Annotated in this window: 91 protein-coding genes and 1 other annotated feature (1 of these 92 running past the window's edge); of the genes, 45 read left to right on the forward strand and 46 right to left on the reverse strand. The window is 46.2% G+C overall.

Annotation, left to right across the window (positions count from 1 at the left end; translation table 11 throughout):
• From ACHA99_RS17235 to ACHA99_RS17285, 11 genes are all read right to left on the reverse strand, one after another.
• The coding region (locus ACHA99_RS17235; RefSeq protein WP_393944052.1) for a VOC family protein at window positions 1-380 on the reverse strand (380 nt) is incomplete at its 3' end.
• Window positions 381-483: 103 nt separating this feature from the next.
• Window positions 484-1785, reverse strand: coding sequence for an OmpP1/FadL family transporter (locus ACHA99_RS17240; RefSeq protein WP_393944054.1), 1302 nt, complete (start codon window positions 1783-1785; stop codon window positions 484-486).
• 353 nt (window positions 1786-2138) lie between these two features.
• Window positions 2139-3590: a sodium/proline symporter PutP gene (gene putP / locus ACHA99_RS17245; protein ID WP_105253092.1), complete on the reverse strand. Its 1452-nt coding sequence runs from the start codon at window positions 3588-3590 to the stop codon at window positions 2139-2141.
• Between the two features lie 157 nt (window positions 3591-3747).
• Complete coding sequence (locus ACHA99_RS17250; RefSeq protein WP_393944056.1) at window positions 3748-4452, reverse strand: DUF3379 domain-containing protein; 705 nt, start codon at window positions 4450-4452, stop codon at window positions 3748-3750.
• Window positions 4445-5008 (reverse strand): sigma-70 family RNA polymerase sigma factor, encoded by a 564-nt coding sequence (locus ACHA99_RS17255; RefSeq protein WP_006085483.1) that lies wholly within the window; start codon window positions 5006-5008, stop codon window positions 4445-4447. The genes ACHA99_RS17250 and ACHA99_RS17255 overlap by 8 nt, the downstream gene beginning before the upstream one ends.
• A gap of 72 nt (window positions 5009-5080) precedes the next feature.
• Complete coding sequence (locus tag ACHA99_RS17260; RefSeq protein WP_393944058.1) at window positions 5081-6802, reverse strand: BatD family protein; 1722 nt, start codon at window positions 6800-6802, stop codon at window positions 5081-5083.
• Window positions 6796-8817 carry a VWA domain-containing protein gene (locus ACHA99_RS17265; protein ID WP_393944060.1) on the reverse strand — a complete coding sequence of 674 codons (2022 nt, stop codon included), beginning with the start codon at window positions 8815-8817 and terminating at the stop codon, window positions 6796-6798. Before ACHA99_RS17265 ends, ACHA99_RS17260 begins: the two co-directional genes overlap by 7 nt.
• Window positions 8817-9836: a vWA domain-containing protein gene (locus ACHA99_RS17270; protein ID WP_393944062.1), complete on the reverse strand. Its 1020-nt coding sequence runs from the start codon at window positions 9834-9836 to the stop codon at window positions 8817-8819. The genes ACHA99_RS17265 and ACHA99_RS17270 overlap by 1 nt, the downstream gene beginning before the upstream one ends.
• Window positions 9830-10474, reverse strand: coding sequence for a DUF4381 domain-containing protein (locus ACHA99_RS17275; RefSeq protein ID WP_393944064.1), 645 nt, complete (start codon window positions 10472-10474; stop codon window positions 9830-9832). Before ACHA99_RS17275 ends, ACHA99_RS17270 begins: the two co-directional genes overlap by 7 nt.
• Before the next feature lie 2 nt (window positions 10475-10476).
• On the reverse strand, window positions 10477-11430 hold the full coding sequence (locus tag ACHA99_RS17280; RefSeq protein ID WP_393944066.1) for a DUF58 domain-containing protein: 954 nt from the start codon (window positions 11428-11430) through the stop codon (window positions 10477-10479).
• 24 nt (window positions 11431-11454) lie between these two features.
• Entirely contained in the window at window positions 11455-12411 is a 957-nt protein-coding gene (locus tag ACHA99_RS17285; protein ID WP_028761051.1) for a MoxR family ATPase, read from the reverse strand.
• Between the two features lie 262 nt (window positions 12412-12673).
• On the opposite strand from ACHA99_RS17285, the gene fadI reads away from it, so the two are divergent.
• The 3 genes from fadI (at window position 12674) to ACHA99_RS17300 (ending at window position 16696) form a co-directional block, all read left to right on the forward strand.
• Entirely contained in the window at window positions 12674-13984 is a 1311-nt protein-coding gene (fadI, locus tag ACHA99_RS17290) for an acetyl-CoA C-acyltransferase FadI (protein WP_014610833.1), read from the forward strand.
• Between the two features lie 5 nt (window positions 13985-13989).
• Window positions 13990-16116 (forward strand): fatty acid oxidation complex subunit alpha FadJ, encoded by a 2127-nt coding sequence (fadJ, locus tag ACHA99_RS17295; protein ID WP_393944069.1) that lies wholly within the window; start codon window positions 13990-13992, stop codon window positions 16114-16116.
• 379 nt (window positions 16117-16495) lie between these two features.
• The gene (locus ACHA99_RS17300) at window positions 16496-16696 is read left to right on the forward strand and encodes a hypothetical protein (protein ID WP_263254714.1); all 201 of its coding nucleotides are present in this window, start codon (window positions 16496-16498) and stop codon (window positions 16694-16696) included.
• A gap of 305 nt (window positions 16697-17001) precedes the next feature.
• Here ACHA99_RS17300 and ACHA99_RS17305 read toward each other — a convergent pair whose 3' ends face one another.
• The 3 genes from ACHA99_RS17305 to ACHA99_RS17315 form a co-directional block, all read right to left on the reverse strand.
• Complete coding sequence (locus tag ACHA99_RS17305; protein WP_198572770.1) at window positions 17002-17409, reverse strand: hypothetical protein; 408 nt, start codon at window positions 17407-17409, stop codon at window positions 17002-17004.
• Window positions 17410-17518: 109 nt separating this feature from the next.
• A complete protein-coding gene (locus tag ACHA99_RS17310) occupies window positions 17519-21751 on the reverse strand; it encodes an EAL domain-containing protein (protein ID WP_393944072.1) in 4233 nt (1410 codons plus the stop codon).
• Window positions 21752-22035: 284 nt separating this feature from the next.
• The gene (locus tag ACHA99_RS17315) at window positions 22036-24825 is read right to left on the reverse strand and encodes an insulinase family protein (protein ID WP_263254712.1); all 2790 of its coding nucleotides are present in this window, start codon (window positions 24823-24825) and stop codon (window positions 22036-22038) included.
• A gap of 169 nt (window positions 24826-24994) precedes the next feature.
• Between ACHA99_RS17315 and sixA the strand changes: the two genes are divergently transcribed.
• A complete protein-coding gene (sixA, locus tag ACHA99_RS17320) occupies window positions 24995-25465 on the forward strand; it encodes a phosphohistidine phosphatase SixA (protein ID WP_028761045.1) in 471 nt (156 codons plus the stop codon).
• Between the two features lie 97 nt (window positions 25466-25562).
• On the opposite strand, the gene smrB is transcribed toward sixA, so the two are convergent.
• Window positions 25563-26093: an endonuclease SmrB gene (smrB, locus tag ACHA99_RS17325; RefSeq protein WP_105252090.1), complete on the reverse strand. Its 531-nt coding sequence runs from the start codon at window positions 26091-26093 to the stop codon at window positions 25563-25565.
• An 80-nt stretch (window positions 26094-26173) separates the two neighbouring features.
• Here smrB and prmB point away from each other — a divergent pair, with 80 nt between their 5' ends.
• The 6 genes from prmB to ACHA99_RS17355 all read left to right on the forward strand — a co-directional run bounded on the left by prmB (window position 26174) and on the right by ACHA99_RS17355 (window position 31869).
• Entirely contained in the window at window positions 26174-27118 is a 945-nt protein-coding gene (gene prmB, locus ACHA99_RS17330) for a 50S ribosomal protein L3 N(5)-glutamine methyltransferase (RefSeq protein ID WP_011788895.1), read from the forward strand.
• Window positions 27119-27242: 124 nt separating this feature from the next.
• Window positions 27243-28337, forward strand: coding sequence for a chorismate synthase (gene aroC, locus ACHA99_RS17335; protein WP_028761043.1), 1095 nt, complete (start codon window positions 27243-27245; stop codon window positions 28335-28337).
• A 66-nt stretch (window positions 28338-28403) separates the two neighbouring features.
• Window positions 28404-29579, forward strand: a complete 1176-nt coding sequence (locus ACHA99_RS17340; RefSeq protein ID WP_393944076.1) for an MFS transporter — start codon at window positions 28404-28406, stop codon at window positions 29577-29579.
• A gap of 59 nt (window positions 29580-29638) precedes the next feature.
• Complete coding sequence (locus tag ACHA99_RS17345; protein WP_393944078.1) at window positions 29639-30817, forward strand: ATP-NAD kinase family protein; 1179 nt, start codon at window positions 29639-29641, stop codon at window positions 30815-30817.
• 4 nt (window positions 30818-30821) lie between these two features.
• On the forward strand, window positions 30822-31106 hold the full coding sequence (locus tag ACHA99_RS17350; RefSeq protein ID WP_011788898.1) for a YfcL family protein: 285 nt from the start codon (window positions 30822-30824) through the stop codon (window positions 31104-31106).
• Window positions 31096-31869 carry an RNA methyltransferase gene (locus ACHA99_RS17355; protein WP_393944080.1) on the forward strand — a complete coding sequence of 258 codons (774 nt, stop codon included), beginning with the start codon at window positions 31096-31098 and terminating at the stop codon, window positions 31867-31869. Before ACHA99_RS17350 ends, ACHA99_RS17355 begins: the two co-directional genes overlap by 11 nt.
• A gap of 76 nt (window positions 31870-31945) precedes the next feature.
• Here ACHA99_RS17355 and mnmC read toward each other — a convergent pair whose 3' ends face one another.
• Window positions 31946-33988: an FAD-dependent 5-carboxymethylaminomethyl-2-thiouridine(34) oxidoreductase MnmC gene (gene mnmC, locus ACHA99_RS17360; protein WP_393944082.1), complete on the reverse strand. Its 2043-nt coding sequence runs from the start codon at window positions 33986-33988 to the stop codon at window positions 31946-31948.
• A gap of 138 nt (window positions 33989-34126) precedes the next feature.
• Here mnmC and fabB point away from each other — a divergent pair, with 138 nt between their 5' ends.
• From fabB to purF, 9 genes are all read left to right on the forward strand, one after another.
• A complete protein-coding gene (gene fabB / locus ACHA99_RS17365; protein WP_041408164.1) occupies window positions 34127-35338 on the forward strand; it encodes a beta-ketoacyl-ACP synthase I in 1212 nt (403 codons plus the stop codon).
• A 159-nt stretch (window positions 35339-35497) separates the two neighbouring features.
• Window positions 35498-36628 (forward strand): 4-phosphoerythronate dehydrogenase, encoded by a 1131-nt coding sequence (locus tag ACHA99_RS17370; protein WP_263163400.1) that lies wholly within the window; start codon window positions 35498-35500, stop codon window positions 36626-36628.
• 2 nt (window positions 36629-36630) lie between these two features.
• A complete protein-coding gene (locus ACHA99_RS17375) occupies window positions 36631-37647 on the forward strand; it encodes an aspartate-semialdehyde dehydrogenase (protein WP_131523510.1) in 1017 nt (338 codons plus the stop codon).
• A gap of 177 nt (window positions 37648-37824) precedes the next feature.
• Window positions 37825-41250 carry a FimV/HubP family polar landmark protein gene (locus tag ACHA99_RS17380; RefSeq protein ID WP_393944085.1) on the forward strand — a complete coding sequence of 1142 codons (3426 nt, stop codon included), beginning with the start codon at window positions 37825-37827 and terminating at the stop codon, window positions 41248-41250.
• A gap of 102 nt (window positions 41251-41352) precedes the next feature.
• Window positions 41353-42138 (forward strand): tRNA pseudouridine(38-40) synthase TruA, encoded by a 786-nt coding sequence (truA, locus tag ACHA99_RS17385; protein WP_028761033.1) that lies wholly within the window; start codon window positions 41353-41355, stop codon window positions 42136-42138.
• Between the two features lie 44 nt (window positions 42139-42182).
• Entirely contained in the window at window positions 42183-43454 is a 1272-nt protein-coding gene (gene folC / locus ACHA99_RS17390; protein WP_393944088.1) for a bifunctional tetrahydrofolate synthase/dihydrofolate synthase, read from the forward strand.
• The gene (locus ACHA99_RS17395; RefSeq protein WP_393944090.1) at window positions 43447-44226 is read left to right on the forward strand and encodes an SPOR domain-containing protein; all 780 of its coding nucleotides are present in this window, start codon (window positions 43447-43449) and stop codon (window positions 44224-44226) included. Before folC ends, ACHA99_RS17395 begins: the two co-directional genes overlap by 8 nt.
• Before the next feature lie 115 nt (window positions 44227-44341).
• Window positions 44342-44830 (forward strand): CvpA family protein, encoded by a 489-nt coding sequence (locus ACHA99_RS17400; protein ID WP_028761030.1) that lies wholly within the window; start codon window positions 44342-44344, stop codon window positions 44828-44830.
• Window positions 44831-44887: 57 nt separating this feature from the next.
• A complete protein-coding gene (gene purF / locus ACHA99_RS17405; protein WP_028761029.1) occupies window positions 44888-46402 on the forward strand; it encodes an amidophosphoribosyltransferase in 1515 nt (504 codons plus the stop codon).
• 127 nt (window positions 46403-46529) lie between these two features.
• Here purF and ACHA99_RS17410 read toward each other — a convergent pair whose 3' ends face one another.
• Together ACHA99_RS17410 and ACHA99_RS17415 are read right to left on the reverse strand one after the other, a co-directional pair.
• Window positions 46530-48008 carry a sodium:alanine symporter family protein gene (locus ACHA99_RS17410; protein ID WP_105252099.1) on the reverse strand — a complete coding sequence of 493 codons (1479 nt, stop codon included), beginning with the start codon at window positions 48006-48008 and terminating at the stop codon, window positions 46530-46532.
• 267 nt (window positions 48009-48275) lie between these two features.
• Window positions 48276-48563: a hypothetical protein gene (locus ACHA99_RS17415; RefSeq protein WP_028761027.1), complete on the reverse strand. Its 288-nt coding sequence runs from the start codon at window positions 48561-48563 to the stop codon at window positions 48276-48278.
• 166 nt (window positions 48564-48729) lie between these two features.
• Here ACHA99_RS17415 and ACHA99_RS17420 point away from each other — a divergent pair, with 166 nt between their 5' ends.
• On the forward strand, window positions 48730-50829 hold the full coding sequence (locus ACHA99_RS17420) for a DNA topoisomerase III (protein ID WP_393944093.1): 2100 nt from the start codon (window positions 48730-48732) through the stop codon (window positions 50827-50829).
• Window positions 50830-51042: 213 nt separating this feature from the next.
• Here ACHA99_RS17420 and ACHA99_RS17425 read toward each other — a convergent pair whose 3' ends face one another.
• The gene (locus tag ACHA99_RS17425) at window positions 51043-52332 is read right to left on the reverse strand and encodes an alpha/beta fold hydrolase (RefSeq protein WP_393944095.1); all 1290 of its coding nucleotides are present in this window, start codon (window positions 52330-52332) and stop codon (window positions 51043-51045) included.
• 255 nt (window positions 52333-52587) lie between these two features.
• On the opposite strand from ACHA99_RS17425, the gene ACHA99_RS17430 reads away from it, so the two are divergent.
• The 10 genes from ACHA99_RS17430 to ACHA99_RS17475 all read left to right on the forward strand — a co-directional run bounded on the left by ACHA99_RS17430 (window position 52588) and on the right by ACHA99_RS17475 (window position 63759).
• Window positions 52588-53232, forward strand: coding sequence for an MBL fold metallo-hydrolase (locus ACHA99_RS17430; RefSeq protein WP_393944096.1), 645 nt, complete (start codon window positions 52588-52590; stop codon window positions 53230-53232).
• A 145-nt stretch (window positions 53233-53377) separates the two neighbouring features.
• Window positions 53378-55117: a methyl-accepting chemotaxis protein gene (locus tag ACHA99_RS17435; protein ID WP_028761018.1), complete on the forward strand. Its 1740-nt coding sequence runs from the start codon at window positions 53378-53380 to the stop codon at window positions 55115-55117.
• 322 nt (window positions 55118-55439) lie between these two features.
• A complete protein-coding gene (locus ACHA99_RS17440; protein WP_330148370.1) occupies window positions 55440-56456 on the forward strand; it encodes an XdhC family protein in 1017 nt (338 codons plus the stop codon).
• Window positions 56456-57223 carry a nucleotidyltransferase family protein gene (locus ACHA99_RS17445; RefSeq protein WP_330148371.1) on the forward strand — a complete coding sequence of 256 codons (768 nt, stop codon included), beginning with the start codon at window positions 56456-56458 and terminating at the stop codon, window positions 57221-57223. Before ACHA99_RS17440 ends, ACHA99_RS17445 begins: the two co-directional genes overlap by 1 nt.
• A gap of 3 nt (window positions 57224-57226) precedes the next feature.
• Window positions 57227-57745: a (2Fe-2S)-binding protein gene (locus ACHA99_RS17450; RefSeq protein ID WP_393944098.1), complete on the forward strand. Its 519-nt coding sequence runs from the start codon at window positions 57227-57229 to the stop codon at window positions 57743-57745.
• A gap of 1 nt (window position 57746) precedes the next feature.
• Complete coding sequence (locus tag ACHA99_RS17455) at window positions 57747-59993, forward strand: molybdopterin cofactor-binding domain-containing protein (protein WP_393944100.1); 2247 nt, start codon at window positions 57747-57749, stop codon at window positions 59991-59993.
• Between the two features lie 259 nt (window positions 59994-60252).
• Window positions 60253-60744 (forward strand): DUF1097 domain-containing protein, encoded by a 492-nt coding sequence (locus tag ACHA99_RS17460; RefSeq protein WP_028761013.1) that lies wholly within the window; start codon window positions 60253-60255, stop codon window positions 60742-60744.
• A 104-nt stretch (window positions 60745-60848) separates the two neighbouring features.
• Window positions 60849-62300: a methyl-accepting chemotaxis protein gene (locus tag ACHA99_RS17465; protein ID WP_263175604.1), complete on the forward strand. Its 1452-nt coding sequence runs from the start codon at window positions 60849-60851 to the stop codon at window positions 62298-62300.
• A gap of 485 nt (window positions 62301-62785) precedes the next feature.
• On the forward strand, window positions 62786-63154 hold the full coding sequence (locus ACHA99_RS17470) for an SMI1/KNR4 family protein (protein WP_028761011.1): 369 nt from the start codon (window positions 62786-62788) through the stop codon (window positions 63152-63154).
• Between the two features lie 179 nt (window positions 63155-63333).
• Window positions 63334-63759, forward strand: coding sequence for an SMI1/KNR4 family protein (locus tag ACHA99_RS17475; protein ID WP_393944101.1), 426 nt, complete (start codon window positions 63334-63336; stop codon window positions 63757-63759).
• 992 nt (window positions 63760-64751) lie between these two features.
• Here the strand turns inward: ACHA99_RS17475 and xthA are convergent.
• The 16 genes from xthA to ACHA99_RS17555 form a co-directional block, all read right to left on the reverse strand.
• Window positions 64752-65564, reverse strand: a complete 813-nt coding sequence (xthA, locus tag ACHA99_RS17480) for an exodeoxyribonuclease III (RefSeq protein WP_393944103.1) — start codon at window positions 65562-65564, stop codon at window positions 64752-64754.
• On the reverse strand, window positions 65564-65863 hold the full coding sequence (locus ACHA99_RS17485; protein WP_028761008.1) for a YciI family protein: 300 nt from the start codon (window positions 65861-65863) through the stop codon (window positions 65564-65566). Before ACHA99_RS17485 ends, xthA begins: the two co-directional genes overlap by 1 nt.
• Window positions 65863-66408: a septation protein A gene (locus tag ACHA99_RS17490; RefSeq protein ID WP_028761007.1), complete on the reverse strand. Its 546-nt coding sequence runs from the start codon at window positions 66406-66408 to the stop codon at window positions 65863-65865. The genes ACHA99_RS17485 and ACHA99_RS17490 overlap by 1 nt, the downstream gene beginning before the upstream one ends.
• Before the next feature lie 100 nt (window positions 66409-66508).
• A complete protein-coding gene (fhuF, locus tag ACHA99_RS17495; RefSeq protein WP_173244096.1) occupies window positions 66509-67579 on the reverse strand; it encodes a siderophore-iron reductase FhuF in 1071 nt (356 codons plus the stop codon).
• A gap of 124 nt (window positions 67580-67703) precedes the next feature.
• Window positions 67704-69926 (reverse strand): TonB-dependent siderophore receptor, encoded by a 2223-nt coding sequence (locus tag ACHA99_RS17500; protein ID WP_393944106.1) that lies wholly within the window; start codon window positions 69924-69926, stop codon window positions 67704-67706.
• Window positions 69927-70022: 96 nt separating this feature from the next.
• Window positions 70023-71951 carry an IucA/IucC family protein gene (locus ACHA99_RS17505; RefSeq protein WP_393944108.1) on the reverse strand — a complete coding sequence of 643 codons (1929 nt, stop codon included), beginning with the start codon at window positions 71949-71951 and terminating at the stop codon, window positions 70023-70025.
• On the reverse strand, window positions 71952-72701 hold the full coding sequence (locus ACHA99_RS17510; RefSeq protein WP_393944110.1) for a GNAT family N-acetyltransferase: 750 nt from the start codon (window positions 72699-72701) through the stop codon (window positions 71952-71954).
• A 2-nt stretch (window positions 72702-72703) separates the two neighbouring features.
• Window positions 72704-74218 carry a lysine N(6)-hydroxylase/L-ornithine N(5)-oxygenase family protein gene (locus tag ACHA99_RS17515; RefSeq protein WP_393944112.1) on the reverse strand — a complete coding sequence of 505 codons (1515 nt, stop codon included), beginning with the start codon at window positions 74216-74218 and terminating at the stop codon, window positions 72704-72706.
• Between the two features lie 733 nt (window positions 74219-74951).
• A complete protein-coding gene (locus ACHA99_RS17520) occupies window positions 74952-75236 on the reverse strand; it encodes a DUF2798 domain-containing protein (RefSeq protein WP_028761002.1) in 285 nt (94 codons plus the stop codon).
• 71 nt (window positions 75237-75307) lie between these two features.
• Window positions 75308-75739, reverse strand: a complete 432-nt coding sequence (locus ACHA99_RS17525; protein WP_393944114.1) for a glycerate kinase — start codon at window positions 75737-75739, stop codon at window positions 75308-75310.
• 246 nt (window positions 75740-75985) lie between these two features.
• A complete protein-coding gene (gene trpA / locus ACHA99_RS17530) occupies window positions 75986-76807 on the reverse strand; it encodes a tryptophan synthase subunit alpha (RefSeq protein ID WP_168824199.1) in 822 nt (273 codons plus the stop codon).
• A 5-nt stretch (window positions 76808-76812) separates the two neighbouring features.
• The gene (gene trpB / locus ACHA99_RS17535; RefSeq protein ID WP_393944116.1) at window positions 76813-78003 is read right to left on the reverse strand and encodes a tryptophan synthase subunit beta; all 1191 of its coding nucleotides are present in this window, start codon (window positions 78001-78003) and stop codon (window positions 76813-76815) included.
• Window positions 78004-78182: 179 nt separating this feature from the next.
• Window positions 78183-79661, reverse strand: a complete 1479-nt coding sequence (trpCF, locus tag ACHA99_RS17540) for a bifunctional indole-3-glycerol-phosphate synthase TrpC/phosphoribosylanthranilate isomerase TrpF (RefSeq protein WP_393944118.1) — start codon at window positions 79659-79661, stop codon at window positions 78183-78185.
• 6 nt (window positions 79662-79667) lie between these two features.
• Window positions 79668-80714 (reverse strand): anthranilate phosphoribosyltransferase, encoded by a 1047-nt coding sequence (trpD, locus tag ACHA99_RS17545; protein WP_028760998.1) that lies wholly within the window; start codon window positions 80712-80714, stop codon window positions 79668-79670.
• Window positions 80711-81313 (reverse strand): aminodeoxychorismate/anthranilate synthase component II, encoded by a 603-nt coding sequence (locus tag ACHA99_RS17550; protein ID WP_168824192.1) that lies wholly within the window; start codon window positions 81311-81313, stop codon window positions 80711-80713. Before ACHA99_RS17550 ends, trpD begins: the two co-directional genes overlap by 4 nt.
• 9 nt (window positions 81314-81322) lie before the next feature.
• Window positions 81323-82996, reverse strand: coding sequence for an anthranilate synthase component 1 (locus tag ACHA99_RS17555; RefSeq protein WP_393944121.1), 1674 nt, complete (start codon window positions 82994-82996; stop codon window positions 81323-81325).
• Between the two features lie 98 nt (window positions 82997-83094).
• Window positions 83095-83202: a sequence feature (Trp leader region), on the reverse strand.
• 210 nt (window positions 83203-83412) lie between these two features.
• On the opposite strand from ACHA99_RS17555, the gene ACHA99_RS17560 reads away from it, so the two are divergent.
• From ACHA99_RS17560 to ACHA99_RS17585, 6 genes are all read left to right on the forward strand, one after another.
• Window positions 83413-84273 carry a PHP domain-containing protein gene (locus ACHA99_RS17560; RefSeq protein WP_105253095.1) on the forward strand — a complete coding sequence of 287 codons (861 nt, stop codon included), beginning with the start codon at window positions 83413-83415 and terminating at the stop codon, window positions 84271-84273.
• The gene (locus tag ACHA99_RS17565) at window positions 84270-84890 is read left to right on the forward strand and encodes an L-threonylcarbamoyladenylate synthase (RefSeq protein ID WP_028760994.1); all 621 of its coding nucleotides are present in this window, start codon (window positions 84270-84272) and stop codon (window positions 84888-84890) included. Before ACHA99_RS17560 ends, ACHA99_RS17565 begins: the two co-directional genes overlap by 4 nt.
• Before the next feature lie 159 nt (window positions 84891-85049).
• On the forward strand, window positions 85050-85838 hold the full coding sequence (locus tag ACHA99_RS17570) for a segregation and condensation protein A (protein WP_393944124.1): 789 nt from the start codon (window positions 85050-85052) through the stop codon (window positions 85836-85838).
• A gap of 3 nt (window positions 85839-85841) precedes the next feature.
• Window positions 85842-86435 carry an SMC-Scp complex subunit ScpB gene (scpB, locus tag ACHA99_RS17575; RefSeq protein WP_263139034.1) on the forward strand — a complete coding sequence of 198 codons (594 nt, stop codon included), beginning with the start codon at window positions 85842-85844 and terminating at the stop codon, window positions 86433-86435.
• Complete coding sequence (gene rluB, locus ACHA99_RS17580; protein ID WP_028760991.1) at window positions 86432-87307, forward strand: 23S rRNA pseudouridine(2605) synthase RluB; 876 nt, start codon at window positions 86432-86434, stop codon at window positions 87305-87307. Before scpB ends, rluB begins: the two co-directional genes overlap by 4 nt.
• A 101-nt stretch (window positions 87308-87408) precedes the next feature.
• Window positions 87409-88374: an exo-alpha-sialidase gene (locus ACHA99_RS17585; RefSeq protein WP_263175593.1), complete on the forward strand. Its 966-nt coding sequence runs from the start codon at window positions 87409-87411 to the stop codon at window positions 88372-88374.
• Between the two features lie 146 nt (window positions 88375-88520).
• Here ACHA99_RS17585 and ACHA99_RS17590 read toward each other — a convergent pair whose 3' ends face one another.
• Window positions 88521-89258 (reverse strand): YciK family oxidoreductase, encoded by a 738-nt coding sequence (locus ACHA99_RS17590; RefSeq protein ID WP_105252124.1) that lies wholly within the window; start codon window positions 89256-89258, stop codon window positions 88521-88523.
• Window positions 89259-89520: 262 nt separating this feature from the next.
• Here ACHA99_RS17590 and ACHA99_RS17595 point away from each other — a divergent pair, with 262 nt between their 5' ends.
• Window positions 89521-92004, forward strand: coding sequence for a VolA/Pla-1 family phospholipase (locus ACHA99_RS17595; protein WP_263236872.1), 2484 nt, complete (start codon window positions 89521-89523; stop codon window positions 92002-92004).
• Between the two features lie 111 nt (window positions 92005-92115).
• Window positions 92116-93132, forward strand: a complete 1017-nt coding sequence (gene sohB, locus ACHA99_RS17600; RefSeq protein WP_105252126.1) for a protease SohB — start codon at window positions 92116-92118, stop codon at window positions 93130-93132.
• A gap of 87 nt (window positions 93133-93219) precedes the next feature.
• Here sohB and ACHA99_RS17605 read toward each other — a convergent pair whose 3' ends face one another.
• Window positions 93220-94287: a DUF3083 family protein gene (locus ACHA99_RS17605; RefSeq protein WP_028760986.1), complete on the reverse strand. Its 1068-nt coding sequence runs from the start codon at window positions 94285-94287 to the stop codon at window positions 93220-93222.
• Window positions 94288-94432: 145 nt separating this feature from the next.
• The gene (locus tag ACHA99_RS17610) at window positions 94433-95032 is read right to left on the reverse strand and encodes an arylesterase (RefSeq protein ID WP_393944128.1); all 600 of its coding nucleotides are present in this window, start codon (window positions 95030-95032) and stop codon (window positions 94433-94435) included.
• 52 nt (window positions 95033-95084) lie between these two features.
• Between ACHA99_RS17610 and ACHA99_RS17615 the strand changes: the two genes are divergently transcribed.
• The 3 genes from ACHA99_RS17615 (at window position 95085) to lepB (ending at window position 99240) form a co-directional block, all read left to right on the forward strand.
• Window positions 95085-95813, forward strand: coding sequence for an ABC transporter ATP-binding protein (locus ACHA99_RS17615; protein WP_212600695.1), 729 nt, complete (start codon window positions 95085-95087; stop codon window positions 95811-95813).
• Window positions 95814-95815: 2 nt separating this feature from the next.
• Window positions 95816-98311 carry an ABC transporter permease gene (locus ACHA99_RS17620; protein WP_393944131.1) on the forward strand — a complete coding sequence of 832 codons (2496 nt, stop codon included), beginning with the start codon at window positions 95816-95818 and terminating at the stop codon, window positions 98309-98311.
• A 266-nt stretch (window positions 98312-98577) separates the two neighbouring features.
• Window positions 98578-99240 (forward strand): signal peptidase I, encoded by a 663-nt coding sequence (gene lepB / locus ACHA99_RS17625; protein ID WP_393944133.1) that lies wholly within the window; start codon window positions 98578-98580, stop codon window positions 99238-99240.
• 75 nt (window positions 99241-99315) lie between these two features.
• Here the strand turns inward: lepB and gltS are convergent, their stop codons facing one another.
• From gltS to folX, 3 genes are all read right to left on the reverse strand, one after another.
• On the reverse strand, window positions 99316-100539 hold the full coding sequence (gene gltS, locus ACHA99_RS17630) for a sodium/glutamate symporter (protein ID WP_393944135.1): 1224 nt from the start codon (window positions 100537-100539) through the stop codon (window positions 99316-99318).
• A gap of 532 nt (window positions 100540-101071) precedes the next feature.
• A complete protein-coding gene (locus tag ACHA99_RS17635; RefSeq protein WP_393944137.1) occupies window positions 101072-101965 on the reverse strand; it encodes a TIGR01777 family oxidoreductase in 894 nt (297 codons plus the stop codon).
• A gap of 87 nt (window positions 101966-102052) precedes the next feature.
• Window positions 102053-102415, reverse strand: a complete 363-nt coding sequence (gene folX / locus ACHA99_RS17640) for a dihydroneopterin triphosphate 2'-epimerase (protein WP_006082167.1) — start codon at window positions 102413-102415, stop codon at window positions 102053-102055.
• 98 nt (window positions 102416-102513) lie between these two features.
• Here folX and ACHA99_RS17645 point away from each other — a divergent pair, with 98 nt between their 5' ends.
• Both ACHA99_RS17645 and ACHA99_RS17650 read left to right on the forward strand, forming a co-directional pair.
• Window positions 102514-103623, forward strand: coding sequence for an AI-2E family transporter (locus ACHA99_RS17645; RefSeq protein WP_393944139.1), 1110 nt, complete (start codon window positions 102514-102516; stop codon window positions 103621-103623).
• A gap of 6 nt (window positions 103624-103629) precedes the next feature.
• Window positions 103630-104547, forward strand: a complete 918-nt coding sequence (locus tag ACHA99_RS17650) for a class I SAM-dependent methyltransferase (RefSeq protein WP_393944141.1) — start codon at window positions 103630-103632, stop codon at window positions 104545-104547.
• A gap of 799 nt (window positions 104548-105346) precedes the next feature.
• Here ACHA99_RS17650 and ACHA99_RS17655 read toward each other — a convergent pair.
• From ACHA99_RS17655 to ackA, 3 genes are all read right to left on the reverse strand, one after another.
• On the reverse strand, window positions 105347-105781 hold the full coding sequence (locus tag ACHA99_RS17655) for a hypothetical protein (RefSeq protein WP_105252133.1): 435 nt from the start codon (window positions 105779-105781) through the stop codon (window positions 105347-105349).
• A 477-nt stretch (window positions 105782-106258) separates the two neighbouring features.
• Window positions 106259-108412, reverse strand: coding sequence for a phosphate acetyltransferase (pta, locus tag ACHA99_RS17660; protein WP_028760976.1), 2154 nt, complete (start codon window positions 108410-108412; stop codon window positions 106259-106261).
• Between the two features lie 111 nt (window positions 108413-108523).
• Window positions 108524-109723, reverse strand: coding sequence for an acetate kinase (ackA, locus tag ACHA99_RS17665; RefSeq protein ID WP_105252134.1), 1200 nt, complete (start codon window positions 109721-109723; stop codon window positions 108524-108526).
• A 141-nt stretch (window positions 109724-109864) separates the two neighbouring features.
• On the opposite strand from ackA, the gene yfbV reads away from it, so the two are divergent.
• On the forward strand, window positions 109865-110308 hold the full coding sequence (gene yfbV, locus ACHA99_RS17670; protein WP_081729091.1) for a terminus macrodomain insulation protein YfbV: 444 nt from the start codon (window positions 109865-109867) through the stop codon (window positions 110306-110308).
• Window positions 110309-110352: 44 nt separating this feature from the next.
• Here the strand turns inward: yfbV and pflA are convergent, their stop codons facing one another.
• Window positions 110353-111093 carry a pyruvate formate lyase 1-activating protein gene (pflA, locus tag ACHA99_RS17675; RefSeq protein WP_105252135.1) on the reverse strand — a complete coding sequence of 247 codons (741 nt, stop codon included), beginning with the start codon at window positions 111091-111093 and terminating at the stop codon, window positions 110353-110355.
• Window positions 111094-111156: 63 nt separating this feature from the next.
• Window positions 111157-113439, reverse strand: coding sequence for a formate C-acetyltransferase (pflB, locus tag ACHA99_RS17680; RefSeq protein ID WP_028760972.1), 2283 nt, complete (start codon window positions 113437-113439; stop codon window positions 111157-111159).
• A gap of 1205 nt (window positions 113440-114644) precedes the next feature.
• Here pflB and focA point away from each other — a divergent pair.
• Window positions 114645-115343, forward strand: the 5' portion of a protein-coding gene (gene focA / locus ACHA99_RS17685) for a formate transporter FocA (RefSeq protein WP_393944145.1). 297 nt of this gene lie beyond the right edge of the window; 699 of the gene's 996 nt are visible here — the first part of the coding sequence; its start codon is at window positions 114645-114647; its stop codon lies off the right edge, out of view.

Below are 115343 nucleotides of genomic sequence, written 5' to 3' on the forward strand. Positions count from 1 at the left end.
TCAGGAGGGATGGCGCTTGGCTGCCATAATTCGACTTTATTGCCATCAGGGTCAATAAACCAGCCAAAGCGGCCAAATTCTGAATTTTCAATACCACCAATCGGTTGACCGCCACCTTGCTCTACTTGTACGAGGGCTTGCTCTAAGTCGTCAACGACAAAGTTGAACATAAACCCTTTATCTGAGGGGGCGAAATAGTCCGTGCTATGGGCGAAAGGGGTCCAAACATGGTAGCCAAGAGTTGATTTATCTGTGTGATAAAACGCGGCGCCTCCCCAGTTTTCAATAGGGACTTGAAGATGGGTTTTGTACCAAGTTGCCAAGGCAACGGGATCGACACTTTTAAAGAAAATTCCACCGAGTCCAATGACTTTAGCCATAGCCGTAGCTGCGTTTACAGGAGTATGAATTAACTTTAGGCAATAAATGCTTAAGATACAAAAAAGCCGCGAAAAATGCGGCTTTTGGTGTTAGGAATTTATCTTAGAACTGGTAGCTGTATTGAACTGAGTAGTACATACCACTCGATTCAGTAATCGCATTAACAGGGCCTATGCCTGTGATAGAGCTGTTTTCGATCAAGTGAACTTCTTCACCTTTAATATAAGCGATACCAAAGTCAACTGTGTTTTGTGGGTTGATGTGGTAGCTCATACCCGCTGTGTACCAGTTACGGTCAGAATCTGGGAATGAAATAGAGCTGATTTCGTTCACAACGCCTTGGTCATGCATATAACCTGCACGTACAGTGAATTGTTCGTTGATTGTGTAAGTACCACCTAGGCTGAATAACCATGAATCTTTCCATTGGTATTCTTTCAGCGCAACATCACCTACGGCTTGAATCACTCCAACAGCTGGAATGGTTGCAACACCATCTTTAGCTGTGATTTGTTCAAAATTACCCCATTGGGTGTGCTGCGCTGTATAGTGCAGAGCAAACTTAGGGGTGATTTGATGAAAACCTGCAACTTGGAAGATATCCGCTAGCGGTACATCTAAACTATCAAAACTGGTGGCAACAGCCACTTGTCCAACATTTGGTATATTGGTTGATGTAATGGTATTAACATCACCTTTAACATTCACTGTTGGGCTGAAGCGGTAACTGATACCGAAACGATTGTCTTTATCTAACTCAATTGTGGCACCCACAATACCACCAAACGCCCAACCGTCAGCGTCGACGTCAACCAGAGGTGTCGCGCCCATGTTACGGGTTAAACGGCCTTCACCGTAAATGGCATCAATACCAGCACCGATACTGAACATGTCATTAATACGGTATGAAAGGCTGGTGTTAAAATTAACCGTTGTTACTTCTGTTTCGCCAAGCAGATCATAAGGTGCTGGTGAGCCTGCTGGTAAACTCTTTGAAAGTGAGCTGGCATCGGTACCGGTACCAAAGTTAGAGAAAGCGGCAAAACCTACGGCGAACTTATCGTCGATGGGGTGGATGTAGAAAATATTAGGGATAATTTTAGAGCTACCTGCGTCATCGATGCTGCCTAAGTCAACGGCACCACCGGCAAAGTTAACATCTTTAACATCAACAGTAATATCGGCATAAGTTAAGCCGAAGGAGATCGCATCTTTATCGAATAATGCCATAGCAGCAGGGTTACGTGATAACACAGAAGCGTTATCGGCAATAACCGCATCACCCGCAAATGCACGGCCCATACCCGTTGCTGATTGGCTGTTTAGTTGAAAACCTGAAGCTAAGGTTTGTGTGCTTGCTAATGCGACAGAAACGGCAATGAGTGTCTTGTTGAATGTTTTCATTATTATTCTCTCTATTTTTTATAAGTATTGGATTTTTATTCGGTCCTAGTCCGCCGAAAGTATTTAAATCCATTTATTAGTCTCCGGCATCTTATGGATTCAATGTACCCTCAACAAGTCCGACCAGAAGTGAAATATGTTAATTTTCAGTTAATTAAAAGTCTTTAAAACAAGAGTGATACTTTAGTATGCTTGAATGGTCTGGCCAGATGCTTGATATGAAGGGCTTTGGGTGCCGCTATGGGTTTCAATTGAAGTTAACGGTTTGTAATGGTGCGTAGGGTATTTAAAAGGATACAAAATGTAAAAAGCGCACACTTGTGCGCTTTTAAACATATAGAAGCATATCTAGATTAGAGTGCAGACTTAAATTGTTCGAACTCTGTCGTTACTTTTTCACTTGGAGCAGAGAATTTACTGACTAAAATACCCGCAATAGTCGCGAATATAAACCCAGGAAGGATTTCGTATACTTCAAAAATGCCACCAGTGAGTTGCTTCCAAATCACCACAGTCAATGCGCCGACAATAATAGTGGCGATAGCGCCATTACGGCTGTATTGCTTCCAAAACAAGGATAACAAGACTACGGGACCAAAGGCCGCACCAAAGCCTGCCCAAGCATAACTCACTAGGCTAAGTACGCTACTTTCAGGATTGAGTGCTATCACACCTGCAATCACAGCGATAGCGAGCACGCCTAAACGACCTACCATCATTAGCTCGCGATCATCGGCCTTTGGGCGCAACCATTTACGGTAGAAATCTTCGGTGATGACACTTGAGCAGACTAAGAGTTGCGAGTCGATAGTACTCATGATTGCCGATAAAATAGCGGCGATTAATAGCCCACCAATCCATGGGTTAAACGCTGCTTGAGCTAAATGGATAAATACCGTTTCAGAATTGGCTAATGGCTCTTTGGCGAAATAGAGCGAGCCTGCGATACCTGTTGCTAACGCGCCAATGAGAGATAACACCATCCAGCTCATGGCTATACGGCGTGACAAGGGCAGGGCATCGGCACTGCCTATCGCCATAAAACGCGACAAAATATGTGGCTGACCAAAATAACCTAGGCCCCATGCGAGCAAAGATAACATGCCGATGGCAGTGGTTTTGTCATTGACTAATGCCAACATTGCGGGATCAATCGTTTCAATACCTGCATGGCTTTCGGGGTGAGCGAAAACGGCAAAAGGGACAATCAATAGGGCGATGAGCATTAAACTACCTTGGAAAAAGTCAGTCCAACACACGGCAAAGAAACCGCCAATAAAGGTGTAACCGACTATGATGGCCGAGCCAATCACTAGGGCTGCGGTGTAATCAAGCCCAAAGACTTTCTCAAACAAAATCGCGCCACCGACCATGCCAGAGGAGGCATAGAAAGTAAAAAACACCAGAATAGTGATTGCGGAAACGAGCTTGAGATAGCCTTGGGTATCGTGGAAACGTTTCTCGAAAAAATCCGGTAAAGTGAGGGCGTTATCGGCGAGTTGGGTATAAATGCGCAGTCGCTTGGCAACAAATAACCAGTTTAGCCAAGCACCAATAATTAATCCTACGCCAATCCAGGCTGCACCTAAGCCGCTTAAGTAAACTGCGCCGGGTAACCCCAGTAACAGCCAACCTGACATGTCAGATGCACCCACGCTGAGTGCGGTCACTGCGGGACCCATTTTGCGGCCACCTAAAATATAATCATCAACAGTATCGGTAGCACGGTAAGCCCAAAAACCTATGCCCATCATCAATACTAAGTAACCAACAAATGTGATTAAAATCGGGGTTTCAATCGTCATCTTGCCTTTTCCCATCTTTTTATTATTAAAAGTGGCAAGCATGCTACCAGATGTTTGAACGTGCGCCCATTAGCAGATGTAAGTGTGATTGAAATCTAACCTCCGATAACATGAAAATATCGGAGATTGATTTTTAAATGCAATTTATAACAATAGCTTAAATAAATATATTATTGATTTCGTCTTTTATATAGCTAAGGTCAGCTTGATCCTCACCTATGAGCAAAATAAATGCATCGGGCGTTTCAAAGCCCATCCCTTGATATTTACCGTCGGCGAAGGTTTTATCCAACACCATACGTTTCTCGAGTGGCACGATAAAGAGTGTCACCTTACTTTGTTCGCCCTGAAGTACTAAGTGCAGGCTTTTTACCCCTTGAAAATCGCAATAAGAGGTGTAATACACTTTGCCCGGTTGTTGGGTAAATTTGGCATTGCCAAAGTCTTTTATCGACGCAAGCTGGGCATTGACTTGACTAAAATTGACATTTTGATCGACATGCAAGGCAATATCTTCATGGTAGACATGGGCCAGTGCATGTTCAGCCAAATCAATAGGCCCTAAGCGTAATAGGCTGAAGCTGATCCCTACCACAAACGCAACCGAGGCTGCCATGGCCACTAAAAAAAACGTTTGCCGGCGCTGTTTATGGTGCTGTTGTAACTGCTGACGCAAAATGAGTTTGTCGGCGAGATCCTCAGCCACATCTACTTTCAATGCGTTGCTCAGTTTGGCATCAAGGTTTTTAAGCTCATTGATTAGGGCTTGGTTTTCTGGCTTGGCATTGATCTGCGCCAGAAAGTCAGCATCTTGATTATGAGGATCTTCATAAGCTTGACGTCTAAATTTAAGCTCATCCATTGGATTGACCTCTCACATCATTCTTCTCAAGTAATTCTTTCAATTGGCTCCTCGCCCGAAATAAACGCGTCATTACGGTGTTGCGATTGAGCTCCATCAGCTCGGCGATTTCATCGCCGCTAAAGCCACCAATGAGCTGGAGTAAGAGTGGTTCACGGTATTCGATATCCAGCTTGCCAATTTGTCGACGGATCAGATATTGCTCGGTCTGCTCTTCACTGCTATTGGAGATATTGTCCTCTAAGGTATCTTGCTCAACGTCGGAATAATCGAACTGTTTACGCTCGAAACGCCGCGCATTTTCACGCCTAAGAATCGTGATCAGCCAAGCTTTCGCCGCTTTATCATCCTTGAGGGAATCCAAAGAGCGCCACGCCCGCAAGAAGGTTTCTTGGGTAATGTCTTCAGCCACGTGCTTATCGCCGCATAACCAATAGGCGTAGCGGAAAATGTCTGCATGTAGCGCCTTGACTAGGCTGTTGTATCGTCGTTGTTTGCTTAGCATGTCAGAAGAGACCGCGGGCTCGACGGATTTCTTGCGCCAGTTAGCAAACATTTTTTATCTTTGGGCTTTTTGGCGGAATATTTAGCATAGTAGCACTCGCTTCTTTGTCATTAACCCCATCATTTATTTAGGATTCAGTGGGCTTAATGGCGCTGATTTTGGGTTTGAATGTTTATGCTCACAGGCCTTAACCGCGTTAAGTAAGGCGGTACATTCGGCGCTTAAGTGGCTATTTGTATTGTTAGAATTCGCACTGCTCGTATTAGCACTGTCAGTATGGTGGCTCTTATCGGCCTTCGCACTGTAGGCTTTGATTTGCAGTTGCTGTATCGCTGCTGCCAGTTGCGGTGACTGCTCAGCAATCTTATCTAATGTCATAGGTGTTTGCTGTAACTCACTGAAATATTGCTGCAATTGCAACATAATTCGGCTCACATCGCCACTGGCGCAGGCTTGCTCTAATCCTTTCAAGCCGGAGGCAGTCACTGATTGTGCTGAACTGATTGAAGAGTTTACTGCAATTGGGGCGGCCGTTTGATTTTTTAAGGCGCGGCGCCAAGCGACTAAGGTGATAATCCAAGCGACTAGAGTGACCAGCCATAGAGCAGCAAAAACCGTGGTTAGCCAAGACCAGCCCTTATCGGCCGCGGAGTTGGTTTCCCATGTTGGTTGAGCTGGCGTATCACTGACAGCACCACCTTCAACGATTATGGTACGTGCGGGCAGCGTTGCAGTTTCTTGACGTTTAAGGCGCGGATTCCACCAAGGCACTTTGATTTCGGGCAAGGTAAAGGTGCCCGCTTTGCTGGGAACGATTGCCGAAGTAATACTGTACTGCGAAACAATTTGTGCATCGCGCACAAAGGTCTGCCGCTGGGGTTTTTCTGGGTATGACTTGAGTTCATCGGGCAGAGTTTGCAGTATATCAGGCAGACTATTTTCATCAGCATTGGAAGCCAACAGCGTAATAGTGCGGGTGATAGGGCTACCGACGGTAAACTTTTTAATATCTTCAGGGAAGTTTTCTTTTAGCGCCACTAAATCGGCAACTAGCCATTGGCCTTGGAAACTTGTTGGTGCGGGATTCACTTGAACTGTCAGTGAGGGCGCGCCTGCTTGCATTGGGCGGCTTTCATTAAAGCCAAACATGCCGCCGCGGCGTTGGGATTCTACCAGCACATCGCCAGCAAAGGTTGCACCTTTGATATTCACTTGGCCGGGCAAATCGGGAATGATGCCATAGGTGCGTTCAATCACGCGGTAACGTCGGCCATCGACTATCTCTGAACCATCCCTATCTTCTCCGATTTGTTTGATCTGTGCGCCTTCGATCACAGGTGCACTCAATACGCCCCTTTGTAATTCTACCGCCAGATAGAGTTTCACCTTGTAGGTAATGAGCTGCCCAACATAGGCTTCGTCGGTAGAGACTTTGGCGTCAATGAACAGATTGTTCATTTGCGCGGGCTGGCTACCGGTTTCTACCACTTTGAGAGGAATAGGCGATGAGCTGACGCCGTCAATACTAAAGGCTGGAATGGTTAACTGGCCTTGTTGTTTTGGCGCGAGCAGCACTTGCCAGCGGGTTTCTTTGACCGCATCGAAGTTCATGATTTGCGTGCTGCGACTCACGCTAGTACGGCCGACAATAAAATCTTTCAGTAGGGCGGATGTGTCTAGCTTACCGGTATCGACTTCGTCATCGACACTGATGTTGAGCACAAAGTATTCGCCCTCCATCACTGGGTTGCGATCGACCGAGGCCTCAATTTTGCTAAGTGCAAAGGCGGGATGGGCCACTCCGATGGCAAGGAGTAGCAGGATAAAAAATTGTCTCGTCACCACTGTTCGTTATCCTTTGATATTTGGCCATTTTGACGGCGTTTTTGATATTCCAACTGCATCTTGTTGCGCAGTAACACTTGCGGATCTTCACTCACGCCCCTCAGTGCTCGTTGCATTTCTGCGGGCAGTGGCTCGCTATTGGTTGGCGGTGCCTCGACCGATTCACTCATAGCAGCCTCTTGTTTATCTTGCGCATTTTGCTCAGAAGCTTCTTTGGCGGCAACGCTTTGCTTTTCTTGTTCTGCTGACTTTTGCTCTTCAGCATCGGCTTTAGCCTGCGCTTGCATCTTAGCTTCATTTTCTACAGGTGAATTGTCTACCGGCTCATTTTCCTGCGCATCCTGCTCGCCATTTTGCTGCTTGGCTTCATCCTGCTGATCCTGAGCATTGCCATTTTGCTTATCTTGCTCAGACTGTTGCTCATCCGTTTTTTGCTGCTCAGGGCTTTGATCCGCGTCGGCATCGTCCTGTTGATCCTGAGACTTTTGTCCCGCTTGATCTTGCTTATCTTTCTGAGCGCTATCTTGGTCAGATTGCTGTTTATCCTGCGATTTTTGGTCACCGGATTGTTGGTCGCCAGACTGTTGATCACCTTGTTGATCTTGGTTCTTATCCTGTTGCTCGTTTTTACCTTGCTGTTCCTGCAATAACTTTTCAGCAAGTTCAAGGTTGGCCTTGGCCGCAGGGAAATCAGCTTGTTTCTCAAGCGCGGCTTGATAGCGCTCCTTGGCCTTATCGGGTTTACCGAGTTGCATCAACGCATTGCCTTGATTGTAGAGGCCTTGGGCTGAACTATCTTGCTCGAAGGTTTTCAGTGCTTGCGCAAAATCACCGGCTTTGTATTGGGCGCTGCCACGCCATTGGGGCGACTCAAACTGCTTAGCGGCGTTTGCGTAATCTTGGGATTGATAGGCCTGCATCGCTTGTTGATCTGTGGTTTTCCACACATTATCCCAGGCATTGTCCCACACACTGGCATGGGCTGGCTGAGGCACAGCCGCGAGCAGTAAGCTGCCAGCAAGAGTGATAAATCCAACACTGGCCACGATTCCATGTCTAAAGCTGAAAAGGGCGGGTAGCAGTAATAATAAGGCGAGGTAAGGACCGAGATCCTGCCAAGTTTCACCATCAAGATCAGTGGCTTTCGCATCGCCAGCATCGCTTAACCATTGCTGTAATTGGGCGAGATCATTACCGTCGGTGCGATTCTGGATCAAAACGCCTTTGTTATTCGCGGCCAGTTTTTGCAGCAGAGCGAAATCAGTGCTGGCCACGACGACTTCGTTGCTGCTGTCGCGCTGCAATTGTCCATCGGGTAGACGGATTGGCGCGCCTTGGCTGGTACCAAAAGCGACGACGGCAAGACGATATTGCGTGCCATTTAATGCCGAGTTAGCCTCATCAAACTGGGCTGTTGTGATGCCATCTGTCATCAGGATAATATCACCGCGAATATGGCCACCCTGAGCCAGTAGCGTTTTGGCTTGGGTCAAGCCTGCCGCTAAGTTTGAGCCACGAACGGGCATGATCTCAGGACTTAAGGTCGGCAGTAAATTGAGTAATGTGCCGGTATCACGGGTTAATGGGCTGATAGTAAAGGCATCGCCGGCAAAGGCGACTAAACCTGTTTCACCTTCTTTAAGATTACGCAGGAGATCCGTTGCCCTAAATTTGGCTTGGGTTAACCGATTCGGCGCAAGATCGGTGGCGAACATAGATACGGACATGTCCATCACCAGTACGCGGCCTTGCTCGGCGGCAAACACAGGTAAGGATTGTTTATTCACGGCAGGTCCGGCGAGTGCTAAGGTCGCAATCAACCAAGTGAAGGCTAATAAATGCAACGGACGGCGGGATTTCTTATTGCCTTGGGTGACCAATATCTTGGCTAAGTGCGGCGCAATATAACGATTCCAAGCGCTGTGGCTCTCGTGTTGCCGCCATAAACTCAACAAGGCTAAGGCTAGCGGTACTAGTGCGAGTAGCCATTCGGGACGAATAAAATGTAGGTTCATTATTTGATGTTCCCCTGTGAAGTGGTTGCGACAGAGGGTTTAACGCGGCGCGCTGCAAACAGTGGCAATTGACCTAAGGCAATCAACAGACTCGTCAGTAATGCCAGTGCCAGCGGCCAATAGAACAGATCTGCCTGCGGACGATAGCTTAATTGATCGCGACTCACGGGTTCGAGTTTATCGATTTCTTGGTAAATCTGGTCTAGCTCTTGGCTGTTACGGGCGCGAAAATAACGGCCGTGGGTGACGTCGGCGATATGCTTAAGTTGGTTTTCATCCAGATCCATCGAAGGATTAACCCGCTCACGGCCAAAGAGTGTACGGCGCTCCATTACATCTGCGCCCACACCAACCGTATAAATGGTAACTTTACGATTAGCGGCAATTTGCGCTGCTTGCTCTGGTTCAATATTGCCCGCGTTGTTAGAACCGTCGGTCAATAAAATCAATACTCTATTACTCTCGTCCATTTTATCGAAGCGTTTTACCGCTAGAGCGATAGCTTCACCTATGGCGGTTTGCTTACCGACTAAGCCAATTTGTGCTTCTTTTAAAAATTGCGCCACTGAACGTCTATCTTGGGTCAGCGGCGCCTGTAAATAGGCGTGATCGGCAAAGAGGATCAAGCCGATACGATCACCCTTGCGGCGCTCGATAAAGTCACTGACGACGTGCTGAATTAAAGTGAAACGGTCAACGGTTTTGCCATTCACCACCATGTCTTCAATCTGCATACTGCCGGATAAATCCACCGCCATCATCAAATCGCGGCCTTGGCTTGGCAGTTCGATAGGTTCACCAAGCCATTGAGGACGAGCAATAGCGAGCACTAACAGGCACCACATCAGCCAGTAGCGTTTGCGACTCTGGCGCGTGTTGGCCGCTAAGCTTTGTTTGCCCGTTTGGCTTATTCCGGGTAATTGCAGCCGGCCACCATCCACTTGCACGGTTTGTTGGCGCCAAAAAATCAAAGGTAAAGGCAATAATATCAATAGCCAAGGCCATGCAATTGTTAACATTGTGCCTCCGCTTTTTCAGTGTCAGTTTGCTGGGTTGGCGCTTGGCTTTTAGCTCGAGCGTCGCCACTAGCTTGAACGTAGCCTTTAGCTTGAACAAGATTCGGCTCAGGCGCACTCAGTTTTGCTTTCGATGCCAACCAAGCCTGTGTGAGTTGATGCAATTCATTGGCTTCAGCTAAGGTCAATGGCGAAGCCTGATGGCGTTTGGCCAACAAGGCGCCAATACGTTGGCGTTTATGCTCGGGTAAATAGCTGTCTAACCAAGCCGCCCAAGCTTCACCATCTAAGGAGGCTATCGCTTCTCTGCTGAGGTAACTCATGGCGGTGCGCTTTAATAGGCTGTTGACGTCAGAGGCATAGGAAGTCGCTTGTTTATCGAGCTGATTGAGTAACTGCTTCGCGGCTTTTTTCGGCGCTAAGTAACGGGCGCGTTTTCTTAGCCAGATAACTAAGAGTGTGATGAGGGCAATCACAAGTGCTAAAACCAGCCAATAACCGATTGCCCAAGGCCAAGCGCCGATCGGTTCGGGATGAATAATATCCTGCAGTTGTGCAAGGGCTGGATTTGGCGCCGTAGAAGGCATAGGTACTGTTGCCTGTGGATTTGCTATTTCTGAATTCACTGTTGCTGGATCCATAGTTAACGCAATAATTCCAATTGGTGGGCTAGGGGAGCACCCGCATCTATGATCTGGGTGCGTACGCGCAGTTGTTGCATCATGGCGATAAAGTCCTTTTGCTGACGCAACTGAATGTCGAGCCAAGCCTGATAACTGTGGCGGCTAAGCACTAAGTCCTCATCCCCATCCCGTACCGGCAAATTAAAGTTGTGTGGTAACGGCAGTGTACCTTGACGCAGGGGATCGGTAATAAGATAGGCACCCACATCGCAATGACGCTTAAGCTCGGTGAGAGGCGCGATACATTGGGGACTAAAATGGCTGCCATCTGTCACTATCCAAACTAAGGAGCCGGGTTTGGCGATACGTTGTAATCGCTGACAGGCACGCAGGATATGGTCAGGATCGCGCTGGCCACTGCCAACATGATTGAGCTGATTTTCGTGTACACGGCGCAGGCCTGAGATCAATTGCAATATGCCCTGACGACGGCTGCGGGGTTTGAGCTCTAAATGCTCAGACTCGCTGGCGATCAAGGCGCCGAGTCGATCGCCATGGTTAATCGCATTCCAACCTAAGGTGGTCGCAAGGTGTCCTGCTTGCACCGATTGCAGCAATAAACTCGAACCAAAATAGAGGCTTTGGCTCAAGTCGATTAACAATAAAATAGGGCGCTCACGTTCTTCGACAAATAATTTAGTGTGAGTTGTGCCTGTACGAGCGGTAACGCGCCAATCAATGGTGCGCACATCGTCGCCCTGTTGGTAGTGGCGCACCTCGGCAAACTCCATACCGCGGCCTTTGATTAAGCTGCTGCGATGGCCCGCTAAGTTAGCGCGGGCACGGCTATAACGCTCTGGCATAGCTCGGGCGATATTTTGGCACGCCAGCAGCTCTTGCTCGGTTAAATGCAAGCCATCGGCAAAAAGCGGCAAGCCATCGACCGAGGCTGAGAGTCGCGCTGTGTCACTCATCTTATTTCACCTTTATCTTCACCGTTAAGGTACTGCAACTTGACTTAAGATGTGGTTGATCACGTGATCGCGGCTGACGCCCTCGGCTTGTGCTTGGTAGCTGAGTAGGAGTCTATGGCGTAATACATTTGGCGCAACAGCTTGAATGTCTTCCGGTGAAACAAAGTCCCGCTCGTGCAGCCAAGCACGGGCGCGGGCGCAGCGTTCTAATGAAATAGTTGCGCGCGGGCTGACGCCGTACTCAAGCCACTTAGCTAAGTCTTCGCTATAACGTAAAGGCTCACGGGTCGCCATCACGATTTCGACTATGTACTTTTCGAGCGGCTCGGCGAGATAGATTTCCATGGCTTCGTCACGGGCGGCAAACACATCTGCTTGTGCAATCGGCTCAGTGGTTGGCAATTCGTGGGTCAGCGCTTCTTTGCGGGATTGACGCAGAATTTCGATTTCAGTCTCGCCGCTCGGGTAATCAAGGTTTAAGTGCATCAGAAAACGGTCAAGCTGTGCTTCGGGCAGCGGGTAAGTGCCTTCGTTCTCTAATGGATTTTGGGTGGCCATTACTAAAAACAGCGGCGGTAGCTTATAGCTGTGCTTACCAACTGTGACTTGACCTTCGGCCATGGCTTCTAATAAGGCTGACTGAACTTTGGCTGGGGCGCGGTTAATTTCGTCCGCCAGGATTAAATTGTGGAAAATCGGTCCGGCTTCAAATTCGAAGGTGCCAGTTTGCGAGCGATAGATATCTGTGCCAGTTAAGTCGGCGGGCAGCAGATCTGGGGTAAATTGAATGCGGTGAAAATCGCCCTCAACCCCGTCACATAAGGCTTTCACTGCACGGGTCTTTGCCAGCCCCGGTGGTCCTTCAACTAATAAGTGGCCATTGGCAATTAAGGCAATGAGCAGATTTTCGGTCAATACTGGCTGCCCTAAAACAACCTTATTTAGGTAAGTGCGTAATGCGTGGAAGCGACTCAAAGGCATGATGCTACTCGTTTTATTATGTTGAAAATACGTGTGTGGGCTATAGACAACAGCTATGGTAAAGAATTCCCTTAGGGTTTGGCTAGTGTTAAAAAAACAAACAGGTGTTTAAAACTTGCTGACAAGAAGTTAGAATCAGATCACACTTTAATGGTCAGACCTGTTATTGGGCGTTTTTCGCCGTAAAACAATGGGTCAAACACGGAAATCGATAGCGCCGCCTGAAATCTCTCAGCGATTGCGCACATAAAGAGGGTGACAAATGAGTGATAGACAACAGGTTACGAACGCCAAGGGTGAACGTATCGCCATTGTAGCGGGTTTAAGAACGCCCTTTGCAAAGCAAGCCACGGCATTCCACGGCGTATCGGCGCTCGATATGGGCAAAATGGTGGTCAATGAATTATTGGCGCGCTCAGAACTCGATCCTAAGCTGATTGAGCAATTAGTCTATGGACAAGTCGTGCAAATGCCGGCTGCACCTAACATTGCCCGTGAAATCGTACTCGGTACTGGCATGAATGTGTCGACCGATGCCTATAGTGTCACTCGCGCCTGTGCAACTAGCTTTCAATCTGCCGTAAACGTGGCTGAATCTATCATGACGGGTAATATCGAAATCGGTATTGCGGGCGGCGCCGACTCTTCCTCTGTATTGCCTATCGGTGTATCGAAAAAATTAGCCCATGCGTTAGTCGATCTGAATAAAGCCCGTAGCTTTGGGCAAAAGTTACAAATTTTCCGCCGTTTAGGTTTAAAGGATTTATTACCTGTGCCGCCTGCGGTGGCAGAGTACTCAACGGGCTTGTCTATGGGACAAACCGCCGAGCAGATGGCAAAAACCTACAATATTAGCCGTGCCGATCAAGATGCCTTAGCGCACCGCTCACATACCTTAGCGAGCGAAACTTGGGCTTCTGGCCATTTGCGTGACGAAGTTATGGTCGCGCATATACCGCCGTATAAGCAGTTTATCGATCGCGATAACAATATCCGCGAAAACTCAGTATTGGAGTCATATGCTAAGTTGCGTCCTGCATTCGACAAACAACATGGTACTGTGACGGCGGCCAATAGTACGCCACTGACTGATGGTGCCTCAGCGATTATCTTGATGAGTGAAGGTCGAGCCAAAGCCTTAGGTTATCAACCTATTGGTTATATTAAGAGTTACGCTTTTAGCGCCATTGATGTGTGGCAAGATATGCTGATGGGACCGTCCTACGCGACGCCACTGGCGTTAAAACGTGCTGGAATGGAATTAGAAGATCTTACTCTGATTGAAATGCACGAAGCCTTTGCTGCGCAGACATTAGCGAACATGCAGATGTTTGCTTCGAAAAAATTTGCCGAAGAAAAACTCGGCCGCAACCGCGCGATTGGCGAAATAGACATGAGCAAGTTTAACGTGCTCGGTGGCTCGCTCGCTTATGGTCATCCTTTTGCGGCAACGGGAACCCGTTTAATCACCCAAGTGTGTCGTGAGCTAAAGCGCCGTGGTGGTGGAACTGGCTTAACGACGGCTTGTGCGGCCGGTGGTTTGGGTGTGGCTATGATAGTGGAAGTGGAGTAATCGGCATGGAAAAGACCTTTAATTTAACCCGCCGCGACGACGGCATTGCCATTTTGACTATGGATGTTCCTGGCGAAACCATGAACACCCTAAAAGCACAGTTTGGCCCTGAAATCAGTGAGATTCTGGCTGAGATTAAAAGCGATCCTCATATTCGTGGGCTCGTGCTGATCTCGGGCAAGAAAGATTCTTTCGTCGCGGGCGCGGACATTTCTATGCTCGATGCCTGTAAAACGGCGGCCGATGCCAAAGCCTTATCCCAGCAAGGGCATGTGGTTTTTAATGAGTTAGAAGCCTTAAAAATTCCTGTAGTGGCGGCAATCCATGGTGCCTGTTTAGGTGGTGGTTTAGAGTTAGCCTTAGCTTGTCATCAAAGGGTATGTAGCGACGATGGTAAAACCATGCTCGGCGTACCGGAAGTTCAACTTGGCTTATTACCTGGAGGCGGTGGGACTCAACGTTTGCCTCGTTTAGTCGGTATTACCACCGCCTTAGACATGATGTTGACCGGTAAACAAATCCGTCCTAAACAAGCCTTGAAAATGGGCTTAGTGAATGATGTTGTACCGCAGACCATTTTGCTGCAAACCGCAGTTGAGATGGCGCTTGCAGGTAAACGTGCACCGAAACCTGTTAAAAAGTCACTCGTTAATCAAGTGCTTGAAGGCACGAGATTTGGCCGTAACATTATTTTTGATCAAGCGACTAAACAAGTCGAAAAGAAAACCCAAGGTAATTATCCAGCACCAGCCAAGATTATTGACTGCGTGCGTCAAGGGATTGCGAAGGGGATGCAAAAAGGGCTAGAAGTCGAAGCGAGTCACTTTGCTGAATTAGTGGTATCAAAAGAATCTGAAGCGCTGCGCAGTATTTTCTTCGCCACCACTGAAATGAAGAAAGAAACCGGCGCTGAGGGTGCTACACCGCGCAAAGTGAAGAAAGCGGTGATCTTAGGTGGCGGTTTAATGGGCGGAGGCATTGCCTCTGTGACGACTACTAAGGCTAAAATCCCCGTTCGCGTCAAAGACATCAGCGAAAAAGGTTTAAGCAATGCATTAGCCTACGCTTATAAGTTGTTGGATAAAGGGGTAAAGCGCCGCCATATGACGCCTGCTGCCCGTGACAACTTAATGGCGCTGATGACCACAACCACTGAGTATAAAGGCGTTAAAGATGCCGACATCGTTGTGGAAGCGGTATTTGAAGACTTAGCGCTTAAGCATCAAATGGTGAAAGACATTGAGCGTGAGTGTGGTGAGCACACGATTTTTGCGTCAAACACCTCATCTTTGCCGATTAGCCAAATCGCCGAGGCGGCGACGCGTCCTGAAAATGTGATTGGTCTGCATTATTTCTCGCCAGTAGAGAAAATGCCGCTGGTGGAAGTGATTGCCCACGCTAAAACGTCGCCAGAAACCATTGCGACTACTGTCGCATTTGCCCGTAAGCAAGGTAAAACACCGATAGTGGTACAGGATGGCGCGGGTTTCTACGTGAACCGTATTCTGGCTCTGTATATGAATGAGGCTGCGCAATTACTACTCGAAGGCCAAAGTGTTGAGCATTTGGATAAAGCTTTAGTGAAATTTGGCTTCCCTGTGGGACCTATTACTTTGCTCGACGAAGTGGGTATCGACGTGGGCGCAAAAATTTCACCGATCCTTGAGAAAGAATTGGGTGAACGTTTTAAAGCGCCAGCCGCATTTGACAAGCTTTTAGGTGACGATCGTAAAGGCCGCAAAAATGGCAAAGGATTTTATCAATACGGCCAAAAAGACTCTAGCAAGAAAGCGAAAGTCGTCGATGAGAGTGTTTATGGCGTGTTAGGTATTAAGCCTGGCACCAATAAAGATGTAAAAGCGGTTGCTGAGCGTTGTGTCGTACAAATGCTCAATGAAGCGGTGCGTTGTTTAGATGATGGTATTATTGCATCGCCAAGAGATGGCGATATTGGCGCCATTTTCGGTATTGGCTTCCCGCCATTCCTCGGTGGCCCATTCCATTATATTGACTCTTTAGGCGCCGCGAACTTAGTGAAGATCCTTGAAGGTTATCAAAGTCAATTCGGTAACAGATTCGAACCTTGTGAGCGCTTAAAAACCATGGCTCAAGAAAACGCGCACTTTTTCTAAGTTTCAGTGAATCTAAGTCATCGTTAATCTAGGTCTTAGTTAATCAAAATTGAACAAAAAAGCGGCAGGTTATTGCCGCTTTTTTTATTGCCACAAGGCATGCTTTTGCCTAAAAAATGTTCACATTGGGGATGTGGATCTTGTATAATCCGAGCCCTTTATCGAGAGTTCGGTGTTACGTGTTCTGTACTGAGAGCGTAGCGATGAATGAGTGTTGCTCGTTTATGCATAGTGCGGAAAACTTTTTATCCTGCCGTTAAAATGACGTATTTAACATGTGCATCAATCACCAAGACTACGCGAGTAGCATTCGCATTTTGATGAGGAATTAATTTCTCTACCTTTATGATTTATTTAGTTGTTTTTAAAGAGGTGGTTTGTGGTTTTGCTGGTTATCTTTATCGCATTAATCTCGGCTTGGTACTTCGGCTTAGCTGCATTTACCGCAGGTCTTACTGTTAAGCATTGGGTGCTGCTTGGTTTTGTCCTCGGGCCTCTGGCTTATCCGCTCTTTACGACACACCGCCATTTAGCTTTGAGGAAAATCCGTTGTAGTGAGGAAGGGATATTAAATAGCTAATTTATCAATCTGTTATGTAATTTACATGGCTATATGGCTATTAGTACTTTTTATATTCACTTAAAACTAAAGGGAGCCAATGCTCCCTTTATTGTTTCTAAGCCGCGCTAGCTTAATTAACTATCACTGTACATGAGTTAGACTCATGGCTACAGAACTTAAATTAGTTCCACCAACCTTTTGCAGAAATCACTTCAAGGTGATTCAAGCCTTCAGGCAACTTAACTTTTTTACGCGCTGGCTTGGATAAACCGAGTACTTTTTTGATTGAATTCAGCATTTTAGCTCCTTAATAAAAATTTTTATTAAGCAAAAGTTGTTTCGGTAAAACGAACATTTGGTACCGCAGCAACATCAATTGATTTGAAGCGAACATTTGGTACTGCAGCAACTTCAGTTTGTTTGAAGCGAACGTTTGGTACAGCAGCAACTTCAGTTTGTTTGAAGCGGACATTTGGTACAGCAGCAACTTCAGTTTGTTTGAAGCGAACATTTGGTACAGCAGCAACTTCAGTTTGTTTGAAGCGAACGTTTGGTACGGCAGCAACTTCAGTTTGTTTGAAGCGAACGTTTGGTACGGCAGCAACTTCAGTTTGTTTGAAGCGAACATTTGGTACTGCTGAGAAGGTATCTATGCTATCTAAGGAAGTAAGATTGCTTACAGCAGCAAGCGATGATGTTAATGCTACAACAGTTAATATTCCTTTAATCATTCTAATTATCTCTCAGGGTAGTTAATATTGATTTATTATTGACACTAATAGCGCTGTTGCACTTGTTGTGCCAATGTTGTAAATCAAAATCAAATTGAGAGTTAAATGATTAAGTAATGTTGCTATTAGTGTTTGGCTTTACCATGTCTTCTTGAAGTAGCTGAGTAAATTCGCTCTCCTTTATGGCCTTACTAAAAATATAGCCTTGAATTTCTTCACAGTTGAGTGCCCGTAAAATGTTCAATTGTGCTGCTTGTTCTACCCCTTCTCCCACAACAGAAAGCCCCATGTTATGGGCGATAGTGATAATAGAATCGACCATTTTGAGATCGCGATCAGACTTATCTATATCGTCAACAAAGGCTTTGTCAATTTTTAAAGTATGAATAGGAAAGCGTTTTAAGTATGAAAGGGACGAGTACCCTGTGCCGAAATCATCGAGTGCTAAACTGACGCCCATTTTAGCCAATTGCTGCATGACGATAATCGCCGTTTCCGGCTGTTTAATGACTGTTCCCTCAGTTATTTCTAATTCAAGATGACATGCGGGGAGTTTAGTGAGTCTTAATATTGACTCTATTCGCTGTTGAATATCAGGCAGTGCAAATTGACGTGACGATAAATTGACGGCGACTCTGCCGCTGAATATGCCTTGTTCACGCCATTTTTGCGCTGCGAAACAGGCCTTGCGTAAGACAATTTCACCAATTTCAACAATCAAACCGTTTTCTTCAGCAAGTGGAATAAAGTCATTGGGGGGAATTAAACCATGTATTGGATGATTTAATCTGACTAAAGCCTCCATACCTGCAATTTTACCGCTTTTAAGATCAACCTTAGGTTGATAATAAACTTCAAATAGATCATCTTTTAAGCCTTCACGGATAAGATTTTCTATTTCTAATTGCCTAATTGCATGTTGGTTCAAGGACTCAGAATAAAACTGGTAGCAATTACCTCCCGCAGACTTAGCATGGTACATAGCAATGTCAGCCTTTCTCAGTAATGCTTGCTCGCTTTGCTCATCTTCTGGGAATAGCACTATGCCAATACTTAATCCTAGGACTAGCTGTTCATTGCTAACGTCAAATGCAGGTTTTAATCCCTCAATAATACGGTTAGCAATTGCAGCGCTGGCGCTTATATCTGAACTCTTGTCTAATACAATGGCGAATTCATCTCCGCCTAGACGATAAATACTGGTATTTTTAGAAAGTAAGGACTTAATGCGGGTAGCAACGAGCTTTAATAATGCATCCCCAATTTGATGGCCTAAGGAGTCATTAATACGTTTAAAATTATCAAGATCAAGCACCATAAGCGCATGAGCTATTTCTCGATTCACTAGGTTATTTAAGGTCACTTGTAAGTTGGAGCGATTAGGTAGTCCGGTTAAGAGATCGTTATTGGTTAATTTTCTAAGTTCTTCTTCTTGCTGCTTACGTCTTGATATATCAGAAAAAACACCGACATAGTGTGATAATTCGCCTAACTCATCATAGATAGCATCGATAGTGAGTTCCATATGGAAGTGACTATTATCTCCTCTGGCGGCTTCGACTTCATTTGCCCAGCGACCTTGCTGTTTTAACATTGTTCTAATTTGGGTGGAGAAGGTTTCTGGATATAAATCAAATGTGAGTAAGTTGCCAATAAAATCAGTTCGGTTACGTAATGAAATTTTACAGCAAGCTTCGTTGACTTCGACAAAACGGTATTCGTTGTCGAGGATAAACATGCCTTCCGAAATGTTTTCAATTGCTTTTTCAAAGAGTTTTAGCTGCTCTTCTTTTTGTTTAAATTGACTAATATTTTTAATCGTTCCAGTCATTCGCAGGGCATTATCTTTGTCATCCCGCTCTACAATCTTGGCGCGGTCTAAAATCCATACCCAATTGTCGTCTTTGCCTTTTACCCTATATGCGGCTTCAAAATGATCTGTTTCACCATAAAAATGCTTATTGAGTGCTTCACGAACACGTTCTTGATCCATAGGATGTATATTACTCTCTTCATCCGATTTACCTGAACGATGTCCATCACGGGGAAATTCAAGTGCTCCCCAAATATTGGAGCGAAAAATGTTGCCAGTTTCTATATCCCAGTCCCACATTTCATCACCACTTCCCCAAAGGGAAAGTTTTAATCTTTCTTCGCTGAGCGCTATTTGGCGTTGCACTTCTCTTTTTCGTAATATAGCTTTAATAATAAAAAAAGTTATTAGCAATGTAGTTATGAAGTAAATTAATTTTGCCCAATAAGATAGCCACCATGGAGGCGATATATAAATGTTAAGGGAGTTTACTGGACCTTTTGCTCCGGTGACAGGGTTTTCACCAAATACATTAAAAATATAATGACCAGGTGAGAGGTTTGTGTAGGTTGCAGAGTTTGTACCTTTTGCAGTAATCCATGTATCAGATAGGCCATTTAGGTTATAAAAGTACTCAATATTTTTATGACTTGACTTCGGAGAGTTGAACTTCAATGTAAATGGATAGTCTGAATATTTTAATTCAATCATTTTTGATGTTGATATACTTTTTTCTAGTGGGTTATCGCCTATATTAACAGTTTTATTAAATACTAAAAGCTCACTGATATTGGTGTTTATAACATTGTTTTCAATATAAGATATTGCATTGGCTTTATTTATGGCACTAACGCCAGTTATTCCACCAAAAAAGAAACTGCCATTCCAGAATATCCCACTCTGATTATTGTATTCTTCTTGACTACCATAGTCAGTCGTTAGTGTTAGTAATTTCCCATTTCTGCTTAAAATTAACTCATTTATGGAAGATGCCATAAAGTCATTACTATTATCAATTGCAATTGAGTAAATTGGTTTGTTTGAGTTATAAATTTTATTGATTTCTAACGTTTCTTTATTAGTCGAATAGATTGAAGTTCTAGTTCCAAAAAGATATTCATTTGGTGTCTCAGTTATGCAATAAACAAAATCATCATCAAAAATTGTTTTTTCGTTGCCGTTAGTATCTATACTTACCAATCCACCTTGAGTAGCAAGTAGAAGTGTGCCATCCAGAGTCTGTTGAATTTGGAATATTGGGTGCTTATTCTTTAGTGATAGTTTACGAATTTTTTTTCTATCTAGTAGATCAATTATGTATATGTCTGACTTACTTGTTCCTACAATTAACTCGGTTCTTTTTTGGTTTTTAAATAGAGTGACAATACTATCGCTTAATAGTGTTGTTTTTAAATCCCCATTAAACTCATAAAGGCCATTGTTACCTCCAATGATGAAAGAGTCTCTGTTCCTTATAATATATTTAGGTCCTGATATTTCCGTGTCTATTTTATCCTTGAAGATAAAGTTTGAATTATATATTTCTACTTCACTACTATCATCAGATGTCACAATTTGTTCATTGTCTAATAAGCTTATTGACCAGATGTTTCCGATAGGGTTTATTAGGGACTTTACAACATTGCTGCTGTCTCTGATTAGAATGAATCCCATATTTAATGAAGGAATTATTGTATAGTTATTCGTCCTATAGGCTTGAACTTGATTAGTGATTTCTTTCTTTTCTAATACATAACCTTTTGATGTTACCTCTGATGATTCAAGGTTTGTTTGTATTACTTGACCATCAATCACTGCTAGACCTGTATACTCACCAGCAAGAAAATTCGGTATGTCTTCTGATATTTTTTTATAAATACCATCTGATGTTAAAATATAAACTCCACTTTTGCCTTTTACTATGTCTACAGATTGTAGGGATAAAATAGTAGTTGTTGAATCTTCGTGATAATGAATAATTTTACCATCATGATTTCTTACAATGTAGCCGTTATTAGTCTTAATTGCTTTCTTTATGAAGCTAAAGCTTTCATCTTGATATGTTTTTATTATTTCTAAATTATCTTTTCTAATATCAATGATCTTGTTTTTAGTACCTATAGTATAAATTTCACCATTGTCATTTATAGACCATATGGCTTCATTTATTTGTTCCTGTTTTTTGAAGGATTCAAGTTCTGAGTCGTAAACATTTAAACCATTGTCAGTTCCAACTAACATTGTTTTATTATCAAATAATAGGCTTTGAATAAATGAACTAGAGAGACCAGAGTGATCATGTGCAAAAAAATGCTTAAATTCTTCACCGTCGAATCGATTTAATCCGTTCAAAGTACCAATCCAGATGTAACCATCATTATCTTCAATGACTGATGTGACTGTACTCTGAGATAGGCCTTCTGGGACGCCATAAGACTCAGTTTTTAAAGCGATTGGTAATTGTTGCGCTTCTGCGGTCGATAGGAAAATAGCTAGAAGAAAGAAAATTCTCAAGAGTGCTTTAGGCATAGTGTTTGTTCTTATTATCCGAGGATGCCATGAAACAATTGTGTTACATCACTTTTCCAGAAAGTGAGCGGTTTGTCAAAGTAGAGTCCGCAGAAAATCCTTTTAACAGCATGTAGATGCAGTAAAATTGTTCGGTGCTGAAGTGGTAGAACATGGGCTAGCCATGTTTTACATCAGGATTACGTCCAACACTGAAAGATACGACTATAGTTGGACTGATTTGTAGCGGTTCTGTTTGTTTACCTAACTTTGCTCACAAATGTGTGAGCAAAAGTGTTTTTTGTTTAGAAATTAAACTTTTCTGCCGTTTGCTTAAAAACTTTAAGATCCGTGATCATTTTGTCTGACATCAGCGCGGCTTGGGTTCTGTGTTGTTCACCTGTGCTAAATAACACTAAGCGATCGCTGTGCTTAGTACGCATTTTACGCATCATGAATTTGAGTAAATCAGTGCGGGTGAGCTTAGTGATTTCGTCTACGACGAGTTCTCTTTGGTTAAATTGATAATCTCTATTGCCGACACTGACCCAATAACGTTGACTGCGAGTTTTGAGGTTCGCGTCGTGCTCCATGATTTGATTAATCAGACCTACCTTTGTGCTTTCCCATTCTTCGTTGGTGATTTGCATCACTGCATAATTAAAGTCGGCAATAAACTCGTCGATGGCTTCTAATAAATGCAGGGGCCCAGTTGTGGGTGACTGAATATAGAAAATAAGTCCAGGATGACGATTGAGCGGCAGGTAACCTGTGCCTACCATATAGCCCAACTGTTTTTCAGTACGCAGCTCATGGAAGAAGGTGGACGACATAGTGTGATTCAGTAAGCTAAATAGCGCCATTTTTTCGGGTGTTGCCACGGCAGATTGGTAATACACAATAATTGCGCTATCTTGATGATCTATTGCGAGTTCTCTCAGTAACGTGCCTTGGCCTGTTAAATTCACTAATTCTCTGGTGGACTCGGCGCTCGGCGTCGAAACTAAGGATAAAATGTGCTCTAAACGTTTGCCGAGAGCTTGTGCTTCAGAGACTAGCCAATCCCCGTAGACTAACCCTTCAAGATAGATCTTTTCGTAGAAGGCGCGTACATGGTTATGTAAATCTTCTAGGCTAATATCTTCCAACATTTGAGCCATGCGTGCTGGTTCATAACTGCTTTTTTGCAGAGTAACAGTCAGGCTAGTAAATAATTGTGAAATCGGTTTAGCCTGTGTCTGATTCTGCCAACTGCGCAGTAGCTGAGATTTTATGAGGGCAAAGCGCTCTTCGGTAAAATTGCGCTCTCTGGCTTTATGGATTAATAGCGCTAATAACGTTTCTTGATTGCCGGTAAAGCCCGATAAATGCAGTGTAATTCCGCCTTGATGCGGATAAATGTTATAGCTTAATCCAGCAACTTCGGCCTGATATGTTGGCTCGGTGAGATAATCGAGTAGCATTTCAACATATAAGCGGGTGAGGGCGGCATGCCTTGGCGTTTTACTTGCCTGCTCTGAATCTAGCGATAAATACATGTGACCTTTTGGCACATTAAACTCATCATCTTTCTTATGCCAAATGCGGTATCCAGTTGATTCTGCAACTATCACTGGCACGTCAACATCGCTCTTATCCGGACGGGCAATCGAGTCGGCGACAATAAAAGGATTTGCAGCCGGTAGCTGTAATTCAGGGCGAATATTGTTCACTTGCCAACGAGCGAGGGACTGTGGCGCAATTGGGCGGACTTTGTACGGTGTGTGATACCAGTTAGCTTTACGATCGGTTTTAACCGATTGGGCGATAAGCTGCAGGCGCATATTCTGTGGCACCATGAGCTCAAGTAGCTCAATGGTTTCAGGGATATCCAGCCCATCCATCCGATAATCGCCAAAGACCAAGTCTTCGACCTCATAGTGATGCATATTGATGCTGAGATGGCTGGCTAAATCGAGGGATTTAACTTGCTCTTGATAACGAAACGCCATTTTGAGCAGGTTTGCACGCTCCAAATAACGCCATTCATCTAAGCCTTGGGTTTTGATAAGTTCAATATACTCAAAACAGCAGCTGATAATTTCATCGAGATTGCCTAGCCCTTTATCGGTTAACTGTAAACCGATACTGTAATCCTTGAAGTTATAACCATTTACACCGCCGCCCGCAGACAAGTTGTTCACTAATCCTTGTTCTTTCAGATACGACAACAGACTGCCATGACTCTCATTGCCTAAAATATGGCTGATATAAGTCAAAGGCTTACGTTTGTAGTAGTGATCAATTCCTGGGAAATTAAAACTGATGCTTAAGCGTTTTTGCTCCTTAAGCGGCACAATATCGATTTGCCTCAACAGTTCTTTTTCTGAAAATAGTGGTACTTGAGGATAGTTTTTCACTAAGTTCAAGTTTCGGATCCCACTAAAATAGTGGCAGGCTAAATCTTGTAATTCATCAAGGGAAAGCGGAGCGACTAAGCACAAGGTCATTAAGTTGGCGCTGTAATGGCTTTGATAGAAATCGAGTAATTCACTACGTACCTGTGCCTGTTCTCCGCCTAAGGTGACTAAGTTACCCACGGAAAATTTCGAAAATGGATGCCGTGGGTTGACTGTCTCTTTGAGTACTTGATAGGTCCGACGGATATCATCTTTTAGTTTTAAACTAAATTCAGATTCAATAGCTTGGCGTTCTCTATCGACTAAATCTAAATCAAATTTTGGGGCGATAAAAAATTGGCTGAATCTGTCTAAGGAGTCGGCAAACACTTCTTCATTGATGGTGAAAAAGAAGTTAGTGTGCTCTGTGCCCGTCCAAGCGTTATTGCTGCCGCCATGCTGATTAATAAAGGCGTGATACTCGCCTGAGTCTGGGAATTTCTCAGTACCTAGAAAGAGCATATGCTCTAAAAAGTGCGCCATGCCGGGTCTATCTGCGGGATCATCAAAATGACCCACGCCTACAGCCATAGATGCGGCAGCTTGGCTGGCATCTTGATCTTCAACCAATAACACCCGGAGTGCATTATCTAATACAAGATAACGATACTGGCGGTGATCATTTGGACTTTTATATATGGACTGAGAGGCTTGCAAAGAGACACTCCGGTAACGATAGCTTGTTATATATTGATAGTCTTAATGGTTTTTAGCAAATATCTCTTGTGTTTATCGACTAAAGATTAAGTCTTGTGAGGTTTGTTGAAACGGATTTTAGGGCTACAATTGGGATAAAACAAAAACAAGTTTGAGTCGCGAGAGAAGTATGCAGCTATTTTTGATGAGACATGGTGACGCCGGATTTAATGCTCAGTCTGATAGAGACAGAACACTGACCGATGTTGGAAGGCACCATACTGTGTTGATGAGCAACTGGCTAGCTCGCAGTGTGGCTGATTTCGATCTTGTTTTAGTTAGTCCTTACTTACGAGCACAGCAAACGTGGCAGGAACTGAGTCAGCATTTTCCTGAGCCGCGTAAGTGGTTAGTCGCCGATGATCTTGTGCCTTCTGGCGATCCCGCCAATGTAGCCGCCTTGGTTGTGGCTTATGCTGAGTTATACAAGGCGGATAAAGTACTCGTGATTGCTCACATGCCGTTACTGGGTTACTTAGTCAGTGAGTTAGTGGCTGGCGTTGAGCCGCCATTATTCGCGACGTCAGGCATTACGCTCATTGATAAACATGCCGAGCAAGCGTCGATTGTGTGGCAGCACGCCCCGCATAGTATTAGCTAATCTAGGTTTATATCTCTTTTACAAAACAAACGGCCCACATTAAATGGGCCGTTTTTTTCGCTAAATAGTAAATGTTAAAGCCTAAGCCGATAGCGAGCTAACGTCTATGCGGCTGCTCACCAATATCAATCAGCACTAATAACGCCGCATCCCCTCCCCATTCTTTAGGCGCCTGATGGAAAGCTTTCACCATAGGATGCTGCACTAACCACATGGGAACTTGTTGTTTCAATATGCCACTGCCATAACCATGCATAATGCAGCAGCACAGACTCTGTTGTTTGACGCAGGCTTGGATTAATGCTGCTAGCTCAAGTTTGGCTTCTGATTGGCGATAGCCGTGTAAATCCAGCAGCAAATCTGGCTGGTAATCGCCACGTCTGAGGCGTTTGAGTTCTAAACTGTCAACACCTTCTTCTAACCAACGCATTGGCCCTTGTACAGGCAGTAGTGGCTGATAAGTATCTGAGAAATAACTGTTAGCATGCAGTTGCTGCTCTTTCAGTTCTATTTCTTGTTTGGTTTTTAAGGGCATGCGAAAGTGTCGCTTATTTTGCGTGATGGGTTTAATTCCATCAATAAGCGCTGAGAACATCGCCAAGCCTTCTTTGTCGTCGTCTTTATTCATGGCGGGTATTCTATTGAATCCTATGGTTTCTGAATAGAGTTCAGTTACAATGTTTGCGAACAAACTAGCGGGAGCACGTTTTGGATAAGATCTTTGTAGATGAAGCTGTGACAGAATTACGTACTATTGGCGATATGTTACGTTGGGCCGTGAGCCGTTTTAACGATGCCAATGTGTATTATGGTCATGGTACTGATAATGCGTGGGATGAAGCCATCGCCTTAGTTTTCCATGCCTTACACTTACCCGAAGAAATCGGTCAGCAAGTGATTTTAAGTAACTTGACCAGCAGTGAAAAGCATAAAATTGTCGAGTTGATCATTCGTCGGGTGAGAGAACGCTTACCTGTGCCTTACTTGACCAACAAAGCGCGTTTTGCTGGGCTTGAATTTTACGTCGATGAGCGCGTGTTAGTGCCACGTTCACCGATTGCCGAAATGATCGCTAACCGTTTTAGCCCCTGGTTATATAACAAGCCAGTCACACGTATTTTAGATTTATGTACTGGCAGCGCTTGTATCGCGATTGCCTGTGCCTATGAATTTGAAGACGCCGAAGTTGATGCGCTGGATATCAGCGAGGATGCCTTAGATGTGGCGCAAATCAATATCGAAACCTTAGGTGTGATGGACAGAGTATTCCCGATGCAATCGGATCTGTTTTCGGCCATTCCAGAAGGGCCTCAGTATGATTTGATTGTTTCAAACCCACCTTATGTGGATGCCGAAGACATTGGCGACATGCCAGATGAATATCACCATGAGCCTGCCATCGGTTTAGCCTCAGGTCGCGACGGGTTAGATTTAACCAAACGCATACTGGCCAATGCCGCGCAATACCTAACACCAACGGGTTTGCTCGTAGTCGAAGTCGGTAATTCTATGGTGCATTTGATTGAGCAGTTTCCAGAAGTGCCATTCACTTGGATTAACTTTGAAAATGGCGGCGATGGTGTATTTGTATTGACCCGCGATCAACTGGTCGAAAATCAGTCAGTGTTCGGCATTTATCGCGACGCACAATAGCCTAAGATAGCAAATTAGGTTGAGACTTTTCCCGCTGCCAGTTAGGCTTGCAGCGGGAAAATAAATTGTCCAGTACTCGCTGGGCGCGGAGCGATGAACAAATAACCTAAGGTGTACAAAGCGGATGTCTGGAAACAGTATTGGTCAAAATTTTGTAGTGACGACGTTTGGTGAGAGTCACGGTGTTGCACTGGGTTGCATTATTGATGGTTGCCCTCCTGGGCTTGAATTAACCGAAGCCGATATGCAGCATGATCTTGACCGCCGTCGTCCTGGGACATCCCGATATACCACGGCACGCCGTGAGCCCGATGAAGTGCGGATTTTATCCGGCGTCTTCGAAGGTAAAACCACGGGCACCTCGATTGGACTCTTGATTGAAAATACCGATCAACGCAGTCAAGATTACTCTAATATCAAAGATTTATTTCGCCCTGGGCACGCCGATTATACCTACCAGCAAAAGTACGGTATGCGTGACTACCGCGGTGGTGGCCGCTCTTCAGCTCGTGAAACTGCGATGCGGGTTGCGGCGGGTGCTGTGGCTAAAAAGTATTTAAAGCAAGTTCACGGTATCGAGATCTACGGCTATATGTCGCAGTTGGGTCCTATTTGTGCGCAGACTATTGATCTTGACCAAATCGAGCAAAATGCCTTTTTCTTCCCCGATGCTAGCAAGCTGGAAGCGCTCGATGAATACATGCGTGAGCTGAAAAAATCCGGTGACTCGATTGGCGCGAAAATCTCCGTTATCGCGACAGGTGTGCCAGTGGGTTTAGGTGAGCCAGTATTTGATAGACTCGATGCCGATATCGCCCACGCGCTGATGGGTATTAATGCCGTCAAAGGTGTTGAGATTGGTGATGGTTTTGGTGTCGTGACGCAAAAGGGCTCCGAAGGGCGTGACTTAATGTCGCCGCAAGGCTTTGAATCTAATCATGCGGGCGGTGTACTCGGTGGGATTTCGTCGGGTCAGCCGATCATTGCCCATATTGCGTTAAAACCCACATCAAGCATCAGTGTGCCGGGCCAAAGTATGACGGCGCAGGGTGAAATGGCCGAAGTTGTCACTAAAGGTCGTCACGATCCCTGTGTTGGGATCCGCGCAGTACCGATTGCCGAAGCTATGCTTGCCATTGTGTTGATGGATCACTTGCTAAGACACAGAGCGCAAAATCAGGATGTGCGTAGTCATACGCCAGTGCTTGGTATGCGATAAGTCGCATGAAATAGCTGGTATGCGATAACGATACAATGAGTAGCATGAGATAAATGGAATGCGTTAATGTCAACTTCTTCTAGCACAAGCCGGCAATTGCGCTGGCTTTGTGCCTGCTATTTTTTCTTCTTTTCTATTCTCGGCACTATGGTCCCTTATCTTGGGGTCTTCTTCGAAAATCGCGGTTTTAATCCTCAAGAAATTGGCTTTTTACTCGCCATCCTGATGGCGACGCGCATTGTTGCGCCGAATGTGTGGGCTAAAGTGGCTGACCGTACTGGGATGCGCGCCGAGCTGATCAAAATGGGCGCGGGAGCCGCCGCGCTGGCGTATTTGAGTTTCTTCTACCATGGTGGTTTTGTGTATATGGCGCTGAGTTTGGCTCTCTATACTTTCTTTTGGAATGCGATCCTCGCCCAGCTTGAGGTGATCACCTTAGAAACCTTAGGCGAGAATGCCAGCCGCTACGGTCAAATTCGCAGTTGGGGCAGTGTCGGTTATATTTGTCTTGTTGTCGGTGCGGGCTTTGCCATTGGTCAGTGGGGCACAGAAGTGCTGCCTTATATTGGTTTGTCATTATTTATTGGCATGTTAGCCAGTGCGTTGCCATTACCTGCAAATCGTTTAGTGCGTGACACCAGTCAAGTGCGGCCGCCATTGCAATGGAATCGGGCGATTATTTGGTTCTTAGTCTCGGCCATGTTGCTGCAAATGAGCGCGGGACCTTTCTACGGCTTCTTCGTCTTATATTTAAAGCAAGCAGGTTACTCCGAATCCTCGGCGGGCATATTTGTCGCCCTTGGCGCTATGGCCGAGATCGTGATGTTTATGTTCGCGCCGCGTTTACTCGGCCGCTATGGCGTGAATACCTTATTGATTGCCAGCATCGGCATGACTTGTCTACGTTGGTTATTGGTTGCTTTTGGGGTAGATAGTGTGTTGTGGCTTGGTTTTAGCCAATTATTACATGCCTTTACCTTTGGCTTAACCCATGCGGCATCGATTCAATTTGTGCATAAACATTTCGATGCGAGTCACAGAAGCCAAGGTCAAGCCCTATACGCCAGTTTAAGTTTTGGGGTTGGCGGCGCGCTCGGTACTTGGATTTGCGGCTATATTTGGGGCGATGGTAGTGGGGCGGTTTGGTCTTGGGTATTTGCCGCAGTATGCGCCTTTGCCGCTATGCTGGCGGTATTCTTTATCCCTAAGGATAAACCGAGTGTTGCAGCCCATACGGCCTAGTCATATCCATTAAGATAAAAATATAAAAAATCAAAAGATTGCGTTAAGTGAGGTAAAGGGTGATTCGGTTTCGTTTAGGGTTAGTTGTCAATCCGTTGGCTGGCTTAGGTGGCAGTGTTGGTCTTAAGGGCAGCGATGGCGTTGCCGAAGAAGCGCTCGCCTTAGGCGCTGAACCCAAAGCCGCCTTGCGTATGATGCAGGTCCTCGAGGTTATCCGTGATTATAGTGATGACATTGAAGTCATTACCGCTTCAGGCATCATGGGTGAAGACGCCGCTAAAACACTGGGTTTTACCACGCGAGTGGTGTATCAAACTCCGGATAAAACCCAGGCGCTGGATACGCAGGCCGTTGTGCGTGCGCTGCTGGATGAACCGCTGGATTTACTGCTTTTTGCCGGTGGTGATGGCACGGCCCGCGATGTTTACTCTGTATTTGAACAAGCCACTATCGACGACAAACTCCCTGTGCTCGGCGTGCCTGCTGGGGTGAAAATTCATTCCGGCGTTTACGGTATTACGCCCCATGCGTCTGGCATGGTGGTCAAGATGTTACTCGATGGCGAACTTGTCAGTTTGATGTCCGCCGATGTGATGGATATTGACGAAGTGGCTTTTCGCCAAGGTACAGTGCGCGCTAAACGATTTGGTGAGCTCTTAGTGCCCGCCGAGCCGCGTTATGTGCAAGCGGTGAAGATGGGCGGCAAGGAAGTCGATGAACTCGTGCTGGCCGATATCGCCGCCGATGTGATCAATCAAATGGAAGATGAACTGTACATCATGGGCTCTGGCAGTACGGTTGCCTTTGTTATGGAAGAGTTAGGCCTCGATAATACCCTGCTCGGTGTTGATCTTATTCAAAATAAAAACCTTGTTGGCAGTGACTTAACCGCGAATAAATTACTCGAACTGACCCAAGATAAGCCGACTAAGTTGGTGATTACCTTAATTGGTGGCCAAGGCCATATCTTAGGGCGCGGTAATCAACAGTTGTCACCCGAGCTCATTCGGCGCATTGGAAAAGACAATATTATTATCCTTGCCACAAAAACTAAGCTAAAAGCACTTGATGGACGACCACTAATTGTGGATAGTGGCGACCCTAAATTAGATAGCGAGCTTGGCGGCTACTATAAAGTGACGACGGGCTACCATGATTACGTCATGTATCAGGTGGCCAATCCAGATTTATTGGTCGCAGCAGATGTGTCGGCCAATCCAGTATTAATGGAGAGTTAGACCCATGTTAGAGCATTACGAAGACGCATTAGAACAGTGGATCGCCAGCGTTGTTAGTCATGGTGATGACGATGCTTTGTTTGCCTGTGGCTACTTACAGGGCCATGTGGCCGTAGTGTTATCCCAATTGGAAGCACAGGGTGAAACCGACCTCGATGCCCTTATGTTGAAAATGACCGACTGTCTAGCACTCGCGCGCCAAGAATTAAATGATGCCGATTATGCCTTGGTTGAACAGGCATGGGCACAGCTGCAGGCAAAGATTATAGGCGAATTGGATGTTGCCTAGCTCCCAGCCGATGACTGACAACGAGCACGTGACTAATACCGAAGTAACGAGTGTAGAAATGCCTAGTGCTGAATTAGCCTGTGTGCAAACGCTCAATGCTAGCGCGGTATTTATCGGTTTAGTGAATCCTAAAACGCCCGTTAACGTCGGTGGCATTATGCGCGCATCGGGTTGCTATGGCGTCGATGGCGTCTTTTATACCGGCAGGCGCTACGAGTTAGCCGCGCGTTCGGGTGCTGTGCAATACCATGTCGATACTAAAGATGCTGGCGAGCGTATTCCGCTCACTGGCGTCACTTCATTGTTAGCCGCGATTCCGGCGGACACTCAGCTTATCTGTGTCGATTTGGTGGTGGGCGCAACGCCACTGCCGGATTTTGTCCATCCCGCAAAAGCCTTTTATGTGTTTGGTCCTGAAGATGGCACCATTGGCCAAGAGATTATCGATAAAGCCGATGCTGTAGTGTATGTGCCTACGGTCGGTTGTATGAATCTTGCTGCTTCGGTCAATGTGCTGTTATACGACAGATTGGCTAAATCCCACCGTGAGGCTGTAAGCCTGACATCGAGCCTAGCATCTGGTCTACCTTCGAACTTAAGCGGCGATGCACTCATCCGTCAGAGTCGTGATAACAACAATCGTACTCGGGTGAAAGTGGCGAGAGAATCGAGAAAGCCCCGACATATTGAGGCTAGTTGTGTAGAGCCTAGCAGTCTTGAACCTAGCAACAGTGATAACACTATGGTTGTTACTGCCGCTTAAGTGGTTTACAGAAAATAATAAAAAAGGGATTAAGCCTTGGCTTAATCCTTTTTTATTTGTACAGGCGATGGCAAAGCTAGAGGGATTTTCCCTTGAGTAACTTTCGCAGCCACATACGATTAGGGTTGAGTTTACACAGGGTTTCTTTATCGAGCGGTATTGGTTCGCCGCAAAGCTGCGCCGCGAGACATTCGGCGGCCAGTGGCCCAGAACTTAACCCCCGTGAGCCTAACCCGCCAAGAATATACAGCCCTTGATGCACGGGTGCTGGCGTGGTTTGCCAGTAGCGGCGACTTTCTTTCGTGAGTTGATGCTCTGCATAATCCTTAATAATTTGCGCCACATCGGGCGCGCAGCCCATCATAGGGAAATGATCCCGCGTGACCATACGCACGCCAACACGGGCATTGTTGCCACTCATGTCGATATCTTCAAGCCAAGACTGATTAGGATAACTCTCGTGCATTTTGGCGAGGTTTTCTTGCTGCTCCAGCGGGCAAAAATCTAAATGCTTAGGTTCTTTAACGTAACTCGCGCCAAGGCAGTGGAGTCCTTCGTGACTCGGGGTCAAATAACCGTTTGCGCACAGCACTGTCGCGAGTTGACTCAATTGAAATTGAGCGGGTACATGGCTGACTTGGCCGCGAAAAGGGCTAATTTGTAATTTGTTGCTGGCATCAAATTGCGTGAGCGCTGCGCCATTGGCGAGCACAAGTTGTGCAAAGGGGCCAAAGCGATGCTTCGCGGTGATTAAATACCAACCTTCACTTTGATACTCAATTTCAAGGATCTCAGTCTCCAAATGGAGTTTGACCTCAGAAAGCAGCTGCGCTTTTTGTAGTGCGGCTTCGGCATATTCGTAGGGACAAACCCAGCCAGCCAGCGGATAGAAAAAGCCTGATTTGTCGATATTAATGTTCGCAAGAGAATTGGCCAGTTTCGCATCGACTCGATAGGCAATTTCACTTGGCCAGTTCTGGCTTTGAATAATTTTATCGAGTCGTAATTGGCTGCGTTCATCGTGGGCAGTTTGCAATACCCCGCAAAAATCATGGGAAATCGGCGTTTGATTTGGGGCGGGGACAGATGTCAGCGCCTGTACTCGACGGCGGCTAAATAAAAATGCCTGCTGGAAGAAGCGGCTTAATTCATCATTTTCCGGTGTCAGCAGCGGATAAATCGCTCCTTGGCGGTTGCCCGAAGCGCCTTGGCCAAGCTTGGCATCTTTACAAAAGAGCTGCGTACTTTGGCCGCGTTCCGCCAAAGACAGTGCCAAATGCGCCGAGGCTAACCCGCCGCCTATGATGGCAATCGAGCTGGGCGCGTCCGAGGGTAAGATTGCAGCCATAGGATTAAAGGCATAGGCTTTAGCGTCTTGCTGGCGTAAGACGTGGCGCTCGTGTAACAAAATGGCATCAGGCTGAGGGTTTGTCTGTATTTCAGCGCAGGTAAAATCCCTCACCTCAAAGCCACAGGCTTGGAAACGGCTCACAGGTGTTTCGCTTAATCCGCTTGATTCGTTTAATCCAATAGTTGCAACAGTGGCGCCATCGTCACTGAGTTTTGCCATCTGCCAATGGATCTGCTGATTTAACCCATTTTGTAGATGGGGCAATACCAGCCAGTGCTGAACGGGGTGAAGCGGAGAATGGATGAGTGAGCTGAGCTGGGATTGAATATCACCAAAGTGCAGGTCGATTGTGATACGACCGTCATCAAAAATTAATCTCTGACAACCTATAATAGCCGTCGGCTCTGTATGAAGTAAGCGTTGGGCAAGTGGCTCAAGTTCAGGCACTTTGGTTAAACAGGCGGATTGATCCCAAAGTAATTTAAGTTCGTACGCATTAATCGGATTGGGTTCGAATACGTTAAGGAGTAATCGTTGGTTAGGATTTGTCTGAGTGCGCCACCAAGATAAGAGTTCAAGCCCGTTGCCTAAACCTATTTGCCCTAATACTAAGAGTTTTTGCTGTGAATGAGCCTCAAATACCCGCTGCTGATAAATGCTCAACTTGCTGAGATAGTGTGCATCAGTGTGAGCTGTTGCGGGATAAAGGTTGATTAATTGCGGGTAATCGCGCTTAATTTGGCAAGGTTTATTGGGCTCTGCAGTCAAAGAAATTTACTCTCGGTCTCATAATTGGCATTATTTTACTCGCCTTTATGGAAAGCTGACCACTTAATTGAGTCAAAACAGATACTATTGGCTCAGCGAAAAGTAGGTACTGACATGTACACAATGGATAGCAATAAAATGAAAAGAGTCGTGATCACCGGAATGGGTGTTGTTTCAAGTATCGGTAATAACAAGCAAGAAGTGACCGAGTCACTGAAAGCGGGCCGCAGTGGTATTACGCATTCAGCTCAGTTTGAAGAGATGCAATTACGTAGCCATGTATGGGGTGACATCAAGTTAAACCCTGCTGAGCATATCGATCGTAAGGCATTGCGTTTTATGGGTGATGCGGCAGCTTATGCTTACATTGCTATGCAAGAAGCGGTTGCCGATGCCAATTTAACTGAAGAGCAATATTCAGATCCGCGCGTAGGTTTGATTGTGGGTACAGGCGGCGCATCATCGTCTAACCAAGTACAATCTGCCGATACATTGCGTGAAAAAGGCGTTAAACGCGTAGGTCCGTATATTGTGCCTCGCATCATGTCGAGCACGGCCAGCGCTTGTTTAGCCACGCCATTTAAAATTAAAGGCATGAACTATTCTATCAGTTCAGCCTGTGCAACTAGCGCCCACTGTATTGGTCATGCCGTTGAACTTATCCAAATGGGTAAGCAAGACATGGTGTTTGCCGGTGGTGCTGAAGAAGTGGATTGGACACTGACCATGGGCTTCGACGCTATGGGTGCACTGTCAACTAAGTACAATGCCACACCCGAAAAAGCCTCTCGTACCTATGATGCAGACCGTGATGGTTTTGTTATCTCTGGCGGCGGGGGTATTTTAGTGGTTGAAGAGTTAGAGCATGCTCTGGCTCGCGGCGCAAAAATTTACGCTGAAGTGATTGGTTATGGCGCGTCTTCAGACGGTTATGACATGGTGGCGCCATCGGGTGAAGGCGCTGTGCGTTGTATGCAAATGGCGATGATGGATGTCGATACCCCAATCGATTACATCAATACTCACGGCACTTCAACGCCAGTGGGCGACGTGCGTGAATTAGAAGCGCTACGTGAAGTTTTCAAAGACAAGTGCCCACCGATTGCATCGACTAAGTCTATGACAGGTCATGCATTAGGCGCCGCAGGCGTACATGAAGCGATTTACAGCTTAATCATGATGGAAAACAGCTTTATTGCTCCAAGCATCAATATCGAAAATCTGGACGAAGCGGCGAAAGATATGCCTATCGTGCGTGAATATCGCGATGCTGAGCTGAATACAGTCATGAGTAACAGCTTTGGTTTTGGCGGTACAAACGCCACGCTAGTGATGCGTAAATTCAAATAAGTTTGTTTATCAAACGTGATAGAAGGGAAGCTTAGGCTTCCCTTTTTTATGGGCGTTTTTTGTAAACCTGTTGCATCGACAAGGATTTATCCCATTAGTCTTGTTAGAATACCGAGCATCTTGATGCCTTCCATTCCCACTTTTTTAGATCAGGTGCCCATGAAGATTTTAGTCGATGAAAATATGCCCTATGTTGAACCGCTATTTGGCGATCTCGGGGAAATTATTCCTGTTAATGGCCGCACGTTAACCGCAGCGCAAGTGCGCGATGCCGATGTGTTATTAGTGCGCTCAGTCACCAAAGTGAATGCCGAGTTGCTCTCGGACAATCATCAACTGAAGTTTGTCGGCAGTGCCACTATAGGCACAGATCATGTGGATTTAGCCTACCTTGCCGAGCGTAATATCCCCTTCTCTAATGCGCCAGGTTGCAATGCGACTGCGGTTGGGGAATTTGCTTTTATCGCTATGCTGGAGCTAGCACAGCGGTTTGATTCGCCGCTTAAGGGCAAGGTCGTCGGCATAGTGGGCGCGGGCAATACCGGTACTGCAACAGCAAAATGTTTGCAAGCCTACGGTATTAGCGTGTTGCTTAATGATCCCATCAAAGAGAAACAGGGCGATCCGCGCAGTTTTGTGAGCTTAGAAACCATCATGGCGCAGGCCGATATCATCAGTTTGCATGTGCCCATCACGCGCACGGGCGAGCATAAAACCAAACATTTGTTCGATGAGGTGCGCTTAAAGGCGCTCAAACCCAATACATGGTTAGTTAATTGCTGTCGTGGTGATGTGATAGATAACAAAGCACTTGTCAGAGTTAAACGCCAGCGTGATGATCTTAAATTAGTGCTCGATGTGTGGGAAGGCGAGCCAACACCGATGCCTGAACTCGTACCACTGGCTGAATTTGCCACGCCGCATATTGCAGGTTACAGCTTAGAAGGTAAGGCGCGCGGCACTTTTATGCTCTATCAAAAGCTGTGTCAGTTACTTAATATTGCTGCCGATAAAAGTCTGCTGGATCTCTTGCCAAGCTTTAATATTAAGGCGGTCGAACTTGCGACTGCGCCGAATGAAAAAGCGTTATTACAGCTCGCGCGTTTTGTCTATGATTTGCGCGATGATGACAAGATGTTCAGAAATACATTCTTAAATGAGAATGGCTTCGACACTATGAGAAAAAATCACCAACATAGACGCGAATTTAGTGCATTGGCGCTGGCTTATGACGGTCAATCTGAGGTAGATTGGTTGTCCAATTTAGGTTTTTCAGGAGTCGGTCAGTAGCTATGTCACAGGAATTTAATGTTGTCGTTTTAGGTGCATCGGGCGCAGTGGGTCAAACTATGATAGAGATCCTCGAAGAGCGTAATTTCCCGGTTGCCAATTTGTACCCTTTAGCCAGTAGCCGCAGCGCCGGTGAAACGGTCAGCTTTCATGGCAAACAAATTACCATTCTCGACGTAGAAACCTTCGATTGGACCCAAGCTCAAATTGGTTTCTTTTCTGCAGGTGGTGATGTTTCCGCCAAATGGGCACCGATTGCCGCTGAAGCAGGCTGTGTTGTGATTGATAACACCTCTCACTTTAGATACGACATCGATATTCCTTTGGTTGTACCTGAAGTGAATCCGCATGCTATCGCTGATTTCCGCAATCGCAATATCATTGCTAACCCAAATTGCTCAACGATTCAAATGCTGGTGGCACTTAAGCCTATTTATGATGCCTATGGTATCAGCCGCATTAATGTGGCAACGTACCAGTCAGTATCGGGCACAGGTAAAAAAGCCATTGAAGAATTAGCGCATCAGTGCACTAAATTACTGCAAGGTTTACCTGCTGACGCTGAAGTCTATCCAAAACAAATTGCTTTTAACGTATTGCCACAAATCGATAAATTTATGGATAACGGTTATACCAAAGAAGAAATGAAAATGGTCTGGGAAACCCAGAAGATTTTCGGTGACGATGAGATTTTAGTGAATGCGACTGCCGTACGTGTCCCTGTATTTTATGGTCACTCAGAAGCCATTAATATCGAAACTCGTCAGCCTGTTGATGCCGAAGACGTTAAAGCTTTACTGCGTAATGCCGAAGGAGTGGTATTGTTTGAATCCGATGATGATTATCCAACAGCAGTGACAGATGCCGCAGGAACCGATCCGGTTTATGTGGGTCGCATTCGTAAGGATATTTCTCATTCTCACGGGATTAACTTGTGGGTTGTGTCAGACAATATTCGTAAAGGCGCAGCCTTGAACAGTGTGCAAATTGCCGAGATCTTAGTGAGAGATTATTACTAAGCATTAGATTGCATTTAATGCCCATTGAAAAGCCTGCTGTCAGCAGGCTTTTTTTGTTTTACAATTGTGAACAGTAGCAGGGCGGGGATTTCTGGTTTATAGTAATCTCAATAAATACAATTGCCTAAAGCCTGTTATCAGTGAGATAACTTTATAGCGCTTCAAAGGGAAGGATTGATGAAATTTCGCACTTCGTATCTTGTGGGTCTAATGGCCACTGTTTTAGCTGTTTCTTCTACCGCTTATTTTATTGATCCCGCCGTTGCTGCAGATACACCAAGATTAAAACCCTTAAAAATCATGGGGCCAGACGGACAGATCCGTCAAGTTAACCATCAATATGGTCCAACGACATCTAAAGACACTTTTTGGAGCATAGCGCAAAAAGTCCGTCCTGATGCCAGTGTAAGCGTCTATCAGGTGATGGCCGCCTTATACGATGCTAACCCTCATGCGTTTAACTCTGCCAGTTATAATAGTTTAGAACGCGGTATGATCCTGCTCATTCCGTCTAAAGAAGTCATGCTGTCGATCCCCAATCGTATGGCGATAGCCAGAGCAGAGCAAAGTGATAGACAATCTCGGGCTCCGGCGAAAGCAACGTCTAAACCGCCAGCTAAGGTGACGACAGCGAAAGCGCCAGTCACGGCTCCTGCGGTGATTGTTGAAACGAAAGTGACACCACCTAAAGCGGTTGTTGAAACACCTGTTCCAGAAAAGCCCAAGATGCTGAGTTCAGATGTGACGGCGCGGTTAGAAGCGGCAGAAAGCAAAAATCTGTCATTAACCGATGAATTAGCCCGCACGCAAGATCAACTGTCAGTTCGCACTTCAGATGTTGAAGCGCTAAAAGTTAAAGTTGAAGAATTAAATCAACGGATTGCGGTGCTGGAAGAAACGCTTCAAGCCAGCAAACTACAAAACCAAGCCTTGAAAGCCGAAGTTGAAGCTGCGCAAGTGCCAGAGACGACAGCTGTTGAAGCTGAAGTAGAGGCAGAGGCACCTATTGAGCCCGATGACTTGTGGCGCAATATCCTTAACAGTCCTGTGTTATTGATTGCCGCGGCTGTGATCCCTGCCTTGTTCTTACTGCTTGCTGTGTTCTGGTTCCTGCGCCGTAAACGCAATAAAGAACGTCGTGAAATGCAGACACAAGAAGCGGTTATGGCCGCCGGTGCCGCTGGGATTGCGGGTACCGCCATCATGGACATGGATGATGACGATTTAGACGATATGGCGGTACATTTAGATTCTGACCATGCGGACTCCATCGATAGTCTTCTTGATATGGGCAGTGTCGATTTACAACCTGAGCAAGATTTGACTGACTCCCACGATCAGATGGATATGGCGTCAGAGATGTTTGTCGATCCCGGTACGACTGCCGAACCTGAAGCCGAGGATGAAGGACAGTCCCTCGATGATCTGTGGGCCGAAGCCATGGGCGATCAGGAAGAGGATATTGTTGAGGAGAAACCTAAATCTGGCAATATTCTTGAGGAAGCCGATCTTGATGCACTATTAGCGGGCCTAGGTTCTGACGACAGCACTTCTGGCGACAGCACCGAAGCCGAAGAGGATTTAAGTGAATTAGAGCGTAACTTTGCGAGCGATTTAGCTCAAGAAGATGACAGTAATGATATTACTTCTGAGCTGAATGATGTTGAAGTCGCAGACACTAAACCTGCCGATGAAGCCATCGCGGATGACGATGATCTTGATGCATTACTTGCCGAGTTTAGTGTTCCTGCTGAAGATACTGAGATTGCACAAGCGCCTGCACCAGACATTGTTGCGTCTGATGATGAAGATCTCAGTGCTGCCATCGCGGCAGAACTCGGTGATGAGCTAGATGATGAACTTGGCGGAGAAGACATTGATGATATCGATGCCTTATTAGCTGATTTCGATAAACCTGCAGAACCTGAAGTCGAGCCTGATCTTGGCGCTGAAATTGCTGCTGAACTAGATGCGGAGCTTAATGAACTGGGCGTAGAAGACACCGATGACATCGATGCCCTATTAGCAGATTTTGATAAACCAGTAGAACCTGAAGTTGAACCTGATCTCGGCGCTGAAATTGCCGCTGAATTAGACACTGAGCTTAATGAACTGGGCGTAGAAGATACCGACGACATTGATGCCCTGTTAGCCGATTTCGATAAACCTGCAGAACCTGAAGTTGAACCCGACCTCGGCGCTGAAATTGCCGCTGAGTTAGACGATGAGCTTGATGAGCTGGGTGTGGAAGATACCGACGATATTGATGCTCTGTTAGCGGATTTTGATAAACCGACGCCAGCGGCTGAACCTGAAGTCGAGCCCGATATTCGTGCTGAAATTGCCGCTGAGTTAGACGATGAGCTTAATGAATTAGGCGTAGAAGAATCCGATGATATTGATTTACTACTGGCGAGTTTTGATGCTGAGCCTGAACTCAAAGTCGATACAGAAGATGATGATATCAGTGCAGAAATTGCCGCAGAATTAGAAGCTTCGTTACCGGAAGACATAAAAGGTGAAGCGTCAGGTGATGATTTAGATGCACTCTTAGCTGAGTTTGATGTGCCGGAGCAATTGGATGCCGATGAAGATGAATTCGACTTCGATATGGAAACGGCGCAGCTCGATTCAGAAGACAATTCAGTTGACGAAGATAATTTACTTAAAGGCATAGGTGCGGCTCACTCTATCGACGGCACCGATGATACTTTTACATTAGTCGAGGAACTGAGTGACGATAACGACACTGATGTATTAGCGACGGCCGCAGTCACTTTGGCTGCTGCTGCAGCCGCGGCCAGTGTTAAAGAAAAAGAATCTTCTTTCTTTAATGATTTAAAAGCCAATAAGAGCAAAGATCCCCATGTGCTCGATTGGGACTCAGAGCTAGATTTTGCGCCTAAGGCTAAGCCTGCTGCAACGCAAGCAGATGTAACGGCTAATGATGTTGAGCCTAACAAAGATGCCACAGCGCTCGATTATGCTTCTCAAGAGAAGCCCATTAAGGCTACGCGTAACGATATTGATTTTAGTGAAGATTTTAAACTTGATATCAAAGAAGACGCGGATGATTTGGACCTTGAGCAAGGGCTAGACTTAAGTGACGATAATGTGCTCGCCGCTTTTACAGCCAATACAGATTATGACGATGAAGATGTGTTGACGTCGGAAGACAGTTTCTCTCTGGTCGATGATCATAATCTTACCGTCGATGAAGCCTTGGCTGCACTCGATGCCCAGGAGTCACGAAAAGCGCAGAAAAAGTTTGTTCCTGACCATGATTTAACCAGTTTTCAAAATGAAAACGGTTTTATCGACATCGACAAGTTGCTGAATGATGCCGATGAAGAGGGCGCAGATACCGATTTGTATTCGGAAGTTGACGTTGAGATGAGTGATGTCGGTGCCTTAATCGGTGATGCCGCGATGATCGATGTTGATGATGAAGAAAACTCAGTCAACGCTAAGCTGGATTTAGCGCGTGCTTATATCGAAATTGACGACAGCGACAGTGCGAAAGCCCTGCTCAAAGAAGTGCAAATTGACGGTAACGAGCGCCAGCAAGATGAAGCTGGACGTTTGCTCAAAGAGATTAGTTAATCCCGGTTGAGAGTGTTTCAATCTAACGGCGCCTTCAGCGCCGTTTTTTTTATGGGCTGCTGTGATAAAATGCGCCGCTAAATCAATTGTGAGGATAAGTGGATGCGGATTGCATTAGGTATTGAATATGACGGTAATGGTTATTTTGGCTGGCAACGTCAGGCCGAAGTCGATTCAGTACAAGGGCAATTAGAACGGGCGTTATCGATAGTGGCCAATGAGCCTATCGGCGTCTTCTGCGCTGGCCGTACCGATGCGGGCGTGCATGCCACAGGCCAAGTGGTCCATTTTGAAACCAATGCCATTCGTAATGAAGGCGCATGGACCTTAGGGGTGAATGCTAATTTGCCCGACAATATTGCCGTTCGTTGGGTCAAAGAAGTCGACGACAGTTTCCATGCGCGCTTTTCGGCCACCGCCAGACGCTACCGCTATGTGATTTATAATCACACTTTTCGCCCTGGGATTTTACGCCATGGTGTAAGCCATTATCACGGCAATATCGATGCTGACAAAATGCACCAAGCGGCACAGGCACTCTTGGGTGAGCAGGATTTTACCAGCTTTCGCGCTGTCCAGTGTCAGTCGAAAACACCGTTTCGTAATGTGCATTGCGTTAATGTCACGCGCCAAGGTATGTATGTGATTGTTGATATCGCTGCGAATGCTTTCTTGCATCACATGGTGCGCAATATTGTCGGTTCATTGTTAGAAATCGGTCTAGGTAATCAGCCACTGACTTGGATGGGCGATTTGCTCGCGTTAAAAGACAGAAACCAAGCCGCAGCCACGGCTAAACCCCATGGACTCTATTTAGTTGATGTGACTTATCCAGAACAATATCAATTACCTAAGCTCGCCCTTGGGCCATTATTCATGTTGGATTGAAAAGATCTTATTTGAGAGATAATCGAATACGAGGATATACGGACATGCTTACAGTACCAGCGTCAAATGCAGCATTGGAACAGTGGTTGGATTATTTGCTATCTATACATCCAATCGAAATCGATATGGGGTTAACCCGTGTCTCTAAGGTCGCGCAAACCCTGGGTCTTTTGGATTTAGGTCAAACCAAGATAGTGACAGTGGCGGGGACGAACGGCAAAGGCACCACCTGCGCCATGCTCGAAAATATTCTGCGCTTATCGGGTTTGACGGTGGGCGTATACAGTTCGCCACACATGCTGAAGTACAACGAGCGAGTGCGTATCAATGGTAGCGATGTCAGTGATAGCGATTTTGTTACGGCATTTGAGCAAATTGAAGCCGCGCGCGGCGATATTTCTCTGACCTTTTTTGAGTACGCTACGCTTGCATGCTTGATACTCTTTAAAGCCGCTCAGCTTGATGTGGTTATCTTAGAAGTCGGTTTAGGTGGACGGTTAGATGCCACCAATATTATCGATGCCGACATTAGCGTACTGACGTCGGTCGATTTAGACCATGAAAGTTATCTCGGTAATACCCGTGAGCTTGTGGGCCGTGAAAAGGCGGGCATTTTCCGCCGTGGTAAACCTGCCATTGTAGGTGAACCCAACTTGCCACACACTGTCAATGATGTCGCCAATGAGGTTGGCGCCATCTTGTATCGCGTCGGTAACGAATTCAGTTATCAAGCCCATGGCAATCTGTGGGATTTTCAAGGTCAAGTGCTCAAACTGCACGATTTAGCGTTACCAACTTTGCCATTACCTAATGCGGCGACTGTATTGGCAGTGATTGAACAGGGCTGGCCGGATATCACGCCTTCAATTATTGCTGAGGGTATTAGCACGGCTCGGTTAACGGGTCGATTAGAGCGGGTGAGTGAGAAGCCGTTAGTGTTACTCGATGTTGCCCATAATCCCCATGCGGCGCGGTTTTTGGTACAACAGTTAGCGCCAATCGTTGTGGATAAGCGCGTGTTCGCCCTTTGCGGCATGTTGAAGGATAAAGATATCGCAGGTGTGTTGCCTGTGATCAACCCTCTGATCGACACTTGGTATTTGGTCAGTCTGCACGGTGAGCGTGGCGCGAGTTCGGCCATGCTACGCAAAACATTAGCCACTGAGGCTGTTGCATTTGAGTTTGAGGACATATCTGAGGCTTGGTCTGCATTAAAAGCGCAAATTAACCCAGATGATGTGGTAATTGTGTTTGGCTCCTTTTACACTGTGGCAGGTTTTAAGTCTCAATTTATGCAGGAAGTCAGTTTTGTCTAGCCAGTTTCATAATCGTTTAGTCGGCACTGTGGTGCTGGTTGCGCTTGGGGTAATTTTTTTGCCGGATATTTTGGATGGAAAAAAAGATCGCCAAGAAGAGCAGTTTTCCGAAATTCCTTTGCGCCCGACCGTGATTGAGCAGCAAAAAGCCGACGATGATATGTTTGAAGTCTTGTCGGCCGAGGATGCTGCTGCGCTGAATGGGACTGAGGTCGCCTTAGCCGAAATGCCAGTTAATGCTGACAATGAAAAGTCTGCCGTTGCGCCAGTAATCGAAGTCGCAAAGCAAGATGTTAAGAAAGACGTTAAGCCTGATGTTAAAAATGCAGAGCCTAAGCCTAAGCCTGAAACGAAACCTGAAGCTAAAAAAGAGCCGCCTAAAGCCACTGTAAAAACTGAGCCGGCTAAAAAAGCGGACGCTAAAGCGACTACTGTGGCTAAGGCTGAAAAGCCGAAAGCAGAAACGTCCAAAGCCAGTGCAGCCAAAGAGGATGCCGTTAAAGTGGTCAGCCGTGACAGCTTGAAAAGTGGCTTTACCTTGCAGCTTGGCAGTTTTAACAACGCAACGAATGTTAAAGCCTTGGTTGCACAGCTGCGTAAGAGTGGTTTTAAAGCGTACACTATTCCTGAAAACCCTAAAGATGGCGTATTAACCAAAGTGTTTGTCGGACCCGATGTGTCTGAGGCAAAGCTGAAGAAAGTACAAGTTGAGGTGGAAAACCTTACACGTCTCAAGGGCTGGATTGTTCCTTTTAATCCCTTAGAATCTTAATGGTGATACAACACACGAGACTGAAAATGATTTATTTACCTCACTAGGGGTGAGAATCGTTTCAGTCTCTGGTAGAATCGCGCCGTCTTAAAGCCCATGTCGGAAAGCCATCTCAATGGTTTGGATTGATTACGCTATCATATTCGTCATCGGATTATCGACTCTCATCAGTCTGATCCGTGGATTTGCCAAAGAAGCCATGTCCTTAGTGGTATGGTTTGCGGCTTTCTTTGTTGCCAGCCAATTTTACCAAGATCTTGCCGTTCACTTAACACAAATGAACGATGAGATGCTGCGTAATGGCGTTTCTATTGCCATCCTCTTTATTACCACTTTGGTACTCGGTGCCTTAGTTAACTATATTCTCGGACAACTTGTTGTCAAAACCGGATTATCTGGCACAGACAGGCTTTTGGGCTTGTGCTTCGGTGCTATTCGAGGCGCGCTTATTGTTAGCGCCTTGTTGTTTTTCATGGATGCTTTTACAGGCTCTCCCAACTCCCAATGGTGGAAAGATTCTGTGCTAGTACCCGAATTTGGCGTTGTTATTCAATGGTTTTTTGACTATTTGGAAAATACCTCCAGCTTTGTACCCAAACTATAAGAAAGAAAATAAAATAATCCTAAGTGATAGAACATCTTACAATGAGGAAGCTTACCCATGTGTGGTATCGTCGGAATAGTTGGCCAATCATCGGTTAATCAGACCATTTATGATGCACTGACAGTGTTGCAGCACAGAGGTCAGGATGCGGCAGGTATTGTGACCATTGATCGTGGTGCTTTCAGACTACGTAAAGCCAATGGTTTGGTTAAAGACGTTTTTGAAGTCAAACATATGCAACGCCTACAAGGTAATGCGGGTATTGGCCATGTGCGTTATCCAACTGCGGGCAGTTCAAGCGCATCTGAAGCGCAGCCTTTCTATGTTAACTCGCCATTTGGGATCTCATTAGCCCATAACGGTAATTTAACCAACACAGTCGAATTAGCCGAAGGGCTGATCAAAAAACGTCGTCATGTGAACACCACTTCGGATTCTGAAGTCTTGTTAAACCTGCTCGCCGACGAACTGCAAAAAACCACGAGTTTGACTCTGACGTCGGAAGAAGTGTTCGATGCGGTCGCTAACGTACACCAACAAGCTCGTGGCGCTTACGCGGTTGTTGCCATGATTATTGGTCAAGGCTTAGTTGCGTTCCGTGACCCATTTGGTATTCGTCCTTTGGTATTAGGTAAGCACGAAACTGCCACTGGCACTGAATACATGGTGGCTTCTGAAAGTGTGGCACTCGATGCCGTTGGCTTTGAAGTGATGCGTGATGTTGCACCGGGTGAAGCGATTTATGTTTCAATTGACGGCCAGCTGTATACCCGTCAATGTGCAGCCGAGCCTAGCTATGCACCTTGTATCTTCGAATTTGTTTATTTTGCCCGTCCAGATTCGACGATCGACAAAGTGTCTGTATATGCAAGTCGCGTCAACATGGGCGCTAAGCTTGGCGAGAAGATTAAGAAGGAATGGTACGATCACGATATCGACGTGGTTATTCCTATTCCTGAAACCTCTTGCGATATCGCGCTGGAAATTGCCCGTTGCATGGACTTACCGTACCGCCAAGGTTTTGTGAAAAACCGTTATATTGGCCGTACCTTCATCATGCCTGGTCAACAGGAGCGCAAGAAGTCAGTGCGTCGCAAGTTGAATGCGATTAACACTGAATTCAAAGGCAAAAATGTCCTGTTGGTGGATGACTCTATCGTTCGCGGTACGACCTCTGAGCAAATCATCGAAATGGCCCGTGAAGCAGGTGCTAAGAAAGTGTACTTTGCCTCTGCCGCACCAGAAATTCGTTTCCCGAACGTGTACGGTATTGATATGCCAACGTCGAATGAGCTTATTGCACACGGTCGTGATGCCGATGAAATCGCCAAGTTAATTGGTGCTGATGGCATTATTTTCCAAGACTTACCCGATTTAATTGAAGCGGTAAGAATGGAGAATCCTGCGATTAAACGTTTCGAAACGTCCGTATTTGATGGTCACTACATCACGAACGACGTTGACCAAGCGTATTTAGATCACTTGACGCAACTGCGAAATGACGATGCTAAAGCCGATCGAAATAAAGATATTGGCACTAACTTAGAGCTGCATAACGTCTGTCACCCATAAGGATTGTGGGTAATTCAGTATCGTAAAGTTTGTGTCCTTTTTGTTCTAAACGATACAAAAAAAGCCAGTGAGAAATCACTGGCTTTTTAATGGCTTATATTTGCTTAACGGATCATCGTGATAACGTCTACGTATTTATGCGTTGCGCTGTTTCAGTCATTACATTTTCTTCAGCGTGCTTACGTTCAACCCAGTAATCCGCATTTTTAATACCCAGTTTTACCGGATCAAAAAGTGGCTCAATGCCAAGTGCCTGCTGTGATTCATAATCTTTAAGGCAAGTGAATGCGGTTTTCCTCAATAGAATAATGGCAATAATATTGAGCCATGCCATGAGTCCAACACCAATGTCGCCCATTCCCCAAGCCATATCAGCCGTTTTAACTGTGCCGTATACGGTTGAGCCAATGATTACGACTTTGAGAACGACCATGAACCAAGGATGATTTACTTTACGGTTAATATAGGCAATGTTGGTCTCGGCAATGTAGTAATAAGCCACTATGGTCGTAAAGGCGAAGAAGAACAGTGCGATAGCCACAAAGATATTGCCAAATCCTGGCATCATACTTTCCATTGCCGTTTGTACGTAGCCAGGTCCTGCAGCGACTCCGGCAATGCCGGTATAGAGCGCCGCACCGTCTGGGCCCTGAACATTATACAGTCCTGTAATGAGCAGCATGAAACCTGTTGCAGAGCAAACGAATAAGGTGTCGATATACACAGAAAAAGCTTGAACTAACCCTTGTTTGGCAGGATGGCTTACCGCCGCTGCAGATGAGGCATGTGGCGCTGTACCTTGACCCGCTTCGTTGGAGTAAATACCCCGCTTTACCCCCCACATGATGGCTAAGCCTAAAATGGCACCAAAACCCGCATCAAAGCCAAAGGCACTTTTGATAATTAACCATAAAATACCCGGTAGCTGGCCAATATTTAGCGCTATGATGACACAAGCCACTATGATGTAACCCAGTGCCATAAAGGGGACGACGGCACTGGCAAAGTGAGCGATACGTTTTACACCGCCAAAAATGATAAAACCAAGAAGCATAGCCAGTATGGCTGCAGTCACATTAGGATCTATGTTGAAAGCGGTTTTTAAACTTGAACCAATCGAGTTAGCTTGTACGCCCGGCAGCAGGATCCCGCAAGCAAATATGGTCGCAATTGCAAATACCCATGCATACCATTTCATGCCTAAGCCTTTTTCAATATAAAAAGCAGGCCCACCACGATACTCGCCATTGATTTTTTCTTTATAGACTTGACCTAAGGTCGATTCAACGAAGGCGGAGCTGGCACCGAGAAAGGCAACCATCCACATCCAAAATAAAGCGCCAGGACCACCAAAGGTGATTGCTGTGGCAACCCCTGCAATGTTACCTGTACCGACTCGACCCGCTAATGTCATCGCGAGTGCTTGAAAAGATGACACTCCCGCATCAGTACTCTTACCATCAAACATCAGGCGGATCATTTCTGGCAGATGGCGCAGCTGTAAAAATCGAGTGCGAAGGGAGAAATAGAGCCCGACACCTAGGCAAAGAAAAATAAGTGCAGGGCTCCAAATTACACTATTGATCGCGTTGACAATCTCATTCATAGACTCCGATTCCTTTATTGTGTTGTTTTAGCAGAGTTTTTAGGTTTACGGTTATTCAACAGATGTTGAGTTAGGACATTCACTTTTGATTAAGACATTTTTTGTAAATATCCAAGATACTCAACATAACTATTTTTTAGGGAGCTTCATAGTTAAAGTGTTAAATATTTGAAACCAATGTGTTTTGAAATTGAGTTTTAGCATGGGTAAATAGAGCGGAGGGGCGAGTTAACTCGAAATACGGTAGTGATTTATTATGAATGTCAGTTATCCCATTACCCAAAGTAGCATCCATACGCCGAATAAGCTGCTTAAGCTATGGCGCGTGATTTGGTGGCTGAGTAATAGAGATAAACTCACAGCAATAGGAATGACGAGAATGAATCCCCATGCTAACGGCATATCGATGATTTTCATTTGTCCCAGCCAGGTACTGGTGAGCATGCTTATTGCGAGTAACATTAAGCTATGGAATATCAATAACTGATTGAATCTTAATATTAATGCTGGAGTTATTGTCATAGCCTGTCGCGCATTTATTGCAAACTGTCTCATAGTCACTCCTTAGTTATTTAGTGTATCTTATGCATTGTTGAGAATCATTCGCAATTGAATTTACACTTAAGCTTTTACATTTAAGCTCGGTTTACTACAGAAATTTGCACTCAACTGGCGTTTGGGCTAAATTATACTGTAATTATATCCAGTGCTTGGTGTTTGTATGATTCTCTATATCGCAGAAAAACCTAGCCTAGGGCGGGCCATTGCCGATGTATTGCCTAAACCCCATAAAAAAGGCGATGGATTTATCGAAGCCGCCAATGGCGATTGTGTGTCTTGGTGCGTTGGTCACTTGCTCGAGCAAGCAGAACCTGATGCCTATAATCCCGAATTTAAGTCTTGGAAATTCGAGCATTTGCCAATAGTGCCAGACAAGTGGCAACTAAAACCTAAGGCTGCGACCCGCAGCCAACTCACAGTGCTAAAACGATTAGTCAAACAAGCCAACACGCTGGTTAACGCGGGTGATCCCGACCGCGAAGGGCAGTTACTCGTGGATGAAGTGATTGCCTATCTTGGCGTGACGGGGGACAAGCTACATCAAACCCAGCGTTTACTGATCAGTGACTTAAACCCACAAGCTGTAAAACGGGCTCTAACGCAACTACGCAGTAATCGCGAGTTTATTCCTTTATCCACATCTGCCTTAGCCCGCAGTCGTGCCGATTGGCTCTATGGCATGAATATGACGCGTGCGTACACCATCCAAGGTAAAAAGGTCGGTTATCAAGGCGTGTTATCCGTCGGCCGAGTACAAACGCCATTGCTTGGGCTAGTGGTGCGCCGTGATGAAGAGATTGCCCACTTTCAATCTAAGCCTTTTTATGAAGTACTGGCGCATTTGGCGACCGAGAAGCAAGAAACCTTCAGCGCCAAGTGGCAACCTAGCGAAGCTTGTCAGCCTTATATGGATGAAGAAGGACGAGTGTTAGCGAGAGGGCTAGCGCAAAATGTGGTGAGTCGCATCAGTGATAAACCAGCCTTAGTCACTCAATTAGTGGCTAAGGACAAGAAACAGAATCCACCATTGCCCTACAGCTTATCCGCGTTGCAAATTGATGCGGCGAAACGGTTTGGCATGAGTGCTAAGGATGTGCTCGATACCTGCCAGAGTTTGTATGAACGCCATAAACTCATTACTTACCCACGCTCCGACAGTCGTTATTTACCCGTTGAGCAACATAACCTTGCGCCTTCGGTACTTAAGGCGATAAGTGACGGTGCTGCTGAGTTATTGCAAGGTGCTGATGCACCCGATCCCCGTCTTAAATCTAAAGCATGGGATGATAAAAAAGTGGACGCCCATCACGCAATCGTCCCCACAGAGAAGACGGCTAACTTATCTAGCTTGAGTCAGCGTGAGAGGCAGTTATATCTTCATGTTGCTCGCCAGTACTTAGCACAGTTTTATCCGGCTTATTGTTACAGTGAAACCACAGTGCAAGTGACAATCGAGGGTGGCTTATTTAATACCAAGGCGCGTCAGGATAAATCCCTCGGCTGGAAGCAACTCTTTGCCCGCCAAGAGCCAAATGGCAGTAAGGCGAATGGCAACAAGTCGACGGAAGAAAGCACAGGTAAGGACGATGAGGAGAATGACGAGTTTATCGGCCAATTACCGCCGTTGAAATTGGGGCAAGCTTTGCATTGTACTCGAGGCGAATTGTTGGAGAAAAATACTCAACCACCAAAGGCCTTTACCGATGCCACTTTACTCGGTGCTATGACGGGTATTAGCCGTTATGTGACCGATCCTGAGATCCGTAAAATTCTTAAAGAAACCGATGGATTAGGTACAGAGGCCACCCGTGCAGGTATTATCGAATTGCTGTTCAAACGCGGTTTTTTACAACGCTTAGGTAAATCTATTGTCTCGACAGACGTGGGGAAAGGATTGATTAACAGCTTGCCCGCGAGTGCGACTACGCCGGATATGACAGCGCTTTGGGAAGCGAGCCTGAACGGCATTTGCCATAAAGAAACCTCTTATCAAGCCTTTATGCAACCACTGCTCGGCACCTTATCCACGCTTATCCAGAATGCAGGCGCACAACTGCCAACCGCGCTTAATGGTTTACAAGGCCAAGGTTATCGTAAAACGGCAAGTAATAAATCTGGTTATCGTAAGTCGCCTTACCGCAAAGCCTCGAGTTCGGCAAAACGGGCAGGCACTACAAGTACAGCTAAAAGCAGTGTTAAGAAGTCAGTGGCTAGTACTGGCGCAAGGAGTCAAACACGCAAAGTGGCTACAGAGGTTTAATCGTCACGAGTGCGTTGTGATTCTGTTGTAGGGGGATATTCGACCTTAAGCTATAACACTTTCATAGCACTGAATTTGGGCAAAAAAAAAAGAGTAAACCAAAACGGTTTACTCATACGGAAATAGGTCGTTAAAGCTTGCCAAAATCACTCAACTGATGAGGAGCAGGCATATAATCTCAGCATTAACTTAATTAGCCCTTAAAGCTCATATTTATCTTAGGGTGTCGCCTCGGTTTAAGCTGATGAGTTTATCCAGTATGCGTTCTCCATCCATGCGAATGCCGTTATGTTCATATTCTGATGTTAACCAATACTTTAGCCTGCCAACTTGTTTTGTGGTTTCTAAACTGTATTGCATCTCTACAAACATATCTTCACTGTAAATGGCCGCTGCAACAGGGACTCGGTTTTGTGCCAGTTGCTCTAGATTGTAAAGTGTTGGCCAATCTGATTTATGGGCAAGGATTTCTGCCGCGGCTTTAAGCGGCACTAAGTGACTAAATTGGTCAAACATCCATGGGTATATCATCTCACCTGTGAATAAAAACGGTTTACCTTGTTGATAGTTAAAGGCGGGGAATTGCTGTCTAACCCTGTGTGCCGACCATTGTGAAGCCGAGTGTTGACAGTAGATGGCTTCATGCAACAGAGCAAAAATCGGGTTAGTGTTGTAATCGAGCATTTGAGCGAAATGATTTAAAAATAACGGGTTAACGACTGCCCCTGAAGCCGTGTTGATCAAGGCTTGTTCAAGCAAATAATAAACCGATTCAGGCCCTTGCTCCATTCCAATATTAATACCCAGCAGTTGCAACATTTCAACCGTGAGGCGTTCACCCGTTGCCAAATACACTTCATTTTCAAGCAAATGTTTTGCTAAGCGAGTGACGAGATGTTGAGCATCGTGGAAGCGTTGGAAAAATTGTTTATTCTTCGCCAGTACGCGTTGATAAGTCGCAAGATAGACGTCGTCGCTGCTACGGGTTAATGATGGTATGCCACCCGTGATATAGGCTTCACTGACGCCTTGAGGGGCGGCGCTTAAATAATGTAACACGCAAAATCCCCCGAAACTTTGGCCGAGAATCGCCCATTTATCGGCGGGACAAAGCTGGGCACGAATCGTTTCGGCATCACGAATGATATTGTCAGCCCTGAAATGGCTTAGGTAATCCGCTTGAGCTGCGGGATCTAAGTGTTGCAGGCTTTGGTAATTAATCGGTGTTGATAAGCCTGTGCCACGTTGATCGAGTAATAACACCCGATATTCTTTTAATGCGCGGCGGATCCAGCCGCTGTTGCTGGCGGGACGCATGGCCGCAAATCCAGGGCCGCCTTGAAAAAATACGATATAAGGTAGTTTTTTATCTTTGTTTTCTGGGCTACAGAGTTCTCTGGCAAACACTTGGATTTGCTCTGCAATTGGATTTTGATAGTTGAGGGGCAAGGTAAAAGTGTGTTTCTTCGCCAGCACTCCGGCGAGAATAATATCGGGTTTCATCAAACAACCTTAATGGCAGAGGATCATGTTATTGTGATTGGCAGATTGTATACCCAAATAAGCTGAAGATGCAGTAACCTAGGCTACCTGAAACGCGTATCTTCAGCTAACTTGGGTATAGACAAAATAGTTTATGTCGTAAGCTAGGATTATTTGATTAGCTTTTGGTGAAGATCAATTTTTTGGATACAAATTTGAGCCATGATGAGTTTCTTAGCGTAATCTATCGCTTATGGATAACACGAGATTGAAGCTATGAAGTATCAGATTATTCCAGTGACACCTTTTCAGCAAAATTGCAGCTTGATCTGGTGTGAAAAAACCAAGTGTGCTGCGGTCGTGGATCCCGGCGGGAATATTGACAGGATCCAAAACGAAGTGGCGAAACTTGGACTCGTCCTCGAAAAAATCATCCTTACCCATGGGCATATCGATCATGTCGGTGGTGCAAAAGCCTTAGCAAAAGCCGCCAATGTGCCGATTATTGGCCCGCATATTGCCGATAAATTCTGGATTGATAACTTACCTAAGCAAAGCCAAAATTTTGGTTTTCCCCATTGCGATGCCTTTGAACCGGATCAATATCTGCAGGATGGCGATATTGTTAAAGTGGGCGAGCAAAGTTTATCTGTGCTGCATTGCCCAGGGCATACGCCGGGACACATCGCACTTTTCTCTGCCCAATCTAAGTTGGCGTGGGTGGGGGATATTTTGTTTCGAAGTTCTATCGGCCGTACCGATTTCCCCCAATCAAATCATCAGGATTTAATTCACTCGATCACCGAAAAACTGTGGCCCTTAGGCGCCGAGGTTGAATTCATTCCTGGGCATGGTCCTATGTCGACTTTTGGTGAAGAGCGCGAGCATAACCCCTTTGTCGCGGACCAACTTTTACTGTAATTGAGACGCCATTCAGCATTGCTTGATTTGTGAGCGATAATCACTCGCAAATCAAATGATTATTTCAGCTAATAAACCAACCTTTTTTATGTTTTCTGTTTTTCCTTCTAGACTTAAAGCAGTTCTTCCGTCTACTGGGGTAAGTATGAAAACAAAAACAATGATGAGCGTGGTCTTTTCGACCATAGTCGCGAGTGCCGTGATTTCTGCGGTATTGAGCTTCAATGTTAAGTCTAAAATCGATCTCTTTAATGATGCGGCTAGCGTCCGATATCAGTCCTATCAAGTTGCCGATGAGTTAAGACAAAGTTCCGATGACCTAACGCGTCTCGCTCGAACTTACGCTGTAACGGGTGATGAAAAATACGAAAAAATGTATATGGATATTTTGGCTATCCGTAATGGTGAGAAGTCTAGACCTGAAAAATATCACCAGATTTACTGGGATTTGGTGCTGAGCTATGGCGATAAGCCAAAACCCGACGGTGCTAGCATTGCGATAAACACGCAAATGAAGTCCCTCGGTTTTTCTGATGAAGAATTCCGTTACCTTGAACAAGCTCAGCAAAACTCAGATGCGTTAGTCGCCCTCGAAGTGAAAGCCATGAATGCCGTTAAAGGTATTTTTATGGACCCCAACACCCAAACCTACACGATCAAAGGTGAGCCTAACTTAACCATGGCGAGGGAGTTATTACATAGCGACCAATACCACAGAGAAAAAGCTAAGATCATGCAGCCGATTGATGAGTTTTTTACAGCATTGGATAAACGTACCGATGGTGATGTGAATAACCGACTCGATTCCCTGCATGCAGCATTAAACTGGTCCCAACTGGTGTTATTTATCGTGATTTTAGCCGCCGTTGGCGGATTTATTATCGTTAAAAGCAGGATTGTGACTCCCTTAGTGCAGACCTGTGTTGAATTGCTCGATATTCAGCGCTCTAAAAATCTTGCGCGGCGGATCTCTGTTACGACTCAGGGGGAAATTGGCGAAATCGTTAATCAAATCAACTTGTTTATATCCTCCCTTGCCAGTTCATTATCGACGACTGATGGCATTGCAAAAGAGGTGGCTGATTTAGCTAAGCAAACTAAAGCATCAATTCAAATTTCGCGTGAAAGCTCAAATCGGGTGGCGAGAGAACTGGACGCCAGCGCCAGTGCGATGGAAGAAATGACCACGACCTTAGTGCATGTGAGTGAGAGCACCTCGAATGCTGAAAGCCGCGCCGCCGAAAATGAAACGCATGTCACTGTAGGTAAACAGACAGTATCGGAAGCGTTGAAAGCCATGTCGGTATTAGAAACTGAGTTTAGGAATACTCAAGACTCTATGTCACATCTAGTGAACGAAAGTACCCAAGTCAGCAATGTGTTGAGTGTGATTAAGGCAATTGCTGAGCAAACGAATTTGCTGGCACTGAATGCCGCGATTGAAGCCGCACGGGCCGGTGAGCAAGGACGAGGCTTCGCTGTGGTAGCTGATGAGGTTCGCTCATTAGCCCAGCGCACTCAAGATTCCACCAAGGAAATCGATGATATTGTTGCAAGCCTTCAAAGCCGTACCAATCAAGTGGGTACATCTGTGACTCAAGCGGCGACGCTAATGCAAAAGGCGGGGGTAGAACTGCAACGTATCGTGGCAGTATTTGAGGATATTCGCCATAGTACGGAAGCGATTCATGGGATCAATACTCAGGTTGCCGCTTCAACCGAAGAACAATCCTTGGTTTCTAAAGAAATCGCTTCGAGCATGATGGTGATCCGCGATAATTCCCGTGAAGTATCACAGATTATCGAACAGATTGAATCGACATCCATTAGTCTAGACAACCAATCCCAGATACTGCGCACTAAGGCGGGCGAATACCAGTTTTAGATGAAATGTGGTTGATTTGCGAACAAACGCCACTCAGACATGGACGTCAATTCTTCCTCTTTAGCTTCCCCTGAACATATTTTATGCTTCAACACTTTTTGAAATCTATTACTCCTTTCAATACGCACACGCCTTTGCTAACTTGGTTGTCCATATGTTTAATGCGAGCGTTTGACGAAGCGGTTTTATTTGCTGATAAAACTTGCGTCAAGTTTTGATGACAAATAGACGTCGATAGCTGCGTTATTAACGGTTGATAGTTTCAATAGCGATAAGCGCATTAAATTTTTTAAATCTCCCTAACCCAATGGAGTCCTTGCGGATGGATCACCAAATCGAAGATTTACTAGAGCATTGGCTACCACTAGCGGATGACGCTTGGGTGCTTGCGGTGATCACCCAAATTCAAGGTTCGGCTTATCGTAAACCCGGCGCCATGATGTTGTTTCATGAGTTCGGTCAAGGCGTGGGTATGTTAAGTGGCGGCTGCTTAGAAGCCGATCTCCGCCGCCATGCCCAAAAGGCCATGCAGACAAAGCAAGTCACGTGCGTGACCTATGATGCAAGCGATGAGTCCGATGCCAGTTATCGACTCGGCTGTGGCGGCATAGTGGATATCATGTTGATCCCACTCTTAAAAGAGAATCATGATCTTGGTTTGGTGGAGCTAGTGCAGGCTTTTCGCCACGGTCGGTCGGGTTTTTATCAATTGCCATTAGTCAAAGCGGGGACGGATGCGCGCCAATATCAAGCCGCTTTCTACCCCGAAGCGTTGACACCGTTCCCCGCCAGCGATTTTGTCCGCACGGGCATCTTCACCCAAGAGGCGGGAGAATCGCTGATCATTCCGCTGAGACCAAGATTCCACCTTGGGATTTTTGGCGGTGGTATCGACGCTAAGCCTATTGCCGCCATGGCTCATACCTTAGGCTGGCAAGTGACGGTTTTTGATGGTCGTACCGCCTATGCCAGAGCGGCGGATTTCCCCCATGCCCATGTAGTGAAACTTGCCGCTGGGGAATTAACCGCGAATCATATCGCCCAATTGGATTGTGCCGTAGTGATGAACCATAACTTGGGCTTAGATGCTGCGGCATTGAAGGTTATTCAAGCCCATCCACTTGCCTATGTCGCCTTGCTTGGTCCTGCTCACAGACGGGACAAAGTGCTGGGGATGGCGGGGCTGAGCACTGAATCTTTTTCTGGAGTGTTTTCTGCTCCCGCAGGGCTTGCCCTTGGCGGCGAGTTACCGGGCGCAGTGGCCTTAAGTATTTTGGCCCAGTGCCACGGCGTGCTCCATGGCGCGACCTTAAAACATCTCGATGAGATAATGCGTTGATGACATTGCCGCCCGCGCAAAAGTCTGCTGCGCTAACATCCACAGAGCAAACATCGACAGAACAAACATTGACAGAGCAAGCGCCAGGCTCATCCAAACGGCTGCTGATTGTGGTACTTGCGGCAGGTGGGAGTCAGCGCTTTGAGGGGGTCAAGTTAGCGCAGCTTATACCATCGCTTAGCGCGACTGGGATCAGCGAGCACGCCATCATCAGCACCCATGTTGAACGTTTACAACAACTTTATTGCCAAGATTTAGATTTGGAGCGCCAAGACACTCCTTCGCTTCAACATGCGTCTTTATTAATCATACTCGGTGCTCATCAGCCTATATTGCAACCATTATTAGCCGAGCTTCATTCCCGCCAACCCTTTGATATTTTAGTTAATCCACAGTGGCAAACGGGCCTTGCCTCCTCTGTGAGTTTGGCGGCAAGTTATGCCAAGGAACAGGGCTTTGATGCCATGCTGCTGACGCTCGCTGACCAAGTGGCCTTGAGCTGCGATGATTATCGCCAACTGATTTTGACATGGCATGAAACCGGTAAAGAGGTTGCCGCCCATTATTTGGATGATTTAGGCGTACCTGCTATTTTTAATGCCTCTACATTGCCTTTGTTCACTCACTTGAGTGGTGATCGCGGGGCTAAATCTATTTTAAAACAACAAGCACAGCAGGGAGCGTTAGTCGCTATAACACTACCCAGCGCCGCAATTGATATTGATACCCAAGCCGATCTTGCGTCGTGGTTGGCACTTAAGGAGTGAGTTATGGCAGAAGTTTTATCAACCAAAGCAGTCGGCAAGGAAGCGAATACCGCCGCTTCCACCCAGACATTTTCTACCCAAACGCTTTCCATCAACGGTAAGTCATTTACCTTAGATGCTGATCCTAAAATGCCCATCCTGTGGGCACTACGGGATATTTTAGGGCTTACGGGCACTAAATATGGCTGTGGTGCAGGGCTATGCGGTGCTTGCACTGTGCATTTAGACGGCCAACCCGTGCGGGCTTGCTTAACCAGTTTGGGGCAGGCACAGGGAAAACGACTGACGACAATTGAAGGCCTTGATAATCAAAAGCTTAAAAATGCATGGGCCGAACATAACGTGCCCCAGTGCGGCTATTGTCAGGCGGGACAACTGATGTCGGCTGCGGCGTTAGTGGCGCAGCATCCGAAACCTTCTGAAGCACAAATCAACTCGGCCATGTCGGGGAATATCTGCCGCTGCGGCACCTATCCTAGGATCAAAGCCGCACTGCAAAACTATGCCAAACAGGAGGGCTAATATGAGTACTTTTACTGCCGTAGAAAATATCAGCCGCCGCGACGTGTTAAAACTGTTTGGCGCAGTGGGGGGCGGATTAGCATTAGGGGCGAGTGGACTAACTTGGAGCCCCATGGCGTTGGCGCAGGATAAAGAAGCGCGGCTGAATCTGTTTATTGCCATTGGTGAAGACGACAAAGTGTACCTTACTTGCCATCGCTCCGAGATGGGACAGGGGATCAGAACCGGCATTCTGCAAGTCTTAGCCGAAGAGTTAGAAGCGGATTGGGATAAAATCGTCCCCATTCAAGGCTTAGCTGATAAACGTTATGCCAGCCAAAACACAGACGGTAGCCGCAGTATTCGCGAAAATTACGACCGCATGCGCCAAATGGGGGCGATGGCAAGAACTATGCTAGAGCAGGCTGCCGCCGCACGCTGGAAAGTCCCCGTGAGCGAGGTGCATACGGCCAGCCATAAAGTGCTGCATGCTAAAACGGGCCGTTCGGCCAAGTTTGGCGAGTTAGCGTTAGCCGCATCTGAGCAACCCGTACCCGCCGTTGAGTCGTTAACCTTTAAAGAGGTTAAAGATTTCAAGCAGATTGGCGCATCACGCCAAATCGTTGATATGGATGCCATGTTAAGCGGCAGCGCGATTTATGGTTACGATATCAAACTCGAGGGCATGCTCTACGCCAGCATCATGCGCCCGCCCGTGCTTGGGAGCGATGTGGCAAGCTTGGATGATACCGCAGCGCGCAAAGTGGCCGGTGTCGTGGATGTGTATCGTTTGCCCGCCGCTAAGGGCGCTCCCGCGTTTCAGGCTTTGGGCGGCGTTGCTGTTATCGCCACAAACACTTGGAGTGCCCTCGAAGGCCGCAAGGCATTAAAGGTCACTTGGACTCAGGCCGACAACAGCCAGCATGATTCAAGCCTCTATTTGAAAGAGTTGGTCGAGCGAGTACAGCAAAGCGGTAATGTCGTGCGCCAAGTTGGTGATGAGATCAAAAACTGGCCCGAGGCGAATACGTTAAAGGCGGTTTATACCGTGCCTTATTTAATTCATTCTTCTATCGAGCCGCCCGTTGCTACTGCCCATGTGACTGAAAAGGGCTGTGAAATCTGGGCATCGACCCAAACGCCGCAAAGTACCCAGCAAAATGTGGCCGCAGCGCTAGGTATGGAAGAAGATGCGATTAAAGTGAATGTCACCCTATTGGGTGGTGGTTTTGGGCGTAAATCTAAACCTGATTTTAGCGTTGAAGCCGCGCTATTATCGAAGCAATTCAAGCGTCCAATTAAGGTGAGTTGGAGCCGCGAAGATGAAATTCAAAACGGTTATTACCATGCTATCAGCGCCCAGTCCTATCAGGCACTGTTTGATGCCAGCAACAAACCGACCGCGCTTTTAGCCCGTACGGGATTCCCATCGATCAGTTCAACCTTTGCCGAAGGGGTGGAATATCCCTCTGGCGGTGAGTTGGATTTAGGCTTTGTGGATGTGCCCTTTGCTTTGCCAAATTTAAGATACGAAGCGGTAAAAGCGCAGGCGCACAGCCGTATTGGTTGGATGCGCTCTGTGTGTAACATTCAGCACGGTTTTAGTGTCGGTAGCTTTGTCGATGAAATGGCTCACAGAGATCAGATGTCTTGTCCCGATATGTGGCGCAGCTTACTTGGGCAATCAAGGCGTGAGACCTTTGATAACCAAGGCTTTAAATATGGCAACTATGGCGAAGAGCTCAATCGTCATCCCGTGGACGTTAGTCGCTATTTGGAGGTAATCGACGCGGTCGAAAAAGCCCAAGCTAAGGCGCCCAAGGCGGGTAAAAATCAGGGCTGGGGGTTTGCCGTACATCGCAGTTTTGTCAGTTATGTCGCCGTGGCTATGCTGGTGGAAGTGAGTGAGGATAAACAGCTTAAAGTGCTGAATGCCATCGCTGCTATCGATGCGGGCACGATAGTTAACCCTGATAGGGTAAAAGCCCAGACAGAAGGTGCGATTATATTTGGCCTGAGTTTAGCCTTGATGGGGGAAATCACTTACAAAGAGGGCAAAGTGCAGCAATCGAATTTCCACGATTATCCTTTGCTGCGACTTCCCCAAACCCCCGATATGGAGATCATCATTATTGAGTCCGATGCGCCGCCCGCAGGTGTGGGTGAGCCGGGTGTGCCGCCCGTCGCACCGAGTTTAACCAATGCGATTTTTGCGGCAACGGGGCAGAGGATCCGCAATCTTCCCGTGAATAAACTATTGCGAGTGTAAGTGTCGGCAAGAGGGTTAACTGAAAGCCGTTTGAACAAAAAAGCGCCTAATAAGCGCTTTTTTCGTTTTTTTACCACAAAAAATTTGCTTGTTAGCGATTTTACGGGCATTAATGCCGAAAATTAGCAATAGATCAGGTTTTTGTTACCAAAATAGAGGTAATTTAACCAATATGTTTACCCTAGCTACCTCAAAATACACATTTTAGAGCGCTCAAGGGTATAAACTTCCGTGAATAGAATTACTAAAGGGGTCATCCATGGAAAATCGTTGGCAAGTCGCTATTTCTGCCGGCCTATTGGCGGCTATTTGGTGTGGCGTCGCAGATGCTTTTCATCTGGTCACTTGGATCGGCTTTTTAGGTTGTAGCACTTTTTTTGCTCAACCTAAGGCTGGCTTTCAGGGCGTGATGATGGCGTGGTGCACAAACCTGTCCGGTGTATTTTGGGCTTGGCTCATTATCTCGGGCAGCAGCTTTTTTATTTCGCCCGTATTTGGGTATATTTTTACCGGCATAGCCACTTCGGCCATGTGTTTACAGGCAAGTTATCAAAAGCTTAGCTTTATTCCCGGCGCATTTATTGGCTGTTGCACTACCTTTGCTATGGCGGGTGATGTGGCCAATGTCGTGCCGTCGTTGATCATTGGTGGCTTATTAGGTTTTAGCATGAGCCTGTTAACGGGGCAGTTGGTTACTCTGACACAAAAGTGGTCTGCCGCCACACGTAACCAAGTTGCTAGCGCGGATTAGCATAATACCTGCTCAGATCTTATGACTGACATAGTTGTCGTGGCAATCTGAGCTATACTGCTGATTTAGTGCCAAATAGCATTTTGTTCTTAGGAATTATCAAGATGAAACAAATCCAGTTTCGTACCATTGATGCCATATTGATCAAGTTCAGTCTCAACGGAAAGTTTTGGGTAGTGTGTTCTATGGTGGCGCTGATCACGGCCGCCGTGGCGCTTGTCAACTATCAACATGCGCACCGTAACCTTGAGCAGGCCTCTATCGCTCGGGTTCAAGCTAGCGTCGATACCTTAGCGCAAGTTGCAATGGCGCAAAAGCTAGAAGCTGACGCCTTATCTCAATTTGCCAGTCAATACGGGTTAACTGTAACTTCAAGGCAAAGTGACGCGCAGCGTCAAGGGGATAAAGTGACGGTCAGCGCCAGTGTGTCAGGTCAAGCCTTACAACTGACGCAGAATGTCCATGAGTGGGAAGCCGATGCGCGTAGCGATGCTAACTTTATGTTCTGGTTAGCGTTAGTGGGTTTGTTGCCTTTATTCCAACTGAGTTACTGGATTTCAACTTCACTCGGTGGTGGATTATGGGACATGTACTTAGCCATCAAACGCTTAGCCGATGGTGATTTGAGCTTTAGATTAAACTTCTTTGGTACTGACGATTTCAGTTTGATTGCCCGGGAAATCGATCGCTGCGCCGACAATATGAGTGAAATGGTGTCAGCCATTGGCAAAAATGCACAGACCTTATCATTGGCATCCGATGAATTTAATCAACAGGCGGCCACCAGTGATAAACTGATTGGGTTCCAACATCAATTCCTCGATTCCGTTGCCGTGGCGATGGCGCAAATGACCTCAGCGATTGAAGAAGTCTCTGTTAATGCGAGTAATACTTCGTTGCAAACCAAGGAAAATTCAAGCCAAATGTTGGCCAGTCGTGGGCGTATTAGCCATACAGTGGAAAGCATTGGTTTACTCTCAACTAAGATTGGCGCGGCGTTTTCATCGGTGGAACAATTGTCTAAGGATGCGGCGAGTATTGATGCCGTGGTCACAACCATTAACAGTATTTCCCAGCAAACCAATTTATTAGCCTTAAATGCGGCCATTGAAGCGGCCCGTGCCGGTGAGCAAGGTCGTGGCTTTGCTGTGGTAGCCGATGAAGTGCGTACCTTAGCGGGTCGAACTCAACAGGCCACGGTAGAAATTCAGGCCATGATTGAAGGCTTACAATCTGGCACGAGTCGTTTATCTAGCATTACCATGGAGATAGTCGATCAGGCCGATGAAGGTCGCAGTGCGATTATCGCCGTCGGTGATGATGTTCAAGGTATGGCGCAATCGGTCAATGCGGTATTTGATATGAGCAGCCAAATTGCCGCCTCGGCGGAAGAGCAGAGTGTCGCCGCTCGCGACATTGCCGGACAATTGAATGAAATCCGCCATCAGTCAGAAACTATCAAACAAACAGCCCAGCGCAGTGTGACCTTAGCCAATGATCTGCACCATGCCTCGGTCGAGTTAGATGGCATTTTAAAGCAGTACCGCACGAGTTAATATGTCACCTTTAATGTGAGTCGTCGGCATGGGGTGTTGAGCAATAACGCCCGATACTGAGTCTCATGTTAAGTAGTAACGTATCATCCGACAATGGCGGAAATCTTAGATTTCCGCCATTTTAATTTGGAAGTACCCAAAGAACTATTTAGTTATATTGCCCCATTCCGTTCTATCAGCGTGACATTATCTAAATTGACGGTCATAGATTTCAGGGGAGAAAGTTATGTCTGAAAATGTCCTTTTTGCGGAGGGTATTTCACTGTGGTTGGCGGTGGAAATCTGTGTTTTGTAAAAATAGAATTTGGGGAAATTGATGGTTTCTATATGGCTGATTGTGTTAACCTTTATCGGAAATATTTAAGAAAAATATCAAGCAATTTTAAATTGTTTGTTGATGATAAACGTTCACCAGAGTATCACTTGTTCGCCTCGGTCAATTAAAATTGGCTTGGGACGCCGCTTAACGTTAGGCAACAATAATTATGAATAACGATCCATTTCGAAACCCGACAGATACCGAAATAGCTAGCGCAGAAAGCAAACTGGGCATCAGTTTTCATGACGACTACCGATCATTTTTGAAGTCTGGCAGCGATGTTGCAAACGCTACCTTTGAGCCTGCGGTAATTTTACCCGGCTCTGGCCATCTTGATATCTTTGACATTGCTGAAACAGCCTGGAATGTCATGGGTCTTCCAAGAGACCTTTTGCCATTCATCGAGGATAATGGCGACTATTTCTGCATAGCAAAGACGGGTGAGATAATTTATTGGTCTCACAACGGCAGCACTAAGGAAGAATGGCCGAATCTTTCTGCATGGCACAAGCAGGTTTGTGTAGACCTTGAGTAACTGTGATAGCCTAAATAGTGGTTCAAATCGTTCGCTCCGCTCTCAGTGATGGGTTAAAGCCTGCCCCTTAGCCAAACGTTAACCCATACAAGCATTTAAAGCGGGACTGCTGCTCGACTTCGCTTCGCTACACAATTTTAGCAAACGATTATCAGCCCCTTAAATGGGCGTTAAGCATTATGAGCAAATATCGAGATAAATTCGAATATCCGGAAAATCCAGCAAGTGCTGAAGAAATTCAGGCTCTTGAGAAATGGTTAGGAACAGATCTTCCGAGTGAGTATAAGAAGTTCTTGCTTGAAACTAATGGGGCAGAAATTCCGATTGGCGTGCAAGAACCAGATGACTCAGTTGTGCTCTGGAGCGCTAAAGAGATATCCGAATTAACAGAAGCCTATTGCTACGAGCAATACTTGCCTGGGTTGGTTGCTATTGGTTCAGATGGTGGGGGAGAGTCAATTGTCTTCGATACCACACATAATATAAGTTCAGAAGACTGGCCAGTTTATAGGGTACCTTTCGGCGATTTAACGAAAGAGTCTATGGTATTGTTGGCGGAAAATTTCAATGAGTGGGTTTCCAGTGGTTATTCGCTCAAGTTCTAAAATGTTTAACAAGGCCAGTCAATCTGACCTCCGTAAACTGTCTTCTTTTTTGCAAAAAGACGTAAAAAAGCTTCCAACTCACTCCGGCAGTTGCTGGCGGCGTTATGTTTAAAGCGGTAGAAATTAGAAAGAGGGCATCAATATGTCAGGAGAGCGAATATCGGGTGATGGAGAACGAGAACGATGTCCTGTACATGGGCATACGAGAAGGCTCTCTAGCAAAGAAATTAATGAGATTAAGCACGCTGTAGAAGTTGCTAACTCACAAGCTAAACGTAAGGGCATTACACCTAAAGATCCTCAAATTGGTCTTTTCAGTTGTAAATGTAATTGCTTCTATGTGAAAGTTGAATAATGGTCCGTCAATATGTTGATAGTATTATCAGAATGCGAACATAACAAATTGCTGCATCTGACATTTTTCCGTTCCTTCTTTTGTGTTTGATAACACAAAAGCTTCTACTCCAAAAATGCAGCTGAGCAAGGCGTTACACCATAGAAATTTCTATGCGAAATTCACTTGTTATAGCTGATGACCTAATACGCTTTTGTCCCAAAGCATGCTACCTATTTCTTTAAAAACAAACAGGTTTCGCCAATGCTAAACAGGTGAGCCTTGGTGATTTGCGAGACGACCTTCCGCCCCATGGCCGCTCTTTGGCGTCCATGCCATCGCGGCATTTGTGAATCCTTTCACATCAGATGGGGCGGTCGAGCATCCACGGATGGACTGGCTGCGAGTCGACGAGCAAATACCATGGCAAGCATGTGTGAGTGGACATCAGCAAACGCTAAACTCCTCACAACTAAAATTATTGGTCCCAAAACACTCGTCTTCAAGACATATCTGTCCAAAAGTGAATTACGTTCAGTATCACACTTGACTCATTTACCATTCATCGAACGACAAAGATAAAATATGTTTCGCCCATAAAAAAACATCGGCCTAAGCCGATGTTTTATATCTACTAAGATGGTCGAACGTTAGCGGATTAAGCCTCTTTGAACGTGCTCCAAATGGGCGCGTGATCTGAAGGTTTATCTATGCCGCGCAGATCGTAATCGACATCGGATTCGACTAAACGTGCTGCCAGTGAAGGCGTTGCTAAAATCACATCAATTCGCAGGCCGCGGTTGTCATCGAACCCTTTGCTGCGGTAATCGAACCAAGAATAACGTTCGATGCGCTCTGGATGTAATTGACGGAAAGTGTCGATTAAGCCCCAGTCTTGTAAGGTTTTTAACCACTCACGCTCTTCCGGTTGGAAGCTACATTTGCCGGTTTTTAGCCAACGCTTACGATTGACTTCACCTATGCCTATGTCTAAATCGGTCGGCGAAATATTGATGTCACCTATGATGGCGATATCTTCATCGTTGCTGTGATTTGTCTGCAAGTAGTGCATTAAATCCTGATAAAACTTACGTTTAGCAGGATATTTTGTTGGGTGGTCTATGCTTTCGCCCTGGGGGAAATAGCCGTTGAACACAGTCAATGGACGACCATTCGCTTGGGGAAATGTGCCGATAATCATGCGGCGCTGGGCATCTTCATCATCGCTTGGAAAACCCTTTTGCAGTTTTTCTGGTGCGATTTTAGACAGCATGGCAACACCATAGTGAGCTTTACCGCCGTGGTAATGCACTTGATATCCCATTGCTTCGACTTCGGCTAATGGAAACGCCTCATCGTGCACTTTGGTTTCTTGCAGGCCGATAATGTCGGGCTGGTGGCTATCGATTAAGGCTTGCAATTGATGCAAGCGCGCCCGCAGACCATTGATGTTAAAGGACACTATTTTCATTAAGGCAGGACTCGTTTAAAGGGTTTAACCACAACACTTTGGTAAACGCCCGCTTCGATATAGGGATCGGCATCGGCCCAGTGTTTTGCTGCCACTAAGGATTCAAAATCTGCGACAACCAGTGAACCACTAAAGCCTGCATCACCAGGGTTTTCACTGTCGATGGCTGGGTGTGGGCCAGCGATCAGTAAACGACCTTCATCGGCGAGGGCTTGCAGGCGAGCTAAATGGGCTGGGCGTGCGGCTAAACGTTTTTCTAAACTGTTCTCAAAATCTTGAGCTGAAATCATATACCACATTATTTGAGTTCCTTGCGTTGATCTTCGGGAAGGTGTTTATAAAGATAAAATACGGTCAGGACAGTATTAATTAAGGTTAAAGCGGTTAAACCAAACACTTTAAAATTGACCCAAGTTTCTAATGGCAAACTAAAGGCGACATAAATATTGACTAGGCCACAAGCGGCGAAAAAGATCACCCAATACCAAGTTACGCGAGCCCAAATTTTGTCGTCTACTTGCATTTCTTTGCCTAACATCGACTTTAATATCGATTTATTGAGCAATTGACTGACACCTAAGGCGATGGCAAACAAACTATAGATAATGGTCACTTTCCACTTGATAAAAGAATCATCGTGAAACACTAAAGTGAGTGTGCCAAACACTGTCACCATAGCAAAGGTGATTAAGTGCATCTTTTCAAGTTTCTTATATAGCGCATAGGTCACGATCAATTGAAGCGCGGTGGCTGCGATCAATGCGCCACTGGCGATATAAATATCGAAAAATTTATAAACGGCAAAAAAGATGACGAGGGGCAGGAAATCAAGCAGTTGTTTCATAAATAATCATGTTAAAGAGACATGGGCTTGAGTGTAGCATGTGCAACATAAGGGCAAAAGCACCATGGGCCTAGGATTGCGATCTTGCCCATTAAATAAGTTAGACTTGTGCTTGTTTGGCGGCGTTTGTCTTAGCGTTAGGGCGACTTAGTAGTGGGCAATCGTGGCATTGGCCAGTGTTGGCGAGTTGATACCTTAGGCAGCAAGTACGGCGAATGCATTGGATGTTTGTGCTGTCTTCTTTGGGTTCAACAATCAAATTGATGCTGTTATACAGTGGATTTTGGGTGCCATCAAAAAAGGTCGTTCGGCGAAACAGAGCTTGCTTAAGTTGCTGACTTTGTTGCTGAGATAATCCCAACTCTCCTAGATACCAGTGGATCAGATAGCCTAAGTGACTCCAATATAATTTAGCGGGCACGGGGCTCAAAGTGAGTAGGCGCTCAACACTCGGTTGCAGTAAGTTTAAGATAAAGCCTTGTAGGGCGAGTTCTTTATCAACTGGCGGCTTATATGAAATTAATGACGAGTGTACCTCAATGTCTATCTTGTTACTTGGCTTAGTGTTTATTTGGGTAAGTGGTTCGATGCCATGGTGTTTTTTAAAGGTCAAAGCGGTATTTGGCTGTTGCTTTGTTATTTTAAATTCAAATTTTGCCACTCGGCCACTTGCGTGTATCCGCATAAAAACGGACTGTGGCTGCCAGTGAATAGGCTCGAATGTGGCTTTTGGGGCGTTAAAAATCCACTCCATCACAGGCGGAACTAAAAGGCCAAAATACCATTGGCCCCAAAGTGAATGCAGCGCTTTGCGAGTGTCTTTTCTACTGGCCGCAGCGCTTTTACTGGCGAAAGCGTGCGCTCGGCTGTTTGCAGCTGTTTTAGTCGCCTCGGTTTCAGCTTCAGTTACAGTTTCAGTTTCACTCTGAGTTTCTGCGCTAGGGTGTGCGATGGCAAAACGTGCAATGAGTTTTTGATAAGTATCGGCGCAGCTCCATTCATCAAAACTGAACCCAGTAGGGGACTGCGTTGCGCTAAGGTGCTCGCCATAGAAGGGTGCCCGTTGATGTAACAGCTGATTGAGTGACAAAATAGTTTGATTCAACGCGTTGTGGCTTGGCGCTGTATCGCACAATGTTTGCAGTCTGGTGTCTCTCCGTTGGCTTGCCATTGTCACTCCTTATAGGGTTGTGATTGATTCCCGCGGTTATCGATAAGTCCATGTAAATGATTACCTTGCGAGCCCAAGATTTGGGCTCACAAGGTTTTTCGAACGATCTCAATAAAAGTCTGACTTAGAAGCGATAGTCCAAGGTTAAGCTGGCACTTCGCGGCGTACCGTATTGGAATTGACTATATTGACCGACTTGGCTGTAGTAGCTTTTATCTAAGGCGTTGTGCAGGTTTGCGCTGAGCTTAAGTTGCTCGGTGAAGGCGTAACTCGCCATTAGACTCGCTAGCGCGTAAGAGCCTTGTTCTACTTCGACTTTAATCGTGTCTATACCATTGCCTACAGGTTTATCGGCATCTTGGTAGACGCGGCTCTGCCAGTTAACCCCTGCACCAATTTGCAATTTATGCCAATCACCACCAAAGGTATAAGTAGTGAAGAGTTTTAACTGCTGACGTGGTGACGTGGTATTGATGCGTTTGCCCTTAGGATCTTCGGTGGTGAACTGGGTGTAGCCTAAGTAAACATTCCAGTCATCAGTGATTTTACCCGTAGATTCAAATTCGAAACCCCGAGTGTTAGTGCCATCGACTTCTTTGTAGATAGGAGTGGTGGTGCCGGGAATGAGTGTGCGAGTGTCTATGCCTATGTTGTCTTGCTTGATCTCAAACACCGACAGCGACATATCTAAGGCCTCATCGAATAAACTCGCCTTAATTCCGCCTTCGTAGTTTTTCCCTTTGACCGGATCTAGATAGCTTTTATCGATTTTTTGCTTAGTTTGTGGTGCAAAAATATCCGTATAACTGGCATAGAGCGAATATTGATCGGTCAGGGCGTAGGTGAGGCCGAAGTAAGTAGTGAGTTCGTTGTTGATGCTAAAATCGTAGCGGCCGCCAAAGTTATCTTGGTCGGTTTCCCACTCATTGAGGCGTAATCCGACGAGGACAGCTAACGCGTCGCTGAGATTAAGCTGAGTTGCTACATAGGCTGCACTCTGTTTGGTTTCGCCAAATGAACCCGTGGTATAAGTTTCCTTCCATTGAGGTTTTGGATATTGGAAGTTCGGATCGCGAAAATCCCCTAAAAGCGGTACTGCAGCCGTGGGGTAATAATAGGGATTGGCGAACTCTTGGCGTTGGCCATTCCAGCCAAACATCAATTGATGTTCTAATCCAAAGAGTTGGTATTGTCCTTCGGCGCGCAAATCCACATTGTGTTGGGTGCGACTGCCGTCGACATAGGCGATAGACCCAGCCTTTGCGCCGACATTGGTTACAGGATCGGGATAGCCCATGGCCCATAGTACATCGAACTCCAATGAGTTATCGCCGTAGGTGTAAGTCCCTTTTAGGTTCCAACCATTATCTAATCTGTGTTCGAGACTCGCAAAGGTGTTGAGGCCTTGGGTATGCGCCGAGCCCCAATCGGGCGCCGTTGAAGTGGCACGATCATAGTTAGTGCGACTGCCATCGCTGTAAAATAGCGGTAAACCGCCCGACATAGTGCCGCTCGGTGTGGCATCTTGGTAATCGACACCAAGGGTAAATAAGGTGCTATCGCCAATATCGGTTTCGACTATGCCGTATAGCGTTGTGCGCTGCTGCTCGTACCTGTCTTGGAATGAATCTTTATCCTGATAGGCGGCCACCACGCGACCGCGCACAGAACCCGAGTCATTTAAGCCGCTGGAAACATCGACCATACCACGCACATTATTCCATGAGCCCACACTTAACGAGGTGTTGCCCATAAACTCTTGAGTCGGGCGTTTACGGATAAGGTTAATGGCCGCCGAGGGGTTACCGGCTCCCGTCATGAGGCCAGTCGCGCAGCGTACCACTTCTACTCGCTCGTAGATGGCGGTGTCGATCAGATTATCCCCATAGTTGAAGCGAGTATCGTAGGTGGTTGGCACGCCATCGTACAAAATGCTGCTCACGGCAATGCCGCGGGCACTAATACTGTATCTGTCGTTATCCATTGGGCGGGCATTGATCCCCGCGACGCTGGTCATGGCATCAATCACGCTATTAAGCTGTTGATCATTCATCATTTGGCGGGTGATAGACGTGACCGATTGCGGCGTTTCTAGATAGGATAAATCGAGCCCAGTTGCCGTGTTCATCGCTTGGGTTTTATAACGGTTGTCGTGTAAGTCCTTAGCGCCAATGACATTGATGACTTCAATTTCTTTCTGGTGCTTTTTAGTCTTACTATCCGCATCGACAGTGTCAGCTGTGGCATGGGGAACCGTAGCTAACATGGCTGAGCACAGCAATAGCTTCGGGTTAACGAGGGCTTGCCGACAGACGAGTGCGATGCTGGAGAGAGGAAAAGTCTTCATAATGTTGATCTTTAATTCCGTTTAGGTTGGGGGTTAAACAAGCTGGGCCAACATTGGCCCATGCTAAAGTTTCGGGGTTATCCACTTTGTGGTGTGTTAACGTGTCCTTTGCTCAGCGCTGCTAAGCATAGGGCGCTTAAAGGCATGGCTTTGTCTAAAGGCCGCCAAGGGATTGTCGATGCCGCCGGCGAAACGCAGGTTTTTCTCCCTGTCGGCGAGGTCTATCATTTGTTGGTTATTATTCAATTGGATACGATTGAGGCACGTGCGTACAAAGCTGTCCTTAAACAGATCGTATTGGGCAAACTTGTCGGCCAAATGTGGATGCTGGGCTTGGTAATCACGTACATTGTCCGCCACTAACTCCCAGAATTGGCTTTCACTGACACTGGTTTGCTCATCGAGCAGCGGTGCTAAATAGCGAAAAATACAGTCAAAAATATCCAGTAAGATGTAGTTAAGTTTCATCTCTTCTTCAAGGCTCACCGCAAGGCGTTTTACATCATCAGGTAGCGGCTTCGCGCCATTGAGTACCGCGACTTCTTCGCCTATGTCTTTCATCAAAATCTTGACTGGCACATATTCATCGAGCACTAAGATCATGTTTTCACCATGGGGCATAAAGACCAGATCGTAGGCGAAAAAGGCATGTAACAGCGGCGATAAATACAGGTTTAAGTAGCGACTGACCCAATCCTTTGCTGGTAAGCCAGAGGCGGCTATCAAGGCTGCAATAAGGGCCTTATCTTCATGATCAGTATGCAGTAGCGCAGCCATGGTCATCAGATTTTGCTTAGGCTCAATGTGTGGCAGTGGGCTTTCGCGCCACAGGGCAGAAAGCATTTTTTTGTAGGCGCTGTCTTGGGTGAGTGCCTGCTCGTAATAATGGTGGTGGTAACCTATGGCGGCAATTTCCTTCAGGATCACAAAGCCTTGTTGGGCAAAGTAAGGATCGTTTTCAACCAAGTTTGCAACCCAAGCATTGATCTGCGGTGTGCAGCTCATGTAAAGGGGCGATAGACCACGCATAAAGCCCATATTTAGGATAGAAAGCGCGGTTTTGACGTAGCACTTTTGCGGTGATGCAAGATTGAAGAAAGTGCGTATCGATTGCTGCACTTGGTATTGCTCATTGCCTTCACCAAGATAAACCAGATCGCCACGGGCTATGTCGCCGGCAAAGACGCGGGCGATTTTTTCACGCCACTGCCAAGGGTGCACTGGCATAAAGTAGAAGTCCTGTGGATCATGCTGCTGGGTTTTAAGGCATTGTTGGAAGTCAGTGAACTGCTGGCCAAGCTCTTCCTTTAGTAATGCGTCGTGACTCAAGTTTTCGAGGGCGGCAAACGTGGTTTTGTGTTTGCGGACTCCAAGCCAGACTAACTGCATCGGCATTGCGCTTTCTGGGGCAAATTGACGGTAATCCTGCATATCAAAACCAATCCGGCCATTATTGGCAATAAACACCGGATGACCTTCTGTCATACCCGCTTCTATGCTCTGATAATCGGCTCGCGCCAGCGTGGCTGCGGGAATCGCCTGATGCGCTAACTTGTACGCCTTGCTGTAGAGGGTGCTGGTGATTTCTTCTAAATAGGTTGGTAGTAAGGTTTCGCTGATCCCTAAGTCATTTTTAAGGGAAATGATCAGCGACATCGCATCGAGGATTTGCTCTTGTCCTGCAAGTGAAACGCGGATGGAATCAGCATCGATAGCAAGATGATCGAGCTGATAATGTCGTGCACTAAAATAATAAGTGCTGTCTTTGAGCCTGAGTTCATAGTGATTGAGCCCCGCTTTTTGCCCGTATAGGGTAGGCGTAATGAGCTTCTCGTGGGTGAATTCGCAGAGGATTTTCTTCACTAAATGACGATTAGCCGCTTGCCAATAGGCGGGGGTTAAATGCTCTGGCATAGAAGTCGATGTTGTCGACAGCGCCGAGCTTTGCTGAGCATGTACTGCTTGGTCATGATGATCTTGCGTTGGCAATGGGTTCATTAATAAGGCTTTTGTGGGTAAGTTCATCTAATTCACCTGAAGAGTCGATAATGTTATGGGAGAGGCTACTGGTGCTGTGAGCGAGCTTGACTTTGCTAGGGTTGGGCTTGCTAAGTATTGTTCTGCTAAGTTTGGCAGAGCAGGCATTGACTGATCTGAGCTTGGCAGGGCTGAGGTTGTTTGGGCTAGACTCGTCAAAGAGGGCGTGCTCGATGGTCGAAGGCGCTGGGCCGCAGTGCAAAATCCGAGGAAAGCAGCTTTAGTGCTTAATTGAATCGCTTTTTCATAGCGAATGCCTATCAGGCTATTTAAGCGATGAATTTTGCTATTGAGTTGATCGGGTTCAACCACGAGGCGATTAAAGGCTAGTTTTTCAAGCACGAGCTGCGCTATCGCATCCATCACCTTCAAGGATAAGCCGCTGACGGGTTTGCCATCTGGCGGCGCGATAATCAGATGCATACCACAATCACCCGGCGCAACACGATAGTGCTGACCGACTTCATCGTGGACGGGATCGTAGAGTTCCACCATAAATAGCGCTTTGGCCTGCCATTCACCTATCAAGGCAAACTTGTGTTCTGTTGTTGCTAACAGATTTTTTATGGCATCAAGGTTCAAGTCCTGCATACCCCAAAACTTGGCGTAATCTTGGTTAAACCAAGACTGTAGTGTTGAAATGTCTTGTGTAAGGTCTAACGCTCTGAACTGAAAACCATTAATGCTCGAAATAGCGGATAGTTGCGTTAAACAATGGTTGCTAAATTGGCTTGCCATTATTATGCCTCCTGGTTCGGCGCCATTAAGACCGGCATATTGGTTCCCGCGCCTGAACTCACGGTTGAACTTGTGCCAGAACTTGGAATCTTGGTTGGAGGGATAGTTTGTGGCGCATCAACTTGAGTTTTTCTGTGTGGCGCCTTAGGAAAATGTCTTGGATTAAGATCCAACGTGTTAATTGCATTGGCGCCGCAGGGCTGATGACTGGCAAGTTTGGCCGGATCGAAGGTTTGAAACGCGATATGTTCCTCAATGTGGTAGGGCGCATAACCGAGCACGGCTTTTAAGATGGTGCCGTTGCGATAACAGCCCATACCCAGATCTGGAGAGCTTATCCCATGGGTATGCAAACCGACATTCTGGACAAAAATATCCCCCCGAATATCTATGCTGTAATCACGCTGCACGCTAAGTTGTCCGGCGTCATCGAATTCGACTTGTTGTTTAATACCACTGATAAACTCGGGTAAACGATAGTGGTAACCTGTGCCTAAAATGACGGCGCCCGTTTCTTGCTCAAAGGTGTGATTTTTTTCATTGTGGTGGAAATGCAACTTGAGCATATTGGCTTGGGGCTCGATATGAGTCAGCGCCGCATTCGTCATCAGTCGGCATTGAAAATCGGCCAATAGGCGCTTTTGATATAACAAATCGTAAATGTCGTTTATCAGCTCAGAATTTATCCCTTTGTAGAGCTGTTTCTGGCTGGCGATCAGTGAGCATCTTTGATTAGGGGTCAACTCGTGGAAGTAATCGACATAATCTGGCGAGGTCATCTCTAAAGTAAGCTTGGTATATTCCAAGGGATAAAAACGCGCTGATCGTGTCATCCAATTGAGTTGATAACCATAGGTATCAATATCTTGCAGTAGATCGTAAAACACTTCCGCCGCACTCTGGCCACTACCAATTACTGTGATGGCACTCTGACTCTGCAGGTAGGTTTTTTGCTGCATATAACTGGCGGTATGCATGACCCGTGCATCTTGGATTGGGCAATCCTTTGGTAGATAAGGTTCAGTGCCAGTGCCTAGCACTAGCTTTCGGCATTGATAGGTATGGGTTTTACCACTGCGCCTATCAAAACCTGTAACTCGATAAATACTTTCACCTGCGTTGTAATCCACTTGAGTGACCTTAAAACCAAATTTAAGGTTGCTGAGTTGTTGGCTCACCCATTGGCAATACAAGTTGTATTCGTGGCGGGGTAAAAAGAAATTCTCACGAATATAAAAGGGATAAAGTCTGCCCGTTTGCTTGGCAAAATTAAGGTAACTGTAGCGGCTGGTGGGATCGGCCATAGTCACCAGATCCGACATAAAGGGTGTTTGCAATCTTGAGGATTTGAGTAGCATGCCTGGATGCCAGTCAAAACTGGTTTTAGCATCTAAAAATAAGCAGTTAAAGCCGTCAATAGGTTCTGATAAGGCGGCGAGGCCAAGATTGAATGGGCCAATGCCTATGCCAAGTAGATCAAAGATTTCGCGATCCATTTCCCTTTGCTGTGTACTCACTTACGCCTCCTTGGCAACATGCTACTGCGCGTTGCCGATCCAGTAATCAGTTACCTAAGGACGCAAACCAAAGTGAATGCGGTTATCAAAATAGACTGTTTGGCTATTTATCTTGCGTTGATCAACTTGCTATTTTTAGCTCAGTCCTTAGGCCATTTCCTGCTGTCTCTGTCCCGACAACGGTAGGTAAATTAGCATGTGAAAATATTCAAATGCAAACCATTCTCATTTGGGTGGGGCTGTAGGTTAATACTTTTAACTGATAAATAAGGGGGGCGGATACGGTTAATAGTACAAATAAGTAAGTGATAAAGGGGTGATAATTAGGCAGAGTTTTAGGGATGTATCATTTAGGGTTTTACGAGCTCTATTTTTATAAAATATATAAATACAGTGGGTTACATTAATGCTTGAGTTGGTTCGAGAGCAGAGGAAAATTGATTTAGGTGGGAGTCATGTCATCCTTATACAATAAACATAGGTGCCGCTAAACGGTCAGTGTAAATCCATTGTAAAGCGTGGATAGGGGGCTCAATGAGCGCTTTGATTTAATACGATTGGTATGATGTAGGTCGTACTGTTTTAGTTTAAGTGAGTATGGGCAGGGTAACAGATCGAGCAATTATCGATGTAATTTTTAGTCGCTGTACGCATAAGAGAAGGAGTTCAAGATAAAGCCGTCCTAAAACGGCTTTGAAATAAAATAGTTAAATCGGAAGATTAAGTCGTAAAACTAGCGTAAATCGACAAAATGAGCTGTGATTTTACGCACCAAAGGTAACACCATCAGCAGTGTCGGAAAGGCGACAACCCATGAGATCAGCCAAGCGCCGAGCCAGAGTTCGAGAAATTGCGGTGAAGCGCCAACGCCATTGAAAGTGCTGATCCCAGAAACGATACAACTCATGAGAATAGAGAGAAAAAATGGCATTACAACCGTGGCATACTTGGCCGGTAATTTGGGTGTTCCCAAAAAAGTACGAGGTTTGTTATCGGGTAAAGATTTAGAAATGGTCATCGGATCCTCTAATGGATATGTATCAGGCGAATGATTTGTTACAGGCTAGCACTATACCTTTTTATATCGACTCAATTCATCCAATTTGTTACCCAAAGCTCGCCTGTTACATTGACCCAGTCACTGAGTGAGATAGGGGATTTTCCCAGTTCATTATCGAAGGGGAGCGGTAAGTTTGATTGCAACAGGTAAATCGTATCTTCGGGTGTTTGGCTGATGTCGATGATTTGTCCCGAAGCTTCAAAGTGACAGTTATGCAACGGGAATTTCAGATGCTGGTGTGGCGTTTGTTTAATCATATCAGCTTGAAGACTGGCACTCGCTAATCGGCCAAGCAACTCAATTGTGACCCATTGGTTAACCGGAAAGCGAATTTCGGCCTGCTGATCGCTACCTTGGTAGTAAAACCAAATTGGCGCACCATTATCGCATTTACCTGCAACTTCACCTTCAAAACCACAGCCCCAAGGCGTTAATTCGAGAATATAGATCCGATACTGCATAAAAAGTCCGTTTTTCTTCGATAGGGCATTCTATCGAGGAACTGTGACTAAATAAATACGCTGTCAGTGTAGTACTGCGTGAGTGTCAGTATTGCCTTGATAGATAGTGTTTGAGGGAGATAAAGGCTGAGTAAACATAGAGCTTGGTAAATACAAACAAAATAAGCGAGGCGACGAGTCTACCTCACTTATTTTATTTGTAATTGAATTCTTGATTTATATTGGATTATTTAAATCAAGACTCGCTTAGGTTGCAGCCTTCATTGCGCGAGTAAATTCCCCAAGCGTTGCAAGTAGCTTAACTTCATCGTGCTGGTGGGTTTCGATAATTTTTACTACAGCAGAGCCAGAAATCGCACCCGCAGCGCCCGCTTTGATGGCGGCACTTACCTGTGAAGGTTCGGCAATACCAAAACCGAGGAGCGGTGGTGGGGCGTTAAAGGCTTTTAATTTAGATAAAATTTCCTCTACCGGCACGCCAGCTTTCGTGTCTGTGCCTGTGACTCCCGCGCGGGATAAGAGATAGGTGTAACCTTCACCACTTTTACTCACTTGCTCAAGGGTTTCACTGTCGGCATTGGGCGGCGCGATAAAAATCGGCGCAATACCATGGGCTTTAGCGGCTTCGCTAAAGGGCGCTGATTCTTCTACTGGTACATCGGCGATAAGCACTGAATCAACGCCCGCTTGCTGCGCTTTGGCGTAAAACGCATCTATGCCGTTAGCAAACACCAAGTTCGCATACAGCAGCAAACCGATTGGTAGTTCTGGGTATTTTGCACGCACTTGCGCCAGTAATTCAAAACACGCCGTTGGAGTCGTGCCTGCGGCTAAAGAACGCAGGTTAGCGCCTTGGATCACTGGGCCATCGGCCAAGGGATCGGAAAACGGAAAGCCCAGTTCTAAGGCATCGGCGCCGTTTTGCACTAAGGTATCGATAATTTTTAGCGATAACTCAGGGCTAGGATCGCCAAGGGTGACGAAGGGGACAAAAGCGCCACGGCCTTCAGTTTTGAGTTTGGCAAAGGTGGCTTGGTAACGGCCAGTGTTGGTAGACGTGTCACTCATGTTTATTATTCCTCTTTACCATTCAAAATGTCAGAAACGGTGAAAATATCTTTGTCGCCACGACCGGAAAGATTGACCACTAAAATGGTTTCTTTGGTGCACTCGCGCGCCATTTTGACGGCATAGGCGATAGCATGCGCTGATTCTAATGCGGGGATAATCCCTTCACAGCGCGCCAGTTGTTGGAAGGCTTCTAAGGCTTCATCGTCGGTAGCCGATTCATAACGGGCGCGGCCTGTAGCATTAAGATGCGCGTGCTGCGGGCCAACGGAGGGGAAGTCCAATCCGGCTGAAATCGAGTAAGATTCTTCAATTTGCCCTTCGCTGTCTTGCATCAAAGGCGCTTTCATACCGAAGAAAATACCTGTCTTACCGTGTTTAAGCGGCGCGCCGTGCATTGGCGTGTCTATGCCTTTACCCGCAGGTTCGACGCCAATCAGTTCGACACTTGGTTCGTCGATAAAGTCAGCAAAAATGCCGATAGCGTTGGAACCGCCGCCAACACAAGCGATAACGGCATCGGGCAGGCGACCTTCACGTTCCAGCATTTGCTTCTTGGTTTCTTCGCCAATAATGCGTTGGAATTCACGCACTATGGTTGGGAACGGATGTGGCCCCGCAGCCGTGCCCAGAAGATAGTGGGCTTTTTCGTAGCTGCCAGACCAGTCGCGCATCGCCTCGTTACAGGCATCTTTTAGGGTGGCAGAACCTGAGGTGACAGGGATTACTTCCGCGCCCATCAAACGCATTCTAAATACGTTAGGTGATTGGCGCGCAACGTCTTTGGCACCCATATAGACTTTACATTTTAAGCCTAACAGCGCGCAGGCAAGGGCGGTGGCAACGCCGTGTTGTCCTGCGCCAGTTTCGGCAATAATTTCTTTTTTACCCATGCGCTTAGCAAGGAGGGCTTGGCCTAACACTTGGTTAGTTTTATGGGCACCGCCGTGGAGTAAATCTTCCCGTTTAAGGTAGATTTTCACCATAGGATTTGGGCTTAAATTGCGGGTTAAGGTCAGTGCTGTTGGGCGACCTGCGTAGTTCTTCAGTAAATCGGTAAACTCGGCTTTAAAGTCTTCATCTTCCTGCGCTTCCACAAAGGCAGTTTCTAATTGCTTAAGGGCTGGCACTAAAATCTGTGGCACATACATGCCGCCGTATTCGCCGAAATAAGGGTTAAGCTTTAACTTTGACATACCTTTTTCCTTATCTTATCAATCAGTTTGTCAGTGGCTTCGATTGTGCTAACAGCGTCTTGGGGTTAACCGCATCGTTATCTATTTGGCTACTGGGATTAATAGGTTCATATTGTTTGTTGAGCATCACGCTTGTCGAGCACTAACAGCATCTAGGGCTTCTTGCTTAGCGCGATAGGCTAGAGACGTAAATGGGCAAAAGCCGTTTGGATCAGTTGCGCCGATTTAATTCCTGCGGCGGTTTCTAGGCCAGAATTAAAATCTAAACCGTAAAATCCTTGGGCATTGGCACTGGCCGCATTGTCGGCGTTGAGTCCGCCCGCCAACATGGCATGGGCTTTTTGTGGGCAGAGGGATTTCGCATCAATGCTTTGCCAATTAAAGGCTTGGCCCGAGCCGCCAAATTGGTCTGCCGTTTTACTATCAAAGAGATATCGCGATGCTCCCTGAGGTAAGTTACCAAGCTCACCCGTTTGCGCATCGACGCTGACGGCTTTCCAAATTTGAGTTGTGAGTCCCGCTTGCTCAAGTCGCTCTGCGAGTTGTGCGATTTCAAGTTCAGTTTCAGTGCCATGCAGCTGTACGGCAGATAACTGCAAACGGGCTGCGATATCCGTAATGGTGCTTGGCGCGGCATTAACAAACACGCCGACGAATTCAATGGCGGGAGCCGCGGATGCGCGATATTCCCTGAGCAATTGTTCAGCGGCGTTAAGGGTTAACGCGCGCGGGGATTTTTCGGCAAAAATCAGCCCGGCATAGACGGCGCCTGCTGTTGCTGCGGCGCGAATATCTTCCATGCGGGTGAGGCCGCAGACTTTATTGTGACCGAAGATCAATTTACGGCAGGCTAAGTCGATATCAGCCTCGGCCATAATTGAGCTGCCGACGAGGAAACCATCGACCAACGGACTCAGGCGGCGTACTTGCTGATTGTTGTAGATGCCTGATTCGCTGATCACCACGCGGTCGCTGCCAATGTGTGGCGCTAAGGCTTCTGTGGTGGCGAGATCGGTACTCAAATCCCTTAAGTTACGGTTATTGATCCCGATAATCGGCGCATCTAATGCGATGGCGCGTTTAAGTTCCACATCATTACTGACTTCGGTCAGCACATCGAGTTGATACTTAGCGGCTTCTTTCGCTAGGCGGTGATATTGTGCATCATCGAGTACGGATAGCATTAACAGAATGGCATCGGCGCCTTGGTGGGCGGCGAGTTTAATTTGGTATTCATCGACAAAAAAATCTTTGCACAGAATTGGTTGGTTCACCCGAGCGCGCACCTTAGGGATATAGTCCATATCCCCTTGGAAAAACTGCTCGTCGGTTAATACCGAAATGCCCGCCGCATATTTTCCGTAAATATCGGCAATGGCTTCTACATCAAAAACATCGCGGATAAGCCCTTTAGAGGGGCTGGCTTTTTTACATTCTAAAATGTAACCCGCCTTGGGCGCCTTGAGTGCAGCAAATAAACTGCGGTCAGAGATTTTTGGCGACAAGCTTGCCTCGGGGAAACGCAGCTTCAGGGCGGCAATATGGGCCGCTTTGGTATCGACTATACGGGTTAACACATTACTTTTTGGCATAGGGTTTGTTTCTGCCTGTGGCTGAGTTCTCATATCTTGGCTATTTGTTATCAGTTCTTGAGTCATTGCCACTTATTCCTTTGTTTCACTGCTGACTTTAGCTAATTGGCTTAACAATTCAAAGGCTTTACCGCTTTGTATGGTACTGAGCGCAAGTAAGGTTCCTGTTTTCACTGAATCAGCAATCCCACACACATATAAAGCACAACCGGCATTAATGGCGACCGCATTGGCATGCGCATCTGTGCCGTAACCTTTTAAAATTGCCTCGGTGATCAAGGCATTCTGCGCGGGTTCGCCGCCTTCTAAGTCACTGATTTGTGCTAAAGGCACACCTAAATCGGCGGGCGTGAGTTGATACTCTATGATGTCGCCGTCTTTTAATTCGGCCACTTGGGTGTTGCCGTGCAGCGCGACTTCATCTAAACCACTGCCGTGCACTACCATAGCGCGTTTTGTGCCAAGCGCCTTTAATACTTTTGCTATTGGTAAGACTAACTCAGGGCTATACACGCCAAGTAACATAAATTCGGGGCGGGCGGGATTGATAAGTGGCCCTAACACATTGAATAAAGTGCGCGTTTTCAGTGCTTGCCTGACCGGCCCCGCATGCTTTACTCCGCCGTGGTAGTGGGGCGCAAATAAAAAGCACAGGTTCAATGCGTCGAGGCAACGACTGGCGGTGTCTGGTGACATGGTTAAGTCGATGCCAAACTGCGCCAAAAGATCCGATGAACCCGATTTACTCGACACGCTACGATTGCCGTGTTTGGCGACCTTGGCGCCCGCCGCCGCGGCAACAAAGGCCGCAGTGGTGGAAATATTAATGGTATTAAAGCCATCGCCACCGGTGCCAACGATATCAACGATGCCATTGCTAAGGTTATCGCCATTCGAGTAGGGAAACGTCTTGGCAGCGGCGCGCATCGCATCGGCGGCGCCGCTGATTTCATCAATGGTTTCGCCGCGCATCTTGAGCGCGACTAACATTCCAGCCATAGTGGCTTCACTCATTTCACCGCGAATTAACGCGCTAAAAATCTCAAAGGTGTGCTCGCGACTTAAACTCTTACCTTGGTATAAAACGTCGAGTAAAGGCTGAATATTGTTTGTACTCATGCATTTACTCCTGCTGTCATGTCTTGGGTCAGAAATGCCAAGGTTTGAATGAGCAGTGTGCTGCCCAACGTTGTCAGAATGGATTCTGGGTGGAACTGAAACCCAACGGCTCTATGCTCAGGGTGCAAAATTGCCATCGGCATAGCGTCAGTGGTTGCAATCACTTGCAAGCAATCCGGTACTTGAGTGGCAACGAGACTGTGATAGCGGGCAACGGGCAGGGGAGAGGGCAAACCAGCAAATACGCCAGTACCGTCATGGAAAGTGGGGCTTGCCTTGCCGTGTACCACAAAAGGTGCGCGTGCCACTGTGCCGCCGTAATATTCCACCATGGCTTGATGCCCAAGGCAGATACCCAGCATAGGCACCTTACCCGCAACTTTGGCGATAAGTGCCATCATAGAGCCTGCCTCATGGGGCGCACCTGGTCCTGGTGATAACACGAGGGCTGCAGGCTCTTGTTCGTTAAGCAGTTTTTCAGCTATATAATCGGCGGCAACATCGTTGCGGTAAATCACCACTTCACAGCCAAGGCTGCGAAATTGATCCACTAGGTTATAGGTAAAGGAGTCAAAGTTATCGAGTAGATAGAGTTTCATGTTTGGCTCCTATTTATATTGCACAGAAGAGGATTGTGCTGAAGTGGATTGAGCTGACGATTCATTCACTGGTGATTCAGTTACTTGCAGTCCAGCGCCCATTTTTATGGCTGAAATCACGGCTTGGGCTTTTTGACGGGTTTCATCTGCCTCGCTTTGGGGATCCGAATCAAATACCACGCCCGCGCCCGCTTGAATAAAGGCGGTGCCATTTTTAACAAAGGCGGAGCGGATAACGATGCAAGTGTCCATGTCACCAAGGGCATTAAGGTAACCCACAGCGCCGCCATAACTGCCACGACGGGCTTTTTCCGCTTGGCGTACCAGTTGTGATGCACGTACTTTTGGTGCGCCGACTAAAGTACCCATATTCATGCAGGCTTGATAAGCATGCAGGGCATCTAAATCTTGGCGTAATTGCCCCGTTACGCGGCTGACGAGGTGCATCACGTGGGAATAACGGTCAACTTTTAATAATTCGGCGACTTTGCGGCTGCCGCTTTGGCTGATGCGTGCGATATCGTTGCGCGCTAAATCGACCAGCATTAAGTGTTCCGACAGTTCTTTTTTATCTAAACGCAGTTCAAGTTCAATACGGCTGTCTAAGTCAAAATCAATCTCGCCCGTTGTGGTTTTGCCGCGTTTGCGGGTGCCAGCAATTGGGTAGACTTCGACTTGATTACTGCTGGCATCAAATTTGAGCGCACTTTCTGGTGAGGCACCAAAAAGCGTGAAATCTTGGCCTCTGAAATAAAACATGTAAGGGCTAGGGTTAGTCAGGCGCAGGGCACGATAAGCCCCTAAAGTATTCGGGCAAGGCAAACTAAAGCTACGGGATGGCACTACTTGGAAAATATCGCCCGCAATAATGTGTTCTTTCAAATCGATAATGGTTTGTTTGAACACCTCATCGGAAATATTGACTTGCTCAGTTGCGTCGATGGCGACCAGTGTCGGTATATCGGCAGGTGAATTACCGAAGGTTTTACACTCTGCAGTTAAACTTTGTACCCGCTCACTTAGCGTTGCGGTTATGGCGGCATATTGAGCTGAATCGTGACTGAAGTTATGGGTAATGATGTCGGCTTGTTTCTGTTTATGATCGATAAGGATTAAGGTTTCAGCGAGGTAAAATAAGTAGTCAGGGCAATCGTTATCGCGGTTCGGTACGGCGGGCAGTGGTTCAACGGTATCAATCAAGTCGTAGGCCAGCACGCCACCTAAAAACAGATCCTCAAAGGCGGGTTTAGTCTGGCTGTCAGTATGAGCGCCACAATTAATCTGCTGGATAAACATCCGCAGGCCATCGAGTGGCGAGGTCGATTTTAAGCGTGCATCTTCATCCTGCAGCTGAGTGTCTTTTTGCAGTGTGACCACTAAGGTCAAGTTATCTCGGGCGACATTGACAGCAGTACTGAAAAAGAGCTCGATGGGATCAAGTAAGCTCGCGCCATTGTCGGTCAGTGCGGTGAAGGTCAGCTGATAACCGTCACAGCGGATCATCATGGCGGCATGGGTCATTACCATGCTTTTTAAGTGATCTTTACTGTCGATTTCGGCCGATTCGAGCAACATAGTATGGGGCGCATCTTGGGTGATGTGCTGATATAAGCGTAGTGGATCGCTGTGGTAGGTTAATGCCGCCTTGAGTGTGCTTGAGCGTGCGAATGTCTGTTTGGGCATGTTCATACTCCAGCTACCTGATAAAATGTCTTTAACATCATGAGTTATCTCGCTTTCTTAATCTTGTTACCCGAGTCTGCCGACATTTTTCGCACCTAACAAAAAAGCCCGCATTTCTGCGGGCTTCTTGTTGATTCTGGTCACTTTCAAATGAGCACAGAGCTTCACACCACCCGCTACGTTGGGAAGTGCCACCACCAAATGATGTTTAATGAAGCGTTAATGTGTGTCATTTAAAAGGGTCTCGCTAATTCGTTAATTGATGTATAGAAAACCTTAGCTGGAGCTGAATGTCAATTGAATATTTTTCACTTCCTGCGATTTATTCGCTGCAATGATGCATAAAATTGATGTTACTCAGCCACAAAATACGAGATAGCAGCGCATTTGTTAACAAATTCGCGTACAATAGCGCCATGAATACTCAAAGCATATTGGCTGATCTACACAGCCACACGACCGCGTCCGATGGTCAGTTAACGCCGTCTGAATTGGTGGCAAGAGCCCTTGAAAAGGGGGTGCAGTTATTTGCCATTACCGATCACGACACAGTGGCTGGTTTACCTGAAGCCCGTGCCTTTAATCAGGCGCAAGCTACTCCATTGAAATTGATTTCTGGCGTGGAAATATCTACTCGCTGGAACAGTTATGATATCCACATAGTGGCGCTTAACTTCGATGCTGATAATCCAGCGTTATTAGCATTTTTAGAAAACCAGCGTGAATTACGTGAATTACGTGCTCAAGAAATTGGCCATAGATTAGCTAAAGCCGGCATTGAAGGTGCCTACGAAGGTGCTAAGGCGTTGGCGGGTGATGCGGCATTGAGCCGTGGACATTACGCTCGCTGGATGGCTGAAAATGGTCATGCTGTGGATATGCCCAGCGTCTTTAAACGCTACCTTGCACGCGGTAAAACCGGTTATGTGCCTAATAATTGGGGTGATATGGCCAGTGCCATTGATATCATCCATAACGCAGGTGGATTAGCCGTGTTGGCGCATCCCAGTGGTTATAAGTTATCGGCTAAGTGGCTTAAGCGCTTAGTGCGTGAATTTAAAGAAGCGGGTGGAGATGCCATGGAAGTGGTGCTTGGCCAGCAAACGTTAGACGACAGGGCCAATCTTGTGGCGCTGAGTGTCCAAAACCAGTTGCTTGCATCGATAGGGAGTGATTTTCACTTTCCGAGCAATTGGATAGAATTAGGTAAAAATCTGTATCAGCCCCAAGGTATTGATTGGGTCTGGCAATCGGAATCTTGGATGGAACGACCATGAGTCAGTTTTTTTATGTACATGAAGTAAATCCGCAAACGCGGCTTATTAGTCAGGCGGTCGCCGTATTGAAAAGCGGCGGTGTGATTGTTTATCCCACCGATTCGGGCTATGCCTTAGGCTGCTTGATTGGTGAGAAAGACGCGATGACGCGGATGGCGAGAATTCGTCAAATTGAGAACGATCATAACTTTTCCTTGATGTGCCGTGATTTATCCGAACTTGCGACTTACGCTAAAGTGGATAATCAGGCGTATCGCATCCTAAAAAGTTGCACGCCTGGGCCTTATACGTTCATTTTCAAAGCGACTAAAGAAGTACCGCGTCGCTTACAAAATGACAAGAAAAAGACCATAGGTATTCGTGTGCCCGACAATGTGATCGCACTGGCGTTGCTTGAAGCCTTAGATGCGCCGCTGATGTCGACCAGTTTAGTGATGCCAAATGCAGAATTTGCCGAGTCTGATCCTGAACAAATTCGCGATTTGCTCGAGCATCAAGTGGATGTGATTATCCATGGCGGTTATTTAGGTGAAAAACCGACGACAGTGATTGATATGTCTGAAGATGGCGCCGAGATTTTACGTGAAGGCGCGGGTGATATCACGCCGTTCCTCTAAATCTGCCGCATTAGATTTATCGCTAATGGATGCGGGTAAGTGATTCGGATAGTGGTAGTCAACATTTGGCAGTTTTATCGCCGTAGATTTACAGGTATAATCGCGCGTTTGGCGTTAACCTAGGTTGGATAGCGCAGTGTTAACGGAGCAAGATAGCGGATGCAGGGCACGCAACAGAGTTTACCCTTAGCCGTTATTCGTGGTCAGGCAATGACCGAAATGCCGCTGGATTTGTTTATTCCGCCTGAGGCATTGGAAGTGTTCCTCGAGTCCTTTGAAGGGCCATTGGATTTACTTTTATATTTGATCCGTAAGCAAAAATTAGACGTTGTCGATTTACCCATTCAGCAAATCACCGCGCAGTATTTAGAATATATTACGTTGCTGACTCAGGCTCGAATCGAACTTGCTGCCGATTACTTAGTAATGGCGGCAACGCTTGCCGAGATTAAATCCCGTTTGCTGCTGCCGCGTATGGTGGCCGAAGATGAGGTTGAGGAAGATCCACGGGCACAGCTTATTCGGCAGCTTAAAGCCTATGAAGTGATTAAAGAAGCGTCGCAAAAACTCGATGATTTACCGCGGCTCGAGCGGGATGTATTTCAAGCCAAAGCAGTGGCAGCACCCGACATTAAGCCGTTAATGATCCCGCCAGAAGTTTCGTTGTTTGAAATTGCCCGCGCCTTTGGTGATGTACTCAAACGTATCGATGCCTATGAAGATCATCATGTTAAGCGTGAACAGTTATCGACTCGTGAGCGCATGAGCCAGATTTTAGCCATGTTGAACTCGGAAGATTTTACGGTATTTGAACGTTTATTTACCCTAGAAGAAGGCCGTGCCGGCGTGGTAGTCACCTTCTTAGCTTTGATGGAATTAGTCAAAGAATTATTGGTCGAATTGTACCAAACAGAGCCGTTTTCAACTATTTACGTTAAGGCCTATTAATTGATGCAGATAAATCCGACTCAATTAAAACAGCTTATTGAAGCGAGTTTGTTTGTATTGGGGAAACCCTTGTCGGCGAAAATGTTGAAAGACACTGTATTGGTGGATTTCACGGTTTCTAGAGACAAAATAAAAGCTGCATTGGATGAGCTGCAGCAGGATTATCAAGACAGAGGTGTGCAACTTGTGAAAGTCGCTGGAGGTTATCGCTTCCAGACCTTAGAAGTCTTGAGTCCTTTTTTGCAGCCTCTGTGGCAAGAAAAGGCGCCTAAATATTCGCGTGCGACATTAGAAACCTTGGCGGTGATTGCTTATCGTCAACCTGTGACTCGCGGCGATATTGAGCAGGTGCGCGGTGTGGCCATTAGTAGTCACATCATAAAAAGTTTGTCAGATAGACATTGGATTAAAGTAGTTGGCCATAAAGAAGTACCGGGGCGACCCGCGTTATATGCCACTACCTTAGAATTTTTAGCATATTTTGGCTTAGATACCTTAGCGGATTTACCGCCGTTGTCGGATACTGAGTCATTGCAGGCGGTTTTTTCAGGTTTGAAATCAACGCCAGAACAGTCAGAAGAGCAAAATACTAAATGAGTGAAAAATTGCAGAAAGTCTTGGCCCGTGCAGGCCATGGCTCCCGTCGTGAGATGGAGGCATGGATTGCTGCAGGCCGAGTTAGTATTGATGGTGAAATTGCTAGCCTTGGGGATCGTATTGAAGCTGATGCTAAAGTGCGTATCGATGGCAGAGCCATTTCGTTAAAGTCTGCCGAAGATGTGATTTGCCGTGTGCTGGCATATCATAAACCTGAAGGCGAAATTTGTAGTCGTAAAGATCCTGAAGGCCGTCCAACGGTATTCGATCGCTTACCTAAAGTGCGTGATTCACGCTGGGTAGCGGTTGGTCGTTTAGACATTAACACCTCAGGCTTATTGTTGTTTACGTCAGATGGTGAGTTGGCGAACCGTTTAATGCATCCATCGAACGAAGTCGACCGCGAATACGCAGTGCGTACCTTTGGTGAAATCCCTGAGGCGACAGTGCAACGTTTACGTACTGGCGTCATGTTAGAAGACGGCCCTGCGCAGTTTGATAGCATCAAACCAGCGGGCGGCGAAGGCATGAACCAGTGGTGGCATGTGTGTTTACGCGAAGGTCGCAACCGTGAAGTGCGCCGTTTGTGGGAATCCCAAGAAGTGCAAGTGAGCCGTTTGATCCGTATTCGTTATGGTATGGTCGAACTGCCAAAATCACTGCCTCGTGGTGGCTGGGTTGAATTGCCCGTAGAGCAAGTTAACTACTTGCGTAAGCTGGCAGGTCTTGAGCCCGAAACTCGTACTATGCTTGCTGCCGATAAACACAGCGTAGCCCGTGCTCAGGTGAAGAGTGCTAAAATTCGCCGCGCCGTACGTAAGCATAAAGTGACCGGATCGGGAAAACCTAAGCCATCGCGTCAGCGCAGCTAAGTTGTTTTATCCCAATGAAAAAGGCCGCTAAGCGGCCTTTTTGCTTTCTGTTATTTGCAGCTATGTTATAACAAGTCTCAGTTGGATTGAGGAGTGAATGGATGAAGCTAATTTCAGTGAAACGGATTTGGGAACACGCTGCCCATAATGCGTTTACCGATTTAATCACGTTTCAGGGGGCACTGTTTTGCGTTTTCCGTGAAGGGACTGCCCATGTGTCACCCGATGGTGCGCTACGAATTCTACGCTCAGCGGATTTAGGCGACACTTGGCAGAGCGTGGCGCTGATCCGTTCGGATGAGGCGGATTTACGCGATGGCAAACTGATTGAGTATCAAGGAGAATTACTCTTACTCGGCGGCGGGACTTTACACGATAAGTCCGGCTTACAATCACATCTTTGGCGCTCAGCCAATGGGCTAGCGTGGTCGGATGCGTTAAAAGTCGCGGATAAAGGCTATTGGTTATGGCGCTTAACCGAGCATCAAAATGCACTCTATGGCGTGGGTTATCGCGCTGGGCCTGATGGCGATACCCGCTTGTATAAAAGTGATGATGGGGTGCAGTTTGAGACTTGGTTAAAGGTGTTTAATAATCAAGGTTATGTCAACGAAACTGCCATTGTTTTTCATCAAGAAAACGGCTTTTGTCTATTGAGGCGCGATCCCGTATGGGGCCCAGAATTTGTCGGTTTACTCGGCCGCAGTCAAATGCCATTCACTGATTGGCAATGGCAAGAACTCGATAAGCGCATTGGTGGGCCAGTGATGTTGATGTATCAATCCCGTTTGTTGGCTGTAGTGCGTTTATATGATGAACAAGTTAGAACGGCTTTAGTTGAAATTCATCCAGATACTGGCGTGGTTCAAGAACTACTGACACTGCCATCGAAGGGCGATACCAGTTATGCGGGCGTTGTGATTGACGGAAATGAGTTGTGGGTAAGTTATTACTCCAGCCATGAGTTAGCTGACTCACCGCTGGATACACAAAATTCGCTTGATGAGTCAAACAGAGTCGCCAAAGCTAAAACGATGATTTATTTTGCAAAAATTCAGTTAAGCTAAGATTTGCGGTGCGCTATCTTTGTCGTACTTAATGTCATCGACAAGTTCTGGGTTTCATTTTGAGAATATCTAAAATAATAAAGAGCCATAAATAGGCCCTTTAATATTGCTGAATCATACCGGCAGAAACTCAATAAGCGATTCGATTACTGTGCGTTAAACTGCTGTCCGTTGACGGCACTAGAATCTTGACCCATCAAATATAGATAGGTCGGCATGATCTCTTCAGCGGTTTTGAGATCCAGTGGATTCTCAGCAGGGTAGGCTTTAGCGCGCATCTCAGTGCGGGTAGCTCCTGGATTGATGCTGTTGACTCGAACCGAGGTGCCATCGCATTCATGGGCGAGAACTTGCATCATGCCTTCGGTTGCAAACTTAGAGAAAGCATAAGGTCCCCAATAGGCGCGGCCTTGACGACCCACACTGCTCGACGTAAAGATAATCGATGCACTGGGTGCTTGGCGCATCACAGGTAGTAATGCTTTAGTTAGCATGACTTGGGCCGTGACGTTCACTTTGAGCACGTCTTCGAGTGATGGAATATCTATGTGTTCAAACGGACCTAAGGCACCGAGTAAGCTAGCGTTATGTAATAAGCCGTCTAAATGATCGAATTGCTCGGCTATGGTATCGGCCATATCGCGATAATTTTGTTCCGTTGCGCCCTTAAGATCCAATGGCACTATGGCAGGTTTGGGATAACCGGCTTGTTCTATTACGTCGTAAACTGCTTCCAATTTTTTCACTGTTTTACCAAGTAAAATCACAGTGGCGCCGTGTTTTGCAAACTCAATGGCGGCGGTTCGGCCTATGCCAGCACCAGCGCCTGTGACTAAAATCGTCTTGCCCTTGAGTAAATCTTTTGCTGCTTGATATTCCAACATGAGTCTCTTTTTCCTCTTGGCGAGAATGCCCGCCACTTCTAGAGTCGCCGAAGTGATAAACGTATGTTTCAAACAAATGAATGAAACTTTGTTATCAATAGCTAAAATCTTTGTGACAAACTTGTGGCTAACTCAATATTTTTACGTTAACTTGAAATGAGTTAGGGGCTAACATAAGCCCTATTGGTCACAGATCTAAAAGCTATTGTGACTAATTTCTTGGGGAAAACAAAACTATTACAACAAGATTTGGGGAAAAAAGATGAAAAGACTCATTTTGGGTGTTGCGATTGCATCTGCACTGGGCCTCACAGGATGTGGTGAGGACAGTTTTAATGAACTCAAGGATAAGACAGAAGTGCTCATCCCTGAATCGCACATGGTGTTCGACCCTGCTAATTCAAAAGTTCCATTACCGAATGATTTGCTGTTCAGTGGTACCAAAGATGGCACATTATCGATTCCGGGTGAAAGCTCGGGCAATTATGTTGATCCACAAATAGCGCTTGGGGCGTTAGATGGGTGGTCGACGACATCACCTATTTCTATTGATATCGATTTGGCGAAAAAACATGACGGTACACCGCTGACCTTAATGGCGGCATCGGTTGCACAACCGGGTGCTGTCAGAATGTTTGAAGCTACAGTAGGCGGCGCATTATCGTCTGATCCCGAATGTAAGGCTAAACCGTCAGTTTCAGCCTGTAAAGTGGGCGCTGAGTTGCAGTTTGGCGTTGACTTTATATCAACCGCTTCGGGCAAAAAAGTGGTAATAATTCCGCTTAAGCCACTCAAAGCTGGGCAATCTTATATTTATGCGACAACGAATCTTATTCAAGATTCTGAAGGTCGTGGTATCGCTCCTTCAACGACCTATGGTTTGTTGAAGCTGGATATCAATACGTTACCTTTAGAAACGCCAGACCAATTGATGCTGCAAACCTTAGTGAACAGTTATGAGAAAGGGATTGCTGCGGCCCATAAGGTCGATCCTTTAACCATCAGTTACTCTGGCTTATTTACAACTCAGTCTGTTGCTAACGTCTATGAAACCACCAAATTGCTGATGGCGAAGGGAGCTCCCTATGCACCAAGCTTTGCCCAGATGCCAACACCAACAGGATTGACAGTGGCACAAGTGGCGGGCTTAACACCAGCTGCTGGAGCTGCCTATGTTGCCGCAAACTTGGCTGATGTGTATACGGCAAAAATTAAACTGCCTATTTACGGTGATTGTTCTTCAGTTGGTTGTTTATCCGCTGAAGGTAAACCATTAATTAATGGTCATTGGAAAGCACAAGGTGATAGCCCTGTATCTGTGCTACTAGCACTGCAAGCGGGCACACTCAGCCAGAATAATTTTGGTATGCAAGCGGTGGCTAATGGTATTGCTAATCCTGCTGATGCTTTAGCCAATCCCTCGTTAATGGCGGGTAAAACATGGGTTTTAGACGATGGTACGGCAGTTGATAAAACCAAACATCTGACTAAATTCAATCCTATTCCAGCAATCAAAGGTTATGAAACAGTATCTGTACTGATTTCTATGCCCAATGCAACGAAATTGGCCGCTTTTTATCAACAGCAAGGTCGTGAGTTTATTCCTCCTACATCTGGTTGGCCAACAACAATTGCCCTTCACGGTTTAGGTGGCGGTAAAGAAATGTCATTGGCCTATGCCGGCACGTATGCGGCAATGGGGGTTGCAACTGTTGCTATTGATATGCCACTTCACGGTGCGCGTTCATTCGATGCTAACGGTGATGGGATTTATGAAGTCTCTGCGACAGATCCTGCCTTCGGTGCAGTTGTCGGTAAACCGGATGCCTTTAAAAATGGTAACCCGTTGGTGTTTGTGAATATTTCTAGCACTTTGTCGGTGCGAGATAACTTCCGTCAAGCGACGATGGACCATTTAGGGGTGCGTCTTGCTCTTACGGGCTTAGCACAGGGCTTAGCACAAGCAGGTCAGCCGCAAGTATTTGATGTGACTAAAATCAGTGCTCAAGGTCTGAGTTTAGGCGCCATTGTGGGCACTGATTTTGCGACCTATGCCAGCACAGGTATGAAGAATCCAGCAACCGGCGATGCCTTGCCAAATGCTTATGCTATCAATGCTGTATCCTTAGTTGCGCCAGCAGGTGGATTAGCAGGATCATTCGCAGGTTCTGCAACCTTTGGCCCAGTGCTGTTTAGTAATATTACGGCATCTGCAACTTTCCAAGCACAGGTCGATGCGGCTAATACAGCAGGTTATGAGCCTGGTAGCCCTGAATATGCGGCACTGGTGCAGGGGGTGTATGCCCAATTTATTCCGACGTTTGCCTTTGCGGTTCAAACAGCGGTAGATTCTGCAGATCCTGTTAACCATGCTGCTATGTTAAAAGCGACTGGCTTACCTGTGCACTTAATTGAAGTGGCGGGTGATGGTAACGGTAACTTAGCAGACCAAGTGCTGCCTAATCGCGTCGATAACTTCCCATTATCGGGCACTGAGCCGCTGATCGCTGCTATCGGGCTACCTTGTGCCGATAGCACGAGCAAAGGTCATGGCGTTGTACGCTTCGCTAAAGGTCACCACAGTTCGATTGTTGATCCTAAAGAAAAGGAATCAACAGATGGTATGGCCGCGGCTGCCACGGTTGAAATGCAGACTCAAGTGGCAACCTATGCAGCTACTGCAGGTAAGGGCGATGCGACGATTTTAGTGACAAACAGTGAGGTCATTGCGACTTGTCCTAACTAATCTTGCCTTAATCGGAAAAACCCAGCCTTTGCTGGGTTTTTTTATGGGCCTTTAGGCTGTTAGAATAGCGCGCAATTGACTGAATGATGTAACGCCCTAACGGAGAACACTTTGGAATTTTTATACGAGTATGGAATGTTTTTGGCGAAAGCCGTCACAATAGTGGTCGCAATCGTTGCCGTTATTATTGTGGTGTTGGCTTCCACTGTAAAACACAAGTCAGATAAGGGCGAGCTGAGGATCACTAACTTGTCTGAAGAGTTAGAAGAACTTAAGCATGGCTTAAAAGAAGAACTTTTGTCAAAGAAACAATTCAAAGCCTATGAAAAGCAATTAAAAGCTGACGAAAAGGCAAAAGACAAGGCCGCAGATGAAGCCTGCACGGGCAAAGTGTTTGTGATTGATTTTAAGGGCAGTATCGATGCCGCTGAGGTTGCATCACTGCGTGAAGAAATCAGTGCAATTATTGCTATCGCAGAAAAAGGCGATGAAGTGGTTGTCAATGTAGAGAGTGGCGGTGGTATGGTGCATGGTTATGGTTTAGCCTCCAGCCAGTTAGATCGCTTACGCCAAGCTGATATTCCATTGACTGTCTGTGTTGATAAAGTCGCCGCCAGTGGTGGCTATATGATGGCCTGTGTAGCGAATAAAATTTATGCTGCACCTTTTGCCATTGTCGGTTCTATTGGTGTTGTTGCTCAACTGCCTAACTTTAATCGCCTGCTGAAAAAGCATGAAATTGATTATGAGCAACATACGGCTGGTAATTTTAAACGCACCTTGACAGTGTTTGGTGAAAACTCCGATGAGGGAAGACAGAAGTTTCAAGAGGAACTCGAAGAAACCCACGTCTTATTTAAAGCGTTTGTTGGTAAGTATCGCCCTGAGTTGGATTTAGTGAAAGTCGCTACTGGCGAGCATTGGTACGGTCAGCAAGCCATTGAATTAGGTTTAGTTGATGCGATTTCGACCAGCGATGATGTGATAATGTCACTCGCCACAGAGCGTACTGTATACAAGATACGTTATCAGGTGAGAAAGAAACTCGCTGATAAAATTGCCCACGGTGCCTCTTTGTCTGTGAACGCTATTTTTAATCGCCTCATAGAAAAAAATCGTCCTATGTAATTCTGTCTATTGGTGAATAAAAGTAAAAACGCCTGCATTTGCAGGCGTTTTCATTTGCTTAGCTTTCGCGGCTAATACCGAAGTGGGTTAGATTTGATAGCTGATATGTTGATGGAAGCGTACGATGAGATCTTCACGCTCCGGATCGACACCTATGTCCGCAGCAAAGGCCTTCAGGGCTGTTTCAACATTGTTCATAAAGCGACCGAAACCCGAATCGTCACAGTCCTTAGTACCTGCCACTATGGTAAAGTGCGCGGCTTCGACCAAGTTATCGGCATCCCAACGACGGATCACTTGTTGCTCAGTCGCATTAGGATCGAACCCTATCATTTGTACTTCGGCTTTGCTGTCGAGCTTTTCAAACTTACTGTTACGCACAAGTGGTGTTAAGCCGTTCGCTATCATAGCAAGGCGTGTCAGTTGTCTATTAGCTGCCGCTTTGAGGAAGCAGTCTTCAAGATGCTGATATAAAGGCGTAAAGTCAGTGGCTGAGTCAGGTAATAAACCCTGTTTGAGTTTGCGACTCAGCGGCAAGCTCACCGTCACATAGGTAAGAGAGCTAACGTTTTCTGGTAACTCACATTTTCTGGCTTTATATCTTGGGCCGATGGCGCGCAGTTTATAACCATAGGTTTCTTTATAGCCCTTAGCTTTTGCGAACAGATCATAGGATAAATGCTGATGGTCGCGGACCTTAACCTTAAGATCGCTTATTGGCATTAAGGGCATTAATTCAGTGAGTAACTCACGCACCTTGATATGGAAACTGGCGGAATTACTGCGAATATCGTCACCTGTGGCGAGAAACACAATGCGCAGTTTACGGGCGCGATAGTTTTCTTGCGAGAATAAGTTTTGGGCTTCGTGGTAGGCTGGGTTATAAAAAAATAGAATTTGTTCAGTGGTTTGGAAGCAATACGCTTCGGTATGGTAACGCACTACTGGCAGTTTATCGTTAGTGATCACGTGAACATTACGGAGATCGTGTTGTTCTGCCAAATTAAATATCAAACGGCTTAAAGTTTGATAACAGCTTTGATAATCGGGATATTGATTGAGTAGCTCATCCGTCACCTTGATTTCGGCTGTGATGTATTGATTTGTACGGGCTTCCTTGGGTATGTACACTTTTTGCTGATGGCTAAGGGACATATTGACTCCTTGTTTGAGTTAACCATTTGCTAACACGAATTTTACTGTTTATCTATAGGGTGAATCTTGCGTTAGAACACGTTTTTATCCGTTGAGTATGAGTTTAGCTAAGTAAGCGGTTCGTTAGCTTAAAATAGCAGCTATTTTATTGGGTTAACGCATCTTCTATCCATGGTTGCACCCAAGCCGCAATCTGAGCTTGTGCCTTTTCGTTGGGATGAATGCCATCCCTTTGCATTAATTCTGGATGGGGCGCGATATCCTGCATAAAGAAGGGGATCAACACTATATCCAGGGTTTTAGATATGTCTTGATACACTTGGGTGAACTTTTGGGTATAGCGAGGGCCATAGTTAGGCGGTACCATGATCTCGGTCAGCAGCACTTTTGCGCCGCTATCTTTGGCTAGGGTAATGATTTGGATTAGATTATTTTCGAGTTGCGTTGGGGGGAATCCACGTAAACCATCATTACCTCCCAGTTCAACGACCACAAGGTCGGGAGCAACAGAATCGAGCAAGGCGGGTAATCGGCGTAGGCCGCCCGCTGTGGTTTCGCCGCTCACTGAGCCATTGGTAAACTGATGTTCGGGCAGATTTTTTTGCAGTAGTGCTACCCAGCCTGACTGTTCTGCCATGCCGTAGCTAGCGCCTAAGCTATCGCCGAGGATCAGTATCTTTGCCGCGTGAGCGGGCGTGACCATGAGTACACTCAGTAGGATGAATGCCCCTAGGGTCTTCGCCATTGATTTTAATCTTAGCGATTGATACCAGAACGATTTATATAAGAAGGATCCTATGTCTAACGTCATCTTAAAAAACAGTGCCATTAATGTTGTTAACCTCGAAAAATCAGTGATTACTCAGGAAGGAACGCTCACTATCCTCAAGGGCATTAACTTAGATGTCAAGCAAGGTGAGAGTGTGGCTATTCTCGGCCCATCAGGCTCGGGCAAATCCACCTTATTGGGATTGCTTGCGGCGCTTGATACGCCTACGTCGGGGGAGATTTGGCTCGATGGTGTGGCATTATCACCATTGAATGAAGAGCAAAAAGCGGCACTGCGTAAACAGAAGGTCAGCTTTATTTTTCAATCCTTTATGTTAGTGGATACCTTAACTGCACTCGAGAACGTCATGTTACCCGCCGAGCTTGCGGGCGTGAGTAATGCCAAGGAAAAAGCGCAGGCCATGTTGGTGCGGGTTGGTTTATCCCATCGTTTGACCCATTTACCCAAACAGCTCTCGGGTGGTGAACAGCAAAGGGTGGCGATTGCCCGCGCTTTTATCTGTGAGCCTACAGTCTTGTTTGCCGATGAACCAACAGGCAATTTAGACAGCGTCAACGGCCATAAGATTGCCGATATGTTGTTTGAGCTTAATCAAGAAAGCCATACAACTTTAGTCCTTGTTACCCATGATCTGCTGCTGGCCAAGCGGTGTGAGCGTCAATTGGTGATGGATAACGGCCATTTACAGGAAGATATCACTCAAACAGAACCGCTAGCCGATGTTAAGGAGGCTTAATAATGGAGTTAAGTCTGGCATGGCGCCTGTTTAAACGCGAGTTACAGCAGGGACAATTGTTATTGATTATCCTCGCTATTACGCTCGCGGTTTTGTCTGTGAGTGGCTTAGCGCGGGTGAGTGAACGTCTGCAAGTGGCAATTAGTGGTCAAGCGTCACAGTTTATTGCTGCCGACCGTATTATCGATTCGCCGGTTAAAATTGATGCGGCGATTTTATCCAAAGCCGAAGCGCTTGGGCTTAAGCATGTGACTAACATGCAATTTAATTCCATGGTCTATTCGGGAGATAAGTTTCAGTTAGTCACAGTACGCGCCGTAGAGTCGGGTTACCCGCTTAAGGGCGATATTGAACTCACCAGTGGTAAAACCAAGGCGTTACCTCAAGCGGGCGAAATCTGGTTTGAGACTCGCTTAGGCGGACTTTTGGGTTATCCCAAATCCATCGAACTAGGTAACAGTGAATTTGTGCTCAGCAATGAGATCAGTCGCTTGCCCGACGCGGGCTTTAATCCTTTTGCTTCATCGCCCGTGGTATTGATGCGCATGGAAGATGTCGCCAAAACGGGAGTGATTCAACCGGGCAGCCGCGTGACTTATCTGTATCAATTTGCTGGCGATGAAGCTTCGCTTACGGCCTTTGAGCAAAGTGTTAAACCGCTTTTGAATAGCACCCAGCGTTGGGTCGATGTGCAATCCGGTGACTCGCCGATAGCGGGAGCGGTTAAGCGAGCGGAGCGCTTCTTACTGCTGGCAAGTTTGATGGGCATTGCATTGGCCTGCGCGGCGATAGGTATTGCCGCCCAGCGTTATTGTCAGCGCCATTACGATGTGGTGGCCATGCTGAAAACCTTTGGCGCCTCGGCAAAGCAAATTCGTCTGTTGTTTGGTACTCATTTATTGTTGGTAACGCTACTGGGAATTGGTCTAGGTCTTATTGGGGGAGGGTTACTCGATTTTGGGATCAGTTACCTATTGCCACCCGAAATTGCGGCCTATTCACCGCCACTCACACGGCCATTATTACTCGGCATCAGCACAGGGCTCATCAGCGCCTTTATGTTTTCGGCTTATCCATTGATGCGTTTACTGGCTATTCCGCCACTGCGGGTGTTGCAGCGTCAGTTAGAAGGCTTACAGCTTGGTATGTGGCTGCATTTGCTACTGAGTCTAGGGGCTATGGCGCTACTGGGCTATTTGTATTCCCAAAGTTGGACTTTGACTCTGACTGTGGTCGCGGCTGTGCTATTGCTGGCTGTGCTATTAAGTCTGCTTGGATTTGTGATGATACGAGCAGGACACAGTGTTGGTATGAAGACTACCAATCCTTTGCAATTAGCGCTGGCGGGGCTAAGGCGTCGTGCGCGGCAAAATGCGGTGCAATTGGTTGGCTTTAGCGCTGCACTGGTACTGTTATTGACTATTTTGGCGTTAAGACAAGATTTACTTAACGAATGGCAAAAACAGTTGCCCGAAAATGCGCCTAATTATTTCCTTGTCAATATTGCGCCTGATGATGCAAAGCCCTTGAATGATTTCATGACGGCGAAGGGGATAGTGGCGACGGACATTTATCCGGTGATCCGTGGCCGATTAACTCAAATTAACGGTGAAGCGCTGATTTCGAATGAACAGTCAGAAGCGGGTGAAAAGGGAAGAGTGGGCATTTCGCGCGAGTTAAACCTAACGTGGCGCAATACACTGCCTGCTAACAACGAACTGTTAGAGGGGCATTTTAATCAAGCCGCCGATGAAGTGTCGGTGGAGTCCGGCGTGGCGGAGCGTCTAGGTATTGGTCTTGGCGATAAGCTGACTTACGTGATTGATAATCAAGAGCTCACAGTTAAAGTTGCCAGTATTCGTGCCGTGCATTGGGAAACACTGCAACCGAACTTCTTTATGATTTTCACCCAAGAAGCGCTCGCGCCTTTTGCGTATACCTCGATGGCGAGTTTTTATCTGAATGATCAGGCGACTAACGATAAGACTATTAATGCTGATGGTACGCCTAAGGATGCAGTGATCCTTGCGCTTATTCAGCAATTTCCGACGATATCTATCATAGATGTTGGCGCTATGGTGGGGCAGTTGCGGCAGATAATTGAGCAAGTGTCGCTGTCGTTGTCTTTAGTGCTGGCCTTAGTGTTATTAGCCAGTGCCTTAGTCTTGATTGCACAGACTGAGGCTGGCATGGCAACTCGGCAACGTGAACTGGCGGTGTTACGTACCTTTGGTGCTTCAGGATGGTTATTGCGCAGTGCAACGGGTTTAGAGTTCGCCTTACTTGGCGGTATTGCGGGTGTGTTAGCCGTAATTGTGGCCGAATTTGCGTTATATCTACTTAAGACGCAAGTATTTGAACTTAATGTATACATGCACTGGCCTTGGTGGGGTATTGCCCCTGTTTCTGGAGCCTTAATCGTCGCCTTACTAGGGGTTTGGCGTTGTCGACAATTGCTCAGCCAATCTTGCTCTGAGCTATTAAAGGCTGGGAGCTAGGGCGGTTTGTGAACTCTGTTGATGGGCTAAAACATAAAGCTTATTAAGACAACAAGCTGAGCCAACATTAAAAGCACTGATGCGACATAAGCTCAGTGCTTTTTTGTTATGGGGTTGATTCTGCTGCACTTGAATTGAATATGCTTTTTACATCGGCTTACAAATTGATCTGTGCTTAAGCAGGTAGCAACAGAACTTAGTGCAACGCAATGGGTCTATCTAACTGAGAACAGCGACTAGCTTATATATGCCATAGAGGGAATATTATGTTCAAAGGAATAACAAAACTGCTTAAGGATAATCGCTCCTTTTTTCTGTTTATCAGCTTAATGTTAGTGTTCAGGAGCGCTGTGGCCGATTGGAATACTGTGCCATCGGGTTCTATGCTGCCGACTATCGTCGAGGGTGATCGCATTCTTGTTAATAAGATGGCTTATGATCTTAGGGTGCCATTTACGCATATTGCATTAATTAAACTGGCAGATCCTGCTCGCGGCGATATTGTGGTATTTGACTCGAAAAAGGCCGATAAAAAACTGATCAAGCGGGTAATAGCTGTGCCAGGCGATACTGTGATGATGCTGGATAATCGCTTGTATTTAAACGGCGAACTGCTTAGCTACACATCCCAAGCATTGAGTGCTTATGCTCCCGCTGATGTGACAGAAATGCAGGAAAATTTACTCGGTATGGTCCACAGTATTCGCCTTAACCCTGTACCCTCAAGGCTTGCCAATTTTGGACCTGTCACAGTGCCAGATGCGCATTATTTAGCACTGGGTGATAACCGTGATAACAGCGCTGACTCTCGGGTTATTGGCTTCGTGCCCCGTGATGAGATTGTTGGCCGTTCAAGTTCAGTCGTTTTCTCCCTTGATTATGATGATTATTACCTGCCTCGGCCTGAACGCTTAATGCGTGAATTCTAGTCTTAACTATTTTGAACCATGAAATAGGGCGCCAAAGTCGGCGCCCTATTTTTTAAGTGATTGAGTTATAAACAACTACTTCATAAAGCTCAGATAGCCCTGTAAGACAATTAAGTTAACTATGTCGATGAAGAAGGCACCGACGATAGGTACTACCATAAAGGCTTGGGGTGATGGCCCTGTGCGTGAGACTAGCGCGCCCATATTCATTACCGCTGTTGGGGTTGCCCCCATACCAAAGCCGCAGTGGCCACCGGTGATCACCGCAGCATCGTAATTACTGCCCATGACTTTGAACGTCACGAAATAGGCAAAAATGGCCAACACTGCGGTTTGTACCAGTAATATCACCAGTAGCGGGATCGCTAAATCAAAAATTTCCCATAACTTTAAAGTCATTAAGGCCATTGAGAGGAAGAGTGACAGCGCGACAGTCCCTATCACATCGATACTTTCGGTATGGGGTTTGTAACCGCGGGTGAGTTCTGTGAGATTAGCGATGAGCACGCCAAGAAAAAGAGCATATACAAAGTCGGGCATCTTTAGCCATGCAATACCCGATTGGCTGATCCACATCGTGAGCCATTTTGATCCTGCAACACACAACAACAGTACAAACAGAGTTTCTAATATGGTTTTGGCGGTGACTTGGTCTTCTTCTAAGTGATCATAAGTGACTAAATGCGGATGTTCACTGTGATGCTTGCGGCCAACCCCATAGCGAGAAACGAGATTATGTTTACCGATTAATCGCTGTGCGACGGGGCCACCGATGATCCCACCCATGATCAAACCAAAGGTTGCCGCGGCCATAGCAAACTCTAAGGTGTTGATACCGTAGCGCTCAGCAAAGGTTTGTGACCAAGCGACGCCGGTACCATGGCCGCCCGACAGGGTAATTGATCCTGCGATAAGTCCCATGATGGGATCGAGCCCCAATAGGCTGGCTAAACTGACGCCGACGGCATTTTGAATCACAATATACATTGAGGCCACACCTAAAAAGATGAAGACTTTTTTACCACCGCTGAGCAATAGCTTGTAGTTTGCCGAGAGGCCAATGGTGCTAAAAAACATCAGCATTAAGGTATTTTGCAGTGATAGGCTGAAGTCGAGACTGATATTTTGAAAGTGAAGAAATGTGACTCCCGCGGCGACAACAAGGCCACCCACTATGGGTTCGGGGATATTATATTGCCTGAAGACACGTACATGGCGATTGATAGAGTGGCCGATAAACAGCACGAAAATGGCAATTAAAAATGATTCTAGCTCGCCAATCATATAGGTCATGTGCATGAAAATTCCTTACAAACTGTCTTAGTGCGGGCGTTTCATTGGGCACAATGTCCAATGAGAAGTAACCCATCTTGTTATTAAGTACCTGCTAATGCTGGATGTTAAGCGCTTGATGTCGAGGACAGATCAGTGTTAATCCGATAAAAAATTTAAAGGACGAGTAGGCGCGAGTGTGTATCGTTTTATGGTCTACAGACCAAGAACAGCAGATTAAATAGCCTGTTCCTGAGCATAAATAACTGTCTATTTATGAGGTGTTGCTGAGTCTATCTGTGGTCAAGGCTGAGGCGGTTGATGCGTGCCTCCTATGACCGAATGGAGGCGAGTTTAGCAGAAAATGGACGGATTGTCGCTAAATCATAATAGAAATCATGATGTTACATTCTTGTTTTTCTAGTGTTGCTAAAATAATGGCAAGATTGACGCTACAATATACCTGGTTGTTGAGCGGATTTGAATACTAAGATCCGCCTGCATCAGCGACTGATTTTATCAGCCTATTAAAGCTGAGTTTAGGCTCTAGCGTGCTAGCCTATTTGGCTAACACGTTTGTTAAGGCGTTATCAAGATCACTGAATTGAAACTGAAAACCCGCTTCGAGGGCGCGTTTGGGGTAAACAAATTGCCCTTCTGTCAGTAGCTCCGACATTTCGCCCATCGCTAAGCGTAATGCAAGCGGTGGGGTAGTGATTAACGCTGGGCGATTAAGTGCTTTTCCGAGCGCTTTGGTAAACACAGCGTTACTCACTGGATTGGGTGCAGTGGCATTAAATATGCCTTTACAGTGTTGTTGAGTGAGTAAAAAATCAATAAGGGAAATGAGATCCTGCACATGGATCCAGCTCATACCTTGGCGTCCATGGCCAATTGGGCCACCGAGTCCGAGTTTAAATGGCGGTAACATTTTCTCTAATGCGCCACCTTTTCCTAGCACGATACCAATACGGATAATGCAGACTCGTGTGTGCTCTGAGGTTGCATTTAGCGCCTCTTGCTCCCATTTTCGACAGATGTCATGGCTAAACTCAACATGGGCGCCACTAGACTCATCGAGTAATTTATCATCGTGCCGCCCGTAATAACCGACTGCCGAACCACTCACCATGATCTTAGGCGGATTACTACTCTGCTGTATGAGCTGAGTTAATCTTGCCGTAATATCCCAGCGACTATCACAAATACGTTGCTTCTGGTTTTTACTCCAACGTTTAGCGACTATGGGTTCACCCGCAAGATTTACAATGGCATCAATGTGATTTAAGTCGCTTAGCTCATCGAGACTCTCGAGGTAATGGTGCTGATTGCCGAGCACTTTTTGTGTTTGTTGCACCGAGCGAGTTAATAACGTCAGTTGATGATATGGCGCCAGTCGTTCGACTAATTGGCGGCCAATAAAGCCGCTTGCGCCGGTGATCAGTATATTCATGGAACCTCTCTTAATTGGTTAAGCTCTGTGGATATATACCAAAATGCGGTGTGCAACGATCACTTAGTCGGAGTATTTTTAGCCAGATTATTTTTGATAACATAACTCCATCGAGACTGAATCGGCAAAGCGTAGTGCATGGGGTTTGTCTATTTCGACACTGGCAAATTCAACCCAAGGATGCTCACTGGCGATGGCCAGCGTTTGGCTGGTGAGATTTTCGAGTAATGAGAAACGGTTATTCTCAATCAGTTCAATGATCTTTTTGGTGATAGTGCGGTAATTGAGCGCATCCTCAACATTGTCACTGTTGCGGGCACGTTCGGCACAATAATGGATCACGACGTTAATGATCACGTCTTGGCGATTTTGGATTTCATCTTCTTTAATGCCAATAAAAGTACGAAGTCTTAAGTTTTTAATGCGTATAATCGCGGTTTCTGGTTTCATAATGACAAATGGCTATCTTAAGCTAAAGTTGCTGAGGTTAAGTGGTTTCAAAGGTTAGCCTAACAATTTTATCTAAGATCAAGAAGGATTTTTAATAAATGACTCGACCTAATGCGCCCTCTGCTGCTTATCGTGGCTTTGCGGTTATGGCCTTTGTAGTGATTATTTTGGCAGGGATTAAGGCGGCGAGCCCGATTGTGGTGCCGTTTGTGCTGTCCAGTTTTCTTGCGGTGATTTGTAATCCTGCAATCGGTTTGATGACAAAGTTCCGTGTGCCTAAATGGCTGGCAGTGATCCTCTTGATGGGTTTTATTGTGTTGATGGGCCTATGGTTAGCCTCAGTCGTCGGCAGTTCTGTCAATGAGTTTTCCAAGCAATTACCCCAATATCGGGTGCAGTTAGTCGAGCAATTTGCTTGGATATTAAATAAGTTACATTCCTTCAATATTCAGATTTCCAAGGATCAAGTGTTAGCGTATTTTGACCCTGGCATGGCCTTGTCTATGACAACAAATATGCTGTCGGGTGTTGGCAATGTGATGGCGAATTTATTTCTGATCATCTTAACCATCGTCTTTATGCTGTTTGAAGCCCAATCGTTGCCAAAAAAATTGCATCTGGCGCTGGACGATCCCGATATGCGCCTCAAGCAGATTGACCGCTTTTTGCAATCGGTTAATCAGTACATGGTGATCAAGACGCTAGTAAGCTTAGCGACCGGGGTTATCGTCGGTGTGGGATTGACCTTCATCGGCGTGGATTACGCCATGTTATGGGCGGTGATTGCTTTCCTGTTTAATTACATTCCCAATATTGGTTCTATCATTGCCGCGATTCCAGCGGTGTTGTTGGCCTTTATTCAGCTTGGCCCTGCGGCGGCGGGGGGAACTGCACTTTTGTACGTGGGTGCCAACATGGTGATGGGCAATATCATTGAGCCTAAATTTATGGGGCGCGGTCTGGGGTTATCGACCTTAGTGGTGTTTTTATCATTAATTTTCTGGGGCTGGTTATTAGGTTCTGTGGGCATGTTGCTGTCAGTGCCATTGACTATGGTGGTTAAAATTGCCCTCGAATCGAGTAAGAGTGGTAATTGGTTAGCCATTTTATTATCGGACGATATCGAAGATAAGTTCTTGGCTAGTAACACGGAAAATGCAATTCCCAATGGCGATGAAGCCAATACAAGTGCAACTGAGAGTAAGTAGTAGAAGATGCAAAGTTTTATACAAGCGCTAGCGACAATTGAGTTAGGTGATGATGCGGTGCGGTTATTCCACGGCCGCGGTGGGCATTACGTGGGTTGTGAGCACCTATGTTTAGATTGGTTTGCACCCGTACTATTGCTGACCAGCTTTACTCCCTTGGAGGATACGGATTTAACCCTCTGCCAACAGGCGATTGCAGCGCGCTGGCAAGTTATTCGGCCAGATAGCCAATTGAATTTAGTCTACCAATACCGTAGTGCGGGGGAGACGTTTACCCAATTATTGCAAGGTGAAGTGCCTGAGCCGCATATCGTTAGCGAAAATGGCGCACGGTTTCAGGTGCACCTAATGCGCGGACAAAACCACGGACTCTTCCTCGATATGGCTAATGGTCGTGAGTGGGTGAGAGCAAATGCCCGCTATAAAAAAGTGCTTAATTTGTTTGCCTATACCTGTGGTTTTTCTGTGGCGGCATTGCAAGGCGGCGCCGATGAAGTGGTGAATATGGACATGAGCAAAGGCGCATTAGGCATAGGCAAACAGAATCATTTGCTGAATGGCTTTAGCGCGGGAGCCCGTTTTTTAGGCCATGATATTTTTAAATCTTGGGGCAAACTGAAAAAGCTCGGTCCCTACGACATTGTTGTTGCCGATCCACCGAGCAATCAGAAGGGCAGTTTTGTTGCGACTAAGGATTATGTGCGTTTAATTAGGCGTTTACCTGAGTTGCTTGCCGAGAATGGCGAAGTATTACTGTGTCTAAATGCACCTGAACTCGATACCGCTTTCCTGCGTCAACAGGTAGCGGAAGCAGCACCTGCACTCGAATACATAGAGCGCTTAGCCAATCCGCTAGCCTTTATGGATGTGTCGGAAGAGAAGTCACTTAAGGTGCTTCGCTACCGCTTATCGACTCAAGCCTAGGCCTGATTTAGCTTAACAGGCCAGTATTAACTGGCCTTTTTGTCGGCTTAGGTTGAATGTTTAGCTTTTTACACAGTCGCTTATTACTCAGCACTTATTATTCAGTAGCTTAATCGCTCAGATAGCTGCGATCGCCCATAGGTTTTAATCACTTTACTGACTTGATGTTGGTCTAAGTGTTTTAGGGTGGACATTTCACCATAAAGCCTGCCCTGAACATCTAATGGCATTCCCTAGATTCATTTTATGTAAGTGATTTCTGTTAATCGCTTTTGTGTATAAAGCGAATGATGACATGGCGTCAGCATGGCCTCAATATCCTCGTAGAAAAGTGAAAGTCTTTCATGTCGAATCACTGATTGTGAGCTATTTAAATGATAACCAGCCTTAAATGCTATGCTTGGTGATACAAAACTGAAAGTTTTCTGTAATTGTGGCTTTTGCTTTGTTATACTCCCGCCCACGGAATGTATCCCTTTCCTCATAGGCAAAATGTCAGCATAGAATGACAAGCCTCTGCGACCTTACCCAATCAAGCAGGAGTTGTTATGGAAGTTCATGAATACGAAAATGCTTATTATCAAGTGAAAGACGATGTACTAACGTCTTTACCTGCTGAAAGCGAAGAAGAAGTGATCCAGGCTTAATCGATAACGATTAAACTGACGGTACTTATGAGTCGGAAATAACAGAACAAGCACAAAAAATAGCAACCTTAGGGTTGCTATTTTTTTGGCTGAAAGTAAGCAGAATGATTGTATGACAAGGTATGCGCGGTGAAAGCAGGCAAGAAAGGGGGTTAACCGTTAACTTTGCGCTTTTCAGGCAGAAGTTCGACGATAATCCATTGGCTACCAATTTTGTGTAGGCGTATGGTCCTGTCATCAATCCATGGTTGACCACCTTTAAGACCTTTCATTTTGACCACAACAATGACGTCTTTGGTAAATTTGCGGAAGAAGTCGATATCGATATCATCAATTTCCATTTCAACATTGGTCATAGATAGGCCGAGCATATTACGCTGTACGGCTGCGGCAATGTGGTAATGGGTGAGCACTTGTTTAATGGGATCGTCGACGTATTGCTTGGCTTGTTCAACATTACGATCAACATAAATCGCTTTAAAAAAGCCTAAGCTCACTTCTTCCGGTGATAACTGGCGTTGCTCTTGCGTTGAGGGATCGCCACAACCGAAGAGAAACAGGAGGGAGAAAAAAAATAGAGTTCGCATAAGTTTTAGTTATTGGAATTTGTTCCGAGTATCGCGATTTTAGCTGTAATGTACAAGTCTTGTCGTGATTCGCTGTCTATTGTGAAAAGCATTGACTCAAACCTCATGTGTGTGGCATATAGTTAGGAGTCATATAAAAAGGTTATCCACAGAAACTGTGGAAAACTATGTTGAAGACTTCAGTGATACTTTGTAAGTCACTGATATTGTCTTGCTTTATTTGCTGGTTAAAAAGTGACGCTTTTCTGCTTTCCATTATGTTCCACTTCTACTTGTGGATATTTTTCGCAATTTGCCGAGCTTATTCACACTGCATAATTCGATATTTCTCGTTTTTTCTTCATCTTTTGTAATTTCGACTCATCCATTAAGCGATTCTTACGATCAACGGTATGGTTTACGCTAAATTTGAGCATAAAAAAGCACCGGTAATAACCAGTGCTTTTTTGTGCGTAACGCTATGCAGATTTAATGCTGTTAGCCTTTAGCTGCGTCGTTTTGTGCGGCTTGAATTGCCGTTAGTGCGATAGTGTAGACGATGTCATCGACTAACGCGCCGCGAGACAAGTCGTTCACAGGTTTGCGCATACCTTGCAGCATAGGACCAATACTGATCAGATCGGCGCTTCGCTGTACGGCCTTGTAAGTCGTGTTGCCTGTATTAAGGTCTGGGAACACGAAAACGGTAGCTTGACCAGCGACAGGGCTATTAGGTGCCTTAGAGCGGGCAACGTTTGGCATAACCGCCGCATCGTATTGCAATGGACCATCAATAATCAGATCTGGGCGTTTTTCTTTGGCAATACGGGTTGCTTCACGCACTTTATCCACATCAGAACCTGTACCTGAGTTGCCAGTTGAATAGCTGATCATTGCCACTCTTGGCTCGATACCGAAGGCTTTTGCTGATTCTGCCGATTGGATGGCGATATCTGCTAACTGCTCAGCATTGGGATCTGGGTTAATCGCACAGTCACCGTAAACAAGCACTTGATCTGGCATCAGCATAAAGAAGATGGATGAAACTAAGCTTGAGCCCGGTGCCGTTTTGATCAATTGCAGTGGTGGGCGAATGGTATTGGCTGTGGTGTTAACCGCACCAGAAACGATACCGTCGACTTCGTTTTGCGCCAACATCATAGTGCCGAGCACCATGTTGTCTTCTAACTGTTCACGGGCAACGACTTCAGTTAAGCCTTTGCTGCGACGCAGTTCCAACATAGGTTCTACGTAACGGTCGCGCACCTCTTCTGGATCGATAATGATCACGCCTTCGCCAAGCACCACATCTTGCTGTGCGGCGATACGCAGGATTTCATCTTTTTTACCTAAAAGTACACAGCGAGCAATACCGCGTTCTGCACAAATGGCCGCCGCTTTAATGGTACGCGGCTCATCACCTTCAGGTAGCACCACAGTCTTGTGGGCGGCGCGCGCCAATTCCGTGAGTTTGTAACGGAAAGCCGGTGGTGACAGGCGATGCTCACGGGGTGAGTTTTTAGTCACGCTTTCAATCCACGTTTGATCGATGTGGCTGGCCACATAATCCTGCACCAGATCGATACGAACCGCGTCATCGACGGGTACTTCATGGTCGAAACGTTGAATGTTGAGCGAGGTTTGCCAAGTGTTACTGTCGATCAAGAACACAGGTAAACCAGTTTCAAAGGCCTGTTCACACAGCTTAAGGATTTCCGGCTCTGGCTCGTAGCTACCGGTCAACAACAGGGCACCAATTTTCACGCCGTTCATGGCCGCAAGACAGGCTGATACGATCACATCTGAGCGATCGCCTGAGGTTACAAGCAAGGAGTCAGTCTTAATATGAGTGACCATGTTCGGGATACTGCGGGCACAAAACGTTACTTTACGCAGGCGGCGGGTATGCATTTCACCAGCATTTAGAATGCGTGCACTTAAATGTTTCGCTAAATCCGACGCACGAGGAGCGACAAGATCAAGATTGTAGGGCACGCTGCCTAAGATACGCAGTGGGCTCTTACCCGGCAGTTGGAACATGCTGGCCGCATCTGAGCGTTGAACACCTTGGTGATCAAAGACTTCAGATAAGTCAGGGCGCGCGCGACCTTCGTCGTCCACGGGTGCTCCAATCTTGTTAATCACAGCGCCAATTAAGCGTTTATTCTTTTTCCCGCCCCAAGAGTTATAGGCGATTTCGAGGCGATTCATTAGCCCTGTGGCCGTATCACTGCCTGGTGTGGCAATAAAAATCACGTCGGCATCCATGGCTTTAGCGATGGCATAGTTCACATCATCGGCGAAGGGATGATTACGCGTTGGCACTAAACCTTCGACAATTAAGGTCTCTGTGTTGCTAGCGCAATCGGCCGCACGAGCGATGATTTGCTCCATTAAGACGTCGATTTGATCGGCGCGAATTAAGGCTTCGGCATGGGCCATGTCGAAGGGCTCTAAGGGATTTACTGTTGGCGATTTGCTCAGAATAGTGGTCGAGCGTTCTGGGCCATTATCGTTTGGACGAAGCTGAGAAATAGGCTTAAAGAACTGAACCTTAACCCCGTGGCGCTCCAGTGCGCGCACCATCCCAAGGCTTAAGGAGGTCAGGCCGACTCCGGTACCTATGGGGATTAACATAATATTACGAGACATAAAAACCTCTAGTTTCGATGGTTTTTGGCAGAATAGTTTCTGCAAATTTGCTTGTGAGTACGGCTACGTAAGGTATAAAGCCGTTTGGGTGAGCAAACGGCTTCGGCCTTTTTATTTGTTGATAAGTTTAATGGAATCTTCGGCGATAACCCATTCTTCGTTCGTTGGTATCACCATGGCAATCGTGCCTTTATCTTGGGTGATGATACCTTTCTTACCGAAACGCGCCGCTTTGTTGCGCTCACTATCGACATGGAAATTGAATATTTCCAGCATGTTGAGCACTTTTTCACGGATTAAATCTGAGTTTTCACCAATACCACCGGTGAAGACGACTGCATCTAAACGGCCCAGTGGCACAGTGTAAGAGGCGATGTACTTGGCTAAGCGGTAGCAGAAGATTTCTAAGGCTAAGGTCGCGCCTTTATGGCCCTCGGCGTAACCTTCCTCAATGCCACGGCAATCGTTGGTCAGCTCGGAAATACCCAGCAGACCACTTTGCTTGTTCATCAGGTTATTCACTTCTTCTAAGGTGTAACCCAGTTGATGGACTAAGTGATAGATGATTGAAGGGTCAATATCGCCACAACGTGTGCCCATCACTAAACCTTCTAATGGGGTTAAGCCCATAGAAGTGTCGACACTTTTGCCGCCTTTGATGGCAGTGACTGATGCACCGTTGCCTAAGTGAGCACAGATAACATTCGTTTCTTCAATTGGCTTGTTGAGCATTTTTGCCGCTTCACGGCTAACAAATAAATGACTCGTGCCATGCATGCCATAACGGCGGATACCGTGTTCACGGTATAACTTGTAAGGCAGGGCGTAGACATAAGCTCTGTCTGGCATGCTTTGGTGGAAAGCGGTATCAAATACAGCAACCTGTGGCAATTTAGGGAAAGAGGCCATTGCCGCGCGGATGCCGATAAGGTGAGCAGGATTGTGCAGTGGGGCTAATGAAGCACAGTCTTCGATACCTTTGATCACGCTCTCATCGATGATCACTGAGCGAGTGAATTTCTCACCACCGTGAACGATACGATGGCCAACGGCTTGAATTTTTGCTGCTAATTCAGGTTGTTCCGCAAGAATTTTATTAACAATGTATTCAACTGCTTCACGGTGAGCCGTAAATGCACCTAAGGCTGCTTCATGTTTTTCGCCGTTGATTTTCCATTTAATGCGAGAGTCTTCTAAACCAAAACATTCGGCTAAGCCAGAAATTTGGTCGTCACCTGTTTGCGCGTCAATGACGGCAAATTTGAGAGAAGAGCTACCGCAATTGAGAACTAAAACCAGTTTATTTGACATGTGTAAACCCTTTGCCATTGTGTTTAATATAACGATTCAAAATAATGAGGAACTGCGGTGTTTTTACCATATCAGTCTTGGGGCGATTCGCCAGATTGTGCTATGGTAAGAGCAGTATTCCATTGTAGTTGGTGTCTAAGATTGAGCATTAAGATCCTCAAAACCTTAGGTGATGGTCATCAGTATATGAAGACTTGGCCTATGGTTAGACAACTGGGTTTTTATTTTCCTGAGTATCGGGTCGTCCGAGCAACTCAGCTCGCCATACTGGTGATGCCAGTGCTGGCGATTTTTGTGAGCATGAGCCAGCTGTATATTCACGGTTGGGCATTTCTGCCCCAAGCTGTCACTCTCGGTTTATTTTTCATCAGCTTACCGTTACAGGGGCTGCTGTGGTTAGGCTGGCGAGCTCGCCATCCATTACCGTTAACGCTGTTCGACTGGATTAACCAGTTGAGTGCGAAGTTGTCATCCATGGGTATCAATTGCCACACTTTAGGCGCTAAGGCCTGTTACCTCGATATGGCACTGATTTTAAAAATAGCTTTTGAGCGTCTAGATGCTAGTTATTGGGAAGAACTTTAGGCCGTTGCCGCTGTTATCCCTTTTGGCTCTTTTGTTACTGTGGATTAATAAATCGCGTTAATCCCTTGCTGGACAAATACCGCTTTGATCTTTTCCATGGTTTCTCGACTCGGGGGGGATATCCCATCGAGTTGGTAGCTTTCGCCCATGGCTTCCCACTTATGTTTACCTAATTCGTGATAGGGTAGTAACTCTACCTTTTCAATGTTTTTCATGGGCTTGATAAACTCGGCCAGTTGTAATGCCGATGCTTCATCGTCGGTAAATCCGCCCACTACGACATAACGTATCCACGTCGCTTGATTACGCTCTGCCAAATACTGCGCAAACTGTAATGTTCTATGGTTGCTGACTTTGGTTAACTCAATATGTTTTTCATCGTCCATGTGCTTGATGTCGAGCAGGACCAAGTCAGTATGGTCGAGTAACTCATCAATCACTGGCGTGTACTTACGTACAAAACCATTGGTATCTAAACAGGTATGAATACCTTCTTGCTGACAAGCCGTGAATAATTCGGCGACAAATTCGGCCTGTAAAATGGCTTCACCACCACTGGCCGTAACACCACCATTGCTGGCATCGAGAAAAGGCCGATAGCTGATGATTTGGCTCATTAACTCATCGACCAGAACTTCTTTTCCACCATCAAGATCCCAAGTGTCACGGTTGTGGCAATATTGGCAGCGCATTAAACAGCCCTGCATAAAGGTGATAAACCGTATGCCGGGACCATCTACTGTGCCAAAGGATTCCACCGAGTGGATCCGACCGATAACTGCCATTGTGACTCCTGTTAAAATAAGTGAGGCTGTAGCACAGTGTACTACAGCCTTGACTAATTTAGCTTACAGACCTTTTGTGAACGTACGCGTGATCACATCTTGTTGTTGTTCTGGAGTCAGTGAGTTGAAGCGCACTGCATAGCCAGAAACACGGATGGTCAGCTGTGGATACTTGTCTGGATGCTTAACGGCATCTTCGAGCATCTCGCGGTTCATCACGTTGACGTTCAAGTGTTGGCCACCTTCTTTTTTGTCATTGTGGTCGAAGTATCCGTCCATCAATGCCGCTAAGTTGGTACGGCGAGCATCATCATCTTTACCCAGCGCATTTGGCACGATTGAGAAGGTATAAGAAATACCGTCTTGAGCGTGGGCAAATGGGAGTTTTGCCACTGAGGTTAAAGAAGCGATTGCGCCTTTTTCATCACGGCCATGCATAGGGTTTGCACCCGGTGCAAATGGCGCACCTGAACGACGACCATCTGGTGTGTTACCGGTTTTCTTACCATAAACCACGTTTGAGGTGATGGTCAGAATTGACTGCGTTGGGATTGCATTGCGATACATTTTACGGTCACGAATTTTCGCCATAAAACGTTCAACTAAGTCACAGGCGATATCATCTACACGTGGGTCGTTGTTACCAAATTTTGGATAGTCACCGCTGATATCGAAATCAACTGCTATGCCGTTTTCATCACGCACTGGTTTTACGGTGGCGTATTTGATGGCAGACAGCGAGTCGGCTGCGATAGATAAACCCGCAATACCACAAGCCATAGTGCGACGTACGTCTCTGTCGTGCAGCGCCATAAGCGCGGCTTCGTAAGAATACTTATCGTGCATGTAGTGGATTGAGTTCAGTGCAGTGACATATTGAGTCGCTAACCAATCCATTAAACCGTCTAAGCGATTCATCACATCATCAAAGTTGAGCACTTCGTCTGTGATCATGTCTGCTTTAGGGGCAATCTGGATTTTCAGTTTTTCGTCTACGCCGCCGTTAATCGCATACAGCATGGTTTTCGCTAAGTTAGCGCGAGCACCGAAGAACTGCATGTGTTTACCCACAACCATAGGGCTCACACAACAGGCGATTGCATAGTCGTCTGATTGGAAATCAGGACGCATTAAGTCATCGTTTTCATATTGGATTGAGCTAGTGTCGATAGACACTTTGGCGCAATATTTTTTGAAACCGATTGGCAGTTTATCTGACCATAATACTGTGATGTTTGGCTCTGGACTTGGACCCATAGTGTAAAGGGTGTTCAAGAAACGGAAGCTTGATTTCGTCACTAACGTACGGCCATCTAAGCCCATACCGCCGATTGACTCCGTCGCCCAAATTGGGTCGCCTGAGAACAATTCGTCGTATTCAGGGGTACGTAGGAAACGCACCATACGCAATTTCATCACGAAATGGTCAACCATTTCCTGAGCTTGTTGCTCAGTTAAGGTGCCATTTTTCAGATCACGTTCAATATAGATGTCGAGGAATGAAGAGGTACGACCTAATGACATGGCAGCGCCATTTTGGCTCTTCACTGCAGCTAAATAGCCGAAGTAAGTCCATTGGATCGCTTCTTGTGCATTGGTCGCTGGACGAGAAATATCGAAGCCATACTTGGCAGCCATTTTCTTCATTTGGCCTAATGCACGGTGTTGCTCGGCAATTTCTTCACGTAATTGGATAACGTTAGATAACTCTTCACCCGCTTCGAACTGCGCTTGCAGTGAGCTAAATTGGGCAAACTTATCTTTCATCAGGTAATCGATACCGTAAAGTGCCACACGGCGATAGTCACCAATGATACGGCCACGGCCATAAGCATCGGGTAAGCCCGTTAAAATACCTGATTTACGACAGGCCATAATTTCGGGGGTGTAAACATCGAACACACCTTGGTTATGGGTTTTACGCAGTTCTGAATAAACGTATTTAACATCTTCATCCAGTACACGATCGTAGGCGGCGCATGAGCTTTCCACCATACGAATACCACCGTTAGGCAACATAGCGCGTTTTAGCGGCGCGTCTGTTTGTAAGCCAACGATAGTTTCTAATTCTTTGTTGATATAGCCAGCGTCGTGGGAAGTGATGGTTGAAACCATCTTAGTGTCGAAATCAACAGGCGCGTGGGTACGGTTTTCCTGTTTGATGCCTTCCATGACTTTATCCCACAATTTTGTGGTCGCTTCGGTGGCACCGGCGAGGAAGGACTCGTCGCCTTCAAAAGGCGCGTAGTTTTGTTGGATAAAGTCACGTACATTGACTTCAGATTTCCAATCGCCAGGAGTAAAGCCTTCCCATGCGTTGGCAAACAGTTCAGTTTTGTCGGTCATCGTACTAATACCTTCTGGTTGAGATAAAAGGTTATTGGCGATCAGCGTTAAGCAATGCTGAGTATAAGCCAATAGCTAATTCCTGAAATAAAGCTCCCTTCATGATGACGCCCTATGATGGGAACTGGATTTTGAAGCGCTCGTCACTCCAAAAGTCTGTCTATTGATACCCGATAAGATGACAAATATTCGCTTACTTTGATTATCGGCTACTGATAAATCTTTATAATTGGTAAGACCAATTGTCCATAAGCATATTAACATAGGTCTGTCGCTATCGCATCTTAAACGGCTTGGTTTATGCTCTGTTAATCCCAAATTTGCTAGCTAGGTAGCATTTTTTTACCACAATAGGGAATACGGCACGCTTTTTAAGTTGGTGTGACATCTGAACCCCATATCTCTTAAATCAGCCTGCCTATATTGTTCCCATTTACTGTCCACCTTTAGCGAGGATAAATCTATCCTCGTATAGGCTGATTTTGATTGGTGGGAGTCACGGCTCGATAATGGAGGCTGTCACAGTAGGTGCAGTGGTTATGATATTAAAAATAAGTTTGATGTTAGCTATTTGTATTAATTTATTTTTATTTGCTAACTTAGTGTCGATTTAGGAGACGGCATGTCATAACGCCATCAAATAAAGCATGCAATGCTTAAATCATTCAGGAAGGGTTAAAGAGTGGCTAAATACAGTAGTTTGCTATGATGCAGGCAACTTATTACTTGCTGTTGGACTAAACTGTAAATGCTAAAGTATCGGTTCAATTTAATGAATACCGAGAGACACGCGTCAAGCTATTGGTCATTTAATGTGTCATTGCTGAGGTTTGCTTGAATCTATAGCGCATTAATTTAAGCGTTAGTTCGCTAAATATGAGATGGAAACGTGCAGGATATGCATTGTATACCATCTTAATTAAGCCACATTCTTGCGATGAAAATCGGGCTGTCATGGTAAGACCAATTAACCTTTTGTGTTTTTGGCTTCAAAGTTTTCACATTTTGGGTGTGAATAGCATCACGCTTTAGCAATATCTGCTTCACAGCATAAGCGCGTTGTATGATACAAAGCGAGACTTTAGTGAATCATCATTTAAGCAAATCATTATCTCGGTTTTGATTCGTGTTATCTGCGCAATGGCGCTGCTGGAGATACCTATGCTACGCGTTCAAGTTTGTTTATCTGAAGTTGGAGTTATGCAATGAAAAGCCCAAATCCATCGTCATCAGTTCCAACTGTGACAAACAGCGCACATGAAGCGCCACAGGTTTCAGCTCATTTTAGTTGTTACAATCAGGCTGAAATTTACGGGACAAGCAAAGTGGTTAAAGCACCTTGGCAGTCCTTTGGTTTAGCCGTGTTTGCTGGCGCATTTATCGCCTTAGCCTTTGTTTTTTATTTAACCGTAACCACTGGCGCAGGCGATGCGCCTTGGGGTTTAGTTCGTTTCGTTGGCGGAATAGCCTTTAGTTTAGGTTTAATTTTAGTGGTTGTTTGCGGTGGAGAACTGTTCACCAGTTCTGTGCTCAGTACCGTCGCCTGGGCACAAAAACAGGTCACTGGCGCTGAATTACTCAAATGTTGGTGCCGCGTGTATGCCGGCAATTTTGTTGGCGCCATGTTGATGGTTTGCTTGATCACTGCCGCAGGTATGTATGAGCTCGATGGTGGTAATTGGGGATTAAATGCCCTTAAAGTGGCACAGCACAAACTGCACCATACTTGGGTCCAAGCCTTTAGTTTAGGCATTTTATGTAACATGTTGGTGTGTTTAGGTGTGTGGATGACCTTTGCCAGCCGTGATGTGCTGACTAAATCGTTACTGTTAATTTTACCTGTGGCTATGTTCGTTAGTAGTGGCTTTGAACACAGTATCGCTAACCTGTTTATGGTGCCTATG

The organism is Shewanella sp. S23-S33 (assembly GCF_043359565.1).
Lineage (GTDB): Bacteria > Pseudomonadota > Gammaproteobacteria > Enterobacterales > Shewanellaceae > Shewanella > Shewanella oncorhynchi.

Coding starts and splice junctions, on each gene's coding strand:
- ACHA99_RS17655 (WP_105252133.1), bottom strand. CDS start 105,781: ATGCGAACTCTATTTTTTTTCTCCCTCCTGTTTCTCTTCGGTTGTGGC.
- folX (WP_006082167.1), bottom strand. CDS start 102,415: ATGAAACCAGAAACCGCGATTATACGCATTAAAAACTTAAGACTTCGT.
- ACHA99_RS17380 (WP_393944085.1), top strand. CDS start 37,825: ATGAAATTTCGCACTTCGTATCTTGTGGGTCTAATGGCCACTGTTTTA.
- ACHA99_RS17430 (WP_393944096.1), top strand. CDS start 52,588: ATGAAGTATCAGATTATTCCAGTGACACCTTTTCAGCAAAATTGCAGC.
- ACHA99_RS17570 (WP_393944124.1), top strand. CDS start 85,050: ATGCAGGGCACGCAACAGAGTTTACCCTTAGCCGTTATTCGTGGTCAG.
- purF (WP_028761029.1), top strand. CDS start 44,888: ATGTGTGGTATCGTCGGAATAGTTGGCCAATCATCGGTTAATCAGACC.
- ACHA99_RS17565 (WP_028760994.1), top strand. CDS start 84,270: ATGAGTCAGTTTTTTTATGTACATGAAGTAAATCCGCAAACGCGGCTT.
- ACHA99_RS17255 (WP_006085483.1), bottom strand. CDS start 5,008: ATGTTTGCTAACTGGCGCAAGAAATCCGTCGAGCCCGCGGTCTCTTCT.
- gltS (WP_393944135.1), bottom strand. CDS start 100,539: ATGCACATGACCTATATGATTGGCGAGCTAGAATCATTTTTAATTGCC.
- xthA (WP_393944103.1), bottom strand. CDS start 65,564: ATGAAAATAGTGTCCTTTAACATCAATGGTCTGCGGGCGCGCTTGCAT.
- fhuF (WP_173244096.1), bottom strand. CDS start 67,579: ATGGCAAGCCAACGGAGAGACACCAGACTGCAAACATTGTGCGATACA.
- trpB (WP_393944116.1), bottom strand. CDS start 78,003: ATGTCAAAGTTAAAGCTTAACCCTTATTTCGGCGAATACGGCGGCATG.
- ACHA99_RS17455 (WP_393944100.1), top strand. CDS start 57,747: ATGAGTACTTTTACTGCCGTAGAAAATATCAGCCGCCGCGACGTGTTA.
- ACHA99_RS17505 (WP_393944108.1), bottom strand. CDS start 71,951: ATGAACTTACCCACAAAAGCCTTATTAATGAACCCATTGCCAACGCAA.
- ACHA99_RS17460 (WP_028761013.1), top strand. CDS start 60,253: ATGGAAAATCGTTGGCAAGTCGCTATTTCTGCCGGCCTATTGGCGGCT.
- fabB (WP_041408164.1), top strand. CDS start 34,127: ATGAAAAGAGTCGTGATCACCGGAATGGGTGTTGTTTCAAGTATCGGT.
- ACHA99_RS17650 (WP_393944141.1), top strand. CDS start 103,630: ATGCAAAGTTTTATACAAGCGCTAGCGACAATTGAGTTAGGTGATGAT.
- ACHA99_RS17585 (WP_263175593.1), top strand. CDS start 87,409: ATGAAGCTAATTTCAGTGAAACGGATTTGGGAACACGCTGCCCATAAT.
- ACHA99_RS17435 (WP_028761018.1), top strand. CDS start 53,378: ATGAAAACAAAAACAATGATGAGCGTGGTCTTTTCGACCATAGTCGCG.
- ACHA99_RS17465 (WP_263175604.1), top strand. CDS start 60,849: ATGAAACAAATCCAGTTTCGTACCATTGATGCCATATTGATCAAGTTC.
- putP (WP_105253092.1), bottom strand. CDS start 3,590: ATGACGATTGAAACCCCGATTTTAATCACATTTGTTGGTTACTTAGTA.
- ACHA99_RS17310 (WP_393944072.1), bottom strand. CDS start 21,751: ATGCCTAAAGCACTCTTGAGAATTTTCTTTCTTCTAGCTATTTTCCTA.
- ACHA99_RS17590 (WP_105252124.1), bottom strand. CDS start 89,258: ATGTTGGAATATCAAGCAGCAAAAGATTTACTCAAGGGCAAGACGATT.
- ACHA99_RS17525 (WP_393944114.1), bottom strand. CDS start 75,739: ATGCAGTATCGGATCTATATTCTCGAATTAACGCCTTGGGGCTGTGGT.
- trpCF (WP_393944118.1), bottom strand. CDS start 79,661: ATGACTCAAGAACTGATAACAAATAGCCAAGATATGAGAACTCAGCCA.
- sixA (WP_028761045.1), top strand. CDS start 24,995: ATGCAGCTATTTTTGATGAGACATGGTGACGCCGGATTTAATGCTCAG.
- ACHA99_RS17645 (WP_393944139.1), top strand. CDS start 102,514: ATGACTCGACCTAATGCGCCCTCTGCTGCTTATCGTGGCTTTGCGGTT.
- ACHA99_RS17350 (WP_011788898.1), top strand. CDS start 30,822: ATGTTAGAGCATTACGAAGACGCATTAGAACAGTGGATCGCCAGCGTT.
- pflB (WP_028760972.1), bottom strand. CDS start 113,439: ATGACCGACAAAACTGAACTGTTTGCCAACGCATGGGAAGGCTTTACT.
- ACHA99_RS17500 (WP_393944106.1), bottom strand. CDS start 69,926: ATGAAGACTTTTCCTCTCTCCAGCATCGCACTCGTCTGTCGGCAAGCC.
- ACHA99_RS17490 (WP_028761007.1), bottom strand. CDS start 66,408: ATGAAACAACTGCTTGATTTCCTGCCCCTCGTCATCTTTTTTGCCGTT.
- ACHA99_RS17450 (WP_393944098.1), top strand. CDS start 57,227: ATGGCAGAAGTTTTATCAACCAAAGCAGTCGGCAAGGAAGCGAATACC.
- fadI (WP_014610833.1), top strand. CDS start 12,674: ATGAGTGATAGACAACAGGTTACGAACGCCAAGGGTGAACGTATCGCC.
- pta (WP_028760976.1), bottom strand. CDS start 108,412: ATGTCTCGTAATATTATGTTAATCCCCATAGGTACCGGAGTCGGCCTG.
- truA (WP_028761033.1), top strand. CDS start 41,353: ATGCGGATTGCATTAGGTATTGAATATGACGGTAATGGTTATTTTGGC.
- ACHA99_RS17615 (WP_212600695.1), top strand. CDS start 95,085: ATGTCTAACGTCATCTTAAAAAACAGTGCCATTAATGTTGTTAACCTC.
- lepB (WP_393944133.1), top strand. CDS start 98,578: ATGTTCAAAGGAATAACAAAACTGCTTAAGGATAATCGCTCCTTTTTT.
- ACHA99_RS17305 (WP_198572770.1), bottom strand. CDS start 17,409: ATGATTAAAGGAATATTAACTGTTGTAGCATTAACATCATCGCTTGCT.
- trpA (WP_168824199.1), bottom strand. CDS start 76,807: ATGAGTGACACGTCTACCAACACTGGCCGTTACCAAGCCACCTTTGCC.
- pflA (WP_105252135.1), bottom strand. CDS start 111,093: ATGGCAGTTATCGGTCGGATCCACTCGGTGGAATCCTTTGGCACAGTA.
- ACHA99_RS17420 (WP_393944093.1), top strand. CDS start 48,730: ATGATTCTCTATATCGCAGAAAAACCTAGCCTAGGGCGGGCCATTGCC.
- fadJ (WP_393944069.1), top strand. CDS start 13,990: ATGGAAAAGACCTTTAATTTAACCCGCCGCGACGACGGCATTGCCATT.
- trpD (WP_028760998.1), bottom strand. CDS start 80,714: ATGAGTACAAACAATATTCAGCCTTTACTCGACGTTTTATACCAAGGT.
- ACHA99_RS17425 (WP_393944095.1), bottom strand. CDS start 52,332: ATGAAACCCGATATTATTCTCGCCGGAGTGCTGGCGAAGAAACACACT.
- ACHA99_RS17470 (WP_028761011.1), top strand. CDS start 62,786: ATGAATAACGATCCATTTCGAAACCCGACAGATACCGAAATAGCTAGC.
- smrB (WP_105252090.1), bottom strand. CDS start 26,093: ATGAATAAAGACGACGACAAAGAAGGCTTGGCGATGTTCTCAGCGCTT.
- ACHA99_RS17285 (WP_028761051.1), bottom strand. CDS start 12,411: ATGCCTTTGAGTCGCTTCCACGCATTACGCACTTACCTAAATAAGGTT.
- ACHA99_RS17275 (WP_393944064.1), bottom strand. CDS start 10,474: ATGGATCCAGCAACAGTGAATTCAGAAATAGCAAATCCACAGGCAACA.
- folC (WP_393944088.1), top strand. CDS start 42,183: ATGCTTACAGTACCAGCGTCAAATGCAGCATTGGAACAGTGGTTGGAT.
- scpB (WP_263139034.1), top strand. CDS start 85,842: ATGCAGATAAATCCGACTCAATTAAAACAGCTTATTGAAGCGAGTTTG.
- ACHA99_RS17485 (WP_028761008.1), bottom strand. CDS start 65,863: ATGTGGTATATGATTTCAGCTCAAGATTTTGAGAACAGTTTAGAAAAA.
- ACHA99_RS17400 (WP_028761030.1), top strand. CDS start 44,342: ATGGTTTGGATTGATTACGCTATCATATTCGTCATCGGATTATCGACT.
- ACHA99_RS17560 (WP_105253095.1), top strand. CDS start 83,413: ATGAATACTCAAAGCATATTGGCTGATCTACACAGCCACACGACCGCG.
- ACHA99_RS17415 (WP_028761027.1), bottom strand. CDS start 48,563: ATGAGACAGTTTGCAATAAATGCGCGACAGGCTATGACAATAACTCCA.
- ACHA99_RS17510 (WP_393944110.1), bottom strand. CDS start 72,701: ATGGCAAGCCAATTTAGCAACCATTGTTTAACGCAACTATCCGCTATT.
- ACHA99_RS17445 (WP_330148371.1), top strand. CDS start 56,456: ATGACATTGCCGCCCGCGCAAAAGTCTGCTGCGCTAACATCCACAGAG.
- ACHA99_RS17410 (WP_105252099.1), bottom strand. CDS start 48,008: ATGAATGAGATTGTCAACGCGATCAATAGTGTAATTTGGAGCCCTGCA.
- ACHA99_RS17240 (WP_393944054.1), bottom strand. CDS start 1,785: ATGAAAACATTCAACAAGACACTCATTGCCGTTTCTGTCGCATTAGCA.
- ACHA99_RS17550 (WP_168824192.1), bottom strand. CDS start 81,313: ATGAAACTCTATCTACTCGATAACTTTGACTCCTTTACCTATAACCTA.
- ACHA99_RS17375 (WP_131523510.1), top strand. CDS start 36,631: ATGTCACAGGAATTTAATGTTGTCGTTTTAGGTGCATCGGGCGCAGTG.
- ACHA99_RS17340 (WP_393944076.1), top strand. CDS start 28,404: ATGTCAACTTCTTCTAGCACAAGCCGGCAATTGCGCTGGCTTTGTGCC.
- ACHA99_RS17620 (WP_393944131.1), top strand. CDS start 95,816: ATGGAGTTAAGTCTGGCATGGCGCCTGTTTAAACGCGAGTTACAGCAG.
- ACHA99_RS17595 (WP_263236872.1), top strand. CDS start 89,521: ATGAAAAGACTCATTTTGGGTGTTGCGATTGCATCTGCACTGGGCCTC.
- ACHA99_RS17280 (WP_393944066.1), bottom strand. CDS start 11,430: ATGAGTGACACAGCGCGACTCTCAGCCTCGGTCGATGGCTTGCCGCTT.
- ACHA99_RS17250 (WP_393944056.1), bottom strand. CDS start 4,452: ATGGATGAGCTTAAATTTAGACGTCAAGCTTATGAAGATCCTCATAAT.
- ACHA99_RS17270 (WP_393944062.1), bottom strand. CDS start 9,836: ATGTTAACAATTGCATGGCCTTGGCTATTGATATTATTGCCTTTACCT.
- ACHA99_RS17635 (WP_393944137.1), bottom strand. CDS start 101,965: ATGAATATACTGATCACCGGCGCAAGCGGCTTTATTGGCCGCCAATTA.
- ACHA99_RS17605 (WP_028760986.1), bottom strand. CDS start 94,287: ATGTCCCTTAGCCATCAGCAAAAAGTGTACATACCCAAGGAAGCCCGT.
- ackA (WP_105252134.1), bottom strand. CDS start 109,723: ATGTCAAATAAACTGGTTTTAGTTCTCAATTGCGGTAGCTCTTCTCTC.
- ACHA99_RS17475 (WP_393944101.1), top strand. CDS start 63,334: ATGAGCAAATATCGAGATAAATTCGAATATCCGGAAAATCCAGCAAGT.
- ACHA99_RS17355 (WP_393944080.1), top strand. CDS start 31,096: ATGTTGCCTAGCTCCCAGCCGATGACTGACAACGAGCACGTGACTAAT.
- ACHA99_RS17370 (WP_263163400.1), top strand. CDS start 35,498: ATGAAGATTTTAGTCGATGAAAATATGCCCTATGTTGAACCGCTATTT.
- ACHA99_RS17555 (WP_393944121.1), bottom strand. CDS start 82,996: ATGCCCAAACAGACATTCGCACGCTCAAGCACACTCAAGGCGGCATTA.
- ACHA99_RS17265 (WP_393944060.1), bottom strand. CDS start 8,817: ATGAACCTACATTTTATTCGTCCCGAATGGCTACTCGCACTAGTACCG.
- ACHA99_RS17610 (WP_393944128.1), bottom strand. CDS start 95,032: ATGGCGAAGACCCTAGGGGCATTCATCCTACTGAGTGTACTCATGGTC.
- rluB (WP_028760991.1), top strand. CDS start 86,432: ATGAGTGAAAAATTGCAGAAAGTCTTGGCCCGTGCAGGCCATGGCTCC.
- ACHA99_RS17440 (WP_330148370.1), top strand. CDS start 55,440: ATGGATCACCAAATCGAAGATTTACTAGAGCATTGGCTACCACTAGCG.
- ACHA99_RS17520 (WP_028761002.1), bottom strand. CDS start 75,236: ATGACCATTTCTAAATCTTTACCCGATAACAAACCTCGTACTTTTTTG.
- aroC (WP_028761043.1), top strand. CDS start 27,243: ATGTCTGGAAACAGTATTGGTCAAAATTTTGTAGTGACGACGTTTGGT.